Raw genomic sequence first — 112,694 nt, 5'->3', positions numbered from 1 at the left:
TCAGAGCCATCGAGGGCCGGCTCGACTCGTCCTGGTGGTGACCACCGGCTTCCCGGCCCGGACAGGCCCCCCTCCCGGCTACGCCTCGGCTTCCTCGACCGCCTCGATCTCCTCGGGCACGAACCCCGGCAGCCAGGCCTCCAGTTCGTCCCGCAGCCGTACCGTCGCGCCGAGCTGGCACAGCACGCCGATGGTGCTCAGCGTCACCCGGTGGATCAGGAGGTAGGCAGGCGGCAGATTGAGCTGTTTGCCCAGTTGGTAGGCCGGGTTGCGGGGGTCGGCGATGCGGGCGGCCTGGCTGCGCATCCAGTTGCGGGTGAAGGTGAACTCGTCGGCCTGGGCCGGCTCGATGATCGGCAGCAGGTAGTCCAGGACGGCATCCGGGTCCAGCTCTATGGACTCCCTGACGAACCCCTCCCTGCGCAGTAGTTCGTAGACCGCCTCGGCGTCACCGTCCAGCGTCATCCGCAGGGAGTCGCCGATCGGGGCGGGCAGCCCGCCCACGAGGCGGTCGACCGTGCCGAAGTCCAGCACTCCGAGGCGCCACTCCTCCTCGTCCCCCGGCCCACCGGGCAGCAGGCGGAAATTGCCCGGGTGCGGGTCGGCGTGCAGCAGGCCGGTGCGGGCCGGGCCCGAGAACAGGAAGCGGGCCAGCAGCTGACCGGCCCGGTCGCGCTGCTCCTGGGTGCCGCCCGAGATGACCTCGGAGAGCGGTATCCCGTCGATCCACTCCGTGACCAGCACCTGGTCGCACTGGTGCACCACCGCGGGGACCACCACGTCGGGATCGTCCTCGAACTCCTCGGCGTGCGCCGCCTGGGCCTGCGCCTCCAGGGCATAGTCCAGCTCCTCGGAGACCCGGTCGCGCAGCTCGGCGATCAGCGGCTTGATGTCCATGCCGGGGATCAGGGGACCCAGGAGCCGGGCGAAACGGCTCAGTTGCCCCAGGTCGGACAGGAGTGCCTCACCGGCTCCCGGGTACTGCACCTTCACCGCGACCACCCGGCCGTCGTGCCACACCGCCCGGTGCACCTGGCCGATCGAGGCGGCCGCCGCGGGCTTGTCCTCGAACTCCAGGAACAGCTCTCGCCAGTCCGCCCCGAGCCGCTCGGCCAGCACCGAGTGCACGGTGCGGGTCGGCATCGGGGGCGCGGCGTCCTGGAGTTTGGTGAGGGCCGCCCGGTAGGGGCCCGCGACCTCCTCCGGCAGGGCGGACTCGAAGACCGACAGGGCCTGTCCGAACTTCATCGCCCCGCCCTTCAACTCTCCGAGCACCTTGAAGAGTTGCTCCGCCGTGCGCTGTTGCAGCTCGCGGCCGACGATCTCCGCCGACTCGCCGACGATGCGCTTGCCCAGACCCCAGGTCGCGCGGCCGGCGAAGCCGAGCGGGAGCGCGGCGAGCTTGGCGGTCCGGGTGACCGCCTTGCGGGGAAGATCAGACATGCGCCCTCCAAGTCCCTGTCGGCCGCGCCGCGTCTGCCGCTTGTCGTCGCTCCGCCGACGGCCGTTGCACCACCATTGTCTCGTGCCCGGTGCCGTTGGTTGAGGGGTGTTCTCCCTCAGCTTTCTCCGCCGCTCCGCACGGGCACGAGGGGTGCGGCCACACGGGCCGCGCGTGCCAGTGCAGAGCCGGCAAGGACGCCTCCCAGCGCACCCCCGTACCGGACGGCGACTCGCCGTCGAGGAAGGCCAGGGCGTGCGCGGCGGCCAGCCCGGCCACGGCTGCCGCCAGTGTCAGATCACAGGCCCCCACGCGTCTGGCCTGCCCGGATCCCCACTGGGCGACCAGACGCGGCCAGGCCGGGTCCCGGTCCGTGCGGTGCTCGTGCAGACAACGGGCGCAGCCGGTCCCGCCGGGCAGGACGAGCGGGCCGACGCTGCCCGTCCCCTCGGCGACACCGGTGTAGAGGTGGGGCGTCCCCGAGGTCATCAGCGGTTCGGCGGCGCGGGCGCAGGGGGCGTGCACCAGGACGTCGTCGCGCGGGGCGATGATCACCAGTGCCAGCCCGGGCTCCTCCGCGGCCGGACCCGGACGGCGCGGCGGCCGGTCCGGGGCCGCCCGGCGCACCACTGCGCGGGCGGCCTCGGTGCGCCGGTCACCGACCGAATCCGCGGGCAGCCCGCCGGGCGCCACGTCCCACGGCTGGACGCGGCCCACGTCCCGCACGTCGACCTCGCCGACGCCCGCGCCCGACAGCAGCGCGGCCAGCGTGACACCCACCCGGCCCGCGCCGCGGACCTGCACGCGCAGCGCCCGCCGGGCCGCCAGCCTGCCGATCGCGCCGCCCGGCTCCGCGGTGGTCAGGGAGAGCGACGCCAGGTCCGGACCCAGCCGGTCCAGCACCTCCTTCTTCTCCCGCAGCGCCTGCGCCGAAGGCCCGCCGCCGCGCGCGTCGTCGACGAGTCCGGCCCGGGACAGCCGCTCCACCAGTGTGTCGACATGTCCGTCCGGCAGGTCCATGCGACGCCCCTCCTCGCGCAACAGGGCGAGGCCCCGGGCCCCGTCGAGCAGGTCCAGGAAGCTCCCGGTCGCCAGGTCCATCGGCCCGAGGGTCATGGCGTGCGCCGGAGTCATTCCGAACTGCACGGTGTTGAGATCGCGCCAGCCGCGCCGGAGCGCGGGCTTCACCAACGGATGCATGACAGGCCCCCGTAGCTTTCGAATGGTCGTCGCACGGTCATGGAACATCCCCGTCCGTCGGCACAGCCGGTCACGCTCCGCCGACGAGTGCCAGCATGCCCGGCCCGCTCGGCGGGCGCCGAAAGTTGTCCACAGGCGGTGGGTATTCGTCGTACAAATCAGACGCATGGTGGGGGATCGGAGCCGAACCGTCCTGGACCCGGGACTTCCCGCGTGTGCAGCGGGTAACGTCGGGGCGTGCCCGCCGACCCACTGCACCGCGCCGGAAAGCCACAGCGCAGCACGACGAGCCAGCCGCCCGGCGGCCCGGGGGTGAGCGCGATCGAGGTGCGCAGGAGCGCCCGGCGCCGCCGGACCGTTTCCGCGTACCGCGAGGGCGATCGCACCGTCGTGCTGATCCCTGCCCGGATGTCCGAGGCGGAGGAGAAACGCTGGGTGACCGTCATGCTCAACAAACTCGCCGCCCAGGAGAGCAGGCGGGTGCTGGGCGACGCCGAACTCGCCGAGCGCGCCCAGCGGCTGTCGGACCAGTACTTCGACGGCCGGGCCCGTCCCGCGTCGGTGCGCTGGGTCACCAACCAGAACACCCGCTGGGGTTCCTGCACCCCGGCCGAGGGCAGCATCCGGCTCTCGCACCGGCTCCAGGGCATGCCCGAGTACGTCGTCGACTACGTGCTCTGCCATGAGCTGGCGCATCTGCTGGTGCCCGGGCACGGCCCCCGCTTCTGGCGGCTCCTGGAGGCGTATCCGCGCACCGAGCGGGCCCGGGGCTACCTCGAAGGGGTGGTCGCCGCCGACCGGCTGCCGCCGGTGCCCGGCGTGAGTGACGAGTGACGCGCCCCGGCGGTGTCCCCGAGGCCCGCTGAGCGCGGTTGTGTACCGGGTCTGTACCGACTTCGTCCGATGTCCGAGTCAGCCGTTAGCCTGGCGCGACGCACTCGCATTCGGGATGGGGGACGGTCGTAACGCATGCCCAGGGAATTCCAACGCGGCCACAAGGCCAGGATCAGTGACCTCACGGCCGGCACGGACCTGTACGTAGGGGTGCAGATCTCCGGGCCCGGTCTGACGTTCGACATCAGCTGCTTCGGCCTCGATGCCGACGAACGGCTCTCGGACGACCGCTACTTCGTCTTCTTCAACCAGCCGAAGTCCCCCGAGGAGTCCATCCAGCTGCTCGGCGCGCAGGCGGGCGACACGGAGTCCTTCCGGATCACGCTGGACAGGATCCCGCAGCAGATCCAGAAGCTGTCGTTCACGGCGACCATCGACGGCGCCGGGCAGATGTCGCAGGTCGCCCCCGGGTACCTCCGTATCGTCGCGGGCGGGGAGGAGGTGGCCAGGTACTCCTTCACCGGCTCGGAGTTCTCCACCGAACGCGCCGTCATGCTCGGTGACTTCTACCTGAAGGACGTGTGGCGCTTCGCCGCCGTCGGCCAGGGCTTCGACGGCGGTCTCGAGGCGTTGCTGAAGAACTTCGGCGGCGAGGTACTGGAGGAGGAGGCGCCCGCCGCGCCGGCGCCGCAGCAGCCGCAGGCGTCCGCGCCGGGCTTCGCGCCGCCCGCGTTCGCCGCCCCGCCCGCCCCCGCATCCCCGGCCCCCGCCCCGGCCCCCGCGCCCCAGGGCTTCACCCCGCCCCCGGCCCCCGGTCCCACGTCCGCCCCGAACGTGCACGCCGCGCCCACCCTCATCGCGCCGATGACCCCGCCCGGCACCGTGCCGCCCCCCTCCCCGGCGCCGTCGCCCTACGGCCGGCCGGCCGCCCCGGGCGCTCCCGTGCCACCGCCCGGCTACGGCCAGCCCCCGGCACCCCCGCAGGCCCCCGCCCCGCCGCCCGGCTACGCGCAGGCCCCGCCCCCGCCGCCCGGCTACGGTCAGCAGCCGCCGTTCGGACAGGTCCCCGGCCAACAGACCTACGGGGTCCCGCAGGGCTCTCCCCAGGGTGGTGCCGGGGTGGGCGCCGCACTCCAGAAGTTCAAGGAGACGCCCACCGGGCAGCGCTGGACCCCGCAGAACAGCAAGCTCATCCGCGCCGACCTCGGCATGGACGGCCAGCCGGTGCTGGCCCGGCAGGGCAGCATGGTCCTCTACCAGGGCAAGGTCGACTTCAGCTACAAGGGCGCCGGATTCGCCGGCCGGATCGTGGGCAACGCCACCGGCCAGGAGATGCAGCTGATGCGCTGCACCGGCCAGGGACAGGTGTTCTTCGCCGAGAACTCCGCCCATCTGCACCCGATCGAGCTCCAGGGCGACGCGATCTGCGTCTCCGCCGAGAGCGTCCTCGCCTTCGACGAGAGTCTCCAGCACGAGGTCCGCCGCATCGAGGGACACGGCATTCCCGGCGGCGCGCTGTTCACGATGCAGTTCCAGGGCACCGGCACGATCGTCGTCAAGACCCACGGCACACCCGTCGTGCTGCCGGTGACCCCCACGACGTTCGCCGACTGCAACGCGGTGGTCGCCTGGTCGGCGGCCTCCCAGGTGATCGTCTCCAGCCAGGTCCGGATGCGCCGCAACGCCTACCCGGGCGACACCGGTGAGAGCGTCAACCTGCAGTTCCGGGGTGCGCCCGGCAACTTCATCGTCGTCCAGCCGTACGAGGTCTGAGGGAGCCCGTCATGAACCAGCCGCTCGCGGGCTACGCCCCCGCACCCGTCACCGCCCGTATGGAGAACCACGGCGACCACATGCTCAAGGTCGCCATGCAGACCGGGAACGACCTCCTCGCGCGCGTGGGGTCGATGGTCGCCTACGAGGGCTTCGTCCAGTACGAGCCCAACCCGCCGGCCGTGCGCCAGATCGCCCGGGACTGGGTCACCGGCGAGGGCGCCCCGCTGATGAAGTGTTCCGGGGACGGCCTTCTCTACCTCGCCGACTACGGCGCGAACGTCGTCGTCATCAACCTCGACGGCGACGGCATCTCCGTCAACGCCACCAACCTGCTCGCGTTCGACGCCCACCTCACCTGGGGCGTGGAGCGAGTGAAGGGGCTGGCGAAGTTCGCCGGGCAGGGCCTGTGGAACACCAGGATCTCCGGACAGGGCTGGGTCGCGCTGACCTCCCGGGGCAAGCCCATCGTCGTCGACTGCGGCGGCGGCGAGGACGAGACGTACGTCGACCCGGACGCGCTGGTCGCCTGGTCGCCGAATCTCAAGGTGAAGGGCAAGCGCAGCTTCAAGGCGCAGTCGCTGATCGGCCGGGGCAGCGGCGAGGCCTACCAGATGGCCTTCTCCGGCCAGGGCATCGTCGTCGTCCAGCCCAGCGAGGACAGCACCGACCGCCTCCGGTTCCGGGGCTGAGGGGGAGTCAGGAAACCATGCAGAGCCCGCTTTTCGCCTTCAACGACTCCCAGGCCCGGGACCGCTACAGCCTGCAGAACAAGCAGATGCTGCGGGTCGTCCTGGAGGGCCACGACGACGTCCTCGCCCGCAAGGGCACGATGGTCGCCTACCAGGGACTCGTCGAGTTCGACGCCGAGTACACGAACAACCAGCAAGCACGCGCGCGTGCGTACACCGGCGAGGGCCTGGACCTGATGCGCTGCCACGGGCAGGGCACGGTCTACTTCGCCAACCTCGCCCAGCACATCCACGTCCTGGACGTCGAGCCGGACGGACTGACCGTGGACAGCGGCTACGTCCTCGCCATGGATTCCTCGCTGCACCACGAGGTCGTCGCCGTCGACAGCCTCTACGGCATCTCCGGGTCCGGGAAGTACCAGCTGAACATCACCGGGCGCGGCAAGGTCGCCCTGATGACCTCCGGTGCCCCGCTGCTGATGCAGGTCACGCCCGACAAGTACGTCAACTGCGACGCCGACGCCATCGTGGCCTGGTCCACCGGACTACGGGTCCAGATGCAGGCCCAGACGCATTCCTCGGGCGTCTGGCGGCGCCGCGGCAGCACCGGCGAGGGCTGGGAGCTGAGCTTCATGGGAAGTGGCTTCGCGTTGGTCCAGCCGAGTGAGCTGCTGCCGCCGCAGAACGCCCAGATCGGCCAGGGCCTCGCCGCGCAGTTCGGTATGGGCCAGCAGGGAGCGCGCGGGATGAACCAGGGCAACGTCTGGAGCTGACCCGCGCTGACACCCCGAAGTGAGGGGCGCCCGCCGTGGCGAGCGCCCCTCACCCGTCAGAGCCGTGCGCGGGTTCCTGCCAGCAGCTGTACGACCGAGTCGTCGGCGACCTCCGGAACCTCGGCATAGGCGAACCAGCGCAGGTCGAGGGACTCGTCGCTGATCGCGTGGGCCGCGCCGCGCGGGGCGAGGGCCGCGTACTGGACGTCGAAGTGCCAGTGGCACGGCGCGGGGATCGGATGCCGGTCCAGCCGCACCGGTCCGCCCGGCAGCAGTGTCAGGCCGGCGATCCCGGACTCCTCCGCCGCCTCCCGCAGGGCCGCCTCCGCGAGCGTGGCGTCGCCAGGCTCGCAGTGGCCGCCCATCTGCAGCCACATCCCCAGCTTCTTGTGCAGGGTCAGCAGCACCCGGCCGTGCTCGGGGTCGATCACCAGCGTGCTCGCCGTCACATGGCCCGCGTGACAGGCCTTCCACAAGCCGTCCGGATGGGCGGCGAGATGATCCAGATAGGCCTGGCGCAGCTCTTCCTGGCCCTCGTACCCCTTGAGGACGAGGACCGCGTCGTCGTACAGGCTCACTCGGTGTCGTCGCCCTCTGCCCGGTCGTCCTTCTTGCGCAGGTCGGGCTTCTCCGCCGCCTCGCCGAGCATCTTGTCCAGCTCCGAGAAGTCCAGCTGCTCGCGGTGCACGAAGCCGTCCGGGTCGTCCAGGTCGGACGCCGTCGGCAGCATGTCCGGGTGCGCCCACAGTGCGTCCCGCCCGTCGACACCGCGGGCGTCCGTGAGGGAGGCCCACAGCCGGGAGGCGTCGCGCAGCCGGCGCGGGCGCAGCTCCAGGCCGATCAGCGTGGCGAAGGTCTGCTCCGCGGGACCGCCCGTGGCCCGGCGCCGGCGCAGCGTCTCGCGCAGCGCGTCCGCGGACGACAGGCGCGGCTTCGCGGCCGCGTGGACCACCGCGTCGACCCAGCCCTCCACGAGCGCCAGAGCCGTCTCCAGACGGGCCAGGGCCGCCTTCTGCTCGGGGGTGTCCTCCGGCTGGAACATGCCCTGCTGAAGGGCGTCCTGCAGCTGCTCCGGGTTCTGCGGGTCGAACTGGCCGACCACGTCCTCCAGCTTGGCCGTGTCGACCTTGATCCCGCGCGCGTAACCGTCGACTGCGCCGAACAGGTGTGAGCGCAGCCACGGCACGTGCGCGAACAGGCGCTGGTGGGCCGCCTCGCGCAGCGCGAGATACAGCCGCACCTCCTCCTTGGGCACACCGAGGTCCTTGCCGAAGGCCTCGATGTTCACCGGCAGCAGGGCGGCCTTGCCCGGCGGGTTCAGCGGCAGGCCGATGTCGGTCGAACCGACGACCTCACCCGCGAGCACCCCGACGGCCTGCCCGATCTGGGTGCCGAACATCGCGCCGCCCATCGAACGCATCATGCCGATGAGCGGGCCCGCCATGGCCTGCATCTCCTCCGGCAGGACGTCGCCCATCGCGGCGCCGACCCGCTCGGCGACCGGGTCGACCAGCTCCTGCCAGGCGGGCAGCGTCGCCTCGACCCACTCCGCGCGTGACCAGGCCACCGCCGAGCCCGACCCGGACGGCAGCGACGTCGCGTCGTCCAGCCACAGGTCGGCCAGCCGCACGGCCTCCGCCACGGCGGTGCGCTCGGCGGGACCGACGCTCGCGTCCTTGACGCCGTCCGACGTCCCCTGGGAGACCGTCTGGCGGGCGATCTGCTTGGCCATGTCCCAGTTCACCGGTCCGCCCTCGTACGAGAGCATCTGGCCCAGCTGCTGGAAGGCCGCGCCCAGGTCGGTGGGGTTCAGCGAGCCGAACATCGCAGCGAACGGATTGTCGGCGCCGGGGCCGCCGAAGCCGCCGGCGCCGGGCGTACCGTAACCGAACGGGTTGGCCGGTCCCTGCCCACCACCGCTCTGCTGGTCCTTCTTCTTGCCCTCGTCGCCGTCTTCCGGCTCCTCCGGCGGAAGGCCGAAACCGAATGGGGTGTCACTCACGGGAATCCTCGGCTGGTAAGGCCACCGGTTCTCTCCGGCGGCGCGGCTGCCCGACAACACCACCCAGCGTAGACACCCCGACCCGATCGGGCCTCGGTGCTTCGCCGACAGTCGGCCTGCGGCAGGATGGATGGCACCTGGTACGGGCGCGTCACTCGCGCCCGTACTGAAGACAACCGCTGGAGACGCCCGGTGAGTTCCCCAGATCCGCAGGTTCGCGCAGCGCGAAACCCGTCAACCCCTCCCGTCGTGCGCGGGCCCGTCGTCGCCGTCACCGGCGCCGCGACCGGGGTCGGCGCGCTGCTCACCGAGCGGCTGGCCGCGTCGGAGGAGATCAAGCAGGTCATCGCCATCGACGAGCGGCGCGGGGAGTGCGCGGACGCCCAGTGGCACATCCTCGACGTGCGGGATCCGGCCATCGCGGACAAGCTGCGCGGGGCCGACGTGGTGGTGCACCTCGCGCTCGACCTGGATCTGGAGACGGATCCGGCGGCGCGTACGGCCTACAACGTGCGCGGCACGCAGACCGTGCTCACGGCGGCGGCCGCGGCCGGGGTGCACCGCGTGGTGCTGTGCACCTCCGCGATGGTCTACGGAGCGCTTCCGGAGAACGAGTTGCCGTTGTCGGAGGACGCGGAGCTGCGGGCGACCGCCGAGGCCACGGGCGTGGGCGACCTGCTGGAGATCGAGCGGCTCGCGCGCCGGGCGCCGCGCGCGCATCCCGGCCTCAATGTCACCGTGGTACGCCCCGCGGTGCTCGTGGGTGGCACCGACACCGCTCTGACCAGGTATTTCGAGTCGCCGCGCCTCCTTGTCGTCGCCGGTTCCCGGCCCGCCTGGCAGTTCTGCCATGTCGAGGATCTGTGCAGCGCCCTGGAGTACGCCGTCCTGGAGAAGGTCGACGGGGAACTCGCCGTCGGCTGCGACGGGTGGCTGGAACAGGAGGAGGTCGAGGAGCTGAGCGGGATCCGGCGGATGGAACTGCCGTCGGCGGTCGCGCTCGGCGCCGCGGCCCGGCTGCACCGGATCGGGCTGACGCCGTCCCCGGCCGGGGACCTCGCCTACACGATGTATCCCTGGGTGGTCAGCGGGAGCCGGCTGCACGACGCCGGGTGGCGCCCCCGCTGGACGAACGAGGAGGTGCTCGCCGAGCTGCTGGAGGAGGTGGCCGGGCGGCACACCGTCGTCGGGCGGCGGCTCGGGCGCAAGGACGCGACGGCCGCGGGTGCCGCGGGAGCCACGGTCGCGCTGCTGGGTGCTGCGGCCGTGGTGCGACGCGCCCGGAAGGCCCGGCGCCGCATCTGACGCCTTCCGTCCCCGCACCGGGAGAGCAGCGCCACCGGGAGGGCAGCGCTGTAGGAGTCTCCGAACGGCCACGCGCGCGTGACGGGTGTTGATCGTATTCCGTGTGGTCGCGGGCGTGCGGCACCATGGAGGCATGGCTGCTGTGAATGATCACCCCGGTGAGCTGGGTGGCGACGATCCCGTCCGGCTGATCGCGATCCGCGAGAGCGCGCTCTCCGTGGACGAGGTCTTCGCGGCCCTCGGGGACGACGCGGCCGGCGGTGTCGCGCTGTTCGTGGGGACCGTGCGGAACCACGACGGGGGCGCCGACGTCGACGCGCTCGGGTATTCGTGCCACCCCAGCGCGGAGAGCGAGATGCGGCGGGTCGCCGAGAAGGTCGTCGCCGAGTATCCGGTGCGGGCGCTGGCCGCCGTGCACCGGGTGGGGGACCTGCGGGTGGGTGATCTCGCCGTGGTCGTCGGTGTGTCGTGCCCGCACCGGGGGGAGGCATTCGAAGCCTGCCGGAAGCTGATCGACGACCTCAAGCACGAGGTGCCCATCTGGAAGCACCAGAAGTTCTCCGACGGCACGGAGGAATGGGTCGGGGCCTGCTGAAGGGCGCACGCCGACACTCCGGTTGCGTAACCGTACCCCTCGCGTGAGCGTTGTCAGTGCGGGCGATTAATCTGTTGATCAGTCAGTCGCGGACGGTCGTGGGGTAGGAGGTCGGCATGGCGGCGCTCGTCTGGTTGCTGATTCCGCTGGTGGCGGCGGTCGGTGCCGCGCTGTGGGGCAGCTGGGCCAACCGGACGAGAAAGGCCCGCAGCGACGGCCCCGAGCTCGACGGGTACGCCCGGTTCCGCGAGGCCATGGAGCGGTCCCACTCCGGCGGCTGAGACTCGGCCGGGACGTGTGCGACGGACGGCCCTGACGGTGCGCTGACAGACGCGTCCCGTACTGTCTTTCCATGCCACGCCGCACCGCGACGATGCTCGCCTCCACCCTGATGCTGATCGCGCTCCTGTGCGCGGGAGTGCTCATCAACGTGCCCTACTCGGAGATGTCCCCCGGGCCGACCGTGAACACGCTCGGGGACCACGACGGCGAGCCGGTGCTGCAGGTCTCCGGGCACAAGACCTATCCCACCTCCGGGCACCTGAACATGACCACGGTCCGGGTCACCAGCGCCGACTACAAGATGAACCTGGTCGAGGCGGTCTACGGCTGGCTCTCGCACGACAGCAAGGTCGTGCCCCACGACACGCTCTACCCGGACGGCAAGACGGAACAGCAGTCCACCCAAGAGAACGCCGAGGAGTTCAGCCAGTCCCAGGAGAGCGCCAAGGTCGCCGCCCTGAAGCAACTCGGCATCCCGGTGCGGTCCTGGGTGATCGTCTCCACGGTCCTCAAGGGCTCTCCGGCCGAGGGCAAGCTGCACGCCGGTGACGTGATCAAGTCCGTGGACGGCACCGCGGTCAAGCAGCCCTCCGACGTCGCCAAGCTGGTCACCCGGCACAAGCCCGGCCAGGACGTCGTCTTCACCGTCGTACCGGCCAAGGAGCAGGCCGCCGCCGAGAAGGCGAACAAGACGGCCACCACCACCGCGAAGGTCACCGTCACCACGACCACCTCCGACGACACCGGGGAGAAGCGCGCCATCGTCGGGATCTCCGCCGGAACCGATCACACCTTCCCGTTCTCCATCGACATCAAGCTCGCCGACGTCGGCGGCCCCAGCGCCGGACTCATGTTCTCGCTCGGCATCTACGACAAGCTGACCCCGGGCAGCCTCACCGGCGGCAAGTTCGTCGCCGGCACCGGCACGATCGACGACGACGGCACGGTCGGCCCGATCGGCGGCATCTCCATGAAGACCATCGGGGCCCGCAGCAAGGGCGCGCAGTACTTCCTGACTCCGGCCGACAACTGCGCCGAGGCCGCCAAGGACACCCCGAGCGGGCTCACCCTGGTCAAGGTCAAGACCATGGACGACGCCCTCGGCGCCCTCAAGGACATCCGCGACGGAGACACCGGCGCCCTGCCGAAGTGCACCACCAAGGGCTGAGAAACACGGCTGCCCGGGGTGCCCCCGGACGGGGGGCACCCCGGGCAGCCGTGGGCGAGGGCCTCAGTCCTCGAACGTCGCCTTCAGAGCTTCCGCCAGGCCCGGGATCAGGTCGGGGCCGGTGAGGACCTCCGTCGGCGAGTCCTTCTCGCGCAGCCGCACGGCCGATTCCCGGCTGCCGTCGCGCAGGACGGCGACGGTCATCCGGACCTCCTGACGGTCGGGGTGGTTCGCCACCCACTTGGTCAGCTTGGCCCCGCTCATGCCCTCCGGCACCTGGGACTCGGCGGACGGCGGCAGCATCAGGCGCTCCACGGTGAGCGCGCAGCCGACCACCGCGTCCGGCCAGGCGATGGTGCCCAGGAAGTCGTCCAGCGCCTTGTCCGTCGGCACCTCGTCCTGCTCGATCGGGGTGAGACCGGTGGTCGCCGACTCGTCCTCCAGACCGAGCTGGGCGGCGAGTGCCGGTTCCTGCGAGCGCAGCCGGACGGTGTCGACGAGGGCGAAGAGGCGGGCGGGCTGGTCCCAGCCGAGGCCGGAGGCGTACTCGTCGATCTCGAGTACGGCCCGGGTGAGCGGGTTCCCTGCCATGGGAGTGTTGGACATGGTCACAATCCTGCCTCGTTCATGGCCGGAATCGGGAACCGAGTAAACCGTGAGTAAGTTGCATAGGTGTGGCCTCGAGATCACGGGGGACCACGGAAGGCCCACGAACACCCGGGCCTGACGGCAGAAGCAGACTCAACAGCGACTTCGAGGTGCGCACCTTGGCTTTCCAGATGCCGGACCGCGGCGGAGGCCCGACGGGGCCACGGATCAGAGCGGCGGGACGTCCGTCCCGGCGCGTTCGGACCCTGCTCCTGACTCTGGGCGTCCTCGCCGTGCTCGGCATGGCGTTCAGCATGTTCGCGGGCTTCTGGACGAACTGGCTCTGGTACCGGTCGGTGCACTACTCCTCGGTGTTCACCACCACCCTGTGGACCAAGATCGGGCTGTTCTTCGTCTTCGGTCTCCTGATGGCCGCCGCGGTGGGCTTCAACGTCTGGCTCGCGCACCGGCTGCGGCCGCCGCTGAGCGCCATGTCGACGGAGCAGCAGAGCCTCGACCGCTACCGGATGGGCATCGCGCCGTACAAGAGGTGGCTGCTGCTCGCGGTCACCGCGCTGGTCGGGCTGATCGCCGGCGCGTCCGCGGCCGGGCAGTGGCGCACCTGGCTGATGTGGGTCAACGGCGTGCCCTTCCACCAGAAGGACCCGCAGTTCCACCTCGACGTCTCCTTCTACGCCTTCGACCTGCCCTGGTACCGGTTCCTGCTGGGCTTCGGCTTCGCCACCGCGATCCTCTCCCTGATCGCCGCCGCGCTCACCCACTACCTGTACGGCGGGCTGCGCGTCACCAGCCCCGGCGCCCGCGCCACCGGTGCCGCGACCGGTCACCTCTCGGTGCTGCTCGGCATCTTCGTCGCGCTCAAGGCGGTCGCGTACTGGCTGGACCGGTACGGACTGGCCGTCAAGTCCAGCGACTTCAAGGCCACCGACAACTGGACGGGCCTCAGGTACGTCGACGCGAACGCGTATCTGCCGGCCAAGACCATCCTGTTCTGCATCGCCGTGATCTGCGCGCTGCTGTTCTTCGCCACGCTGTGGCGGCGGACCTGGCAGCTGCCCGTGATCGGCTTCGGTCTGATGGTCCTGTCCGCGATCCTCATCGGCGGCCTCTACCCGGCGATCGTCCAGAAGTTCCAGGTCCAGCCCAACGAGCAGGCCAAGGAAGCCCCGTACGTCCAGAAGAACCTCAAGGCGACCCGCGAGGCCTACGGCATCGACGACACGAAGGTCACCGAGTACACGGGCAAGAGCACCACCACGGACAAGACCAGGCTCCGGGACGACGTCGACTCGACGGCGAGCATCCGGATCATGGACCCGAACATCGTCTCGCCGACGTTCCAGCAGGCCCAGCAGATGTGGAACTACTACGCGTTCCCCACCAACCTGGACGTGGACCGCTACACCAAGGACGGCAAGGTCCAGGACACCGTCATCGGTCTGCGCGAGCTGAACCTCGACGGCATTCCCAAGAACAACTGGATCAACGACCACTTCCGCTACACCCACGGTTACGGAGTCGTCGCCGCCAAGGGCACCGAGGCCGACGGCCAGGGGCAGCCGGTCTTCACCGAGTCCGACCTGCCGTCCACCGGCGACCTCGGCACGTACCAGCAGAGGGTCTACTACGGCGAGAAGACGACCACGTACTCGATCGTCGGCGGTCCCCAGAAGGAGATCGACTACTCCGACGACAGCGGTGAGAAGACCACCAGCTACGCGGGCAAGAGCGGGGTCAGTCTCTCCAGCGCGATCAACCGGGCCGCGTACGCGGTGGCGTTCAACGAGCCGCAGATCCTCTACTCCGGTGCGATCGGAGACGGTTCGCGGATCCTGTACAACCGCACGCCCAAGGAGCGCGTCGAGGCGGTCGCGCCCTGGCTCACCATCGACGGCGACGCCTACCCGGCGGTCGTGGACCACCGCATCCAGTGGATCGTCGACGCCTACACCACGTCGAACGGCTACCCGTACGCCTCCCGTACGACGCTCGGTGACACCACCGCCGACTCGCTGACCGCGGCCAACAACTCGCGCGCGGTGGTCGCCCAGCAGAACCAGGTCAACTACATCCGCAACTCGGTGAAGGCGACCGTCGACGCGTACACCGGCGCGGTCAAGCTCTACCAGTGGGACACCGCGGACCCGGTGCTGAAGACCTGGATGAAGGCCTTCCCCGGCACGGTGCAGCCGAAGAGCGCCATCTCGAAGGACCTGCTGGACCATCTCCGATACCCGCAGGACCTGTTCAAGGTCCAGCGCGAACTGCTCACCCGCTACCACGTGACGGACGCCCAGACCTTCCTGACCGGCAGCGAGGTGTGGCAGGTGCCCGACGACCCGACCAACAAGTCGGGCAACGCGGTGCCGCCGTACTACCTGAGCATGAAGATGCCGGACCAGAGCGGGCAGGCGTTCTCCCTGTCCACGACGTTCACCCCCAACGGGCGGAACAACCTCAGCGCTTTCATGTCGGTCGACTCCGAGGCCGGTTCGCAGGACTACGGCAAGATCAGAATCCTGAAACTGCCGACCGGTACGACCGTCGACGGACCCAAACAGGTCCAGAGCAAGTTCAACTCCGAACAGGAGATCGCCGCCGCGATCAAGCTCCTCAAGGGCGGCGACTCGGAGGTCGAGTACGGCAATCTGCTGACCGTGCCACTGGACGGGGGGCTGCTGTACGCGGAGCCGGTGTACGTACGCGGCGCCGGCGTCAAGTACCCGTTGCTGCGGAAAGTGTTGGTCACCTTCGAGGGCAGGACCGCCTTCGAGGACACCCTGGACGAGGCGCTCAACAAGGTGTTCGGCTCGGACGGTTCGGGCACGGGCTCCTCGGACACCGGGACGACCACACCGCCGACGTCCGGGAACCCGACGGTCCAAGCCGCGCTCGACGACGCCCAGAAGGCCTTCGAGGCGGGCCAGGAGGCACTGAAGAAGGGCGACTGGACCGCGTACGGCAAGGCCCAGGACGATCTGCGGGACGCGCTGAAACGGGCCGAGGACGCGCAGACGAAGGCGAACGGCAAGGGCGGCGGCACGGCCGCGAGCAGCAGCCCGAGCCCCGGTCCGAGCGGCAGCCCCGGCAGCAGTCCCAGTGGGTGATCAAGTCCGCCCCGCGCCGTGGTACTGTTGACAGGCAACGGCGCGGGGTGGAGCAGCTCGGTAGCTCGCTGGGCTCATAACCCAGAGGTCGCAGGTTCAAATCCTGTCCCCGCTACTGCAATCGAAGGCCCGGATCCTCTTGGGATCCGGGCCTTCGTGGTGTCCGGACCGGCGACGAACGCATGTACCGGTGGAGGAGACGCCGTGCCGCCGTGGGGAGTTGCGTGAGATGTGTTTGACTTGTCGTTCTGTGGGCATGTCGACAAAACGCTGAAGTGACCTCACGGTCTGCGGTATACGTGGTGTACCCAGGTTGCAGGTGGTGCGACGATGGACGTTATGGGGGACAAGGCAACTCTGTTCGAGACAGGGCGATTTGTGCAGCCTTCGGGTGAGGAGCCGACCCGCGACGAGGCCGCTGAGGAGGCGCGCCGCCGACTCCAGGCCGAGGGCGGCGACGTCGAGGCGATGAGCGTCCTCGGCGCCATGCTGCTGCGCCGCGGCGACCTCGACGGAGCCGAGCCCCAACTGCGTGCCGCCACCGCCGCGGGCGACCGCGCCGCCGCCAACAATCTCGGCGTCCTGCTGCACCAGCGCGGTTACCCGGACGAGGCGGCCGGCTGGTGGCGGATCGCCGCCGTCGCCGGATCCGCGGCCGCCGCCCACGCGCTGGGCCGCCACCACCGGGAGCGCGGGGACGAACCCGCCGCCGAGTACTGGCTGCGCCAGTCCGCCGAGCAGGGGCACGCGCTCGGCGCCTACGCGCTCGCGGACCTGCTGGAGCACCGGGGGGACGCGGCCGCCGGGAGGTGGATGCGGGCCGCCGCCGAGCGCGGGCACCGGGAGGCGGCGTACCGGCTGGCGCGGGCGCTCGACCGCAGGACGCCGGTGGACGAGGACGGCCCCGGGGGCGACAACGGTGTCGGCCCGCAGGCCACGGCCGGTGCCGAGGAGGCCGCGGAGGCCGAGCAGTGGTACCGCCAGGCCGCCGCGCGCGGGCACCGGCGGGCCGCCCTGCACCTCGGCGCGATCCTGGAGAAGCGCGGTGAGCTCAGGGAGGCCGGACGCTGGTACCTGACCGCCGCCAAGGACGGCGAGGCGCGGGCCGCCTGTGCGCTCGGCTTCCTGCTGCGGGACGCCGGGGACACCGAGAACGCGGCCATCTGGTGGCTGCGGGCCGCCCAGGACGGCGACGGCAACGCGGCGAACGCGCTCGGCGCGCTGCACGCCGAGCGCGGCGAGACCCAGACCGCCGAGCGCTGGTACCGGGCGGCGATGGACGCCGGTGACGACAACGGGGCGTACAACCTCGGGCTGCTCTGCGCCGAGCAGGGACGGACCGCGCAGGCCGAGCAGTGGTACCGGCGGGCCGCGTACGCCGGGCACCGCGAGGCCGCGAACGCGCTCGCCATCCTGCTGCTCCAGGGCGGCGACACCTCCGGCGCCCTGCCGTGGTTCTCCAAGGCCGCGGAGGCGGGCAGCGTGGACGCCGCCTTCAACCTCGGCATCCTGTACGCCGGGCGGGGCGAGGACCGGGTCGCGCTGCGCTGCTACGAGCAGGCCGCCGCCGCCGGGCACACCGAGGCCGCCCTTCAGGTGGGCATCGCCCGCCTCCGCGAGGGCGACGAGGCCGCCGCCGAACAGCACCTGCGGTGTGCGGCGGGCGGCGGCAGCGCCGAGGCCGCCTACCGGCTGGCCGCGGTGCTCGACGCGCGCCGCCCGGCGGTGTCCGAGCACGAGCTCGGGGAGTCGTCGCTGCACGTGAAGACGGAGTGCGAGGAGTGGTACGAGCGGGCCGCCTCGCAGGGGCACCGGCGGGCCCAGGTGCGGGTCGGCATGCTGGCCGCGGCGCGCGGGGACGTGGTGGAGGCGGCACGGTGGTACCGGACGGCGGCCGAGGCCGGTTCACGGAACGGGGCGTTCAACCTGGGCCTGCTGCTGGCCCGCGAGGGCAGCGAGCCGGAGGCCGCGGTGTGGTGGGAGCGGGCCGCGGACGCCGGTCATGGACGGGCGGCGCTGCGGCTGGCCCTGGTCTACGCGCGTCGGGGCGAGCTGGCCGAGGGACAGCGCTGGGCCGACCGCGCGGTGGTGCTGGGGCCGGCCGAGGTGAGCGAACGGGCGGGGCGGCTGCGGGACGCCCTGCGGGAGGAGCTGTCCGCGTGAGCTTGCCCTTTTCGCAGGTCAGCCGGGCTTGCGGGAATGGATTTGCTTCTTCCCGTCTCCCTCACGTAGTGTTCCATTCATCGACGCGGGGTGGAGCAGCTCGGTAGCTCGCTGGGCTCATAACCCAGAGGTCGCAGGTTCAAATCCTGTCCCCGCTACTGAAGGCCGAGGGCCGGAATCCGGAAACGGATTCCGGCCCTCGGTTTTTCCCGGTGGTGCGCGGGATCCCCGGGTGCCCGGTGCGACGCGAAGGCCCCGGTGCTCGTGGTGAGCGGCCGGGGCCTTCGGGGAGCGTCGTGTCAGGCGGCTGTCGCGCAGTCCGGGCAGAGTCCGCGGTAGGTCACCTCGACGTCGGAGACCGTGAAGCCGAACCGCTCCGAGCTGGGGAGGTCGGCCAGCGGGTCGCCGGTCGGGTGGACGTCGCGGATCGAGCCGCACCGGGAGCAGACCAGGTGGTGGTGCGGCCGGTGCGCGTTCGGGTCGTACCGCTTGGCGCGCTTGTCCGTCGAGACCTCGGTGACCTCGCCGAGCGAGACCAGCTCACCCAGCGTGTTGTAGACGGTCGCCCGGGAGATCTCGGGCAGCTTGGCGACGGCCCTGGAATGGACCTCGTCGGCCGTCAGGTGGACGTGGTCGCCGTCGAGAACCTCGGCCACGACGCGTCGCTGCGCGGTCATCCGCCACCCGCGTCCACGCAGCCGTTCCAGAAGGTCACTCATGGAAACCAGCCTAACAGCAGACCGACCATTCTCCGAATAGGTGTGACTTTGGACCGAATTCGGAATTGGATTGAGTCCAATTCGCTCGTCCCGATCCTGGCCGGGCCTAGACGGGCTGCGGCGCGCGGGTGCCTGCCCAGCAGCGGATGATGTCGCGGACCGAGACGATCCCGGCGGGCTCGGCGCCGTCGAGGACGATCAGATGGCGGAAGCCGCCGTCCGCCATCGCCCGGGCCGCCTGCTCCAGGGTCCAGGTCGGGGTGGCGAACACGACGTCGTTGGTGGTGTGGGCGTGGATGTGCTCCCGGTCCGGGTCCTGGCCCAGGCCGACGGAGTTGAGGATGTCGCGCTCGGTGAGGATCCCGATGCCGCCGGCGTCCGGGTCGTGGACGATCGCCGCGCCCACGCGGCGCGCGGACATCAGGGCGGCTGCCTGGCGGAGGGTGTGGGCTGGGCCGACGGTGAGAACCACCGTGCTCATGGCGTCACGGACGAGCATGAAGGGTGCCACCTCCTAGGGAACCGCCGAAAGTTCAGCGATTCACAAGTTCACAAGTGGGGGTGCTCTCAGGGTGGCAGGTAAAGCCGGAGTCAACAAGGGGGTGCGCGCAGTCAATTGAGGGCGTGTGCGCTCATATGTGAGAGGCGGAATCGCTCCCTTCTGCCTCAGGTTCTCCCGCCACGCCCCACAGGACCGTTTCAGTAACGCTGCGAGAGGTACGACAGCAGCTCGTCGTGGAGCAGCCCGTTGGACGCCGCCGCGTTGCCGCTGTGCGGGCCGGGGCGGCCGTCCAGGCCGGTGAAGGTGCCGCCTGCCTCCGTCACGACGATCGCGTTGGCGGCCATGTCCCACAAGGACAGCTCCGGCTCCGCGCAGATGTCGACGGACCCCTCGGCGACCATCATGTACGGCCAGAAGTCGCCGTACGCGCGCGTGCGCCACACCTCGCGGGTCAGGTCCAGGAAGCCGTTCAGCCGGCCCCGCTCCTCCCAGCCGCTCAGCGAGGAGTACGCGAAGGAGGCGTCGGACAGTTTCGAGACCCTGGAGACGTGCAGCCGGGTCGCCGAGGACAGGCTCCGGCCGGTGAAGGCGCCGTGGCCCTTCGCGGCCCACCAGCGGCGGCCCAGCGCGGGCGCGGAGACCACGCCGACGACCGGCTGGTAGCCGCCCTCGGCCGCCTCCGTCAGGGAGATCAGGGTCGCCCAGACGGGCACCCCGCGGACGTAGTTCTTGGTGCCGTCGATCGGGTCGACGACCCAGCGGCGGGGACCGGTGCCCTCGACGCCGTACTCCTCGCCGAGGATCGCGTCGCGCGGGCGGGCGCGCTGCAACTGGCCGCGGATCAGCTCCTCGGCGGCCTTGTCGGCCTCGCTCACCGGGGTCATGTCCGGCTTGGTCTCGACCTTGAGGTCGAGAGCCTTGAAGCGGTCCATGGTGGCGGCGTCCGCCGCGTCCGCGAGTACATGGGCGAGGCGCAGGTCATCGAGGTAGTCCGGCATGCGACGAACGCTATCTGCCGGGACGGGCGCGGGGCTACCAGGGGATGCCCGAGGATCTCGGGGGCCGTCGTGGGGACGGCGCTCAGCGGTCGGGGTGAGCAGCGTGAGGTGATCGGACGGGGGACTCCGGTGCGCCCGCGCGTGTTGGCCGAAGGGCGCCCCCCCCGGTGCCTTCGCGAACCCTTGACAGTGGATTCGTCCGCGTCAAACCTGGGCGCAGAGTCGCTCGCCCCAGGGAGGCGATGATGCCTGCAGCCCGGGAATCCCTTCTGGACGCCGCGTACGCCGCGCTGACGCGCCGGCCGTGGACCGCCGTCCGGATGGTCGACGTGGCCGCGGCGGCCGGGGTGTCCCGCCAGACGCTGTACAACGAGTTCGGCAGCAAGGAAGGCCTGGCCAGAGCGCTGGTGCGCAGGGAGGCCGACGGGTATCTCGCGGGCGTCGAGCGGGCTCTGGGCAGCCATACCGGGATGCCGGAGCGCCTGACGGCGACGGCCGAGTGGACGGCGGTGGCGGCCCGGGAGAGCGTGCTGGTACGGGCGATGCTCACGGGGTGCTGGAGCGAGCGGTTGCCGGTGCCGACACTCTCCGCGGTGCCGTCGTCGTCCGGGGTGCCGGCGCAGCGGCGGGCGGACGGGCCGCTGCCGTCACCCGGGGAGTTCGTGCGGATCGTGCGGGACCGGGCGGTGGCGGTGCTGGCCGGGCCGGCGGCAGGGCAGGGAGACCGGGAGCTGGCGCGGTCGTGCGAGCTCGTCGTCCGGCTCGCGTTGTCGTGCGTGGCCGCACCGCCCGGGGACGGTGGGGTGGCGGAGCTGGTGCGGGGGGTGCTCGTGCGGCAGGCGGTGTAACCGGGCACCGGCACGGCCCGCGCCCCCTGCCGGGCGTTTCAGTGCGCGGAGCCCGACAGCTGGAGGCCGATGACGCCCGCGATCACCAGGCTGATCGAGACGATCTTCAGAACGGAGACCAGGTCGCCCAGGAAGACCATGCCGTAGATGGCCGTGCCCGCCGCGCCGATGCCCGTCCAGACCGCGTACGCCGGGCCCACGTCCAGCTTCTTCAGGGAGAGGGTCAGCAGGCCGAAGCTGCCCAGGGCGAAGGACGCGAAGGCGATCGTCGGCCACAGCCGGGTGAAACCGTGGGAGAGCTTGAGGCACACGGCGAAGCCGGTCTCCAGGATTCCGGCGACGATCACCAGCAGCCACGCCATGTGCTGTCCTCCCGTACGTCCGGCTCGGTGCGATTATGCACTTACCGAACTCGGGTCAGGACAAACACCCCGGTGGTCAGTCGCCCTCCGTGCGCTCCCGCGTGGCCAGCAGGCGGCGCAGCGAGTAGAGGCGGGCGGGGTCCGCGTGGCCCTCGGTCACCCACTCGTCCAGCGCGCAGTCCGGCTCGTCGTGACTGCACGCGCGCGGGCAGTTGACCGTGCCGGGCTCCAGATCGGGGAACGCGTGGATCACCCGGGACGGGTCGACGTGCGCAAGACCGAAGGACCGGACGCCCGGGGTGTCGATGACCCAGCCCCCGTCGTCGGCCAGGGGCAGCGCCAGCGCGGACGTCGTGGTGTGACGGCCGCGGCCCGTCACCGCGTTCACATGTCCCGTCGTACGCCGGCGGTCCACCGGGACCAGCGCGTTGACCAGGGTCGTCTTGCCGACGCCCGAATGCCCGACGAACGCCGTGATCTTGCCGTCGAGGTGTTCCTGGACGCGCTGTGCCGCGCCCCCCGTCTCCAGTTCCTCGCGGCTCGTGACCACGTACGGGATCTCCAGGTCGCCGTACAGCTCCAGGAGCTTGTCCGGCGGGGCCAGGTCCGACTTGGTCATGACCAGCAGGGGGGTGAGACCGCCGTCGTAGGCCGCGACCAGGCAGCGGTCGATGAGCCGGGGGCGGGGCTCCGGGTCGGCCAGGGCGGTGACGATCGCCAGCTGGTCGGCGTTGGCGACGACCACCCGCTCGAACGGGTCGTCGTCGTCGGCGGTACGGCGCAGCACGGAGGAGCGGTCCTCGATGCGCACGATCCGGGCCAGCGTGTCCTTCCTGCCGGACAGATCGCCGACCAGCGCCACCCGGTCGCCGACCACCGCGGCCTTGCGGCCCAGCTCACGGGCCTTCATCGCCAGGATCGTACGGTCCTCGACCAGGCAGGTCAGCCGGCCCCGGTCGACGGTGAGGACCATGCCCTCGGCCGCGTCCTCGTGCTTGGGACGGATGTTGGTCCGCGGCCGGTTGCCCTTGCGGTTGGGACGGGAGCGGATGTCGTCCTCGTCGGTGTGCTTGCCGTAGCGGCGCATGGTCGTACGCCCCTACGCCCCACCGCTCCCGAGCATCCCGGCCCACAGGTCGGGGAAGTCCGGCAGGGTCTTCGCGGTCGTCGCCACGTTCTCGATCTCCACGCCGGCCACGGCCAGGCCGATGATCGCACCGGCGGTGGCCATGCGGTGGTCCTCGTAGGTGTGGAAGGTCCCGCCGTGCAGCGGGCGCGGCCGGATGTGCAGGCCGTCGGCGGTCTCGGTGACGTCGCCGCCCAGCTCGTTGATCTCCTTGGTGAGCGCCGCCAGCCGGTCCGTCTCGTGCATCCGGAGGTGGGCGACCCCGCGCAGCGTGGACGGGGAGTCCGCGAGGGCGGCGACCGCCGCGATGCCGGGGGTGAGCTCGCCGACGTCGCCCAGGTCGACGTCGATGCCGTGGATCCGGCCCGAGCCGGTGAACTCCAGGCCGTACTCGGTCAGTTCGCAGGAACCACCCATCTCGGTGAAGATCTCCCGCAGCCGGTCACCCGGCTGGGTCGTCCGGGACGGCCAGTCCGGGATCAGCACCCTGCCGCCCGTCACCAGGGCGGCGGCCAGGAACGGCTGGGCGTTGGAGAGGTCCGGCTCGACGGTCAGGTCACGGCCGAGCAGGGCGCCCGGCGTGACCCGCCAGACGTTCGGCTCGCCACCCGACTCCGGGGTGTCCACCTGGGCGCCGACCGCGCGCAGCATGTCGACGGTCATCCGGATGTGGGGGAGGGAGGGCAGGCTCGCACCGGTGTGGCGGACCTCCACGCCCTGGTTGAAACACGGGCCCGAGAGCAGCAGGGCCGACACGAACTGGGAGGAGGACGAGGCGTCGACCGACACCGGACCACCGTCCAGGGCGCCGCTGCCGTGCACGGTCAGCGGGAGCGCGCCACGGCCGTCGTCGTCGATCCGGGCGCCGAGGGCGCGCAGGGCGTCGATCACGCCGTGCAGGGGACGCTCGTAGGAACGCGGGTCGCCGTCGAAGCGGATGTCGCCGGTGGCGAGGGTGGCGACGGGCGGCAGGAAGCGCATCACCGTGCCCGCGTTGCCGACGTCGACGGTGGCGGGGCCGCGCAGCCCCGCGGGGATCACGCGCCAGGCCTCACCGGAGCCGTCCGGGCCCACGCCCTCCTCGATGCCGACGCCCATCGCGCGCAGCGCGCCGGCCATCAGCAGGGTGTCGCGGGACCGGAGCGGGCGGCGCAGCCAGCCGGGTTCGGAGGCGAGGGCGGCCAGGACGAGGGCGCGGTTGGTGACCGACTTGGACCCGGGCACGTGAACCGTCGCGTCGACGGCTCCGCGCGCGTGGGGGGCGGGCCAGAGGGCGGTTGGTGCGGTGGGGTTTGCGGCCATGGGCTCACTTTAGTGTGCGGCCGCCCGTGGAGCCCTCGGGTGCGGCGCCGCGGAGGCCTGTCATATGTGCAGCAGCCACCTGCCGCCGCCGATCAGTGAACACAGCGACACCGTGTGGAACAGGAACAGCCAGACGGCCGCCGGGAGATGGGTGAGGCGGGACAGCTGGTCCGCGTCCGAGTCGCCCGCCCCGCCCCGGGAGCGCTTCGACTGGAGTTCGAACGCCGGACGCACGCCCCCGAGGAGCAGGAACCACACCACCGCGTACGCGAACGCCGCCTGCACCTGGGGGCCCGCCAGCCAGGACACCAGCAGGAAGGTGCCGCCGGTCAGGAACACCGTGAGGACGCCGTAGGCGTTGCGGATCATCACCAGCATGACGAGGAGCAGGGCCGTGGCGGCCCAGAGGAGCAGCGTGATGCGGCCGGCGCCCAGCAGGGCCGCCCCGCCCAGCCCCAGGAGCGGCGGCGCGGTGTAGCCCGCGGCCGCCGTGAGGATCATGCCGATGCCGTGCGGCTTGCCCCGGCTGAGCGTGAGTCCGCTGGTGTCGGAGTGCAGTCTGATGCCGGTGAGCTGGCGGCCGGTGAGCAGGGCGACCAGGCCGTGACCGCCCTCGTGGGCGATGGTGACGGCGTTGCGGGATATCCGCCACAGGGTGTGCGGGACGACCACCGCGAGCGCGGCGACCAGGGTCGCGAGCACCACCCACAGGTCGGGGTCGGACTGGGTGCCCGTCAGACGGTCCCAGAGGTCGGGCAGCGCGAGGGCGGCGGTGCTCTCCATGGTCGGGTGGTTACTCCCTACGGGCAGGTGAAGTCTGGCAGTGTTGCACGTATGTGCGGACGGTATGCATCCAGTCGTGGGCCCGAGGATCTCGCAGGAATCTTTGAAGTGGAGAAGTGGGAGCCCGAGGAGACCCTGGAGCCCGACTACAACGTGGCGCCGACCAAGGAGGTCTACGCCGTCCTCGACCGTCCGTTGAAAGACGCCGACGACCGCCGCCCGGTTCGGCAGCTGCGCAGGCTCAAGTGGGGGCTCGTGCCGTCCTGGGCCAAGTCCCCCGAGGGCGCCGCCCGGATGATCAACGCGCGGGCCGAGACCGTGCACGAGAAGCCGTCGTACCGCCGTGCCTTCGCCGCCCGCCGCTGCATCGTGCCCGCCGACGGCTACTACGAGTGGGTCACCGCCAGGGAGGAGCGCGACCTGGAGGTCGAGGGGAAGAAGAAGCGGCCGCGCAAGCAGCCGTACTTCGTGCTCCCGGCCGACGGGTCCGTGTTCGCCATGGCGGGGCTGTACGAGTTCTGGCGCGACCGGACGCTGCCCGACGACCATCCGCTGGCCTGGTGGGCGACGTGCTCGGTGATCACGACGGAGGCGGAGACCGCGCCGCTCGCGGTGGCCCCGGCGGAAGGTCCCCGGACGCTGGCGGACATCCACCCCCGGATGCCGCTGATGCTGACCCCGGACCGGTGGGACGCCTGGCTCGACCCGGCGCGCACCGACGTCGACGACCTGCGGTCGCTGCTGGCCCCGCCGCCGGAGGGCCTGATGCGGGCCTACCCGGTCGCCACGGCCGTCAGCAACGTGCGCAACAACGGACCGGAACTGCTGAAGGAACTGGCGGGCCCCGAAGAGGGCACCCTCTTCTAGCCTCCTGTTCCAGCCTCCTGCCTTCTAGCCTTCTGCCGTGACCACATCGAAGATCGTCGCTACGGAGGCGGGGGACGCCCGTCTCACCTGGTACGAGGCGGAGCGGGCGCGGCTCGTGCTCGCCGTCAGCCACGGGGCCGGCGGTGGCATCGAGGCCCGGGACCTGCGGGCGATCGCCGCCGCGCTCCCGGCGCACGGCGTGACCGTGGCGCTGGTCGAGCAGCCCTGGCGGGTCGCCGGCCGGAAGGTCGCGCCCGCGCCGAAGACGCTCGACACGGGCTGGCGGGGCGTGTGGCCCGCGCTCGCGGCGCCCGGGCTGCCGGTGGTCTCCGGCGGCCGCAGCGCGGGCGCCCGGGTCGCCTGCCGTACGGCCACGGAGCTGGGCGCGGCCGGAGTCCTCGCCCTGAGCTTCCCGCTGCACCCGCCGGGCCGGCCGGAGAAGTCACGCGCCGCGGAACTGCTGGGGGCCGGGGTGCCCACGCTCGTCGTCCAGGGCGGGAACGACCCGTTCGGCAAGCCGGCCGAGTTCCCCGAGGGGGACTACGAACTGGTCGAGGTGCCGGGCGCCGATCATGGCTTCGCGGTGCCCAAACGGGCGGACATCGGGCAGGACAGGGCGGTGACCATCATCACGGACGCGGTCGCCGCATGGATCCCGGCCCTCGGGTGACGGCCGGGAATGTTGCGTGACGGACCACTGTTGTGCGGACAGAAGTGCTGGGACACCAGCGCCGACGCCGAAGGAGAGGAAGTCCGCCGCATGGGTTCGACCATCTGCCCGAGCCGTGAGCGCAGCGCTGACCTGGACTGGACGGTGCTGCACGCGGCCAAGACCGCTCCTATTCGAGCGGCGGCAGGCACGGGTCGTGTTCTATCCTCCGAGTCGAGTGGGATCGGTTTTGGTCCTGCCCGGGAACTTGAGGAGGTGGGTCCGGTCACCGGTACCGACGCAGGGACCGACAACGGCCAGGCGGAGCTGCCCGAGGGCCGGGGCGTGGGCGCGGAGTCGACCGCGGAGCGCACCGCGCGCTTCGAACGGGACGCGCTCGAATTCCTCGACCAGATGTATTCCGCCGCGCTGCGCATGACGCGCAACCCGGCCGACGCCGAGGACCTGGTGCAGGAGACCTACGCCAAGGCGTACGCGTCCTTCCACCAGTTCCGTGAGGGCACCAACCTCAAGGCGTGGCTGTACCGCATTCTCACCAACACGTTCATCAACTCGTACCGCAAGAAGCAGCGCGAACCCCAGCGCTCCGCGGCCGAGGAGATCGAGGACTGGCAGCTCGCCCGTGCCGAGTCGCACATGTCGACGGGCTTGCGCTCCGCGGAGTCGCAGGCGCTCGACCACCTGCCCGACTCGGACGTGAAGGAAGCGCTGCAGGCGATCCCCGAGGAATTCCGCATCGCCGTCTATCTCGCCGACGTCGAGGGCTTTGCGTACAAGGAGATCGCCGACATCATGGGGACACCCATCGGTACGGTGATGTCCCGGCTGCACCGGGGCCGCCGTCAACTGCGCGGCATGCTGGAGGACTACGCGCGTGAGCGCGGGCTCGTCCCGGCGGGCGCCGGAGAGTCGAACGAAGCGAAAGGCTCGGGCTCATGAGCTGCGGAGAGCCGCACGAGACGGACTGCAGTGAGGTACTCGATCATCTCTACGAGTTCCTCGACAGTGAGATGCCGGACGTCGATCGCGTCAAGTTCAAGCAGCACTTCGACGAGTGCTCGCCGTGCCTGGAGAAGTACGGGCTGGAGCAGGCCGTGAAGAAGCTGGTCAAGCGGTGCTGCGGGCACGACGACGTGCCGAGCGACCTGCGGGCCAAGGTGCTGGGGCGGCTGGACCTGATCCGTTCGGGCCAGACCGTCCCGGAGAGCGACGTGACGGTCGCCCCCGCCACCCCTCAGGAGAGCTGAGCGTTCTCCGCGGGTGGTCTGTCACCCGAATGTGCTAATCCTCCGGTCATGACCTCCCGTACCCTCCGGCCGTCGCCCTAGGCTCCGAAGCCTGGACGGGCACGGTCGGGGAGGGGCGTGATGGGGACACCCTGCTGGGCTGTCGTCCTGCTGGCCGTGCTGTACGCGGCCTGCGAACGCGTCGTACGACAGCGGCTCGGCGGGACCTTCTACCCCGTGCTGCTCGCCGGAGCCTTCCTGCTGCCCCCACCGGCCGCCGCCCTCGTGCCGCTGCCCGGGGCGCTGCTCTCGCCGGCCGCGCACCGGCCGCAGGCGCTGCGCCGGATCTGGCGGGCCGCCGAACTGGCGCTCGCCGTGTGGGCCGCCGGGCTGGTGCACCGGGCGCTGGGCGGCGGGGACACGGTGGCGGGCTCCGACTTCCCGTACGCGCTGCTGCCGTGCGCCGCGGCGGTCCTGGCGTTCTGCGGGGTGCTCGCGCTCCTCGACGGCGGGTTCCGCGCGCTCGCGGAAAGGGTTCCCGCCCGCCGGGCGTGGCACGGCCTGTTCCCCCGCTCCCTCGCGCCGATCGGGGTGCACGGGCTCGCCGGGCTGATGATGGCCGTGCTGTGGCGCAGCCCCTACGGCCCGGTCGCCGCGCTGCTCGTGCTGCTGCCGATGTGCGTCTCCTGGTGGGTGTTCGCCCAGTACGACCGGGAGCGGGCCGCCCATCAGGCCACCATCCGCGCGCTCGTGCAGGCCGTCGACATCAAGGACGGGTACACCCGCGGGCACAGCGAGCGGGTCGGCCAGGCCTCCGTGATGATCGCCCGCGAACTGGGCATGCCGGAGGAGCGGGTGGAGGTGCTGCGCTTCGCCGGGATCCTGCACGACGTCGGGAAGCTCGGCGTCCCCACGCGGCTGCTCCGCAAGGACGGACCGCTGACGCCTCAGGAGCGGCGGATCATCGAGCTCCACCCCGAGTACGGTCACGAGATGGTGCGCGGCATCTCCTTCCTGGGCGAGGCCCGCGCGGCGATCCTGCACCACCACGAGCGCATCGACGGCAGCGGCTACCCCTACGGGCTGGCGGGCGGGCAGATCCCCGAGTGCGCGCGGGTGGTGGCGGTGGCCGACGCGTTCGACGCGATGACCTCCACCCGGTCCTACAGCCGGGCCCGGCCGGTACCGGCCGCGGTGGCGGAGTTGCGGCGGTGCGCCGGCCGCCACTTCGACGCACGGGTGGTCGACGCCCTGACCCGGGCGCTGGCCAGGGACGGCTGGCATCCCACGGTGACCGCCGGCCCGCTCCCGCCCGAGCTCCCCCTTCCCACCCCACCGAGCACCGACCGCCAGGAAGCCGGGCGGCCCACCTCATGAATCCCACCGACCCGTCCCCCACCCCACCACCCGACGCCCCGGCCGGCCACCGCGACCGGACCCCGGACCGTGACCCCGTGGCGCCGCCCAGTGGCGTTGCACCCGGACGGCGGGGGGCGACCGTCGACCGCGCCGCCGTCGCGGCGCCGCGCGACGCGCAGGCCGGGCCGTGTGATCGGACCTCCGGCCACGTCCCCGTCACCTCGGCGCCCGGGGGATCGGCCGGGTGGGGTGGGCAGGTCGCGGAGTGGGGGCCCGGCGGGCGGTCGAAGCGGTGCGTCTGCGTGGCGGGGCTCCGGTCCGGCGCCGTGCTGTGGTCCTTCCGGTCGGCCGCGCTGGCGCTCGGGCTCGGCTGTGTGGCCGGCACGCTGTGGGAGGGGCTCGACGACCGTGTCGCCGCCCTCGCCTTCGGCCTGCTCGTCGTCGTCGGGGAGGCGGCCCGCCGGTCCGGCGCCGACGTACGGGAGGCCGCGCCCCTCGGGGCGGCCGGCGGGCTCGCCTACGCGCTGCTCGGCGCCCACGACGGCGCCCTCCAGGCCGTCGCCGTCGTGGGCGCGGCCGCGCTGCTCGGCAACGTGCCGCACATCGCCAGCGGCCGCCACCCCACCCCCGACCACCTCACCCGGCGCGTCCTCACCGTCGGCTTCGCCGCCGTCTGCTTCCAACCCCTCGACACCAGGGGCGCGTTGGAGCAGTGGGGCGGACCGGCGTACGCCCTGCTGCTGGTCGCGCTGCTCGTGCTCACCGCCCTGTGCGACGCCGTGCTCGCCGCCGCGCAGGCTCACTCCCGCACGCGGTGGCCGTTCGGTCCGCTGCTGCGGGACGAACTGCGCGGCCTGCTCGGCATCGGGTCCGCCGTCTGCGCCACCGGCGCGGTGATGGCGCTCGCCGTGGCGGTCGTGGGGCTGTGGGCGCTGCCCGTCTTCTGCCTGCCCCTGCTTCTCACCCAGCTGTCCCTGCGCCGCTACGAGGCCGTCCGGGCCACCTACCGGCAGACCATCGCCTCCCTCGCCCGCGCGACCGAGATCGCGGGGTACACCCCGGCCGGGCACGCCCGCCGGGTCGCCGCGCTCAGCCAGGCCGTCGGGCGGGACCTGGGGCTGTCCCGAGCGGAGCTCACCGTGCTGGAGTACGCGGCCCTGATGCACGACATCGGCCAGCTGAGTCTCGTCGACCCGGTCCCGGCCGGGGCCACCGCCGTGCTGCCGGCGGCGGAGCAGCGGCGGATAGCCCTGCTCGGCGGAGCGGTCGTCCGGCAGACCGGGGTGGCCGCGGCCGTCGCCGTGGTCGTGGAGCGGCAGGCCGACCCCTACCGGGAGCAGCCGCTCGCGGCGCGGATCGTGCGGGTCGTCAACGCGTACGAGGAGAAGTCCCGGGATTCCGGGGCCGGCGGGCAGCTGACCGCGCTGGAGGAGTTACGCCTGGCCACCGCGGGGGACTACGCTCCCGAGGTCGTGGAAGCCCTGGCCCGCGTGCTCGCCCGAGACTGTCTGACCCTGCGCGCGGCTGGGTAACCCATGGGTAATGAGCGGCTCTCCCGTCGTACGTGGTTGGATGCGAGGGAGAGGGTGATGTCCGGGGGCACAAGCCAGCCCACTGTGCGGAACTGGAACTGGCAGGCGGGAATCGTGAGGATCTTCGGCAAGGGACGGCACCGGCCCTCCGCCTCCTGGCGGCAGGCCACCGACCGGGCGTTCACGCTGATCGGCGACGGCCGGTACGAGGACGCGGGCGAGCTACTGACACGCGCCGCCGACCTGGAACCCTGGCTGTCCGAGTCCTGGTTCAACCTCGCCCTGCTGCACAAGTTCCGGCACGACTGGGAACAGGCCCGGGCGGCCGGCCTGCGGGCGGTGGCGCTGCTGGACCGCGAGACCGGGGCACCGGACTGGTGGAACGTGGGCATCGCGGCGACCGCGCTGCAGGACTGGCCGCTGGCGCGGCGGGCCTGGCAGGCGTACGGGCTGCGGGTGCCGGGAGGCGCCACCGCGTCCGGTGAGCCGTCCGGGATGGACCTGGGCAGCGCCGCGGTACGGCTGTCCCCGGAAGGGGAGGCCGAGGTGGTGTGGGGGCGGCGCCTCGACCCCGCCCGGATCGAGGTGCAGTCCATTCCGCTTCCCTCGTCCGGGCGGCGCTGGGGCGAGGTCGTCCTGCACGACGGGGTGCCGCACGGGGAACGGACCACGGCGACGGGGCATGCGTACCCCGTGTTCGACGAGATCGAGCTGTGGGCGCCGTCACCGGTGCCGACGTGGGTGGTGCTGCTGGAGGCGGCGACGGAGGCGGACCGGGACGCGCTGGAGCAGCTGGCGGGGGACGCCGGGTTCGCGGCGGAGGACTGGTCCTCTTCCGTGCGGCTGCTGTGCCGGATGTGCTCCGAGTCGCGGATGCCGTCGGACGAGGGCGACGGGGTGCACCTCGATCCCCACGACCACAGTGAGCCGGGGCATCCCGGGCCGCTGGGGCACCGGACGGACGGGCAGTTGTGGGTGCCGGAGCGGGAGTGCGGGGTGGCCGCGCCGGCCGCGCTGGTGAGGGGGCTGCTGGACGGGTGGGTCGCGGACAGCCCTGATTCGAGGGACTGGCGGGATCTGGAAGAGGTCTGCTGAGCATGGTGCTCCGGCTGCGGGCCGGACGTGGCTGGTCGCGCCCCCGCGGCGGAGCCGCATGTCGGACACGGTCCCGCGCCCCTGACGGGCGCGTCCACGTACCCTGTATCAGCAACATCTCCCCCCCCGTATTACCTAGGGAAGGCTTACGTCGGTCATGGCGCAGCAGGACACCGATCAGCAGCACGTGGGCGTGCTCCCGGTGGACGACGACGGGTTCGTCGTCGACACCGAGGGGACCGAGGAGCGCGAGAACGCCTGGCGTGCGCGGGGGACCTCGCGGCCCATCACCGTCGTCGGGAACCCGGTGCTGCACAAGGAGTGCAAGGACGTCACCGAGTTCGGCGAGGAGCTGGACCAGCTGGTCGCCGACATGTTCGCGAGCCAGCGGACCGCCGAGGGCGTGGGTCTCGCCGCCAACCAGATCGGCGTCGACCTGAAGGTCTTCGTCTACGACTGCCAGGACGACGAGGGCGTCCGGCACGTCGGCGTGGTGTGCAACCCGAAGCTCGTCGACCTCCCGGCCGAGAAGCGCCGGCTCGACGACAGCAACGAGGGCTGCCTGTCGGTGCCCACCGCGTACGCGCCGCTCGCCCGGCCCGACTACGCCGAGGTCACCGGGCAGGACGAGAAGGGCAACCCGATCAAGGTGCGTGGCACCGGCTACTTCGCACGGTGTTTGCAGCACGAGACCGACCACCTGTACGGATACCTGTACATCGACCGGCTCTCCAAGCGGGAGCGCAAGGACGCGCTGCGGCAGATGGCCGAGAACGAGCCACGCTACCCCGTGGTCGCCAACGACTGAGACCGCAGGTGTGGTGGTGACGCCTGGTCGGGACTGTTCCGACCAGGCGTTCGTCATGTCCGGTCGGACTCGCTCGGCCATCCTTCGCAGCTTCGATCCTTTGTGCGTGCCTAGCGAACCCTATTCAGTCACACAAGGGGAGATTCTCGGCACTGGGGGGTAGTGAGTGAAGCAAATCCGTTCCCAGAGCGGTCAGTTGTGGTGCTGAATGGAAGTGCGGGGATACGCAACGGCGCACGCCTGGCACAACGGGAGGGGCGTGCGCTCCTGGTTCGGCTGAGAGGGGTTTGTTCGTGCACGCTTTCCCACGCAGCACCACATCGACGCCGACGGTGGTCGCGGTTCCACCCCAACTCGCCCTCCCGGTGATCGAGGCCGAGTTTCCCCGGCAACTGCATCCGTATTGGCCGCGGCTCCAGGAGAAGACCCGCCTCTGGCTGCTGGAAAAACGGCTGATGCCGGCGGACAAGGTGCAGGAATATGCCGACGGCCTTTGCTACACCGACCTCATGGCGGGGTACTACCTGGGCGCGTCCGAGGAGGTCATCCAGGCGATATGCGACTACAGCGCCTGGTTCTTCGTCTGGGACGACCGGCACGACCGTGACGTGGTGCACGGCCGGTCGCACGACTGGCGGCGGCTGCGGTTCCGGCTGCACGCGGCCCTCGACGCCCCACTGCACCATCTGCACCACCCGGACACCCTGGTCGCGGGGTTCGCGGACAGCGTCGCGCGGCTCTACTCGTTTCTGCCCACCACCTGGAACGAGCGGTTCGCCCGGCACTTCCACGACGTGATCGAGGCCTACCACCGCGAGTTCCGCAACCGCACCACGGGTCACGTTCCCGGGGTCGAGGAATACCTCGCGCTACGGCGTCTCACCTTCGCCCACTGGATATGGACGGACCTGCTGGAGCCGAGTGCGGGTCTCGAACTCCCGGATGCCGTGCGCAAAAACCCGGCGTACCGCCGGCCGGCGCTGCTGAGCCAGGAATTCGCCGCCTGGTACAACGACCTCTGCTCGCTGCCGAAGGAGATGGCGGGCGAGGAGGTGCACAATCTGGGAATCAGCCTTGTCACCCATGAGGGAATGACTCTGGAGCAGGCGATCGAAGAAGTCAGGCGACGCGTAGAGGAATGCGTTCGCGAATTCCTGGCCGCCGAGCGGGACGCACTTCGGTTCGCCGCACAGCTCGACGACGGCACCGTCCACGGAAAGGAGCTCGGTGCCGCGGTACTGGCCTGCGTCGCCAATATGCGGAACTGGTTCAGCTCCGTCTACTGGTTCCACCACGAGTCCGGCCGTTACACGGTCGACAGCTGGGACGACCGGTCCACGCCCCCGTACGTCAACAACGAAGCGGCAGGTGAGAAATGACCGTCGAGTCCGTGCAGCCCGCGGCCCCCGGGGCCCCGGAAGCGAGTGAACTGCGTGAACCGCCCCTGGCAGGCGGCGGTGTGCCGTTGCTCGGGCACGGCTGGAAGCTGGCCCGCGACCCGCTGGCCTTCATGTCGCGGCTGCGCGAGCACGGCGACATGGTGCGCCTCAGGCTGGGTCCCAAGGAGGTGTACGCCGTCACCACCCCGGCGCTCACCGGCGCCTTGGCCCTCAGCCCCGACTTCATCATCGCCGGGCCCCTGTGGGAGTCCCTGGAGGGACTGCTCGGCAAGGAGGGCGTGGCCACCGCCAACGGACCTCGCCACCGGCGCCAGCGGCGCACGATCCAGCCCGCGTTCAACCTCGCCGCGATCCCGCACTACGGGCCGGTCATGGAGGAGGAGGCGCACGCCCTGACCGAGCGCTGGCGGCCCGGCGACACCGTCGACTGCACCTCGGAGTCGTTCCGGGTCGCCGTCCGCATCGCCGCCCGCTGCCTGCTGCGCGGCGAGTACATGGACGAGTGCGCCGAGCGCCTCAGCGTCGACCTCGCGAGCGTCTTCCGCGGTATGTACCGGAGGATGGTCGTTCCGCTCGGCCCGCTGTACCGGTTGCCGCTGCCTGCCAACCGGGAATTCAACCGGGCCCTGGCCGATTTGCATCTCCTCGTCGACGAGATCGTCACCGAGCGCCGGGCATCTGGTCAAAAGCCGGACGATTTGCTGACGGCATTGCTCGAAGCGAAGGACGAGAATGGCGAGCCCATCGGGGAACAGGAGATCCACGACCAGGTCGTCGCGATACTCACCCCCGGAAGTGAAACGGTCGCCTCCACGATCATGTGGCTGCTCCAGGCGCTCGCCGAACACCCGGAACACGCCGAGAAGGTCCGGGCCGAGGTGCAATCCGTGACGGGCGGTCAACCGGTCGGTTTTGCGCATGTCCGCGCGCTCACCCACACCAACAATGTCGTCGTCGAGGCCATGCGTTTGCGGCCCGCCGTATGGATATTGACGCGGCGGGCCACGACCGACACCGAGCTGGGCGGCTATCGCATTCCGGCCGGGGCCGACATCGTCTACAGCCCCTACGCCGTCCAGCGCGATCCGCACTCGTACCCGGCGCACCTCGACTTCGACCCGGACCGCTGGCTGCCGGAGCGGGCCAAGGAGGTGCCGAAGTACGCCATGAGCCCCTTCAGCGTCGGCAACCGCAAGTGCCCGAGCGACCACTTCTCCATGGCCCAACTGACGCTGATCACAGCGGCGTTGTGCGCGAAGTACCGCTTCGAACAGGTCCCCGGGTCGGACGACGCCACCCGGGTGGGCATCACCCTGCGTCCGCAGCGCCTGCTGCTCACACCGGTGCCCTGGTGACCCGCCGGCTCCCGGTGGCTCCTGATACCGGCGCGCCCTCGGGCGGGCGCCGGTATCGGGCGGCGGCCTCGGGGCCCCGGAAGGCGCGCCGGTAGGCGTTGGGGGTGGTGCCCAGGGACTTCACGAACTGGTGGCGCAGCGCGGCCGCGGTACCGAAGCCGGTGCGGCTCGCGATGGCGTCCATCGTCTCGTCCGTGCCTTCCAGCAACTCCTGTGCCAGCAGCACGCGTTGCCGCAGGATCCACCGGTAGGGCGTGGTGCCGGTCTCCTGCTGGAAGCGCCGGGCGAAGGTCCGCGGGGCCATCAGGGCGCGGGCGGCGAGCTGTTCGACGGTGACCTCCTCGTCGAGGTGCTCCGTCATCCAGGCCAGCACCCCGCCGACCGTGTCGCACGGGCCCTGCGGCAGCGGGCGCTCGATGAACTGGGCCTGGCCACCGTCCCGGTGCGGCGGTACCACCATCCGCCGGGCGATCTTCCCGGCGATCTCGGGGCCCTGCTCCTTGCGGACGAGGTGCAGACAGGCGTCGATGCCGGCGGCCGTGCCCGCCGAGGTGATCACCGGATCCTCGTCGACGTACAGCACGTCCGGCTCGACCCGGGTGCGCGGATACCGGCGGCCCAGCAGCTCCGCGTGCCGCCAGTGCACGGCGCACCGGCGCCCGTCCAGCAGCCCGGCGGCGCCCAGCACGAAGGCACCCGAGCAGACGCTGAGCACCCTGGCACCCCGGTCCACCGCCCGGCGCAGCGCGTCGAGCAGTTCGGGCGGGTAGTCCCGGGTGACGTTGGTGTCGGAGGCCGGGACCGCGATCAGATCGGCCTCCTCCAGCCGGTCCAGGCCGTACGGCGTGCTGACGGTGAGACCGGGGACATGGGTGCCGAGCGCCGGGCCCTCGGCCGAGACCACCGCGAAGTCGTACACCGGCAGTCCCTCGTCGGAGCGGTCGAGGCCGAAGACCTCGCAGACCACCCCGAGTTCGAAGGGATGCACGCCGTCCAGGAGCACCGCCGCCACGTTCCTCAGCATGCTGCCAGTGTGCCGCGCCGCTGGCAGTAATTCGAGGGTGCCTGGCAGTGCTGCCACTCACGGTAAGGAGTATCCGGCGCGACAGTGGTGTCCATGAACGGAAACCAGATCGAAGGTCTCGTCGGAATGCTCCTGGTCCTCGGCATCCTGGTCCTCATGGCCCTCCCGTCCGTGCTCGGCGTCCTGCGCGACAGGCGCGTCGACCGGCAGATCAGGGAGGCCCACGAGGACCGCGGGGCGCGGCGGCCTCAGAAGTCCTCGTCCAGGTCGACGGTGCCCTCCACCGCCACCTGGTACGCGGACGGACGCCGCTCGAAGAAGTTCGTCAGCTCCTGAACGCCCTGCAGCTCCATGAAGGAGAACGGGTTCTCCGAACCGTACACCGGGGCGAAGCCGAGGCGGCCGAGGCGCTGGTCGGCGACGCACTCCAGGTACTGGCGCATCGAGTCGGTGTTCATGCCCGGCAGGCCGTCACCGCACAGGTCACGCGCGAACTGCAGCTCCGCCTCGACGGCCTCCCGCAGCATGTCGGTGACCTGCTGCCGCAGTTCGTCGTCGAAGAGCTCCGGCTCCTCCTTGCGGACGGTGTCGACCACGTCGAACGCGAAGCTCATGTGCATCGTCTCGTCGCGGAACACCCAGTTGGTGCCCGTGGCGAGACCGTGCAGCAGACCCCGGCTGCGGAACCAGTAGACGTACGCGAAGGCGCCGTAGAAGAACAGGCCCTCGATGCACGCGGCGAAGCAGATCAGGTTGAGCAGGAAGCGCCGGCGGTCGGCCTGGGACTCCAGCCGGTCCAGGTTCTCCACCGAGTCCATCCACTTGAAGCAGAACTCCGCCTTCTCCCGGATCGAGGGGATGTTCTCGACCGCCGCGAAGGCCGCCGCGCGGTCCTCCGGGTCGGGCAGGTAGGTGTCGAGGAGCGTCAGGTAGAACTGGACGTGCACGGCCTCCTCGAACAGCTGCCGGCTCAGGTAGAGCCGCGCCTCGGGGGAGTTGATGTGCTTGTAGAGCGTCAGCACCAGGTTGTTCGCCACGATCGAGTCGCCGGTCGCGAAGAAGGCGACCAGCCGGCCGATGAGGTGCTGCTCGGACGGGCTGAGCTTCGCGAGGTCGGCGACGTCCGAGTGGAGGTCGACCTCCTCCACCGTCCAGGTGTTCTTGATGGCGTCCCGGTAGCGCTCGTAGAAGTCCGGGTAGCGCATCGGGCGGAGCGTGAGCTCGAAGCCGGGGTCGAGAAGGTTCTTGCTGGACATCACTGGCAGGCCTCGCAGGACTCGGGGTTTTCCAGGGAGCAGGCGACGGCGTCTTCGGGGGCCGCCTGCTGGACGGGCACGGCGGCCCGGGCGGCGCGGGCGATCCGGGTCGCCGGGCGCGAACGCAGGTAGTACGTCGTCTTCAGCCCGGACTTCCAGGCGTAGGCGTACATCGAGGAGAGCTTGCCGATGGTCGGCGTCTCCAGGAACAGGTTCAGGGACTGGGCCTGGTCCAGGTACGGGGTGCGGGCGGCGGCCATGTCGATCAGGCCGCGCTGCGGGATCTCCCACGCCGTGCGGTACAGGCGTCGCACCTCCTCGGGGATCCAGGCGAAGTCCTGTACCGAGCCGTTCGCCTCGCGCAGCGCCTCCCGGGTCCGGGCGTCCCAGACACCCAGGTCCTTCAGCTCCCGCACCAGGTACGAGTTGACCTGGAGGAACTCACCGGACAGCGTCTCGCGCTTGAACAGGTTCGAGACCTGCGGCTCGATGCACTCGTAGACCCCCGCGATCGAGGCGATGGTCGCGGTGGGCGCGATGGCCAGGAGCAGGCTGTTGCGCATCCCGGTCTCGGCGATCCGCGCGCGCAGCGCCGCCCAGCGCTCCGGCCAGGTGAACTCGACGCCGTAGTGGTCGGGGTGCAGCACGCCCCGCGCGGTGCGGGTCTTCTCCCAGGCGGGCAGCGGTCCGTTGCGCTCGGCCAGGTCGGCGGAGGCCTCGTACGCGGCGAGCATGATCCGCTCGGCGATCCGGGTGGAGAGGGCCTTGGCCTCGGGGGAGTCGAAGGGCAGCCGCAGCTTGAAGAAGACGTCCTGGAGACCCATGGCGCCCAGGCCCACCGGCCGCCACCGGGCGTTGGACCGGCCCGCCTGCTCTGTCGGGTAGAAGTTGATGTCGACGACGCGGTCCAGGAAGGTCACCGCGGTGCGGACCGTCCCGTCCAGCCGTTCCCAGTCGATGTCACCGGTCGCCGGGTCGACGAACGCCCCGAGGTTGACGGAGCCCAGGTTGCAGACCGCCGTCTCGCCGTCGTCCGTGACCTCCAGGATCTCCGTGCAGAGGTTGGAGGAGTGCACGACGTGGCCGGGGGTCGCCGTCTGGTTGGCGGTGCGGTTGGCCGCGTCCTTGAACGTCATCCAGCCGTTGCCGGTCTGCGCGAGGGTGCGCATCATCCGGCCGTACAGGTCACGGGCCGGGATGGTCCGCTGCGCGAGTCCGGCGGCCTCGGCCCTGCGGTAGGCGGCGTCGAACTCCGCGCCCCACAGGTCCACCAGCTCCGGCACGTCGGCGGGGGAGAACAGGGACCACGGCTCGTCGGCGTTCACCCGGCGCATGAACTCGTCCGGGACCCAGTGCGCGAGGTTGAGGTTGTGCGTGCGGCGGGCGTCCTCACCGGTGTTGTCCCGCAGCTCCAGGAACTCCTCGATGTCGGAGTGCCAGGTCTCCAGGTAGACCGCGGCCGCACCCTTGCGCCGGCCGCCCTGGTTCACGGCGGCGACCGAGGCGTCCAGGGTCTTCAGGAACGGCACGATGCCGTTGGAGTGCCCGTTGGTGCCGCGGATCAGCGAACCGCGGCTGCGGATCCGGGAGTACGACAGCCCGATGCCACCGGCGTGCTTGGAGAGCCGGGCGACCTGGTGGTAGCGGTCGTAGATGGAGTCCAGCTCGTCCTTCGGGGAGTCGAGGAGGTAGCAGGACGACATCTGGGGGTGCCGGGTGCCGGAGTTGAAGAGGGTGGGGGAGGACGGGAGGTAGTCGAGGCGGCTCATGAGCCCGTAGAGCGCGGCGACCTCGTCCAGGGCGCGGGAGGTGTTGTCCTCGGCCAGTCCCGCGGCGACCCGGAGCATGAAGTGCTGGGGGGTCTCGATGACCTTGCGCGTGATCGGGTGCCGGAGCAGGTAGCGGCTGTGCAGGGTGCGCAGGCCGAAGTAGCCGAAGCGGTCGTCGGCGGCGGGGTCGACCAGTGCGTCCAGGCGCGCCGCGTGCAGCCGCGCGAACTCCGCGGTGCGGTCGGCGATGAGGCCCTCGCGGTGCCCCACCGCGACGGACTCGGTGAAGGACGTCACGCCCTGCGAGGCGGCCTCGGCCCGGATGGAGACGGTGAGCAGGCGGGCCGCCAGCCGCGAGTAGGCGGGGTCCTCGGAGATCAGACCGGCGGCGGCCTCGGTGGCCAGCTCGCGCAACTCCGACTCGTCGGCCCGCGCGGACCGGCCGCGCAGCGCGGCGGCGGCGACCCGGCCGGGGTCGGTGTCCGGGAGGTCGGCGGTCAGCTCGGTCAGGATCCGCAGCAGGGCCGTTCCGGGACCGTCGGTCTCCGGGACGGTCGTGGTCGCTGAAGCCGGTTCGGCTGGCGCGATGGTCACGTGGGGCTCTCCCTCGCTCGGCACGGGGCCTGGCGGAGGGCAGCGGGCAGCGCGAGCGCGCGCGGGCGCGCCTCGGAGACCCTGGCCCACTCCACGAGGCCCGGACGTCGAAACGCCCTGACCGGGTTGGCCGGGCGTGCTGTCGGCAGGTCCTCGGACTGACTCTCGTACGCGGATGCGCACAAGTACACCGTTGCGGGACAGTTCCGGATTCGCACCGGATTCCCCTGCGGCGACAGCGAGCATGAGCATACATCTAGTGCCGGGTCGTCACGGCACCCCCAGATGTTGTGTCGCGCCGGTGTCAGAGCGTCAACTCGTAGGTGAGGAGAGTGACGTCGTCCAGGTGCGGCACGGGATTCCAGTCCCGGTCCGGTGTCCGGACGAAGCTGAGGCGTTCGTAGAGCCGGTGGGCGGTGTGCATGCTCCGCTGGCTCGACAGGACGACGGCCACGCAGCCCTCCGTGACCCGCGCCCGCTCCAGGCACGCGCGCACGAGGGCCTCGCCGGCTCCCTGGCCGCGGGCTTCGTGCGCGACCGCGAGGGCCCTGATCTCGGCCTCGCCGGGGCGGGCGAGGTCGGCGACCGGGCCTGGCCCGGGGACGAAGGTGACGCCGCCGAGGAGGCGGTCGCCCCGCACGGCGACGAGCACCTCCGCGGCCGCGGCCCGGCCGGCCACGTCCTTCAGCACGGGCAGGTACTCGTCGTTCTCCCCGTAGTCGAGGAGACCGTCCAGGAGGTAGGCCCGGGCGGTGAGGTCGCCGAGGGGTTCGTGTTCGGTGGGAAGCGCTTGCCGGATGACGATGTCCATGCGGGGGAGTATGGACGACAGCGGGCCGCCGAAGTGGTGCCGTCGGCGGCCCGCCGTGGGTGTACGGGGTGTTCGCGCGGCGTCCTAGTGGGCGCTTCCCGCGACGGCCGGGGGGAGTTCGACTTCCACGCCCGGGTCGCCCGCGTCCGCCGTGTAGTCCTCCGCCTTCGTCTCGTCGATGCCCTCCGGGGCCTTCAGGGCCCGCAGGGCGAAGGTCAGGACCACCGTGACCACCACGTTCAGCACGAACGCCGTGAGGCCGATGTAACCGATCTCGCCGATGCCCGGGATCTCCTTGGCCGAGCCGCCGAAGTGCTTCTGGGTGGGGGAGGCGACGCCGTACGCCGCGGCCGTGCCGTAGACCATGCCGACCGCCCAGCCCGCGAGCAGGGCCCAGCGGTGGAACCAGCGGGTGAACAGGCCGCCCACCAACGCCGGGAAGGTCTGCAGGATCCAGATGCCGCCCAGCAGCTGGAAGTTGATGGCGACCGTCTTGTCCATGGTGAGGACGAAGACCAGCGCGCCCACCTTCACCAGCAGGGACACCAGCTTGGAGACCTGGGCCTCCTGCTTCGGTGTGGCGTCCGGCTTGATGAAGTCCCGGTAGATGTTGCGGGTGAACAGGTTCGCGGCCGCGATGGACATGATGGCCGCCGGGACCAGGGCGCCGATGCCGATCGCCGCGAAGGCCACCCCCGCGAACCAGTCCGGGAACACGTTCTCGAACAGCTGCGGGATCGCCAGCTGGCCGTTGGTGACCTTGACACCGGCCGCGACGGCCATGAAGCCGAGCAGCGCCAGCAGGCCCAGCATCAGGGAGTACAGCGGCAGGATCGTGGTGTTGCGGCGGATCACGTCACGGCTCTTGGAGGAGAGCGTCGCGGTGATCGAGTGCGGGTACATGAACAGGGCGAGCGCGGAGCCCAACGCCAGCGTGGCGTAGGTCCATTGGCTCGCCTCCGGCGGTGCCAGCGCGCCGCGCGGCTTGCCGGTCGCCGGGTTGGTCTGGGCGAACGCGTGGGCCGCCTTGGCGAAGATGTCGTCGAAGCCGCCCAGCTTGATCGGGATGTAGATGATCGCCACCGCGATGACGAGGTAGATCAGCCCGTCCTTCACGAACGCGATGAGCGCGGGGGCGCGCAGGCCGGAGGAGTAGGTGTAGGCCGCCAGCACGCCGAAGGCGATGAGCAACGGCAGGTCCTTGACGAACCAGTTGGTGCCGTCGCTGCCGCCGACGCCCATCACGTCGAGCACCGCCTGGATGCCGACGAGCTGCAGCGCGATGTACGGCATCGTCGCCAGGATGCCGGTCAGCGCGACGGCCAGCGAGAGGCCCTTGGAGCCGAAGCGGCCGCGCACGAAGTCCGAGGTCGTCACGTAACCGTGCTTGTGGGAGACCGACCACAGGCGCGGCAGGAACGTGAAGATCAGCGGGTAGACCAGGATCGTGTACGGCACGGCGAAGAAGCCGGCCGCGCCCGCCGCGTAGACCGCCGCGGGTACGGCGACGAAGGTGTACGCCGTGTAGAGGTCGCCGCCCAGCAGGAACCAGGTGACCCAGGTCCCGAACGACCGGCCGCCCAGGCCCCATTCGTCGAGGCTGTGCTCGTTCTCGGCCTTGCGCCAGCGCGCGGCCAGGAATCCCATGACCGTGACGGCCAGGAAGAAGAAGACGAAGACGCCGAGCGCGACGCCGTTCACACCGTCCTTCACCGCTGCGCACCCCCGCTCGGGTGACCGGCCCTGCGGGCACGCTGGTCACGCTGCCACAGCTGGTACGCCGTCATGGTGAGCGCGGTGGAGACCAGCACCCACAGCATCTGGTACCAGTAGAAGAACGGGATCCCGATGAACGTCGGGTCTGTCCTGGCGTAGGAGCCCACCCACAACATCGCCACGAAGGGCGCGACGAGACAGACGGCGATGACCACGCGTACAGGTGTCACCACCGGCTGCCTCACTTCAGGTACATCCGACATTCCGCGGCTCCGTCCCCTCACCGTTCGCCTGTGTAATGCGCAGGCAATCTAGGTCACGGCGTCACCGGAGCGGAAGTAGCCGTCCGGCCTCTCGGTATGTCGATTCCGTGAAGGGTCGTGCCGGTCAGTCCTGCGGGCGCTTGAGGCGGGCCACGAACTTGTAGCGGTCGCCGCGGTAGACCGACCGCACCCACTCCACCGGCTGGCCCTCGCGGTCCAGGGAGTGCCGGGAGAGCATCAGCATCGGCAGGCCGACGTCGGTGCCGAGCAGGCCTGCCTCGCGCGGGGTCGCCAGCGAGGTCTCGATGGTCTCCTCGGCCTCCGCGAGACGGACGTCGTACACCTCGGCGAGGGCGGTGTACAGGGACGTGTACTTGACGAGGGAGCGGCGCAGGGCCGGGAAGCGCTTCGCGCTCAGGTGCGTGGTCTCGATCGCCATCGGCTCGCCGTTGGCCATGCGCAGCCGCTCGATGCGCAGCACCCGGCCGCCCGCGCTTATGTCGAGCAGGCCGGCCAGCCGGTCGTCGGCCGTGATGTAGCCGATGTCCAGCAGCTGCGAGGTCGGTTCCAGACCCTGGGCGCGCATGTCCTCGGTGTACGAGGTGAGCTGGAGCGCCTGGGAGACCTTCGGCTTGGCGACGAAGGTGCCCTTGCCCTGGATGCGTTCGAGACGGCCCTCGACGACCAGCTCCTGGAGGGCCTGGCGGACGGTGGTGCGGGAGGTGTCGAACTCGGCGGCCAGGGTGCGCTCGGGCGGCACCGGGGTGCCGGGTGCCTGGGTCTCGGTGATGTCGAGGAGGTGCTTCTTCAGGCGGTAGTACTTGGGCACGCGCGCGGTACGGACGGCTGTCCCGCTCTCGTTCTCCGCACTGCTGACGTCGGTGCTCATGCTCCGCCTTCCCGGCTCCTGATGCGGCTCGCCTCGTGGCACGGCAGCGTACCGGGATTCGCCCTGCACGCTGCGTGATCCCCTCTGTATACCGTCGCGGGCTCTTCTGGTCTAGTCCACCACCCGAGTGGTCTACCGGAATTGTCTCGTCCGCGCCGCGGGTTTTCGAGGGCTTCTTACTTAAAGGTTCTTGCATATGTAGGTCGCATAACGGCTGGTGGGAGCCCATTCGGCCACCCTTGACAGGCCTGGTGGTCTGGGCCAAGCTTCCCGCACTGGTCTACACCATTGGTCCAGGTCCCGGCCCAACGCTCGCGCGGGGAGGCAGGGGGGTTTGTGGCATCCCTGAGGAGGGTGGCGTGAAGCGCAAGCTGATAGCCGCGATGGGTATCGCGGGCATGGTCTTCTCCGTAGCGGCGTGTGGCAGTGACAACAAGGGCGACAACAAGTCCCAGGGCTCGGACGCCAAGGAACTGACCGTCTGGCTCACGGTGGACGCGCAGAACAACTGGCCGGAGCTGGTGAAGGCCGCCGACGCCGCCGTACAGAAGAAGCACCCCGGCATCAAGATCAAGCACGAGTACTACGGCTGGCCCGACAAGAACACCAAGCTGGACGCCGTCCTCGCCACGGACAAGGCCCCCGACGTGGTCGAGATGGGCAACACCGAGATGCTCGGCTACATGGTCAAGGGCGCCTTCGCCCCCGTCGACACCGCCCAGTTCAGCAACTCCGGCCAGTGGCTGGACGGCCTCAAGGCCTCGGTGACCTACGACGGCAAGACCTACGGCGTGCCCTACTACGCCGGTGGCCGCGTCGCCAACTGGCGCAAGGACATCGCCGCCTCGGCCGGCGTCAAGACCACCCCGAAGACCTACACCGAGCTGACCGCCGACCTGGACAAGATCCAGAAGAAGGAGGGCGACAAGTTCAGCGCCTGGTACCAGCCCACCCGCGACTGGTACGCGGCCATGTCCTTCGTCTACGACGCGGGCGGCTCCATCGCCGTGCAGTCCGGCGGCCAGTGGAAGGGCAACCTCTCCTCCCCGGAGTCCCTCAAGGGTCTCGGCGAGTTCAAGAACGTCATCGACAAGTACATGCACGGTGACAAGACCAAGGACGAGTCCGACCGGTACATCGTCTACGGCCAGGGCAAGTCGGCGATGATCTTCGGCGCGGCCTGGGAGGGCGCCACCGCGGCCGACCCGAAGAACGACAAGACCGGCGGCAAGCTGAAGAACAACCTCGTCAACTTCGTGATGCCAGGCCCGTCCGGCAAGAACATGCCGGTCTTCCTGGGCGGCTCCGACCTCGCCATCCCGGTGAAGTCCAAGGCCCAGGGCGTCGCCGCCGAGTGGATCAACGCGTTCACCGGTCCCGCCGGCCAGAAGGGCCTGATGGCCAAGGGCAACCTGCCCAACAACAAGACCGACCTCGCGACGCTGAAGAACGACCCGGCGACCGCGGTGCCCGCCGAGGCGGCCGCGTCCAACTGGTTCGTGCCGATGGCGCCGGGCTGGGGGCAGGTCGAGAAGGCCCAGGTCCTGCAGAACATGCTGCAGAACATCGGGACCGGCAAGCAGTCGGTGGAGGCCGCCGCCAAGGCCGCGGACGCCGCGATCGACAAGGTCATCAACACCAAGTAGTCGGACTGCGGCCGGGCCTGGGCGACGGGGGCAGGTCCGGCCCGACAGGTGACACCAGGAAGTGCCGCGACGGGTCGACGGGTCGGTGCCGGTGCGTTGTGGCTGGTCGCGCAGTTCCCCGCGCCCCTGTGGGGCGCGTTGCTGCGGGCCTCTCTCGAAACTGCTTGAGGAGCGCGCGATGAGTGCGGCTGATACGACCACCCCTGCCACAGTGCCGCAGCGGCGGCAGGCGCCACCGCCCAGTACCCCGGTCAGACCCCGCGCGAACCGGCGTTCCGGCGGGCCCGCCGTCCCCTGGCTGCTGCTGGCGCCCAGTCTCGCCATTCTCGCGCTCGTCCTCGGCTACCCCTTCTACCGGCTGGTCACCCTCTCCTTCCAGGAGTTCGGGCAGTCCCAGCTGTGGGGGTTCAAGCCCGCCGAGTGGGTCGGGTTCGGGAACTTCTCCCAGGTCCTCGGCGACACCGAGTTCTGGCAGGTCGTGCTGCGCACGATCGTCTTCGCGGTCGGCTGCGTGGTCTTCACCATGGTCGTCGGCATGCTCATCGCCCTGCTGCTGCAGAAGGTCTCCGGCTGGGTGAAGACCCTGGTCAACATCGTGCTCGTGGCCAGCTGGGGCATGCCGGTCATCGTCGCCACCACGCTCTTCAAGTGGCTCTTCGACTCGGACTACGGCATCCTCAACGCCCTGCTCAGCAAGCTCCCGGGCGTGCAGATGATCGGCCACAACTGGTTCGCCAGCGGCCCCCAGGGACTGGCCGTGCTCATGCTGCTGGTCGTCTGGGGCGCGGTCCCCTTCGTGGTCATCACGCTGAGCGCCGGCCTCACCCAGGTCCCCAAGGAACTCGAGGAGGCGGCCCGCCTGGACGGCGCCGGCGCCTGGGGCGTCTTCCGCTACGTCACCCTGCCCGTCCTCAAACCGATCATCGTGATGCTCACGACGCTCTCGGTCATCTGGGACATGGGCGTCTTCCCGCAGGTGTTCGTGATGCGCGGCGGCCACCCCGAACCCGAGTTCCAGCTGCTGACGACCTACTCCTACGACCGCGCCTTCGTGGTCAACGACTACGGACAGGGCTCCGCGATCGCCCTGCTCACCGTGCTCCTCCTGCTCGGTGTCGTCGCCGTGTACATGCGCCAGATGCTGAAGATCGGAGAGGTCGAATGAGCACCGTCGCCACCCCCCGCAAGGGGACCCGCTGGGGCTGGAACATCCTCGGCCTCCTCGTCTTCGTCACCGCCGGCTTCCCCGTCTACTGGATGCTCAACACGGCGTTCAAGCCCGCGAAGGACGCCATCGACCCGGACCCGAGCCTGCTGCCCACCGGCATCACCCTGGCCAACTTCCGCCGCGCACTGGACATCGCCGACTTCTGGGGACCGGTGGGCCGCAGCCTCGTCGTCTCGCTCTCCGTCGTCGCGATCGGCATGGTCATCGGCCTGCTCGCCGCCCTCGCGATCTCCCGGTTCGCCTTCCGCGGCCGCAAGATCGTGATCGTCGGCATCCTCGCGGTCCAGATGGTCCCGCTGGTCGCCATGATCATCCCGGTCTTCCTGCTCCTCAACGACCTGGACCAGTACGACAAGCTCAGCGGCCTGATCATCACCTACCTGACCTTCATCCTGCCGTTCACGGTGTGGACCCTGCGCGGCTTCATCGTCAACATCCCGAAGGAGCTGGAGGAGGCCGCCATGGTCGACGGCTGCTCCCGCACCGGCGCCTTCATCCGCGTGGTCTTCCCCCTCCTCGCCCCCGGCATGGTCGCCACCTCGGTCTACGCCTTCATCCAGGCCTGGAACGAGTACCTGTACGCCCTGATGCTGCTCAGCCAGGAGCACCAGACCGCGACCGTGTGGCTCGCCAACTTCACCACCAAGCACGGCACCGAATACGCCCCGATGATGGCCGGCTCCACCATGATGGCCGTGCCGATCGTCGTCCTCTTCCTCCTCGTCCAGCGCAAGATGGCCGCGGGTCTCACCGCGGGCGCCGTGAAGGGATAACCCCATCCGATGACGACATTCGCCAGCGGTACGGCCGCGTCCAACGCGAAGGACGGCGTCACGCGCGACGCGCTGACCGTCCTGCAGCCCGGCTTCACCGGCACCGCCGCCCCCGACTGGCTGCTGCGCCGGCTCGGTGAGGGCCTCGCCTCCGTGGGCCTGTTCGGCCGCAACATCGAGTCGGCCGAACAGCTCGCCGCGCTCACCGCCCGGTTGCGGGCCGAACGGGACGACGTCCTGGTGGCCGTCGACGAGGAGGCCGGTGACGTCACCCGCCTGGAGGTGCGCACCGGCTCCTCCTTCCCCGGCAACCACGCCCTCGGCGCCGTCGACGACCCGGAGCTGACCCGCCAGGTCGCCCTCGAACTGGGCCGCCGCCTGGCCGCCTGCGGGGTGAACCTCGACTGGGCACCGTCCGCCGACGTCAACTCCGACCCGGCCAACCCCGTGATCGGCGTCCGCTCCTTCGGCGCCGACCAGGACCTGGTCGCCCGCCACACGGCCGCCTACGTCACCGGCCTCCAGGCGGCCGGGGTCGCGGCCTGCACCAAGCACTTCCCGGGCCACGGCGACACCGCCGTCGACTCCCACCACGCCATGCCCCGCATCGACGCGGCCGCCGACGTCCTCGACGCCCGCGAACTGGTCCCGTTCCGCGCGGCCATCGCGGCCGGCACCCGTGCCGTGATGAGCGCGCACATCCTGGTCCCCGCGCTGGACCCGGCCCGCCCGGCGACGCTGTCCCGCACCATCCTCACCGACCTGCTGCGCGGCGAACTCGGCTATGAGGGCCTGATCGTCACCGACGGCATGGAGATGCAGGCCATCTCCGCGACCTACGGCATCGAACACGGCAGCGTCCTGGCCATCGCCGCGGGCGCCGACGCGATCTGCGTGGGCGGCGGCCTCTCGGACGAGGCGACGGTGCGCAGGCTGCGTGACGCCCTGGTCGCCGCGGTCCGCTCCGGGGAACTGCCGGAGGAACGCCTGGCCGACGCGGCGCGGCGGGTACGGGCCCTGGCCCGCTGGACGGCGACGACGAAACCGGCGCCCGCGGACCCCGCGCTCACCGACATCGGCTTGGTGGCGGCCCGGCGCGCGCTGCATGTGACGCGCGTCGACTCCGGCGCCCCGCTGACCGCGGCCCCCTTCGTCGCCTCCTTCGCCCCGGTGGCGAACATCGCGGTGGGCACGGAGACCCCCTGGGGCGTGGGCGCCGAACTGACCCGGCTGCTGCCCGGCACCGAGACCGGCGCCTTCACCGGCGAGGACGCGGGCGAGCAGGCCCTGGCAGCGGCGGGGGACCGCCGGATCGTCGCCGTGGTCCGCGACGAACACCGCCACCCGTGGATGGGCCGCGCCCTGGACGTCCTGCTCAGGACCCGCCCGGACACGATCGTGGTGGAAATGGGCGTCCCCCAGGCTCCCCCGAGGGGCGCCCTCCACATCGCCACCCACGGAGCGGCAAGAGTGTGCGGCACCGCAGCGGCAGAGGCGATGGCACCCCGTTAGCTGGAGCGCCCCGTCAGGGGCGCGGGGCTGTATCGATGTGCGGCTCCGCCGCGTGGCGCGACCAGCCCCCACGCCCGCGTACGTGACGCACGACCGTTAGATCCCCTGCCACGACGGCTTGTTGTCAAAGGTGTACCGGAAGTAGTCCGCGTGCTTCAGCTTGGACGCGGCGCCCTCGTCGACCACAACCGTCGCATGCGGATGCAGCTGCAGCGCCGACGCGGGACACACCGCGGCCAGCGGCCCCTCCACGGTCGCCGCGACCGCGTCGGCCTTGCCCTCTCCGACGGCGAGCAGCACCAGGTGCCGTGCCTCCAGGATCGTCCCGATGCCCTGGGTGATCACGTGGTGCGGCACCTGCTCGACGTCCCCGTCGAAGAACCGGGCGTTGTCGAAGCGGGTCTGCTCGGTGAGCGTCTTGATCCGGGTGCGGGAGGCCAGCGAGGAGCACGGCTCGTTGAACCCGATGTGCCCGTCGGTGCCGATCCCGAGCAGCTGCAGGTCCACGCCACCGGCCTGCGCCAGCGCCGCGTCGTACGCCGCGCAGGCGGCCCGCACGTCGGCGGCGGTGCCGTCGGGTCCCAGGAACGCCTCCATCGGGATCCCCAGCGGCTCCAGCACCTCGCGCCGCAGCACCGAGCGGTACGACTCCGGATGCTCGGCCGGCAGCCCCACGTACTCGTCGAGCTGGGCTATCCGCGCCCGGGACGTGTCGACCGCACCGGCCCGCACCTTCGCCGTGAGGGCCTGGTAGACGGGCAGCGGCGTCGAGCCGGTGGCCACCCCGAGCAACGCGTCGGGCTTGCGCCGCAGCAACTGCGCCATGGCCTCGGCGATCAGCTCGCCACCCGCCGCGGCGTCCGGAACGATGACAACTTCCACGCTGGCCTGCCGTTCTGAAGGGGTCTTGAGGGTCTCCACGGCTCTGTGGTTTAGACCAATCTAATGGGACTAATCTTACAGAACCAGCCCCTGTCGGCGCGGGTCGGGCGCCGACGGGAAAACTTGTCCCGGCCATCCGTCCCCACGACCGACTCCGGCGGGCTAGGCTGCGATCGGATCAACTGTGAACAGTCTCCAACGCATGGACACACAGGGTGGTCTAGTCCACAATTGCGTACGAGGGCTGGACGTGCGGCGCGTCGACGCGGCCGTACCACACAGCCACACCGCTTCCGTCCTCCCCGCACAGGAGGACGGACCGAGGAACCGGCGCTCTCTGCCCTGACTGCCCCGGGTCCTCACCTTCGGCCGACCGGGACCGCACACCCCACGGCCGTTGCTGCTCCGGGCTGCGGTGCCGGGAGGGTTGAGGGTCCCTCTCAGGCGCCGCGGCCCGCGGGTGTTTTTAGGCCACGAACAGACCGGCGGGTACGCTCGCAGACGTGCCCTCCATGAACGAACTGGTCCGCCAGCACACCGCCCTCGGCGACTCCGACCTCGAGTGGCTCCATCTGCTGGTCTCGGAGTGGCAGCTGCTCTCCGACCTCTCCTTCGCCGACCTGGTCCTCTGGGTCCCCACCCGGGACGGCACCCGTTACGTCTCGGTGGCGCAGATGCGCCCCAACACCGGCCCCACCTCCTACCAGGACGACATGGTCGGCCACTTGGTCCCGCGCGGACGGCGGCCCATGCTGGACATCGCCCTGGACGAGGGGCGCATCGTCCGCGAGGGCGACCCGGAGTGGCGTGAAGAGGTCCCTGTACGGGTCGAGTCCATCCCGGTACGGCGCGAGGGCCGGGTGCTCGGGGTGATCGCCCGCAACACCAACCTGCTGACCGTGCGCACCCCGAGCCGCCTGGAGCTGACCTACCTCCAGAGCGCCTCGGACCTGGCGCAGATGATCGCTGCCGGATCGTTTCCCTTCGCCAACCAGCAGGTCGACATGGACGCCTCCCCGCGCGTCGGCGACGGCCTGATCCGGGTGGACGCGGACGGGGTCGTCCAGTACGCCTCTCCGAACGCGCTCTCCGCATACCACCGCCTCGGCCTCGCCGCCGACCTGCTCGGCCACCACCTGGGCCAGACCACGGCGGAACTCGCCCCGACCAAGGGACCGGTGGACGAGGCGCTCGCCAAGGTCGCCAGCGGCTGGGCGCCGCGCGAGTTCGAGATCGAGTCCGACGACGGGGTGATCCAGTTCCGGGCGATCCCGCTCAAGCCCAAGGGCACCCGCATCGGTTCGCTGGTGCTGCTCCGGGACGTCACCGAACTGCGGCGCCGAGAACGGGAACTGATCACCAAGGACGCCACCATCCGGGAGATCCACCACCGGGTGAAGAACAACCTCCAGACGGTCGCCGCCCTGCTGCGCCTCCAGGCCCGGCGCATCGAGTCGGAGCGCGGCCGGGAGGCCCTGGAGGAGGCCGTGCGGCGAGTCGGCTCGATCGCCATCGTCCATGAGACGCTGTCTCAGAACCTGGACGAGCGGGTCGAGTTCGACGAGATCGCCGACCGGGTGCTGGCGATGGTCGCCGAGATCTCGCCGGGCAAGGTCACCGGCCGCCGCACCGGCCGCTTCGGAATACTCGACGCCGAGGTCGCCACCCCGCTGTCGATGGTTCTCACCGAAATCCTGCAGAACGCCCTGGAACACGGCTTCCGCGAGGGCGACACCGGCACGGTCGAGGTGACGGCGGTACGCGGCGGCACCACCAAGGAGGCCCGTCTGCTGGTCACCGTCCAGGACGACGGCGTCGGCCTGCCCGAGGGCTTCGACCCGCACCGCTCGGGCAACCTCGGTCTGCAGATCGTACGCACGCTGGTGGAGGGCGAGTTGGGCGGCACCTTCGACATGGTGCCGGCGCCGGAGCGGGGGACCCGGGTGATCCTGGACGTGCCCGTGCGGGCGCAGAAGTAGGCCGGTTCGGGGTGGACAGCAAAGAGCCCCGGACCTGGTGGATCCGGGGCTGTTCGCTCGTTGCTGCTCTTGAGCGCATCGGGGGTACTGCGCGCTGCGGCTCGGGGGCGGGAGATGCGTACTCGCTGTACGCGCCGCCAAGCTCAGGCTAGCGGGGTGGGTAGGATCAGGCGGAGGCCTGACGAGCCCGGTTGCGGGCGGCACGGCGCTTCATCGCGCGACGCTCGTCCTCGCTGAGACCACCCCAGACGCCGGAGTCCTGGCCGGACTCGAGCGCCCACTGCAGACACTGGTCCATCACAGGACAGCGACGGCAGACGGCCTTGGCTTCCTCGATCTGCAGCAGCGCAGGACCAGTGTTGCCGATGGGGAAGAAGAGCTCGGGGTCTTCCTCGCGGCAAACGGCGTTGTGACGCCAGTCCATGGCTGCTACCTCTCCTTGGTATTACATGCACGTTGCTTGTGAATGTGAACGCTTTCACGAATCCCTCAACAAGTGAAGGGCCGACCGCCAGGTTCCCTGGCAGGGGTCCTGTGAGTTGAAGGGGGATTCCGGTGATCAGGGACGCCGGTGTTGCGGGCCGTCCCGACCGCCACGTAGAGCCTCGCAAACCTCAGCGGCGGATACAACCCCTTCCGGAAAGTTTTTTTTGATTCCTCGGTGTCGACTGGGTCACAGCCGTACTTCCATGGGGTGGACCCTGGCCTAAACGTTCGAGTGAAAGGACTTTGGCCCGTTCCGCTCACACAATCACACGCAGTGCGCGGCGTACGCCTGTGAACGTCACGCTCGTACGCAGTCCTAGGTGGTCGCCGTCCATCTGAAGGGGGAGGGGGACCTTCGAATGCAAGGTGAACTGGTCCAGGTCGTGCAGCGACACCGCATGCCTGCCATGGGGTCCGCGCTCGGGGGACGAAGTGAGCAACTGTGTGCCATACCGGGCGGCCGCGGCCGACGACAGGCGGGTGAGGCCGAGGACGTCGATGCCTTTATCGAACGAGGCCTTAGGCGACGTGTACATCGGGCGATTGCCGAGATACGTCCAGGGCGAGGTGTTCGAGACTATGGCCACGACCAGATCCTTGACAGGGTCGGTCCCGGGCCTTTCCAGCGTGATCGGGCCATGCCGGCGGTGCTGCTCACCGAGGAACTGGCGGATCACCTGCCGTACGTACAGCGCGTGCGTCGACTTCTTGCCGCGTTCGCGCTGCTGCTCGACCCGGCCGACCACGCCGGCGTCGAAACCCAGCCCCGCGTTGAAGGTGAACCAGCGGGCCGGGACCGCCTCGTCCTCGGTGCCCGGGGTGCCGGCGGCCAGTCCCAGGCCGACAAGGCGCTCGCGCTTCTCGCGGAGCGCGTCCAGCAGGTCGCCGGTGGCCTCGACCGGATCGTTGGGCAGACCCAGGGCGCGGGCGAAGACGTTGGTGGAGCCGCCGGGAACCACGGCGAGACCGGGCAGCCGGTCCGGGTCGGGGCCGCCGTGCAGCAGGCCGTTGACCACCTCGTTGACCGTGCCGTCGCCGCCGAGCGCCACGACGAGGTCGATGTCGTCGCTGTCCGCCGCCTGCCGGGCCAGGTCGCGGGCGTGACCGCGGTACTCGGTGGTGACCGCCTCCAGCTTCACCTCGCTCGCCAGCGCGTGGATCAGGACATCGCGCCTACGTGCGCTTGTGGTGGTTGCTGCCGGATTGACCACGAGAAGTGCACGCATGGATTGCAGCGTACCTACTGGAAAGTACCGGGCCCAGACCGAGTTGAGGATCGGGTAAGAGAAAGGCGCGTGAGCCTCGACACTCGGGCCTGTCCGGGCCGCGGGCTACCCTTCTGGGGTGAGCGATGCGTCTACGGCCGTGAAGGCCGACGGAACCGAAGGCCCCCGTCCGCGGCGGCTGACGTACGCCGCTGCGCTGGCCGGGCTCGAAGGGCTCGCGCTGGTGGCCGGCGGGGTGTGGATGCTCGTGCTCGGGGTAACCGGCTCACCGGACGACCGGGGCCAGGCGGTCACCGGTGGTGTCACCGTGATCGTGCTGGCGCTGCTGCCGTTGCTCGCCGCGCGCGGGCTGCTGCTGCGCAAGAGCTGGAGCCGGGGCCCGGCGGTGATCACGCAGATCATGGCGCTGCCGGTGGCCTACAACCTGCTGCAGGCCGACAGCGTGGCGATTCCGGTGGGGATCGCCCTGGCCGTGGTGGCCGTGGCCGCCCTGGTGCTGCTGGTGAACTCCGCCACCACCCAGGCCCTCGGCATCAAGGGGCCCGGGCGCAGTAGCTGAGCCGGGTGCCACGCGGGTGGCGCGGCCTACTCCTCCACCAGCAGCTTCTCCCGCAGCTGGGCCAGGGTTCGCGCCAGCAGCCGGGAGACATGCATCTGGGAGATGCCGACCTCCTGGGCGATCTGTGACTGGGTCATGTTGCCGAAGAAGCGGAGGAGAAGGATCCGCTTCTCCCGCGGCGGGAGGTCTTCCAGGAGGGGCTTGAGCGACTCCCGGTACTCGACGCCCTCCAGGGCTTCGTCCTCCGCGCCGAGGGTGTCGGCCACCGCCGGGGACTCGTCGTCGGTGTCGGGGACGTCCAGGGACAGGGTGGAGTAGGCGTTGGCCGACTCCAGGCCCTCCAGGACCTCCTCCTCCGAGATCGCCAGCTTCTCGGCCAGCTCGTGGACCGTGGGGGAGCGGCCGTGCTGCTGGGACAGCTCCGCCGTGGCGGTCGTGAGCGCGAGGCGCAGCTCCTGGAGACGGCGTGGTACCCGGACCGCCCAGCCCTTGTCGCGGAAGTGGCGCTTGATCTCGCCGACCACGGTCGGGGTGGCGTACGTGGAGAACTCCACGCCCCGGTCCGGGTCGAACCGGTCGACCGACTTGATCAGACCGATGGTGGCGACCTGGGTGAGGTCGTCCAGCGGCTCGCCGCGGTTGCGGAACCGGCGCGCCAGGTGCTCCACGAGCGGCAGGTGCATCCGGACCAGCTGGTTGCGCAGCTCCGCGTACTCGGCGCTGCCCTCCTTGAGCGCGCGCAGCTCGACGAACTTGGCGCGCGCACCGCTGCGGTCCTGAGGTTCGTGCCGGGATGCCTGCACCACCTCCGCGGCCAGCGCCTCGTCGTCGGCGTTTCGCTCGTGCTCGCTCATCGTCCCGCCCGTCGCCCTTCCGCGAGCCTTCGCCCCGGTCCGGTCCGGGGTCGCGACCCCGTTCCGCCCTTCCGGGGGCGCGCTCTGCACGGCACCCTCCGGACCGGGCCGCGCGGAGGGGTCCTCCGGATGCGGCCTGGCCTGTTCAGGGATGCCGTCGATGCCGTCAGCCATGCGGCGGGAACCGGCCTCGGGGCCTTCGCCCCCTGCCGACAGCCCCCGTGTGCCGCGCTCTTCGTCCCGCACCGGCCCGTCCCCGTTCCTCACGCCGGCCCGGGTCCCGCGCCGCGCTGTTTGTAGAGGCTGATCGACACGGTCTTGTCCTCGTCGACGGCCGACGAGACCTTGCCCGCCAGGGCCGAGAGCACGGTCCAGGCGAAAGTGTCGCGCGAAGGGGCGTGCCCGTCCGTGGTCGGGGCGGAGACCGTGACCTCCAGCGAGTCGTCGACGAGGCGGAAGACACAGCTGAGCACCGAGCCGGGAACGGCCTGCTGGAGCAGGATCGCGCAGGCCTCGTCCACCGCGATGCGCAGGTCCTCGATCTCGTCCAGGGTGAAGTCCAAGCGGGCGGCGAGACCGGCCGTGGCCGTGCGCAGCACCGACAGGTAGGCACCCGCAGCCGGCAGCCGGACTTCCACGAAGTCCTGGGTCGCGGGCTCGCCTGCGATCTGGGACACCCTCACCTCCATGGTGGTACAAGCTTCTCGGGGCCGAGGGTCGCCCCCCGGGGTAACGCACTACGTGGTTCAGCGGTGACGCTACCGCGCTCCGAACTTTTCTGTCCCCGGGACCCCGACCCCTGGCGTCACTCACAGTAAACCTGCGGATACGCTCCGTGTCTAGGGGTCCGCCTTGCCCAATTGGGAAGAGCGCGCGCCGGGTTGACGTACCCCGGCGTCGAACCGTCGAACCGTCGCCACGGCCGTGTTCAGCGGCCGTAGTGCAGTGTCACACGAGGACGTGGTCGACGAAGCACCAGCGCCAGTCCTCACCGGGCTCGAACGTCCGCATCACCGGGTGGCCGGAGGTCTCGTGGTGTCCCGTCGCGTGTCTTCCCGGTGACGAGTCGCAGCACGCCACGTGGCCACAGGTCAGACAGATCCGCAGCTGGACCGGGTGCCAGCCCTTCGCGAGACACTCGGGACAGGTCTCGTTCAGGGGGTCGGGTTCAGGGTGCGGCAGCGCGCCGGCATGCGTGCACTGTTTCATGATTGCCAGATTACGACGGGCGTGCGGGTGGCCGCGCGGAAAATGAGGGTGGGCGAGGATCATGGACGTGATGCCACTGCTGTTGCTGGTGGCGGGGAGCACGGTGATCGCGGCGGCCGCCCGGCGGACTCCCGTGCCCGCACCGCTGCTCCTGGTCGCGGTCGGTCTGGCGGTGTCGTACGTCCCCGGCGTGCCGGACTACACCCTCGACCCGGAGGTCGTCCTCCCGCTGCTGCTGCCCCCGCTCCTGTACACCTCGGCGTCCGACAGCTCCTACCTCGATCTGCGGGCCCAGATGAGACCGGTCGCGCTGCTCTCGGTCGGATACGTCCTCTTCGCCACCGTCGTGGTCGGCTGGGCGGTGTACCTGCTCGTGCCCGGCATGCCGCTGCCCGCGGCGCTCGTGCTGGGCGCGGTGGTGGCCCCGCCGGACGCGGTGGCGGCGACCGCGGTGGCCCGCCGGGTGGGGCTCCCGTCCCGCATCACGACGATCCTCCAGGGCGAGTCCCTGCTCAACGACGCCACCGCGATCACGGCGTACAAGGTCGCCCTCGGCGCCGCCGTCGGCGCGGGCGCGACCTGGGCCGGGGGCATCGAGGAGTTCCTGCTCGCGGCGGTCGGCGGCGTCGGCGTCGGCCTGCTCCTCATGGCGCCGCTGCACTGGCTGCGCACCCGTCTGAAGGAGCCGCTGCTCCAGAACACGCTCTCGCTGCTCATCCCCTTCGTGGCCTACGGCGTCGCGGAGCAGCTGCACGCCTCCGGTGTCCTCGCCGTCGTGGTGGTCGCCCTCTACCTCGGCCACCGCGCGTGGGAGGTCGACTTCGCCACCCGCCTCCAGGAGGAGGCGGTCTGGAAGATGGTCGCGTTCATCCTCGAATCGGCGGTCTTCGCGCTGATCGGCCTGCAACTCCCGATCGTCCTGCGGGGCCTCGGCCAGTACGAGGGCGCCGAGGCCGTCTGGTACGCCGTGGTCGTCTTCCTGGTCGTCGTGGCCGCCCGCTTCGCCTGGTGCTACCCGGCGACCTTCCTGCCTCGGATGTTCTCCGCGCGGATCAGGGAACGCGAGTCCAACCCCACCTGGAAGGGGGCGATGGTGACGTCCTGGGCCGGGATGCGCGGGGTGGTCTCGCTCGCCATCGCCTTCTCGATCCCTGACACCGTGCACGGCGGCGGTGCCTTCCCGCACCGCAACCTGGTCCTCTTCCTGACCTTCACCACCGTGATCGGCACCCTGGTGGTGCAGGGGCTGACCCTGCCGCCGCTGATCCGTCGGCTGCGCTTCCCCGGCCGCGACCCGCAGGCCGAGACCCTCGCCGAGGCCAACGCCCAGGCGCAGGCCTCCCGCGCGGCCGAGGCCCGCCTCGACGAACTGCTCACCGACGACCGCAACCAGCTGCCGCCCCCGCTCGCCGACCGTCTCCGCATCGTCCTGGAGCGCCGCCGCAACGCCGTCTGGGAGCGCCTCGGCCAGACCAACCCCGTCACCGGCGAGACGGTCGACGACACCTACCGCCGCCTCTCCCGCGAGATGATCGGCTCCGAACGCGACGTGTTCGTCCGCCTCCGCGACCACCGCTACATCGACGACGAGATGCTGCGCACCCTGCTGCGCCGGCTGGACCTGGAGGAGGCGGCGGTCTACCGGGAGGCGGGCTGAGCCGCCGCGGGCGCCCCGCCCGGCGGCGGTGCCGGTCACGCCGTGACGACCGCCGCCACCCGGGTCCCCCGCGCGAACGCCCCTTCCGCCGCCAGCGCGACGAGCCCGAACAGCAACTTGGCCACGTACAGCCGCTCGACCCGCATCCCGTGCCTGGCCTCGAAGTCGGTCGCGAAGGACTCGAGTTCGGGTGTGGTGCGCCCGTACCCCCCGCAGTGGAACCGCTCGTCCAGCGACCAGTCGCCCGAGCGCGACCCGAACGCCGCCACCTGCAGCCGTGCCGTCTCCCCGCCGAGGAAACCGCCCTTGAGCACCGGCACGCCCAACGCCCGCTGCCCGGCGCCGAGGCCCGCGGCCAGCCCGGCCAGCGTGCCGCCGGTGCCGCAGGCGACCGCGACCACGTCGGCCCGCCCCCGCAGCTCCTCGCCGAGGGCGCGGCAGCCTCGTACCGCCGCCGCGTTGCTGCCGCCCTCCGGTACGACGTACGCGGTCTCCGCCTCCGCCGCCCGCAGCAGACCGGCCAGCACCTCCGGCTCGGCCTTCCGTCGATACGTCGACCTGTCGACGAAGTGCAGCCGCATGCCGTCGGCCGCGCACCGTGCGAGGGAGGGGTTCAGAGGCCGGTCGGCCAGTTCACCGCCGCGCACCACCCCCACCGTCGGGAAGCCGAGCAGGCGGCCCGCGGCGGCCGTCGCCCGCAGGTGGTTGGAGTACGCACCGCCGAAGGTGACGATCGGCCGGCCGGCCGCCGCCTCGACGTTCGGGACCAGCTTGCGCCACTTGTTGCCGACCAGGGCCGGGTGGATCAGGTCGTCCCGCTTGAGGAGCAGCCGGACGCCGTGCCGGGCGAAACGGTCGTCGGCCACCTCCTCGAGAGGGGACGGCAGCCGCGGCTTGAGTATGTCGGCGCTGGTCACGTCGTCATTGTCGCCCGGACGCCCGGCAGGGTGGCCGCCGGGGGCCGCGGCGCGGGGCTGCTCGCGCGGTCACTTCAGACGGTCCCGCACCCGCTCGCGCAGCCAGGCCATCGAGAAGCCGCGCGGATCCACCTTGCCCGGCTGCCACTCGGCGTGCCCGATCACCGACCGCTCCGACCACCCGTGCCGCCGGCACACCGCCGCGGCCACCTTCTCGACCGCCTCCAGCTGGGCCTGGGGCCAGGGGTCCTCGCCGTCGCCGAGGTTCTCGCACTCGAAGCCGTAGAAGTGCCGGTTGCCGTCGGTGTTCGCCTCCCGGTCCAGGGGGAGGGCCTTCTCGGCGATCACGGCGCGCAGTACGTCGTCGTCGCCGAGTCCGGCGTGGTTGGCGCGGCCGTGGCCGACCAGGTGGACCGTGCCGTCCTTGGTGACGACACCGTGGCACAGCGGGCCGGGCAGGTCGGGGCGGCCGTCGCGGCAGAGCCGGACGGTGCGCTCGGCGCCGGCGGTCGCCGAGTGGTGGATCATCACGCCGTGGACGGGACCCCAGGGGCCCTTGTGGTTGCGGTTGTGCTCCTGCCAGTCGCCGACCTCGACGACCTCGACGCCCTCGTCGCGCAACGCGTCGAGGAAAGCACCCGCGGACAGGGGTGGGGCCAAGACCGCCTCCTGGGTCTTCATGGGGGTGTGGGGTGAAACTCCGACTATTTCTACAGAAGTCGGGCTTTCCGGGGTAGGTGCTCCGGACTTGTTCGGATCGCGTGCGATTCGATCCGGACAAGTCGGCATATCGCGGGGTGCTCGGAGGGGCGAAGCATCGGCATGCCCAGTTGTCCGATGATCTATTCCCGCTCTTTCGGGTAATGGCACGGGCACATTCAGTGATGACAGGGTGGCCGATGAGACCGATGCGTGGGCAGTTCGGCGTCCGCGCAGGTATGGGAGGGCATTTCCTTATGTCGGTAGGCGAAGAGGTCCGCACGGATCAGGGCAAGCCGCAGCAGTCTCTGGACACGGCGGCAGCGCGGAACCTGGCCACCACGACCAAGTCCGCGCCACAGATGCAGGAGATCAGCTCTCGCTGGCTGCTGCGGTCACTGCCCTGGGTCGATGTGCAGGGCGGCACGTACCGGGTGAACCGACGGCTCACCTACACGGTCGGGGACGGCCGTATCACCTTCCTGAAGACCGGCGACCGTGTCGAGGTCATCCCGGCGGAGCTGGGCGAACTGCCCATCCTGCGGGCGTACGAGGACCAGGGGGTGCTGGGGGAGCTGGCCCAGCGGTGCCGGCAGCGGGACTTCGGCCCGGGCGAGGTCATCGCCTCGTTCGGCAGCCAGGCGGACGAGGTGTACCTGCTCGCCCACGGCCGCGTGGAGAAGGTGGGCACCGGCCCCTACGGCGACGACGCGGTGCTCGGCGTCCTCGCCGACGGCGCGTACTTCGGCGAGCAGGGGCTGATCGACCCGGACGCCATCTGGGAGTACACCGCCCGCGCGGACACGGCCTGCACCGTGCTGATCCTGTCCCGGCAGGATTTCGAGCAGGTCACCGAGCGGGCCGACTCGCTGCGCGAGCACCTTCAGCACCTGCGCACGATCCCCGAGCAGCGCACCAACAAGTACGGCGAGAAGGAGGTCGCCCTCGCGGCGGGCCACAGCGGCGAACCCGACATCCCGCACACCTTCGTGGACTACGAGGCCCGGCCGCGGGAGTACGAACTGAGCATCGCCCAGACGGTGCTGCGTATCCACACCCGGGTGGCCGACCTCTACAACCAGCCGATGAACCAGACCGAGCACCAGTTGCGGCTCACCGTCGAGGCGTTGAAGGAGCGCCAGGAGCACGAACTCATCAACAACCCGGAATTCGGCCTGCTCAGCAACTGCCAGTACGACCAGCGGCTGCAGCCCCACGACGGCGTGCCCAGCCCGGACGACATGGACGAACTGCTCAGCCGCCGCCGGGGCACCAAGCTCTTCCTCGCCCACCCGCGCGCCATCTCGGCCTTCGGGCGTGAGCTCAACAAGCGCGGACTGGTCCCGGAGACCGTCGAGATCGGCGGCAACCGCATCCCCACCTGGCGCGGGGTCCCGATCTACCCGTGCAACAAGATCCCGGTCACCGAGACCCGGACCACCTCGATCATCGCCATGCGTACGGGCGAGTCCGAGCAGGGCGTCATCGGGCTGCGGCAGTCCGGGATCCCCGACGAGATCGAGCCGAGCCTGTCGGTCCGCTTCATGGGCATCAACGAGCAGGCCGTCATCAACTACCTGGTCACCGCCTACTACTCGGCGGCGGTCCTGGTCCCGGACGCCCTCGGTGTGCTGGAGAACGTCGAGATCGGTCGGTGGAGGTGACGTTTCCGCACGTGGTGGCCGTGTCCCCGCCCTCCGGGGCGGGTACACCCTCTGGGTACGTGCCGAGCCGGGGCGAAGACGCCACCGCACGCGCACCCCGTGAGAGGGAGGCCATGCCCGAGTTCGTGACGGAAAGGCAGCAGGGGCCCACGGCGGTTCCGCCGACCGGCCCCGAGGCGCTCGACGGGGCCGAGGCGACGGCCATAATGGAGCGCGCCAGGGCGTCCGTCGACCCCGAACTGCGGTCGGCCGTCGACTCGTTGCCCGTTTCGATGCGGCGGATCGCGCGCTACCACTTCGGCTGGGAGCACGTGGACGGCACCTCGGCCACGGGCAACGCGGGCAAGGCCATCCGGCCCGCGCTGGTCCTCGCCGCCGCCGAAGCGCTCGGCGGCCCGCGGGCCCGTGCGGCCGCCGTCGGGGCGGCGGCCGCCGTGGAGCTGGTCCACAACTTCACGCTGCTGCACGACGACGTCATGGACCGGGACACCTCCCGCAGGCACCGGCCCACCGTCTGGACCGTGTTCGGCGACACCGACGCGATCCTCGCCGGGGACGCCCTCCACGCCGTGGCCCTGAGGCTGCTCGCGCAGGATCCGCACCCCGCGTCCGGGGCGGCCGCCGCCCGTCTGGCGCAGTGCGTGCTCGAACTGTGCGCCGGACAGCACGCGGACACCGCGATGGAGGACCGGGCACCCGACGAGGTCACCCTCGACGAGGTGCTCGGCATGGCCGAGGCCAAGACCGGGGCGCTGCTCGGCTGCGCCTGCGCCGTGGGCGCGCTGTACGCGGGGGCCGGAGAGGCGGAGGTCACCGCGCTGGACGGGTTCGGCCGCCAGGCCGGCCTCGCCTTCCAGCTGATCGACGACATCATCGGGATATGGGGTGATCCACAGCGCACCGGCAAGCCGGCCGGTGCCGACCTGGCGGCCCGCAAGAAGTCCCTGCCGGTCGTCGCGGCCCTCACCTCCGGCAGTCCGGCCGCCGGTGAACTCGCCGAGCTGTACGCCCAGCCGCCTGCGCGGACGGACGCGGACGAGATCACGCGTATCGCACGGGCCGTGGAGCGGGCGGGCGGCCGGGACTGGGCGCAGGCCGAGGCGGCCGACCGGATGGCCCGCGCGATGCAGGAACTCGCGCGTGCCGTGCCCGACCCCGAGCCGGCCGGCGGCCTGCTCGCGCTCGCCGAGTTCGTGACCCGGCGCAGCAGATGAAGACCCCGGAGTCCCCGGGCCCGTGCGGCTCCTGACCCCGCGCGGACACCTGGGGACTCCGGCCCGACGGGTCCCGCACATCCCCACGGCGTGCGGGGCCCGCCGACTTGCGCACCGACCGCCGAGCGCCGTACCCGGCCCCCGCCTACGCTGGGCACATGGACGGCCGGGAGCAGGTCTGTCCCGTCTGCGGGCAGGCCGTGGAGAGTGTCGTGCGGCGGCACAAGACGCTGGGCGCGTGGGTGCCGGTCTGGGGTCCCGGGGCCTGCCGCAATCCCGAATGCGCCGAGTACGCGGGCACACCCCCCGCGCGGGAGCGGTCCCCTTCGCGGTACCCGCCGTCCCGGTCCGGGCGTCCGCACTCCGCATCACCGCACTCCTCACCACCGGACGCCCTACCGGAGTCAGCCCCACCGGAGTCGGCGTCGTGAGGGTGGGCGTCGTAGCGTGAGCGTATGACCGGACTGCCCGACATCCTGCACATCACCGAACGCTCCCTGTGGGAGGAGGCCCGCGCGCGCGGCACCTTCGAGAACTCCACCCGCGGCCGCACCCTCCAGGAAGAGGGCTTCATCCACTGCTCCACCGAGGACCAGCTCCCGCGGGTGGCGGCCTTCCTGTACGGCTCCTACGACGGCCCGGACGAACTGGTGGTGCTGGCCGTGGACCCGGCGCGGGTCGGCGTCCCCGTGCGGTGGGAGGCGGTGGAACCGGGCGGGGAGGAGTTCCCGCACGTGTACGGTCCGATCCCGGTCACGGCCGTGGTGGAGGTGCGGCCCTGGGCGTGACGGCCCCGGATGCGACGGTCGGCAGTCCGCCGGTCTCGGGGTCCCGGCCGGTCAGGCAGTAGACGCCGCCCGCCGGGTCCCGCAGCACCGTCCAGTGCCGCCCGTCGGCCACGTGCACGGCACCGAGTTCCTCGTGCCGGGCCCGGGTCGCCGCGATGTCGGCGCAGGCCAGGTCGAGGTGGGCGGCGGCGGGCCGTTCGCCGTCCAGCCGCTGGAGCAGGATCCGCAACGGCAGCCCGGCCGGCGGCCTGAGCACCCGGAACTCCGGCAGCGAGCCGGTCAGCGACTCCCAGCCGGTCAGCTCCGCCCAGAACGCGGCCTCGGTCTCGTACCAGGACGGCGGGATGTCGAGGCTGACCTGGTCGAGCCGGCTCCCCGCCACCACCGGTGGCCGTACCGACTCGCCGTGCCAGGGCACCGCGCACCACAACTGCCCGGCGGGCGACCGCAGTACGGCCCACCCCTCGTGCTCGGCGACCTGCTCGGCGCCGAGGTCCAGGGCCCGGCGCACCAGACCCGGCACGTCCGGCGAGCAGAGGTCCAGGTGGGCGCCGCCGGGGCCGGTGGCCACCTGCTGGACCTTGACGCAGGCGTCCGCGCCGGGGGCCGGCAACAGGGTGGTGAACTCGTCGTCACCGCCGCGCGGCGCCGACAGCCGGGTGTCCGTGACCGCCGCCCAGAAGGCCTGGGCGGCGGGGAGGCGCTCGGCGGGGCGGTCGACGAAGGCGTAGGTCCAGCGGATGGTCATGGACGGGATCGTAGAGGGCCCTACTTCTCGCGGCGCTCCGTGAAGCGCAGCAGGTTGCCCGCCGGGTCGCGGAACGCGCAGTCCCGTACCCCCCAGTGCTGGTCCGTCGGCTCCTGGATCACGTCACCGCCGTACTCCCGGACCCGCTCGTACAGCGCGTCGCAGTCGCTGGTGGAGAAGATCACCCCGCGCAGCATGCCCTTGGCGAGCAGTTCGGCCATGGCCTGCCGGTCGGCGGGGGAGGCGTCGGGGTTGGCGCCGGGCGGCTCCAGCACGATCTCCACGCCCGGCTGCTGCGGCGAGCCGACGGTCACCCACCGCATCCCCTCGAACTCCACGTCGTTGTGGACCTCCAGGCCGAGGACGTCACGGTAGAAGGCCAGCGCCTTGTCGTGGTCGTCGACGGCGATGAAACACTGCGCGAGTTTGACGTTCATGGGGTCAGGCTAGGCGCACCCCAGGCAGGGCGCCGGGTCAGCTCATGGCCCACACGTAGGGGTCGTGGGCGGGGCCCGGGGCCGGTGGAGCGCCGGTGGCCCCGGTGTCGGGAGCCGGCCGCGGGACGTGCCGGGGGTCGGTCCGGTGGGCCGCGAGGACGTCCATGAGCACGGTGTCCGCGGTGGACAGCAGGGCGAGCAGGAGGTGGAAGGGCTCCACGGTCCGATGGCCCAGCCGGTCGGCCTCCTGTGACGCCCCCGCGAGCAGGGCGCTGGTCCCGCCGCTCAGCGGCAGGTGGTCGCCCGGCTCCACGGTGCCCCTGCCGAGGGCGTCGATCACCCCGGCGCGCAGGTCCTCGGCGGCCGCGCCCAGCACCCGTACGGCCTCCGGCTCGTCGGTGTCGAGCAGCGCCAGCAGGACGTGTCCCGGTTCCACGTACCAGTGCCGCAGCCGCCGTGCCCGGTCGGCCGCGGCGCCGACGACGTCCCGCGCCCGCTCACCGAACCTCTCGTACCCCACCGTCCACCTCCGCCAGGTCCGCCAGGTCGGTCCGCGCCCTGCGGGTGTGCGGATGGTCCGACCCCAGCACCCGCTCCCGTACCGAGACGACCTCCCGGAGCAGCGCCCGGGCCTCCTCGCGGGCACCGCTCATCGACAGGTTGCGGGCCAGCAGGTGCCGGGTGCGCAGGGTGTGCGGATGGTCCGCGCCGAGGACCCGTCCCCGGTCGGCGAGCAGCGCCCGGAGCAGCTCCGCCGCCTCCTCGCGGTGCCCCGCCTCGCCGAGGTTGACGGCGAGGAACTGGCGGGTGCGCAGGGTGTCCTCGTGGTCCGGGCCGAGCAGGCGCAGCTGGTCGGTGAGGAGCCCGCGCAGCAACTCGGCCGCCTGGGCCGGGCTGCCCGCGCCGCCCAGGCTGTGCGCGTGGGACTGACGGCCGCGCAGGGTGTCGGGGTGGTCGGCGCCCAGGATCCGGGTCTGTTCCTCGACGGTTCTCCGGAGCTGCCCGGCCGCCCCCGCCCAGTCCCCGGCCTTGCCCCGCTCGACGGCGCGCGCGTGCCGTCCGCGCAGTTCGGGGCCCGCGGTCGCGGCGAACGCGCGGTTCACGCCGAGGGCGAGGGAGTGCGCGGTGCCGGCGCTGCGGTTGAGCGGGGTGGGCAGGCCCTCGGCGGACATGACGGCCCGCAGCCGGCGGTAGAGGTCGTCGATCGTGAGCAGCTCGGGTCCGCCGGGGACCCCCTCGCGCAGCAGTCGTATCAACCGTCCGGAGAACGCCGTGTGTTCCTCGTCGGGGAGGGCGAGGGCGACCTGGTCGCGCGGGGCGGAGGTGAGGACGTAGGTGCCGGCCACCTCCAGCCCCTCGATCCGTCCGGCCTCGCCGCTCCCGGCGAGCGAGTCGCCGACGGCCCGGCCGGAGAAGCAGCAGTCGAGGACGACGACCTTGGCGGCGGCGGGGGAGTCGAGGACGGCGTCGCGGAGCTTGTCGTACTCCAGGGAGTTGAACTCGGGGGCCGCCCAGCGGCTGTCGGGGAGTGCCAGGTACAGGGTGTGGCGGCGGCCCGCGACCAGGCCGTGGCCGGCGTAGAAGACCAGCAGCAGGTCCTCGGCCCCGGCGACGGCCGAGCGCAGCCGGTCGCCGACCGTACGCAGGTCGCCCTCGTCGAGCAGCACCGTGCAGTTGCTCTCGGGGACGAGCCCCCGGTCGGGGTCGGTGAGCAGGTCGCGGAGGTCGGTGACGGTCCTGGCCACGGCCGGCAGATCGGGCAGGGCCGGGTCGGAGTGACGGCTCGCGCCGATCAGGACGATCCGGGACCGCCGACGGTCGGGAAGCCGCATGTCATGCCCGCGGATCCTGCTGGCCGTCCAGGACCTGCCGCAGCAGCTCCGCCAGTTCCTCGCTGTCGACGCGCCGGGCGTCGATCTCGATCGCGGGGCCGTCCTCGCGCCTGATGGCCAGCTTCACGTCGCTGCGACGCGGCTGGGTGATCCAGGCCCGCAGGCAGGAGGCGAGCACGGTCAGCGGGCCGCCCGCGCCCAGCAGCACGGACACCGTGTCCAGGGGGACGCCCAGGTGTCCCTCGGCCGGGGCGCCCCCGGTCAGCCGGACCCGGCCGGCCAGCGTCGGCTCGCCCCTGAGCCAGTCGGTCAGGGACTCGGCGTCCGGGACCGGATCGGGACTCAGGACGGAGATCAGTGCGGTTGCCACGGTTCCCCCGGGTGCTCTACGACCTTGACGGGCAACAGAGTTGACGACGACCGCCAGTGTACGGCGGGGGAGCGGGCCCGCACCGGGCCTGTGGACGAACCCCGGTCAGTACGGCCGTCGGCGCGGGCGGGTGAACGTACGGGCCACGCAGGACGGGATCACCGTGCTCTCCTCGTGGTCCCGCGCCCGGTACGCGCTCGGCGTCTCCCCGACCAGTTCGGTGAAGCGCGAGCTGAAGGACCCGAGGGACGTGCAGCCGACCGCCATGCACACCTCCGTCACGGTCAGGTCGCCGCGGCGCAGCAGCGCCTTGGCCCGCTCGACCCGACGGGTCATGAGGTAGCTGTACGGCGTCTCCCCGAAGGCCTTGCGGAAGCTGCGCTGGAAGTGGCCGGGCGACATGACGGCGGTGCGGGCCAGTTCGGCCATGTCGAGCGGCTCGGCGAACTCGCGGTCCATGCGGTCGCGCGCCCGGCGCAGCCGCCGCAGGTCTTCCAGGGTCATCGCACCCGCCTCGGGTCCTTCGAAGCCGTCGCCGCCGTCGCCTCAGCATGGCACGCACATCCTCCACACGGACCGAATTTGTTCTTGGACGATCGTTTCCCTCCAGTTCTCGCGCAATTGGTCGGGGCTTGTTTGCATATAGAAATGGACCACATCACGTTCCTCGTAGCGGTCGTGATCGTCACCGCTCTTGCGTTCGACTTCACCAACGGCTTCCACGACACGGCGAACGCGATGGCCACGTCCATCGCCACCGGCGCACTCAAGCCGAAGACCGCGGTTCTGATCAGCGGTGTCCTCAACCTGGTCGGGGCGTTCCTGTCCACGGAGGTCGCGAAGACGATCTCCGGCGGCATCGTGAACGACGCCAAGGTGACTCCCGCCATGGTCTTCGCGGGGCTGGTGGGGGCGATCCTGTGGAATCTGCTGACCTGGCTGCTGGGGCTGCCGTCCAGTTCCTCGCACGCCCTGTTCGGCGGCCTGATCGGCGCGGTGGCGGTCGGCGCCGGCACCGGGGCCGTGAACTTCGACAAGGTGGTCGAGAAGATCATCATCCCCGCCTTCGCCTCCCCCGTCGTGGCCGGTGTCGCCGCGCTGATCGCGACGTACTGCGCCTACAAACTCACCGCCCGCGGCCGCGCGGCCTCCGTGACCAAGGGCTTCCGGCTCGGGCAGATCGGTTCGGCCTCCCTGGTCTCGCTCGCGCACGGCACCAACGACGCCCAGAAGACCATGGGCATCATCACCCTGACCCTGATCTCCGTCGGCGCGCTGCCGGACGGCGCGGGACCACCGGTCTGGGTGATCACCACCGCCGGTCTCGCCATCGGTCTGGGCACCTACATCGGCGGCTGGCGGATCATCCGCACCATGGGCAAGGGCCTGACCGAGATCCAGTCCCCGCAGGGCTTCGCGGCGGAGACCGCCTCCACGGCCGTCATCCTGACCTCCGCCCACATGGGCTTCGCCCTGTCCACCACCCAGGTCGCCTCCGGCTCCATCCTCGGCGCGGGCCTCGGCCGGCGGCTGGCGGAGGTCCGCTGGGGCGTCGCGGGCCGCATGGTGGCCGCCTGGGTGATCACACTGCCCTGCGCCGCGCTGGTCGGCGGCATCTCCGCGTTCGCGGTCAAGCACGGCGGCAACTTCGGCACGGTCGTGGTCGCACTGGTCGGCACGGCGCTCGCGGTGGGCATCGTCATGCTGTCGCGCCGCAACCCGATCGACGCCAAGAACGTCAACGACGGACACGAGGTCGCCCTCCGCACCGCGGCGCCGTCCAAGGTCGGCACCGCCGCCTGAGTCAGGGAGTTCCCATGAGTATCGACTGGACCGCACTCGGCCAGGTCACCGCGGTGAGCATCGGAGTTACCTTCGCAGTAGTGGTCGTTTTCGCCCTCGGTGTCCTCGGCCTCGCCCGCTACGAGGGGGCCAGGGAACAGGGCGGCACCAGCACCGCGGGCGCCGCCCAGGCGGGGCTGTGCTTCCTCGCCTGCGCGGCGGTGGTGGCGTACGGCATCTACCTGATCGTGCCGCAGTTCCACTGACCCCCATCGTCTCGAACCGCTGAGGAGGACTGGATGACGGCGCCGGACCTGCTGTCCGACCTGGCCGACCTGAAGGTCGACTACAGCGACCCGGACGACCCCGTACTCATCCGCCCGGACGGATCCCCGATCGAGACCTGGCGGGAGAACTACCCGTACGCGCGGCGCATGGAGCGCAAGGAGTACGAGTGGCACAAGCGGCTCCAGCAGATCGAGCTGCTGAAGCTGCAGGGCTGGATCAAGGAGACGGGGCGCCGGATCGTCATCGTCTTCGAGGGCCGGGACGCGGCCGGCAAGGGCGGCACCATCAAGCGCTTCACGGAGCACCTGAACCCCCGTGGTGCGCGCGTGGTGGCTCTGGAGAAGCCCACGGAGCGCGAGAGCGGCCAGTGGTACTTCCAGCGCTACGTCGAACACCTGCCCACCGCCGGCGAGATCGTGATGTTCGACCGCTCCTGGTACAACCGGGCCGGTGTCGAGCGGGTCATGGGCTTCTGCTCCGACGACCAGTACCGGCGCTTCATGCGCCAGGCGCCGCTGTTCGAGCGGATGCTGGTGGACGACGGGGTGGACCTGGTGAAGTTCTGGTTCTCGGTCTCGCAGAGCGAGCAGCGGACCCGCTTCACCATCCGCCAGGTCGACCCGGTACGGCAGTGGAAGCTCAGCCCTATGGACCTGGCCTCCCTGGATCGATGGGACGACTACACGGCCGCCAAGGTCGCCATGTTCCGTGAGACGGACACGGAGTACGCGCCCTGGACCGTGGTCAAGAGCAACGACAAGAAACGGGCTCGGGTCGAGGCCATGCGCAGCGTGCTGGCCCGCTTCGACTACGCCGACAAGGACGAGGAGGTCGTCGGCAGCCCCGACCCCCGGATAGTGGGCGCGGCGGCCGGCCTCCTGGAGGCCGGCGAGGACGACCGGGACGACCAGGACGGCGTGCACTAGGGGTTGTCCGGCGGATCAGGTCGCAGGAAAGCAAGGGTGACTCGTCGGCCGAGGTGAGCGGGGTCTGGGGCGTCCGGCTGCACGGCGGAGGAGCCGTGGCCGATCAGCCGCTGCCGCGGCGGGCGACGCGGTGGGGGCACCTCCCGGCCGGAGGCTGGGGGACGTCGGGGACCGACGACAACGCCGCTGGGGGTCCCCCACGCCTTTGGGGCAGTGGGGGAGGGCGTGCCGGACCCCGCGTCTGCGGCGTGATCCGCCGGACAGCCCCTAGCACCGGAACGCAGGGGGCCGGCCGGGATGCGGCCGGCCCTTTCGCAGGGCGGAACGGGGTGGACACGCCCCGGTGAGACCGCCGAGGATCGGCCGCATGATCCGTGCCGCCACCGAGGACGACGTCGCCGCGATCCGCGCGATGATCCGTGAACTCGCCGACTACGAACGGGCCGCAGAACAGGCCCGCGCCACCGAGGAGCAGCTCCGCGAGGCGCTGTTCGGCCCCCACCCCGCGGCCCACGCGCTGATCGCCGAGGACGACACCACCGGTGCGGTGGTGGGCTACGCCCTGTGGTTCCCGCGCTTCTCCACCTGGACCGGCACCCGCGGCATGCACCTGGAGGACCTGTACGTACGACCGCACGCGCGCGGCGGCGGCCACGGCAGGGCCCTGCTCGCCGCCCTCGCCGGGCTCTGCCTGCGCAGCGGTTTCGAGCGCTTCGAGTGGTGGGTGCTGGACTGGAACGACCCGGCGATCGGCTTCTACAAGTCGCTCGGCGCCGACTTCCTGGACGAGTGGCGCATCTGCCGCCTGACCGGCGAGGGGCTCAGCGCGCTGGCGTCCGTCGCGGACACCGCGTAGCGGGCGCCCCGCGGCCGGGGGGACAAGACCGCACCCGGACCCCCGGCACGCCGTGGGCGGCGGGCCGACGGGCCGGGTGCGGCAGGACCAGACCTTCGCAACCGAAAAGGCGCGGGGTCAGGCCTTCTTGGTCTCCCAGAAGATCTTGTCGATCTGGGCGATGTAGTCCAGGGCCTTCTGGCCGGTGGCCGGGTCCGTGGAGGCCTTGGCCGCGGAGAGGGCCTTCAGGGTGTCGTTCACGAGCTGGTGCAGCTCGGGGTACTTCTCGAAGTGCGGGGGCTTGAAGTAGTCGCTCCACAGCACCGAGACGTGGTGCTTGGCGAGCTCGGCACGCTGTTCCTTGATGAAGGTGGCGCGTGCCTGGAAGTGCGGGTCGTCGTTGGCGGCCATCTTCTCCTGCACGGCCTTCACCGACTCCGCCTCGATGCGGGCCTGGGCCGGGTCGTACACGCCACAGGGCAGGTCGCAGTGCGCGCTGACCTTGACCTTGGGGGCAAACAGGCGGGAAAGCATGGAGCATTCCTTCCTCGTGATCGTCTTCTCAGGTGGGACATTACTCCCTGGGCAGCGTGATTTCGCGAGTGCCCCCATGGGCTTAGGACAAAAGTCCAGGGTCAGACTGAGACTGGTGGAGGAACGGACCGGGGAGGTGCCGGGGATGCCGGAGCTGTCGCAGGAGACCGAGCGGGGGAGGGGTGCCGCGCCCTTCGGGCTGGCCGAGGTGACCGGCCCGTCGATGGTCCCCACGCTGTACCAGGGGGACCAGCTCCTGGTGCGGTACGGGGCCCGGGTACGGGCCGGTGACGTCGTCGTCCTGCGTCACCCCTTCCAGCAGGACCTGCTGGTCGTCAAGCGCGCCGTGGAACTGCGCGAGGGCGGCTGGTGGGTGCTCGGGGACAACGCGTACGCGGGCGGGGACAGCACGGACTACGGGACCGTGCCGGAGGAGCTGATCCTCGGCCGGGTGCTGTTCCGCTGGCGGCCGCTGCGGCCCGGTCAGCGCTCGCCGCTGGCGCTGCTGCGCTGGGCGCTCTCGGCCGCGAGGCCGGTGCTGTCGTCGGACCGTTCGGGCCGTTCCGCCTCCTGGCGTTTGCGGGCCCGGTAGGCGGCCACGTTGGCGCGGGTCGCGCAGCGGTCCGAGCAGTAGCGCCGGGAGCGGTTGGTGGACGTGTCGAGGTAGGCGTTGCGGCACGGCGCCGCCTCGCACAGGCCGAGGCGGTCGACGCCGTACTCGGTGAGGTGGAAGGCCAGGCCCATCGCCGCGATCGCCGCGTAGCCGGCGGTGGCGTTGGAGGGGTGGTCGGCCAGGTGCATGTGCCACAGCGGGCGGCCGTCCTCGTCCCGGTGGTCGTGCCCGGAGATCTGCGGGCTGACCGGGAACTCCAGCAGCAGTGAGTTGAGCAGGTCGACCGCGAGGGTCTCCTCGCCCTTGTCGGCCGCCTCGAAGATCGCGCGCAGCCGGGTCCGTACCGAGCGGAAGCGCGTGAGGTCGGCGTCGGTGGCGCGTCGGGCGGCCTGCTGCTGGTTGCCGCCGAAGAGGTCACGGACGGCCTCGACCGACGTCAGGGCGTCCTTGCCCCGGCCCGGCTCCTCACTGTTGACGAGCCGGACGGCGTAATCCGAGTAATAGGCCAGTTCCACTTGTAGTCCTTACGAGGGCGCTCTATGGTCGGTGGTGCGGTCGGGTAATGGCCGGTCGTGCTTCCAGGGTATTACGGGACGTGGACGGTGGAGGGTTGCCATGAGCGACATCAGCGACAGCAACGACGTCACGACGGCCGAGGCCGGAACCGGGGCCGACTGGGGAGCCTGGCAGGACAGCTGGGACCGGCAGCAGGAGTGGTACATGCCGGACCGCGAGGAACGGTTCCGGATCATGCTCGACATGGTCGAGGCGCTCGTCGGCACCGCGCCCCGCGTCCTCGACCTGGCCTGCGGCACCGGCAGCATCACCGCCCGGCTGCTGGCCCGCCTCCCCGACGCGGTGAGCACCGGGGTCGACCTCGACCCGGCCCTGCTGGCCATCGCCGAGGGCACCTTCGCGGGCGACGACCGGGTCACGTTCGTCACCGCCGACCTCAAGGACCCGCAGTGGGTCACGCGGCTGCCGTACGACTCGTACGACGCCGTGCTGACCGCCACGGCCCTGCACTGGCTGCACACCGAACCCCTCGCGGCCCTCTACGGTCAGGTCGCGGGACTCGTCCGCGACGGCGGTGTCTTCATGAACGCGGACCACATGATCGACGACAGCACGCCCCGGATCAACGCGGCGGATCGGGCGAGGCGGCACCTGCGCATGGAACAGGCCAGGGCGGCGGGGGCGCTGGACTGGGCCGAGTGGTGGCAACTGGCCGCGCAGGACCCGGTACTGGCCGGGCCGACCGCGCGGCGGTTCGAGATCTACGGCGAGCACGCCGACGGCGACACGCCCTCGGCGCAGTGGCACGCGCGCGTGCTGCGCGAGAAGGGGTTCGGGGAGGCCAGGCCGGTGTGGTGCTCGCCCTCGGACACGCTGCTGCTGGCCCTCAAGTAGCGGCGGCGGCGACCCGAAGGGGCGGTACGGGGATCCCGTACCGCCCCTTCGGCGTCGTACCGCTACAGCACCTTCGACAGGAACGACTTCGTCCGGTCGTGCTGGGGGTTGGTCAGGACGTCGCGCGGGTGGCCCGACTCGACCACCACGCCGTCGTCCATGAAGACCAGGCTGTCGCCCACCTCGCGGGCGAAGCCCATCTCGTGGGTGACGACGATCATCGTCATGCCGTCCTCGGCCAGGTCCCGCATCACGTCCAGGACCTCGCCGACCAGCTCCGGGTCGAGCGCCGAGGTCGGCTCGTCGAACAGCATCAGCTTCGGCTGCATGGCGAGCGCGCGGGCGATCGCGACCCGCTGCTGCTGGCCACCGGAGAGCTGCGCCGGGTAGTGCCCGGTGCGGTCGCCGAGGCCGACCCGGTCGAGCAGGCGCTGGGCGCGTTCCCGGGCCACGGCCTTGGACTCGCCCTTGACCTGGACCGGCGCCTCCATGACGTTCTCCAGGGCCGTCATGTGCGGGAAGAGGTTGAAGCGCTGGAAGACCATGCCGATCTCCCGCCGCTGCGCCGCGACCTCCTTCTCCTTCAGCTCGTAGAGCTTGTCGCCGTGCTGGCGGTAGCCGACCAGCTGGCCGTCGACGTACAGCCGGCCGGCGCTGATCTTCTCCAGATGGTTGATGCACCTCAGGAACGTGCTCTTGCCGGAACCGGACGGACCGATCAGGCAGAAGACCTCACGCGGCAGCACCTCCAGGTCGATGCCCTTGAGGATGTGCGCGAGCCCGAACGACTTGTGCACCCCCTCCGCCTTGACCATCGGGGCGCCGCTGCTCGGCGGGGTGATGTCCTTGGCGAGAGAGCTCATCGGGCCACCTCCGGGCGACGCAGCGAAGTCCACTGGGACAGGTTCTTCCGCAGGCGCTGCAACGGGGTCGGCGGGAGACTGCGCGAGGAGCCGCGGGCGTAACGGCGCTCGATGTAGTACTGCACGATGCTGAAGACCGTGGTCAGCATCAGATACCAGATGGACGCCACGAAGTACATCTCGACCACCGCCAGCGAGGTGCTGGAGATGTCCGTGGCCCGTTTGATCAGCTCGTTGAACTGGACCACGTACGCCAGCGACGAGGTCTTCAGCATGTTGATGAACTCGTTGCCGGTCGGCGGCACGATCACCCGCATGGCCTGCGGCAGGATCACCCGGCGCAGCGTCTGCCCGCGAGTCATGCCCAGGGCGTGCGAGGCCTCCGTCTGGCCCTCGTCGACGGACTGGATGCCGGCCCGGACGATCTCCGACATGTAGGCGGCCTCGTTCAGCCCGAGGCCCAGCAGCGCCGCCAGGAACGGCGTCATGACCTGGTTCATCTCGTCCTTGTAGAACCCCAGGTTCAGGATGGGGAACACGAGTGCGATGTTGTACCAGAGCAGCAGCTGGACCAGGACCGGCGTGCCCCGGAAGAACCAGACGTAGAACCAGGCCACCGTGCTGGTGACAGGGTTCGACGACATCCGCATGATCGCCAGGATCACGCCCAGGACCAGACCGAGCACCATGGCGAGCACCGAGATGTACAGGGTGTGCCAGGCGCCCGACAGGATCGTCCCGTCGGTGAGGTAGTCCGGGACGATGCCGTAGTTGATGTTCGCGTTGGAGAACGCGACGCCGATCAGCACCAGGATGGCGATGACCACCGCGGCGGCCACCCAGCGGCCGTAGTGGCGTACCGGGATCGCCTTGATCTGCTCCGGCGGCACCGAGGGCGCCGGAGTCTTGTCGACCGTGTCAGTCACAGTGACAGCCCTTCATAGACCTTGTCGGCCCTCAGTCGTGCCCGAGGCCGTTCAGGAGCCGCCGTTGACCTTGCCCTCGGTGACCGCGCCCTGGGTGACGTTCCACTTGGCAAGGATCTTCTGGTAGTCGCCGTTCTTGATGATGGCGTTCACCGCGGCCTGCAGCGCGTCGCGCAGCTGGGTGTTCTCCTTGCTGACCGCGATGCCGTACGGGCCGGCCTCGATCTGGTCGCCGACGACCTCGAAGTCCTTGCCGCCGCCGGAGGTCTTGGCGTTGTAGGCGGCGACCGGGAAGTCGTTCAGGTCGGCGACGGAGGCGCCCTGCTTCAGGCGGAGCAACGCCTCGGGGTCGGTGTCGAAGGTCTGCAGGTCGATGGCCTTCTTGCCGTCCTTCGTACACTTCGTGCTCTGCGCCTTGGCGATGCCCTCGGACGTGGTGCCCTTCTGCAGGGCCACGACCTTGCCGCAGAGGTCGTCCAGGGACTTGATGCCCTTCGGGTTGCCCTTCTGGACCAGGATCGAGGTACCGGCGGTGAAGTAGTCGACGAAGTCGACGCCGTTGCCGACCTTCTTGCCGTTGTCGGAGTCGATGCCGTTCTGGCGGTCCTTGGTGTCGTTCATCGCGGACATGATCACGTTGAAGCGCTTGGCCTGGAGACCCACGATGAGCTGGTCGAACTTGCCGTTCTGGAACTGGAACTGCACGCCCAGCTGCTTGCCGAGCGCGTCCGCGATGTCCGGGTCGACACCGACGGCCTTGCCGTTCTGCATGTACTCGACCGGCGGGTAGGCGATGTCGGAGCCGACCTTGATCACACCGGCCTTGCGGATGTCCGCGGGCAGCTTGCCCGCCAGCGGGGCCGAGGAGCCCACCGAGGAGGACGAGCCGTTGTCGCTGCTCTTGTCCGTGTGGTCGCCGCAGCCGGTGAGCAGCAGAGTGCCTGCGACCGCGATCGCACCGAACGCTGCGGTCCTGGAGCGCGCGACGGTGATACGACGGGTGGAGCGTGCGGTCATGGTGGGTTCCTCCGGCGGTGATTTGAACAAGCCGATATACCGATGTGTCTGATATGTCGATAAGCCGATGGGTCGACGGAAACACACACCTTCGGGTGTCGCGACCTCGTGGGTTTACGGCATCCTGCCATTGGGATTGCTCCATGCAGGTGTGCGACGATGTCAAAATCGGATAACGGGTGAACCCCGAACCGCATCAGGCTGCATCTCTGTGGCCCTCACCCTCGCGCATCTGCGGGATTTCGACGCTCCGACCGGAAGATCTTCGGTTCATCTCCGGTTCATCTCACGCTGCGGTCGGGCGCCATCTCGCGGCCGTCCGGCCGCTCATCTGTCGACTGTCTACGACATCCGTGATGTGACCTTGCACCTATTCGACTCGTCGCGGGTGCCGCCCGTCCGGTAAGAAGGGTCATTACACCCCTCATCCGGGGCTCAGGGCGCGTGTGCGGCGCGCCCGTCGCGCAGGTGCTCGTACGTGCCACCTCGTACGTATCAGTGATCGGGCTCTGCGCGGTGCCCGCCCACCCCCTCACCGGGAGTGGCCGACCCTCAAACCATGCATACCTAAGGGGTAAGACAAGTGGCAGCGGAGATCGTCAATCCTCGCAGCGACAGCACGGCGGACCAGGACGGCGGGGCCGAGCCCCTCGATTCCTTCGATCCGGCGTTCGCGCTGCACCGCGGCGGCAAGATGGCTGTGCAGGCCACCGTGCCGCTCCGTGACAAGGACGACCTTTCCCTCGCGTACACGCCCGGAGTCGCGCGCGTGTGCACCGCGATCGCGGAACAGCCCGAGCTGGTCAACGACTACACCTGGAAGTCGTCCGTCGTCGCCGTCGTCACCGACGGCACGGCCGTGCTCGGCCTCGGTGACATCGGTCCCGAGGCCTCCCTCCCCGTGATGGAGGGCAAGGCGATCCTCTTCAAGCAGTTCGGCGGCGTGGACGCGGTCCCGATCGCCCTCGACTGCACGGGCGTCGACGAGATCGTGGAGACCGTCGTCCGGCTGGCCCCCTCCTTCGGCGGGGTCAACCTGGAGGACATCTCGGCACCGCGGTGCTTCGAGATCGAGCGCCGGCTCCAGGAGCGGCTGGACATCCCGGTCTTCCACGACGACCAGCACGGCACGGCCGTGGTCACGCTGGCGGCGCTGCGGAACGCGGCCCGGCTCAGCCGCCGGGAGATCGGGCAGCTGCGGGCGGTGATCTCGGGCGCCGGCGCGGCCGGGGTCGCCATCGCCAAGATGCTGGTCGAGGCCGGGATCGGCGACGTCGCCCTCGCCGACCGCAAGGGCATCATCTCGGCCGACCGCGACGACCTCACCGACGTCAAGCGCCAGGTCGCCGGGTTCACCAACAAGGCCGGGCTCAAGGGCACCCTCGAGGACGCGCTGGCGGGCGCGGACGTCTTCATCGGCGTCTCCGGCGGCACGGTCCCCGAGGAGGCCGTCGCCTCCATGGCGGAGGGCTCCTTCGTCTTCGCCATGGCCAACCCGAACCCCGAGGTCCACCCCGACGTCGCCCACAAGTACGCGGCGGTCGTGGCCACCGGACGGTCGGACTTCCCGAACCAGATCAACAACGTGCTGGCGTTCCCCGGGATCTTCGCCGGTGCCCTCCAGGTGCGGGCCTCCCGGATCACCGAGGGGATGAAGATCGCGGCGGCGGAGGCGCTGGCGGCGGTGGTCGGCGACGATCTGGCCGCCGACTACGTCATTCCGTCTCCCTTCGACGAGCGCGTCGCACCCGCGGTGACCGCGGCGGTGGCGGCTGCTGCGCGGGCCGAGGGGGTTGCGCGCCGCTGACCTGGCGCCGAATGGCCCCGTTCTTCTTGAGCGGGGCCATTTCTTTGCCCATCCGCCCACCCGATCGGGTGTCCACAAGGTGACCGTTGTGCTGGGGCTGCCGCCCCCGGACCCTCGCGCCGGGGTCGGCAGGGGCCGCCGACGGCTGGGGGTGCCCCAGCGCCCCTGACCGGGCGCAAGAGGGGATGTGTCACACGGGCCCCCGGTTTCGCCTGCGGGCGCAGGAACCTATCGTCGGGCTTATGTTCGCCGTCTACGCCGCCCGAATCGACCGCGACCAGCCGCTCTCCGGCCTTGAGTTGGGGGACCGTCCCGCCCCGACCGCCCGGCCCGGCTGGAGTACCGTCGATGTGCGGGCCGCCTCCCTCAACCACCACGACCTCTGGTCCCTGCGCGGCGTCGGTCTCCCGGAGGACCGGCTGCCGATGATCCTCGGCTGCGACGCCGCGGGCGTCGACCAGGACGGCAACGAGGTCGTCCTGCACTCCGTGATCGGGCAGAGCGGTCACGGGGTCGGCCCGAACGAGCCCCGGTCCATCCTCACCGAGCGCTACCAGGGCACCTTCGCCGAACAGGTCACCGTGCCCACCTGGAACATCCTGCCCAAGCCCAGGGAGCTGTCCTTCGCGGAGGCCGCGTGCCTGCCGACCGCCTGGCTGACGGCGTACCGGATGCTCTTCACCAACGCCGGCGTGCGGCCCGGCGACTCCGTGCTGGTGCAGGGCGCCGGCGGTGGTGTCGCCACCGCCGCCATCGTCCTCGGCAGGGCCGCCGGACTGCGGGTCTTCGCCACCAGCCGCGACGAGGCCAAGCGTAAGCGGGCCCTGGAGCTCGGTGCCGTCGAGGCGGTGGAGCCGGGCGCCCGGCTGCCGCAGCGGGTGGACGCCGTCATCGAGACCGTCGGCGCCGCCACCTGGTCCCACTCGGTGAAGTCGCTGCGCCCCGGTGGCACCCTCGTCATCTCCGGCGCCACCAGCGGCGACCGCCCCTCGCACGCCGAGCTCACCCGGATCTTCTTCCTGGAACTGAAGGTCGTCGGCTCGACCATGGGCACCAAGGACGAACTGGAGGACCTGCTGGCCTTCTGCGCCACCACCGGTGTGCGCCCCGTCGTCGACGAACTGCTGCCGCTCGACCGTGCCCGCGAGGGCTTCGAACGGCTGGCCTCCGGAGACGTGTTCGGGAAGATCGTCCTCACGAACCAGTGAACGGCGGCCGCACCGGCTCCTCCGTCAGCGCTTCGGGGTGCGCAGCAGCGCCCCGATGCGTGCCGCCGCCGTCGACAGCTGGCCGCGGGCGTCGCGGAGCTGTTCGGGGGTGACGCCGTGGTCGCGGGCCGCGTCCCGGATGTCGTCGCGGAAGCGGTCCAGGAGCCGGTCGAGGTCACGGGCCGGGTCGCCGGTGTCGGTCTCGTCGCCGTGCGCCCACGCCGGGACGTACTCCGCGGGGAAGTCCTCCGGGGTCTCCGAGTACTCCGGCGACGGCGACGGTGCCTGGGCCGGCTTGCGCAGGTCCGGTCCCGTCCCCGGCTCCTGCTCGGGGCGGCCGAAACCGAAGTCCTTGCCGAACCCCTTGCCGTAGTCCTTCCCGAAGTCCCCGAACTCCTTGACGAGTTCGCTCAGTCCCTCGCGGACGCCCGTCGGCCAGTCACCGCGCGCGAAGTGGTCCTGGACGTGCTCCTGCACTCTGCGGGCGATGCGCTGCATCTCCTCCTGGGCCTGGGCGCGGGCGTGCGCCTGGGCCTCCTGGGCCTGCCGGCGGGCCCGCTGGGCCTCGTCACGGGCCCGGCGGCTCTCGTCCTTCGCGCGGCGTGCCTGCTCCTTCCACTCCTGCTTGACGCGGCGCATCTCCTCCTTCGCGGCCCGCCACGACTCCTTGTCCCCCAGGTCGGTGTGCTCACCGGCGCTCGTGCCGCCGCTGCCGCGCCGGGCCTCGGAGGCGGCCGCGCGCACCTCGCGGCGCAGGTCACCGGCCGCGCCGCGCACATCGGCCCGTATCTCGGCGGCCAACTCGGCCACCGACTCGCGGATCTCCAGCTCCAGGTCGGCCAACTCGCCGCTTCGGTCCGCCAGTTCCGCCCGGCCGGCGTCCGTGATGGCGTACACCTTGCGGCCGCCCTCGGTGGTGTGGGTGACCAGGCCCTCCGCCTCCAGCTTGGCCAGGCGGGGGTACACGGTGCCGGCCGACGGGGCGTACAGGCCCTGGAAGCGCTCCTCCAGCAGCCGGATCACCTCGTAGCCGTGGCGCGGAGCCTCGTCCAGCAGCTTGAGCAGGTAGAGGCGGAGGCGGCCGTGGGCGAAGACGGGAGGCATGTCAGAGCACCTTCTTGTCGGTCGTGCCGTCGGTCGCGCCGTCAGTCGTGCCGTCGGCCGGGGTGGAGGGGGCGGCCGGGGTCGGTTCCGTGGGGGACGTGGCCTCCCATGCCGACTTCTCGTCCTCGTCCTCCTTGGGCGGGCGGCGCAGCAGGGCGATGGAGCCGGAGACCGTGGTGGCGCGGAGCTTGCCGTTGCCCGCGCCGAGACGGCCGGTGATCTTGTGGGCGCCCCACTGGCCGTGCACCCGCAGGCCGTCGAAGGCGTTGGAGATCGTGCCGCTCGCGGTGTTGGCCTCCACCTCGGCGTCGGCCGGGTGCGGCAGCCGGATGGCGATCTCGCCGGAGACGCTGGTCAGTCTGACGTCGGTCGGGCCGTCCGGATCCAGGTCGATGATCATGGAGCCGCTCACCGAGTCGGCGCGTACGGCGGAGCCGGACCCCTCGACCACGGTCAGGTCGCCGGAGACGGAGTTGAACCGCAGGTCGCCGGTGACCGCCTGGGCCTCCAGATTGCCTGAGACGGTGTCCGCGCGGACCTCGCCGGAGAGGCCGACCAGGGTGGTGTCGCCGGTGACGCCCTTCACCACCGAGGTGCCGTTGATCCCCGACACGACCGCGGCGGCTCCGACCACGCCCACCTCCACGTGGGTGTCCACCGGGACGGTCAGCGAGACGACCGCGCTGCGCCGCCAGCCCTTGCGGTCGAGCCACTTGAGGAAGCCCTTCCAGGGCAGGTCCTCGTAGGCCACGGTGAGTGTGCCGTCCTGGTGCGTGACGATCAGGGGCGGACCCTCGATCTCGGAGATCTCCAGTCGGGCGGAACCCTCGTCCGTGCCCACGACGTTGACCGTTCCGTTGACGATACGGACGTGCAGATCGCTCACGGGGGTGTCGAAGGTGAGCTTCCTGGGTTCAGCGACGGACCACTCGGACATGGTGCGGACCTCCCTCGGGCCGGGCATGCGGCTGGACGTGGACGTGGACGCGGCTGCCGGGATGGCGGTTCGCGCCATATCGCGTCTTCCATAAACACGATATATCGCGGCCGCGTGAAGTCAAGGCGCTCTTTCGTGTGAGGGGCCAGTCGTGGAGTTGACGGCGGGCGAGATGTGCGAGATGTGCCATGTGCGCGATATGTGCGAGGGTGTAGACGGCACAACGGGCGATGTGGGGACGAAGCGCTTAGCGTGAGGGCATGCCGATGGACCGGTCCGGCGTGGCGTGGGGTGAGGTGTGCGTGGGGCTGCCGACCGTGATCTGGGGTGCGCGGCGGCGCAGTGTGCCGTGGATCGCGGCGGGGGTGCTGCTGGTGGTGCACGGGGTGCTGGAGCTGTCGTACGCGACGTTGCTGCCCCGGGACTGACCGACCCGGGGCGCTTCACCCTCGTCCTGCTCCTCGTCCTACTCCTCGTCCTCGTCGTCCAGGCGGGCCAGCCAGGTCGCCAGGCGTTCCACCGGGACCTCGAAGTCGGGATTCAGGTCGACGAACGTGCGGAGTTGTTCCGCGAGCCACTCGAAGGTGACCTCTTCCTCGCCGCGCCGCTTCTCCAGTTCCTCGATGCCTCGGTCGGTGAAGTACATGGGTCGCTCTCCTGCATGCCTGTGTGGATGCCCGGTGATGGGCGCCTACCAGCCTAGGCGGAGGGTGAAGGCGTGCCGCCGGCGAAGGGTAGGGCTCCCCTTCCGGGGGAAGGACTCTTTCCCCGTGGGATGGGAACGGCGGTGTCTTCCCGTGCGGAGAGGGCGGGAAACCACGAACGGTACGGCGTAGGGAGCACACGGGGCTCGGGGACACGGGGGAGCGGGGGAGCGGTATGGAGCAGGACGTCACGCGGATCGCGCGGGTGCGGTTGCCGGACGGCACACCCGTGTGGGCGCGGATCTCGGGGGCCGCGGAACTGGAGGTGCCGTCGGGGGAGTTGTCGTTCACGGACACCGGGCTGACCGAACGGGTGGAGGCGAGTGTCGAGAGCCTCGGCGCGCTGGTCAACGGGGTCGCGCGGTCGCTCGCCGAGCCGCTGCGCGCCGTGCGGCCCGACGAGGTGAGCGTCGAGTTCGGGATCGAGCTGACCGCGAAGGCCGGGAAGGTGGTGGGACTGCTCGCGGACGGGGAGGCGAAGGCCGCCATCACCGTGACCCTCACCTGGAAGGGAGACGGCCCACCTGATCCGGGAGGTCGGCCGGGTGGTGGGTCGGCTGGTCCGGGGGGTCGGTCTGGTGGTGGTTCGGTGGGGCCGGAAGGGCGGCCCGGTGGGGGGCCGGCCGGTCCGGAGGGGGCGTCCGGCGCCGGTCCGGGGGGTCAGGACGTGCGGGCCTGTGGTGGTCCGGTAGGGCCGGATACGCGGGCCTGTGGTGGTCCGGTAGGGCCGGATACGCGGGCCTGTGGTGGTCCGGCAGGGCCGGATACGCGGGCCTGTGGTGGTCCGGTAGGAACCGGCGGGCGGGACGGTGACGGAACGGCGGAGCCTGATGTCGGGGCCGGTGAACCGGCCCGTGGCCGCTCATGGCCCCGCGCGGGCGCGTCCCGTGGCGCCTTGGTGCACGGGGGCGGCCAGGCGGCCGGTCCGGGAGACGCGGCATGACGGACGGGTACGACGGGGGCGCATCCGGCGGCTGGGATCCGGCCCACCATGCGCTGCGTGAACTTGTCACGGCCGCCACCGTGCGCATCCACCGCACGGGCGTCGGGTATGCCCCGGAGGAGTCGGGGGCGTTCCTCGGCAGCGGCTTCTTCGTCGCACCCAACTGGGTGCTGACCTGCGCTCATGTGATCCACGGCGGAGAGGGGGGCGAGGTCACCGTGATCTATCAGACCGGCCCCTACGACGAGCCGCGCGCCGTACCCGGCAAGGTCGCGGCAACCCTCCCGGAGCAGGTCCAGGGCCCCGTCCAGGGCAGCTGGCCCGCCCCCGACCTGGCCCTGGTCCGGTTGCGCGAGCCGGTGGACCACGCGTGCGTGTACCTCTCCGAGCGGCCGATGCCGCACTACACCGAGGGCCGGGTCTTCTACGCGGGCTGGGCCCCCTTCCAGGGCCGCCCGCAGCCCCTCGACGGCTTCCTGACCGTGCACGGCACCATCGGCGGCTGGTCGGCGGGCGCCCAGATGCGCCTGGGCGCGAACGAGCTGCCGCTCGGCGTCTCCGGCGGTCCCGTGATCGACCCGGTGCGCGGCGAGGTCGTCGGCGTACTGAAGTCGCGCTCGGACCACGGGCCGGGCGGCACGTCGATCGGCATCGAACGGCTGCGCACCCTCCCGGTGGCGGCGCCGAACGCCCGGCCGCACGACCTGTACCGGCACGGCCTGCGTCACCACGACCCCTACCAGCACGACCTCTACCAGGCCGTCTGCCACGCCCACGACCGCCACCACCGCGACCGGCAGCAGCCCAGTGACTCGGGGCGCCCCACCTGGACCGACCTCCAGGCCGAACTCGGCGCGCGTCCGGGCCGCACGCTCAGCCCGCACGAGCGGGTCGAACTGCTCGGCCGGCTCGCCGACCTGCCGCCACCGGACAGCACCCGGGGACTGCTCGACATCCTCCACTCGCTGCCCGGCTTCCGGCTGCCGACCTTCTCGCCCGCACCGCGCGGCTGGCGCGACGGCCTCGGCGCGCTGTACGAGAACGTGCGCCACGACGGCGCGCTCCGGCTGGTCACCGAGTACGCGATGCGCGTGATGACCGCCGAGCGTCCCGTCACGCCCTTCGTGCTCGCCGCCGAACAGGCCCTGTGGGAGTGGATCAGGCAGGCCGCGACCCGCCTGGACAGCGACTACCGCAGCGAACTCGCCCGCAGGCGCGCCCAGCACCTCGGTGACCGGCCGCGCGTAAGCCCGGGCCGCGACCGCGCCGGCCACCGGGCCGGGGAGGCGGCGGCCGAGGCGGCCCTGGCGCACCGGACCGGCGACCTGGTGACGCACCCTGCCGGGAGCCTGCTCGGTGAGGAAGCCCCGTCGTACCGGCCGGGGGAAGCGCCGGGCGAAGAGGTACCGGCGCACCGGAGCGGAGGCCTGACGGCCGCGGAGGGGCGGGCGCATCCCCGTGACATCGGGCTCGACCAGTCCGTCCTGCTCGAAGTGGAGCACCTCGCCTGGAACCGCGACCGTTGCGACTGGTCGGTCGCGGTACTCCGGCCGGACGGCGAGGTGACCCGGCTGGACGACGGGCAGGGCGCCCCGCTGGCCGACCTCGCCGCGCAGGTCGCCGGGCCGCTCGCCGAGGCCTTCCGGCGCTGCGACGAACCCGACCGGCCCGTCCCGCTGCACGCGGCCCTGCCGCACCTCCTGCTCGACCTGCCGGTGGACGAGTGGCGGCTGCGGCCGGGCGCGGAGCCGCTCGGCGCCGAGCGGCCGGTAGTGGTCCGCTGCAAGGACCGCGACCAACTGCCCGGCGAGGACGGCTGGTACGACGACGAAGTTCAGGGCGGCGAACTCCGGAGCGGCGAACTCGACGGCGGCGAACTCCAGGGCGGTGCACTGCACGGCGCCGGGGCCGGGTTCCCCGGCGTCGACGAGGCCGCCGACCGACGGGCCCGCTGGCACCCCGCGCACCCGGCGGGCGAGCGGTCCGTGACCCGGGCCAGGGCCGAGATACTCGACTGTGACGACGCGGTGCGCCGGCCGGTGTCGGAGGTCGCGGTGCTGCGCGGCCTGGCGCCGGGCACCGTCCCGGTGCTGTGCCGCCAGGGCGACCTGCGCTACCCGGACGACGCCACCGCCCTCGGCCGGATCGTCCGGGCCGGGTACGGGGTGGTGCTGTGGCGGCGCTGGAGCCGCCGTACCGACTCCGTGTGCGGGGAGTTCCACCGGGGCGCCCGGATGACCGTCGACGACGCGGACGGCGCCTGGGCGCTGCCCGACCTGGTGCACGGCCTGCGCAAACAGGTGCGCGAGGGGCTCACGGAGGCGTTCTGGGCCAAGGACATCGCTCTCCTGTACGACGATCCGCACCGCCCCCTGCCCGGTGCGGGGGACCTGCTGGAGGCGCCGTGAACTCGCGCGCCCGGTGTGAGGCCCTTACGGGCTGTGCTGATGGTCGATAACGTGAAGCACGTTCGACGGCTGCCGTGGGTACGGGACGGACGAGTGACGACGAGGACCGGACATGACCGAATCCAGTGAGTGGCTCATCTACCGAGGCGCCGGGGAACCCCACGACGGCATGAACAGGCTGCCCCCGCCGCCCCCTTGGCGGGACTTCTCCGGCCGGGACGCGGCGGACGGCGGCGACGGCTCGCGGGACCGCAGGCTCGGTGCGCACCGGCACCTGGCCGAGCTGCACCGGCCCGGCGCCGAGGAACTGGAGATGATCAACGCGGCGCTCTACCTGCGCCGTCCGCTGCTCGTCACCGGAAGCCCGGGGGCGGGCAAGAGCACGCTCGCGCACTCCGTCGCCTACGAACTGGGCCTGGGGGACGTGCTGCGCTGGTCCATCGTCAGCCGCTCCGCGCTGCGCGACGGCCTCTACCACTACGACGCCATCGCCCGGCTCCAGGACGTCCAGATCGCCGCGCAGGGCGGGTACGGCGCGGCGGGCGGCACCCCGGGTGCCGTCGAGGCGATCGGGAGCTACATCCGCCTCGGTCCGCTGGGCACGGCCCTGCTCCCCTCCGACACGCCTCGCGTGCTGCTGATCGACGAACTCGACAAGAGCGACATCGACCTGCCCAACGACCTCCTGAACGTGCTGGAGGAAGGGGAGTTCGAGATACCCGAGCTCCAGCGGATCGCCGACCGGCTGCCGGACGGCGAGGCGGAGGTGCTCACCGCCGACGGCACCAAGGTGCGGGTCCGGGACGGCCGGGTGCGCTGCCGCGCCTTCCCCTTCGTGGTCCTGACCAGCAACGGCGAACGGGACTTCCCGGCGCCGCTGATGCGTCGCTGCATCCACCTCCAGCTGGACCGCCCCGACCACAACCGGCTCGCCACGTTCGTCCGCGCCCACCTCGGCGACGAGGCGGCACGCGCGGGCGACGACCTGATCAACCGGTTCCTCGAGCGCTCCCGCAGTGAGCTGCTCGCCACCGACCAGCTGCTGAACGCGATCTATCTCACCGACGCGGCCGCCCCGCCCAGCCGTGACCGCCTCGCCGACCTGCTCATCCAGCGACTCGACCGCCCGAGGTGAGCCGCTGATGCCGGACGCAGCACCGCGAAACGGCCCCGTCCCACCCGACCCGGACCACGCCCCACCCGCCCCTGGCCACGACTCACCCGCCCCCGGCCATGACTCACCCGCCCCTGGCCAAGCTCCGCCCGCCCCTGGCCACGGCTCACCCGGCCCGGACCGTGGCGGGTTCGCCCCCGGCCGGACTGCTCCCGCCCAGGGCCGCGCGTCCTCCGTCCCGGACGAAGTCCCGGCCGGGGCGGGGCGGGTCAGGGAGGACGGCTCGGGGCAGGTCCCGGTCGAGCCGGGGCGTGACCTCGGGGGCGACGGTGATCCGTTGGTCGAGTTCGTGCGGCGGTTGCGGGAGGTCGGGCTCGACCCGGATGCCGAGGGGCTGAGTGATGCCCTGTGGCTGGCCCGGTACGCGCGGTCCGGGACCGGGGCGGCGGACGGTGCGCCGGATTCCGGTGCCCGGCCGGGACCGGCCGTGGGGGCCGTCGTACCGCCGAAGGCACCGCCTGGGGACGTGCCGTCCTCGAAGGGCGGGGACCGGCCGGTGCGACCGCCGTCGGCCGTCGTCGGGGAGGGCGGGGCCGAGCGCCGGGCGGCCCTGTACCCGGTGCCGCAGCAGCACGGCGCCCCGCGCGGCGCGGCCGTGGGGCGGATCGCCGGGCTGCCGGTCGGCGTGCCGGCGGCGCCCGCGCTGCCCGCCCCACTCGAACTCCAGCGCGCTTTGCGGCCGTTGCAGGCCTACCGCAGTGCCGCTCCGCCGTTGCGCACCGAACTGGACGAGACGGGGACCGCCGAACAGAGCGCCCGCGCGGGCGGCCTGATCCTGCCCGTGTACCGCGCGGTGACCCGGGGCGACGCCCGGCTCCAACTGGTTCTGGAGGCCTCCCCGTCGATGCGGGTCTGGGACCGCATGTTCGCCGAACTGGTCCAGGTCTTCAGTCAGTTGGGTGCCTTCGCCGACATCCAGATCAGCCATCTGCACACCGGCCCCGACGGCGAGGCCACGGTCGGCCGCAGCGCCGACGCGCACGCCGCCCCGCTGCACACCGCCGACCGCCTCAGCGACCCGACGGGCCGCCGTATCACCGTCCTGGTCAGCGACTGCGCCGGCCCGCTGTGGCGCAGCGGCCGCGCCCACCGGCTGCTGCACCACCTGTCCCGGCAGGCCCCGGTCGCCGTGCTCCAGCCGCTGCCGCAGCGGATGTGGAGCCGCACCCGGCTCCCGGTCACCTACGGGGAGCTGAGCCGTGGCGAGACGCTGGGCGGCGCCACCGCGCTGCGGGTGCGCACCCCGGCCGGGAGCGCCGCGAGCGGTCCACGGGGTGCCGTACCCGTGCCGGTGCTGCCGCCCGAGCCGGTGGCGCTCGGGGCATGGGCGAGGCTCCTCGCCGGGATCGGCGCCGGGCCGGTGGCGGGCGCGGTCGGCTGGGTGCGCGCGGACCAGCCGCCCGCCCCCTCGACCCGCCCCGGGCGCGCCCTGTCGGCGATCGAGCGGGTCAGCAGGTTCCGGTCGACGGCCTCCCCGAGCGCCGGCCGCCTCGCCGTCTACCTGGCCGCGGCCCCGCTCTGCCTCCCGGTGATGCAGCTCGTCCAGCGCACCATGCTGCCGGACTCCGGCCCCTCCGAACTCGCCGAGGTGCTGCTCGGCGGCCTGGTCACCCGCGCCCGCGAGGACCACGGCCCGGACGGCACCCAGTGGTACGAGACGGAGCCCGAGGTGCAGGAGGCGCTGCTGTCCACCCTCGGCCGCGACGAGGCGCTGCTCGTGCTCAAGCACTGCTCCGAGTACATCGAGCAGCGCTTCGGCAAGGGCGGCCCCAACTTCCCGGCCCTCGCCCTCGCCCAGCTCGGCGACGGCGGCTCCGGGCGCCCGTACCCCCCGCCGGGCACCGGCTACCCGGCCCGCAACGGCGACCACGGGGACGCCACCCTGGTCCCGCAGCCCTTCGCGGAGGTCGCCGCCCGGGTGCTGGAACGCTTCATGCCGCTGCCCGAGCAGTTCCGTCTCTTCGGTGGCCGCGACACCGCCGTGCGACCGGGAGAACGCCCCACGCACCAGGCCGTCGGCCGGGCCCGCGCGCTGCTCGTCCGGTTCGACACCGAGGGCATGGTGCAGGACCTCATCGACGCCGTGCAGCTGCTGCGCGGCGCCACCGAGCACGAGGAACCGCCGGGGGCGGACCCGCAGCTGTGGGCTCAGTACGCCGTCTGCACCCTGCGGCTGTGGGAGGTGCAGGGCGGCGCCGACCTGCTGCGCGAGGCCGAGGAGGCCGCGGAGCGGGCCGTGGCGCATCCGCACGCGCGCCGCGAACGCGCGGTCCTGGCCCGGGTGCTGGGGGCCGCCGCCACCGACCGCAGGCGCCGCGGCGACCGGGCCGGCGCCCTCGACCTGCTGCGCCGCGCCGACCGGGAGTACGCGGTGGCCTGCGGCGCCCCCGACCTCGACCAGCAGGAGGCGCTGCGGCTGACGCTGGAACGGGTCGGTGCGCTGGAGGCGCAGTGGCGGCTCGGTGGGGACAGCGCGCTGCTCCAGGGCGCGGTCGGCATGCTGGAGGCGTTCGCCGACGCCTGGCCGGACCGCAGGCGCCGGCCGCCCGAACTGCCGCTGGCCCACGGCCGGGTCCTGCTGCGCCTGTCCGACGCCACCTCCGACCCCGAACAGGCCCGCGGCTATGCCGAACAGGCCTCCCGTTCGCTGCGCGACGCCCTGGAGTCCGCCCCGGGGGCCCCGGACCGGGTCCGGGTGCGGCTGGACCTGGTGGACGCCCTGCTGCGCGCGGGCGGCGCCCTCGACGAGGCCCAGGACCGGGTCGACGAGAGCCTCGCGGTCACCCGCAGGCGCGGTCAGCGGGCCGCGCTGCACCTGCGGGCCGGGCGGATCCGGGTCGCCCGCCACGCCGAGACCGGCGACCCGCGTGAACTCCGGCAGGCGGCGGACGCGTTCGCGAGCGCGGCGGCGGACATGCCGCGGGACGACCCCGGCTACTCCCAGGTCCTGGCCGAGTGGGGCGAGGCCCTGCTGCGCCGGGCGGCCGCGGAGGGCGGCGACCGGGCGTGGGCGCCGTTGTCCCAGGCGATCCGGGTCCTGCGGGACTGCCGCCGGGAGACCCCGGCCGGCCACCGCGACACCGGTCACCGGCTGCTGCTGTTGGGCCGCGCCCTGATCCTGCGCTACCGGCAGCGCGGTGACCGCGTGGACCTGCGGGAGGCGGAGCACCTCTTCGGGCTGGCGGCGCACGCGGCGGCCGCCGCGGACGATCCGCTGCTGGCCGCCCGCTGCCGGCTCGACCTGGGACAGACGCAGTACGAGGCCTACCGCAGCCTCGGCCGCCCGGCCCGGCTCGACGAGGCCGTGGACGCGTTCCGGCTCGCCGCCGAGTCGGCCCGGGAGGCGGAGGCCGCGGCCCGTACCGAGCGGGGCCGTCAGGAAGCGGTGGTGCTGGGGGCTCAGGCCCACCACTGGCGGGGTATGTCCTACGAGGCGGCCGCGCGCCCACGGGCCGCCCGCGAGGCCTACCGCGCCGCCCGCACGGAGTGGGCACGGCTGCCCGAGGGCACGCTGGCCACGGGTGAACCGACCGCACGGGACACGGCGGAGCGACTTGCGGCGCTGGAATGAGTGCGGGCCGACTGAGAGGAACGGGGAGATGACGGACGAGCCGTTGCCAGAGCTGCTGGATCTGGACCTGGAGGAGCTGAGAACCGTTCAGCACCCGGTTCTCAGCCAGGTTCTGGAGGAGTTGCGTGAACGGGCGGGGCGGCCGAGCGAGATGCTCTGGGGCTTCAACAACGCGTTCTAGGAAGGGCGCGGTGACGGTACGGACCGAGCAGCCGGCCGATTCGGCCGTCTCGCCGGTCTAATCGGACAAGCGTCGACGCTGCGCGTTTGTGGTCGGCGGCTCGGTGGGAAGGCGATGCCGTACATGTGCGGCGTTTGCGTGCTCGTGCTGGATGAGTGGGGTCGTGGAGCGTGGGGGTGACCGACGTGTCTGGAGACGCTGCGGCCGGTCGCGGGCCGGGGGGTACGCGTGGCGGCGCCGGGCCCTCTCCGTTCCGGCAGTTCATAGTCAAGGTGCACGGTCGCTGCAACCTGGCCTGTCGCTACTGCTACCTGTACGAGGGCCCCGACCACACCTGGAGCGGACGCCCGATGGCGGCCTCGGCAGCGGTTCTGGACCGCACGGCGGACCGGATCGCCGAACACGCGCGCACTCACGGGCTGACGGCCGTCTCGCTCGTCCTGCACGGCGGTGAGCCCCTGCTGGCCGGTGTCGACACGCTGGTCCGATTCACCGATCTCGTACGCGACCGCGTTCCTGCCGGATGCACGGTTTATGTCACCGTCCAGACCAACGGCACCCTGCTCACCGAGAAACGGACGGCGCTCCTGTCCCGGCACGGCATACGGGTCGGCATCAGCCTGGACGGCGGGCTCGCCGCGCACAACAGCCGCCGCGTCGACCATGCGGGACGCCCCTCCTGGCCCGCCGCCTCGCGCGGGGCGCGTCTGCTCGCGGAGCGTTTCCCGGACGCGTATGCCGGAATCCTCACGGTCGTCGACCCCGCCCTCGACCCGGTGGAGACGTACGAGTCCCTGCTCGTCCTCCGGCCGCCGGCCCTCGACCTGCTCCTGCCCCACGGCAACTGGTCCGTGCCGCCGCCCCGCCTGGAGGCCACACGCTACGGCGACTGGCTCTGCGCGGTCTTCGATCGCTGGTGGCGGTCCAGCCACCGGGAAGTGCGGGTACGGCTGTTCGAGGAGTGCATCGCGCTGCTGCTGGGCCAGCCGGCCGCCACCGAGTCGCTGGGGCTCGCGCCTTTCGACGCGGTCGTCGTGGAGACGGACGGGTCCATCGAACAGGTCGACTCACTGAAGTCCGCGTACGACGGCGCCGCCGCGACCGGTCTGGACGTGTTCCGGCACGGTTTCGACGACGCCCTGCTGCATCCCGGGGTGGCGGCTCGGCAGGGGGGCGTGGCGGCGCTCTCGGCGCAGTGCCGGGCGTGTTCCCTGCTCGACGTCTGTGGCGGCGGCCACTACGCCCACCGCTACCGGGCCGGATACGGCTTCGCGAATCCCTCCGTGTACTGCCTCGACCTGCAGCGTTTCATCCGGCACGTGAGGAGTCGGCTCGCCGGGACCGTGGACACGGCCCCTGTGGCCGTCCAGGTGGCGTCCACCGAGGAGAGGCCTGAGTCCATGTTGTTTCCTGCGCTTTCGGCCCGGTCCCTGGCCGCACTGGGGCGCACCGAAGGTGATCCGGACACGCTCGCGACTCTGGTACGGGACCAGGACACCCGGCGTCTGCTGATGCTGCGCGCCTTGCTCGACGCGGTCGAGGGCGCGGACGCGGCGGTGCTTCCGGCAGGGGCGCGTGGCCGGACGAGGGAGGACTGGCACCTGCTGGCGGAAGCCGACCGGGTGATCTCGGCCGGGGATGAGGGAAACCCGTTGCCCTCCTATGCGACGACTCCCGCGCGTGCCCGTCTCCTCCATCCCATGGTCGGTCCCTGGGTCCGTCAGTGCCTGCGCCATCTCGAGTCGGAAGCCGGACGGCCGACCGAGCGGCGCGTCCGCGAACTCGGCCGTGACCTCTCCTACCTCGGTGCGCTCGCCGTCGCGGCCGCCGCCCGCGCGGGGATCGCCTTCACCGTACGGCTGACGGCCCGGGACGGTGTGCTCACCCTGCCTTCGCTCGGCGCGTTCTACACGGCCGAGCCCGGGGACGCCGTGGTCGACGTCGTCTGTGCGGACGGCCGCATGACGCTGCGCCAGAAGGGGTCCGTGAACGTCACGGTCCACGTGGAGGAGGGGATCGGCGCCTGGTCCGCGGCGCCGGCCTGGACGCCCGCATACGCCTTGCCCGGCCTGCTGGCGGAGAGCCCGTCCATGCCGCTGGACGATCTGGATCCGTACCGCACGGTGCACGGCGGACCACGGCATCACGACCTGAGCGGTCCGACGGTGCTCGACGAGGAGGGGCGCAAACGGTGGCTGCAGGCTTGGTCGGGGACCGCTGCCGCGCTGCGACTGGGTGGTGAGCACCGCGTGGCCGAAGCCGTTGCGCTGCTGCGCTGCCTGATCCCGCTCGCCGAACCACCTCGGCCCGGCCCGGACGCCCGGCGAACGGGCAGTTGCAGCGGAACGCGCCGTGAGGCATTCGGAGCGCTGCTGAGCAGCACACCCCCCACGTCGGAGACGTTCGCCGCGACCCTCGTGCACGAACTCCAGCACGCGAAACTCTCCGTGCTCAGCGACATGCTGGTGCTGCACCACGCCGGGCCGCAGGAACGCTATTTCGCGCCCTGGCGCCCGGACTCACGACCGTACGACGGCCTGTTGCAGGGCGTGTACTCGCACCTCGCCCTGGCCGACTTCTTCCAGCGCTACGCGCTCCGGACCGAGCGTCCGGCACATCGTCAGAGGGCCTGGGAACAGCACGCGCACTACCGTGCCCAGGTCGCGGCGGCGCTGCCCGCGCTGGTGGGTTCCTCCGACCTCACCGCGCAGGGGCGCCAGTTCGTCGACCATCTCGTCGCCACGCACGAGCGGATGGCCGAGTTTCCCGCGCCCAGGGGACACACGGTGCGAGCCGAGGCGTACGTGAAGGCAGCGCGAGACCTGTGGACGCGGCGGCATGGCTCCGTGATCGACAGGCACTAGCGGGACGACGGTTTCCGGTGGTTCATTGGGGGGAGATCACTGCATGTACGGAGCTCGAACACCGGCCGGGCCGACGCCGCGGGACGCCGTCACCATCAGCTTTGCGGAGTTCGACGGGGCCTGGGCGGCATGGATCGGCGACCGGTTGGAGCGACGCGGCCTGCGTGTGGTCCACGCGCCGTGGGACTGTCCTGCGGAGGTCACTCCCCGGGAACTGCTGCGCGGACTGAAGCGCGCGCAGGGCCGCGTCCTGATCGTCGTCAGCGAGCGGTACTTCCAGCTCGGTCCGCACACGCACGAGGAGTGGAACGTGGCCCTACGGGAGATCGTGGCGCCTGAGGCCGCCCACTTCGCGGCCGTGTCCGTCACGACGGCTCCCGTGCCTGCGGCCACGGCGATGCTCGCCCCTGCCGGGCTGACCGGGCTCGGCTCCGACGAAGCCGAGCGGCTGCTGCTCGACCGGCTCGGCCTGTCCGCCGGACCCCCTGAACCCGTTGCGGACCGGTGGCACGGGCCGCGGTTCCCGCACGCGGCAGCGGAGGTATGGGGCGGAGTGCCCCGTCGCAACACCCGGTTCACCGGCCGCGACGCCCTGCTGAACACCGTCCACCAGAGGTTCCGAGCCTCCGGGCCGGGTGCGGGTGCGGTGACCCTCTGTGGCATGTCGGGGGTGGGCAAGACCCAGCTGGCCGCCGAGTACGCGTACCGATTCGGCTCCGAGTACGACGTGGTGTGGTGGGTCAGCGCGGACAAGCGGATCACCTGCCGCAGCCGCCTCGCCGAACTCGCACCGGCCCTGGGCCTGTCCACCGGCGACGGCTACGGTGAACGGCTGCGTGCCGTGCGCGACTCGCTCCGGCGAGGCGATCCGTACGGGCTCTGGCTGCTGATCCTGGACGGCGCTGACGAGCCCGACCAGATCTGGGACCTGGTGCCGACCGGTACCGGCCATGTGCTGATCACCTCCCAGAACCCCGAGTGGCGGGAGCACGACAGCGAACTGCTGGAAGTGGGGGTCTACCAACGGAACGAGTCCGTTGCCTTCATCCGGCGGCGCGTCACGCGGCTTGCCGAGGTCGAGGCCGACCGACTCGCCGAAGCACTGGAGGATCTGCCGCTGTTGCTGGACCAGACGGCCGGTTGGCTGGACGACTCGGACCTGTCGGTCCAGGCCTACGTCGAGCTGCTGGAGGACGGCATCGAGAACGATGTCGTCAAGGTCTCGGCGGACTTTCCCGTCGCGTTCCAGACGGCGTGGTCGATCCTGTTGAACAAGCTTCGCGACACGGTCCCCGAATCCGTGGTCCTGCTCAGGCTGTGCACGTTCTTCGCGCCGGGTCTGGTGCCCGTCCGGCTGCTCAGGGAGATGTCCCGCGAAGGACTGCCCGAACGGGTGGCGGGGTTGCTCGGCGACCCGCTCCTGTGGAACAAGGCGATCGATCAACTGCGCCAGTACTCGGTGGTCCGTCCGGAATCCCACGGCACGGCGCCCGGCGACCACACCTCGTCCGGGGAGTTCCTGTACCTGCACCGCATGGTGCACCAGATCGTTCACCAGGACATGCCGGACGACGACCGTCGAGAATTCATCGAGGTCGTACGGCGGGCCCTGGCCGAGGCGGAGTCCCGCGACCCGATGGAGCCGCGGTCGTGGCCCGGCTATGCCGGGATCGTTCCGCACCTCGACCACGCGGGCGTGCTCGGCAGCACCGACCCCCGGGTTCAGCAACTCGTCCTCAACTGCCTGCGCTACCTGTACCTGTCCGGTGAGTACGAGGCGGGCATCAGGCTCGGCGAGCGGGCGATGGAGACGTGGCGGTCGTTGCTCGGCGAGACGCACCCGAGGATCTGGGAACTCGTCCACCACCACGCCAACCTGCTGCGCGAGGCGGGCCAGTACGCCCGGACAGAAGCCATCACGCGGGCTGCCGTCGACCACCTGAGGGACGAACACGGCCCGCATACGCTGGAGCACCTGAGCGCGGCCAGCGGCCTCGCCGCGACCCTGCGCGCCCTGGGCCGTTACGACGAGGCGCTGCTGATCTCCCAGTGGATCCTCCTTGACTACCAGGAGCTTCTCGGCCGGCGGGACCCGCGCACCCTCGACGCCCAGAACAACGTCGCCGAGTCGCTACGACTGCTGGGCCGGTACGAGGAGTCCCTCGAGTTGAACGGACGTACGTTGCAGGCACGCCGTGAGCGACTGCCGGCCCGCCACCAGAGGACGCTGTACTCCGAGTTCGTCTACGCGACCGACCTGCGACTGCTGGGCCGGTACGCAGAGGCCGAATCGCTTCAGGAGGAGAACGTGCGTGCGCAGCGCGTCGTCATCGGTCCGGACCATCCGCGGACCCTCGAAGCCGAGTACAACCTCGCGTTGTGCCGTTACCGTGGTGGCGACCGTCACGGGGCGGAGACACTGCTGGCCCATGTGTTGGAGCGATCCGAGCGGGTGCTGGGCGAGGCCGACCCGCTGACCCTGCGATTCGCGGCCGGCGCCGCTTGCCTCGCCCGGGAGCACGGTGACATCGACCGGGCCAGGGAGCTGAGCGAGGCGGTCCTCGTCCGCTATGAGGCGATGCTCGGCGGCAGCCATCCGTACGTCGTCGGGTGTCGCGCCAACCACGCGCTCGTCCTGTGGGCTCTCGGCGAACGCGAGGCCGCGCACGACCTGGTCGAGCGCGCACTGACCGACATGACCGCCGCGGTCGGCGAGCAGCACCCGTGGACCCTGGGCTGTGCCCTCAACGCCTCCGCACTGCGACACCTCATCGGTGACCTGGAGGGCGCCGCCGCGCTGAGCGGGCGTACCGTCGAACTGGCCACCGGGACCCTCGGCCCCACTCATCCGCTCACCCTGGCGGCCCGGGCACACAACCATCCGTACTGGGACTTCGAGCCCCAGATCATCTAAGGGCCCGGTTCGCCCCGGTGGGCGTCGGCCGGCACGTGGAGCCGCCCCTGCAAAGGTTGTTGGCGCCATGTCAGCTCGGTAGGGAATCGCGCTGAAATGACGACTTCTCAGGCTCCGCTGCGCAAAGATCGACAGGCTGAGGTATTCGGTTCCGAGGTCGCCCGACTCCCCAGAGCCGCACCGAGGTTCTAGGATTTTATGTCTACGCGTGGAGGCCGTCGCATGTCTGAAACTCGTACGCCGGTCAGGCCGACCGGAAGGGGGGCCGCGAGGCAGACCGTCACGATCAGCTTCGCCGGGTTCAACCGGGCCTGGGCGGCGTGGATCGGGGACAGGCTGGAGCGGCGCGGGGTCCGGGTCGTCTACGTGCGCTGGGACTCCCCGGCCGAGGAGACCCTGGTGGACCTGCTGCGCGGGCTCTCGCTCGCCGAGGGCCGCGTCCTGATCCTGGTCAGTGAGCGGTACTTCCAGCTCGGCCCCCGGACCTTCGAGGAGTGGAACGCGGCGCTGCGCGAGGTGGTCGCGCCGGACCCCGCCAAGTTCGCCGCGGTGTCCGTCACCAGTACCCAGGTGCCCGCCGCCATCGCCGTACTGGCGCCGGTCGACCTCACCAACATGGGCGCCGACGAGGCGGAACGCCGCCTGCTGGACCGGCTCGACCTGCCCAGCGAGGCCCGCCCGTCGGCGGAGGGCGCCCGCGGCCCGCGCTTCCCGGCCGCGATGCCGGAGGTCTGGGGCGGGGTACCGCGCCGCAACACGCGTTTCACGGGCCGGGAACCGGTGCTGAACGAGGCGTACCACCTCCTCCAGGGCAGCGAACCGGGCGCGGGCGTGATCACGCTGCACGGCATGCCGGGGGTGGGCAAGACCCAGCTGGCCGCCGAGTACGTCTACCGCTTCGGCTCCGAGTACGACGTGGTGTGGTGGGTCAACGCGGAGAGCAGGGTCACCTACCGCCGCGTCCTCGCGGAACTCTCCACCAAACTCGGCCTCGCCACGGGCGACGAGTACGGCGAACGCCTGCGCGCGGTCCGCGACGCGCTGCGCCGGGGCAGCCCGTACTCCCGCTGGCTGCTGATCCTGGACGGCGCCGACGAGCCCGAACAGATCTGGGACCTGGTCCCCACCGGCCCCGGCCACGTGATCATCACTTCCCGCAACCCGGAGTGGGGCGAGCACAACAGCAAGCTGCTGGAGGTGAACGTCTACGACCGTGACGAGTCGGTCGCCTTCGTCAGGCGCCGCGCGCCGAGGCTGACGGAGCAGGAGGCCGACCAGCTCGCCGAGGCTCTGGAGGACCTGCCCCTGCTGCTGGACCAGACGGCGGGCTGGCTCAACGACTCGGACCTCTCCGTCGAGGACTACATCGCCCTGCTGGAGGACGGCGTCGACCCGGACGTCGTCAAGGTGTCGGCGGACTTCCCGCTGGCCTTCCAGACCGCGTGGGCGATACTGCTGAACAAGCTCCGCGAGACCGTTCCCGAGTCGGTCGACCTGCTGCGCCTGTGCACCTTCTTCGCGCCGGGCTTCATCCCGGTGCGCCTGTTGCGGGAGATGTCCACCGAAGACCTGCCGGAGCAGCTGACCAGGCTGTTCGACGACCCGCTGCTGTGGAACAAGGCGATCAACCAGCTGCGGCAGTACTCGGTGGTCCGGCTGGAGTCCCACGAGGCCGGCTCGGAGGAGATCCCCTCTCCCGGTGAAGCGGTGTACCTCCACCGGATGGTCCACCAGATCGTCGGCAAGGACATGCCGGAGGCGAGTCGGCGGGAGTTCATCGACGTGGTGCGCCGCGCGCTGGCCGAGGCCGACCCCGGCCGCCCGACCGACACCCGCAACTGGGAGGCGTACGCGGAACTCGTACCCCACCTGAAGTACGCCGACGTCCTCAACAGCACGGACCGCAAGGTGCAGAACCTGGTTCTCAACTGCCTGCGGTACATGTGGTGGGCGGGGGAGTACACCTCGGGCTGGAAACTCGGCAGGCGGACCGTGAACGCCTGGCGCGAGCTGCTGGGCGAGTCGGACACGCGGGTGTGGGAGGCCACGCACCACTACGCCAACCTGCTGCGGTCGGCAGGCCGGTTCGAGGACACCGAGGCGATCGACCGGGAAGCCATGGAGCACCTGCGCCGGGGTGGCGAGCGGTCCCTGGAGTACCTCCGGGCGGCCAACGGGCTGGGGGCCGACCTCCGTGAACTGGCCCGCTACGAGGAGGCCCTCGAACTGGACGACTGGCTGTACCCGGCCTACCGGGAACTCCTCGGCGAGCAGGACTCCCGGACCCTCAACGCCTTGAACAACAAGGGGTACACGCTGCGGCTCATGGGCCGCTACGAGGAGGCCATGGAGGCCGACCGGCAGACCCTGGAGACCCGCCGCCTGGTGCTGACGGGCCGCCACCTCATGACCCTGTTCTCCGAGGTGTCCTACTCCATCGACCTCAGGCTGCTGGGCCGCTACGCGGAGGCCGAGTCCAACAACCTGCGGACCGTCCGCGAGTACAGCCACGTCGGCGGCCTGGGCAGTCCGGACGCACTGCGGGCCCAGCTCAACCTGGCGCTCTGCCAGTTGCGGACCGGGGACCGCACCTCGGCCGGGGCGCTCCTCACCCAGGTGCTGGACGGGTACGAGCGGAAACTCGGCGAGAACCACCTGCGCACCCTGTCCGCCGCCGTCAGCCACAGCTGTTTCAACCGTGAGCACGGCGACATCGACCTGGCCCGCGAGACCAGTGAGTCCATCCTGGCCCGCTACGAGCAACTCCTCGCGGAGGGGCACCCGTTCACCGTCGGTGCCCGGGCGAACCAGGCGCTGGTCCTGCGCAACGTCGGCGAACGCGAGGCCGCCCACGTCCTGATCGAGCAGGCGCTGGCCGGCATGACCGGTGCCGTCGGCGAGTACCACCCGTACACGCTCGGCTGTGCCATCAACGCCTCCGCGCTGCGCAACCTCATCGGGGAGACGGAGTCCGCCGCGGAGCTGAGCAGGACCACCGTGGCCCGGGCCACCGAGACCCTCGGCCGTACTCACCCCCTCACGCTCTCCGCCCGCGTCGCCTACGCGGCCGACCTGCGCGGTCTGCGCTCCCGGCAGCAGGCCGAGAAGGTCGAGCAGGAGGCGCTGTCCGACCTGGAGGCCACCCTGGGCAGGCAGCACGTCCACACCATCTCCGCCCGCGCCCGCAACCGCCCGTACTGGGACTTCGAACCCCAGGCGAGCTGACGCCCGGACGCCGAAGGGCCCGGCCCCCGTGACGGGGACCGGGCCCTTCGTGGTGCGTTGCCGGAGGCCTACGCCTGCCGGAGGCTCACGCCTCGAACACCTCGCGGACCAGCTGCTCCTGCTCCGCCTGGTGCCGCTTCGCGGAACCGACGGCCGGGGAGGAGCTGTGCGGGCGGGAGATGCGGCGCAGGCGCTCGCCGGCCGGGACGTCCGCGCCGACCGCCAGGTCCAGGTGGTCGATCAGGTTGAGGGCGATGAACGGCCAGGCACCCTGGTTCGCCGGCTCCTCCTGGACCCACAGGTACTTCGCGGCGTTCGGGTACTTGTTGACCTCGGCCTGGAGCTCGGCACCCGGCAGCGGGTACAGGCGCTCCAGCCGGATGATCGCCGTGTCCGTGACACCGCGCTTCTCCCGCTCGGCCTCCAGGTCGTAGTAGACCTTGCCGGTGCAGAAGACGACCTTGCGGACCGCGTTCGCGTCCACCGAGGCGTCGCCGATGACCGGGCGGAACTGCCCGCTCGTGAACTCCTCCGCCTTCGAGGCCGCCGCCTTGAGGCGCAGCATCGACTTCGGGGTGAAGACGACCAGCGGCTTGTGGTGCGGGTTGTGCACCTGCCACCGCAGGAGGTGGAAGTAGTTCGACGGGAGGGTCGGCATCGCGACCGTCATGTTGTTCTGGGCGCAGAGCTGCAGGAAGCGCTCGATACGGGCCGAGGAGTGGTCCGGGCCCTGGCCCTCGTAGCCGTGCGGGAGCAGCAGGGTGACGCCGGACGTCTGGCCCCACTTCTGCTCGGCGGCCGAGATGTACTCGTCGATGACCGACTGCGCGCCGTTGGTGAAGTCGCCGAACTGCGCCTCCCACATCACCAGCGCGTCCGGACGGGCCAGCGAGTAGCCGTACTCGAAGCCCATCACCGCGTACTCGGAGAGCAGCGAGTTGTAGACGTTGTAGCGCGCCTGGTCCTCGGAGAGGTAGAGCAGCGGGGTGTAGTCGAGACCCGTCTCGCGGTCGATCAGGACCGCGTGGCGCTGGCCGAAGGTGCCGCGCTGCGAGTCCTGGCCGGACAGGCGCACCGGGGTGCCCTCCATCAGCAGCGAGCCGATGGCCAGGGTCTCGCCCATGCCCCAGTCGATCGTGCCGTCCTCGATCATCGCCGCCCGGCGCTGCAGCTGGGGCAGCAGACGCGGGTGGACGGTGAAGTGGTCCGGGATGTTGACCTGGGACTCGGCGATCCGCTTCACGACCTCAGCGGAGATCGCGGTCGGCACGGCGACCGGGAAGCCGTCCTGCGGCTCCTGGACGGCACCGGCGGGCGGCTGCGAGGTGGCCTCGCGGACCTCCGTGAAGACCTTCTCCAGCTGGCCCTGGTAGTCCTGGAGGGCCTGCTCGGCCTCTTCCAGGGTGATGTCGCCGCGACCGATCAGGGACTCGGTGTACAGCTTGCGCACCGAGCGCTTCTTGTCGATCAGGTCGTACATCAGCGGCTGGGTGAAGGCCGGGTTGTCCGACTCGTTGTGACCGCGGCGGCGGTAGCAGATGAGGTCGATCACCACGTCCTTGTTGAACGCCTGGCGGAACTCGAAGGCGAGCCGCGCGACGCGGACCACGGCCTCGGGGTCGTCGCCGTTCACGTGGAAGATCGGGGCCTCGATCATGCGCGCCACGTCGGTGGCGTACATGGAGGAGCGCGAGGACTCCGGGGCCGCGGTGAAGCCGACCTGGTTGTTGATGACGATGTGGACCGTGCCGCCGGTGCGGTAGCCGCGCAGCTGCGACATGTTCAGGGTCTCGGCCACCACGCCCTGCCCCGCGAAGGCCGCGTCGCCGTGCAGCGCGACCGGCAGGACCGTGAAGTCCGTGCCGCCCTTGTTGATGATGTCCTGCTTGGCGCGGGCGATGCCCTCGATGACCGGGTCGACCGTCTCCAGGTGGGAGGGGTTCGCGGCCAGCGAGACCGTGATCTGCTCGCCGTCCAGGCCGGTGAAGGTGCCCTGGGCGCCCAGGTGGTACTTCACGTCGCCGGAGCCGTGCATCGACTTCGGGTCGAGGTTGCCCTCGAACTCGCGGAAGATCTGCGCGTACGACTTGCCGACGATGTTGGCGAGGACGTTCAGGCGGCCGCGGTGCGCCATGCCGATGACGACCTCGTCGAGGCGGGACTCGGCGGCCGAGTCCAGGACCGCGTCGAGCAGCGGGATGACCGACTCGCCGCCCTCCAGGGAGAAGCGCTTCTGGCCGACGTACTTCGTCTGCAGGAAGGTCTCGAACGCCTCCGCGGCGTTCAGGCGGCGCAGGATCCGCAGCTGCTCCTCGCGCTCCATCTTGGAGTGCGGGCGCTCCACGCGGTCCTGGATCCACTTGCGCTGCTTCGGGTCCTGGATGTGCATGAACTCGATGCCCGTGGTGCGGCAGTACGAGTCGCGCAGCACACCGAGGATGTCGCGCAGCTTCATCATCGACTTGCCGGCGAAGCCGCCGACCGCGAAGTCGCGCTCCAGGTCCCACAGGGTGAGGCCGTGCTCGGTGATGTCCAGGTCGGGGTGCTTGCGCTGCTTGTACTCCAGCGGGTCGGTGTCGGCCATGACGTGGCCGCGGACCCGGTAGGAGTGGATCAGCTCGAAGACGCGGGCGGCCTTGGTGACGTCGTCGTCGTGCGAGGCGTCGATGTCCCGCAGCCAGCGGACCGGCTCGTAGGGGATGCGCAGGGCCTCGAAGATGTCGTCGTAGAAGCCGTTCTCGCCGAGGAGGAGGTTCGCGACCTGGCGCAGGAACTCGCCGGAGGCGGCGCCCTGGATGACCCGGTGGTCGTAGGTCGACGTGAGCGTCATGACCTTCGAGACGCCGAGCTTGTTCAGGGTGTCCTGGGAGGTGCCCTGGAACTCCGCGGGGTAGTCCATGGAGCCGACGCCCATGATGACCGACTGGCCGGGCATCAGGCGCGGGACCGAGTGGACGGTGCCGAGGCCGCCGGGGTTGGTCAGGGAGACCGTGACGCCGGTGAAGTCGTCCATCGTGAGCTTGTTGTCGCGGGCGCGGCGGACGATGTCCTCGTAGGCCTGCCAGAACTCGAAGAAGTTCAGCGTCTCGGCCTTCTTGATGGCCGCGACGACGAGCTGGCGGTCGCCGTTGGGCTTCACCAGGTCGATGGCGAGGCCCAGGTTGACGTGGGCCGGCTTGACCAGGGTCGGCTTGCCGTCCTTCTCGCCGAACGACCAGTTCATCGACGGCATGGCCTTGATGGCCTGCACCATCGCGAAGCCGATCAGGTGCGTGAAGGAGATCTTCCCGCCCCGGGCGCGCTTCAGGTGGTTGTTGATGACGATCCGGTTGTCGAAGAGCAGCTTCACCGGGACCGCGCGGACCGAGGTGGCCGTCGGCAGCTCCAGCGAGGCGTTCATGTTCTTCGCGACGGCCGCGGCGGGGCCACGCAGGGTGACCAGTTCGGGACCCTCGGGCGCGTCGGCGGCGGGCGCGGCCTTCGCGGCGGCCGGCTTGGCGGCGGGGGCGGCGGGCTTCGCGGGCGCCGGAGCCGCGGCCGCGGCGGGTGCGGCGGCCTTGGGTGCCGCGGGAGCGGCCGGCGCGGCAGGAGCCGCGGCCGCGGGCGCCTGGGCGGCGGGAGCGGGCTGCGTGGGCGCCGGGGCGGCCGCAGCCGCCGGCTGGGCCGGCGCCGGTGTCGTGGTGCCCGCGGCCCCCGCGGCCGCGGTACCCGCCGGAGCCGGGGCGGCGGGCGCTCCTGGCTTGTAGTCGGCGAAGAAGTCCCACCAGGCTCGGTCTACCGAATTCGGGTCCTGGAGGTACTGCTGATAGATCTCGTCGACGAGCCACTCGTTCGGTCCGAACGCGGCCGCGGGGTTCTTGCCCGCTTGGTCTGCGTCGGTCGAGATGCTCGAGTTACTGGGGGACTGTGGCGACACGGCGGCAACCGCCCTCTTCCGCTTCACAAGGTTATGGACAGCGGGAATAAAGGCTACGCCTCCCTGGCCGGGAAGGTCAGGCTGAGCAAGGTCATCGTCGCGTAAGTCACACCGGAAAACTTGTTTCAGGGCTTGAAATGGCGGGAAACAAGCATGGTTCCGCTACGACCGGGCTCAACCGGGCATGGCTCGGCCAGGCCGGGGCCGCCTCGTTCCCGACGGTCGCACGGACCACAGGTGGATCTTGAGACTCCGGTGCGCACTTTACGTCAACTTGGCACGGATCAAAGCCCCGGAAGTGTGACGATGATCCTGCAGCCACGCTCGGATTCGGCCACGCGGATCCCGCCGCCGTGCAGATCCACCGCCCAGCGGGCGATCGCGAGCCCCAGCCCCGTACCGCCGTCGCTGCCCGGTCCGTGCGGCCGCCGGACGGCGCCCCGGTTGAAGCGCTCGAAGACGCGGTGCCACTCCGAGCGCGGAATGCCGGGGCCCTCGTCGAGGACCTCCAGCTCCAGCGACTCCGGCTGCGGCCCGCGCCGCGCCCGCACGGTCACCCGGCCGTGCGGCGGGCTGTGCTTGACCGCGTTGTCGATGAGGTTCGCCACGACCTGGTGGATGCGCTCCGGGTCGGCGTGCGCGGTCAGCTCCGGCGGCGACACGTCCAGGTGCAGGTGCACGTCGGTACGGGTGTGACTGCCGGAGTTCGAGGCCAGCCCGCGCGCCCCGGCGACCATGTTGGCCTCCTTGAGCACCCCCGACAGGTACGGCCACACCTCGAAGCGGCGCTGCCGCAGCGGTACGACGCCGTTGTCGAGGCGGGAGAGGTCCAGCAGGGTCTCCACGAGGCGGCCCAGGCGCTCGGTCTGCTTCAGGGCCGTGCGCATGGTCTCGGTGTCCGGCTCGGCGATCCCGTCCACGACGTTCTCCAGGACGGCCCGCAGGCCCGCGATGGGCGTGCGCAGCTCGTGCGAGACGTTCGCGACCAGTTCCTTGCGCTGGCGGTCCTGGGCCTCCAGCTCGTCGGCCATGACGTTGATCGTCTCGGCCAGGTCGCCCAGCTCGTCCCGCCGGTTCTCGCGTACCCGGCGCGTGTAGTCGCCCTGCGAGATCGACCGGGCCACCGTGTTCATGTCGTCCAGCGGCGCGGTGAGCGAGTGCGCCACGAACTGGGTTATCAGCAGCGTGGCGATCATCGAGAAGACCGTGATGAAGCGGAGCTCCGTCTTGGTGGACACCGCGATCATCGACAGGCCCGTGGTGATCAGCACCGAGACGACGACCAGCGCGCCCAGCTTGGTCTTGATCGAGAACGGGCGTACCCCGCCCCAGGGCTGTTCCCCGGGGCCCGAGGGACCTCCTGATCCCCCGTGGCCTCTTGGCCCGGCCGGCCCGCCGCTCATGGCGTCGGGGTCTCCAGCGCGTACCCCACACCGTGCACGGTGCGGATCCGCTCGGCGCCGATCTTCCGGCGCAGCGCCTTGATGTGGCTGTCGACCGTACGGGTGCCCGAGGCGTCCGCCCAGTCCCACACCTCGGCGAGCAGCTGCTCACGGGAGAGCACCGCGCGCGGGGTGTTGGCCAGGCACACCAGCAGGTCGAACTCGGTCGGCGTGAGGTGCACGTCCTCGCTGCGCACCCGCACCCGGCGCTGCGCGTGGTCGATCTCCAGTTCGCCGAGGCGCAGGATGCCGGAGCGGGGCGTGGAGGCGGCGATGGCCGCCCGCTCCACCCGCCGCAGCAGCACGTGCACGCGCGCCGCCAGCTCCCGCATGGAGAACGGCTTGGTCATGTAGTCGTCGGCGCCGACCCCGAGGCCGACCAGCATGTCGGTCTCGTCGTCCCGCGCGGTGAGCATCAGCACCGGCACCGGCCGGGCGGCCTGCACCCGGCGGCAGACCTCCAGACCGTCGAAGCCGGGCAGCATGATGTCGAGGATCAGCAGGTCTGGCTGCCAGGCCTCGGCCGTGTCGACGGCGGCCGGGCCGTCGCCCGCGGTTTGCACGAGGAATCCCTCGGCGCGCAGGCGGGCCGCGATGGCGTCGACGATCGTCTGGTCGTCCTCGACGACCAGAACACGGCGCTGGGCGCCCTGAGTCGCCGTCGCCGTGCCGTTGTGGGAGGTGTGTGTCTGCTCCATCGCCCGCCCCTGTGTGCTTTCCGGAACCAGTGGGGTGATCCCATGACTGCGATTGACGCTTGAATGATCCGCGTCAGGGATGCACATTACGGGGACAGGTGGCGCACTCGCTATCCAGGGCGGACGGCAAGGTGGACGACGTCCGGAACGCCCCGGGCAACCAGGATCTCTTCGGTACGCACCTGCGTGAACCCGGCATTCCGCAAGGTTTCTTCGAATTCCGCCGAGGGCTGCGCCGACCAGACGGCGAGTACCCCGCCCGGTCTCAACACCCTTGCGCAGCTTGCCAGTCCGACCGGTGAGTAAAGGCCCTCGTTGGCCATGTCGACGGTCCAGCCGGGTCCGTTGTCGATGTCCAGGCACAGCGCGTCGAACGTGTCGCATGTCTCATTGACGTACGCCACCAGATCGTCCTCGACGATCACCGTGCGCGGATCGGCGAAGGCGTCCGCGGAGAGTGCGGACAGCGGGCCGGCGCGGTGCCAGCCGACGACCGCGGGCTCCCGCTCCACCACGGTGATCCGCCCCCAGTACGGGTCCCGCGCGGCGTGCGCCAGCGAGAACCCGACGCCCAGGCCGCCGATCAGCACCGCCGGCGCCGCCCGCCCGTCCAGGGCCGCCCGGGCGGCGTCCACCAGCAGCCGCTCCGAGCGGCCGTCGGAGGTGTCCATCAGGAAGCAGCCGTTGGCGATGATCTGCAGCAGCTCGCCGTGCCGGCGCAGCACCACCTCGCCGTAGGGACCGTCGCGCCGGTCCAGGACCACGGGACGGTCGTCGTACGCGGAGGCTGCGGTGCTCATGGCCGACATCCTGCCCCAACAGGGCTTTGCGGCCATGCGAATTACGGGTGCCGGTCGGTCGCACGGGGATCACTCGTTCGAGGGGCGGCACGGCGCTTCGCGCCCGCCGGGGGCCGGATGCGGCTCGTAGGGTTCCTCCTGGCCCCTCATGGTTCTTCAGAAAATCCTGAGAATCGTTCGCCGCGTGGCCTCGGTCATAGACAGCGGCTCGCGGGACGGCGAAGGGTGGGGTGAAACGGAAGGAGCCCCTCACCGTGGAACGGACCGCGTGGGCCGCGTCGACGCCCCCGCACGAGCCCCTTCCGGCTGCCTCGCCCCAGCCCCTCGTGGCTGTCTTGCCCGAACCGCTGCCGGGCACCGAGGTCGCCGTCCTGCTGGACGGTGTGCCACGGCAGCGCGGACCGGCCGCCGAGGTGCTGCCACCGGTGCCGCGGCCCGCCGCCGTCCCGCTGCGCCTGCTGCCCACCCCCACCGGCACGCCCGTCACCTTCGGCTACACGGCGATCCTCGCCCTCACCTCGCTGTTCGCGAGTCACGTCGGCTCCGGTCCGATGCACGCGATCTACCAGGACTCCAGCACCGACGTGGCGCATCTGCTGCGCACCCCGGTCTTCGTCCTGCTGGCGAGCGCGCTGTGGATCGCGGGCGGGCTGCTGTCGCCGTACGCCCTCGCCTTCGTGCTCGCGCTCACCGCGCTGGAACGGCGGATCGGGGGCGCCCGCGCGATCCTCGTCTTCCTCACCGGCCACGTGCTGGCCACCCTCGGCACCGAGGTGCCGGTCGGCCTCGCGGTGCTGGTCGGCCACCTCCCCGACACCTCCCTGCACCGCCTCGACTATGGCATCAGCTTCGGCGTCGCCGCGAGCCTCGGCGCGCTCTGCGGGCTGCTCGGCCCCTGGCTGCGCTGGCCGCTGCTCGCCCTGGTCGCCTTCAGCCTGCTGTCCGACCTCATCGACTTCGATGACCCGATGACCAACTGGGGCCACCTGCTGGCGCTGGCCATCGGCACGGCACTGTGGCCGACGGTACGGCGCTGGCAGCGGGAGGGAACGAGCACCGGCCCCGCCACCGTCACCGTCCCGGTCTGAGGCGCGGCGGACCGCCGCGAGGTTCCTGGCCGGCTCCGTCCCCCGTCGCGCACGACGCCGGGCGCCGCGCGCTGCCGGTCCGTCGGCGGTTTCGGGGCTTTCCCCGGTGCGTGTCGCGGTCGTGCGGCGGCGTCGTGGATGCCCGCGCCGTTCCCCCGCCCCCGACGGGGCGCTTCAGCGGGCCGGAGTCCAGATGTAGGGGGTCGTTGTCGTCACGGCTCTGAAGCCCAGGCGTGCCAGGATCGGGGCGCTGTCCGGTGACGCCTCCACCAGGACGTAGGCCGTCCCTCTGGCCGTCGCCCGGGCCGCCCGCAGGGACACCAGGGCGCGGTAGACGCCCTTGCCGCGCCAGGGGGCCAGCGTCGAGCCGCCCTGCAGCATGGCGAAGTCCGTGTCCGGCCGGAAGGTGACCCAGGCCGCCGAGACGATCTCCCCGGCCACCTCGGCGACGTAGATCTCGGTGCCGTCCGGGTCCGCCGCCAGCAGGCCCCTCAGATGGTCGGCGACCCAGGCCAGGTCCTGGTCCCACACCTGCGTCTCCAGGGCGGCGACCCGGTCCAGGTCCGCGTCGTCGGTGACCGGGCGGAGCGTCACCCCGGCGGGCGGCGCGGAGGACGCCTCGGCCGGTTCCCCGACCGGCGCGATCACCACCGTCTCCGTGGGCTCGGGCACGAAGCCCGCCGCCCGCAGCCGGTCCGTGAGATCGGCCGGGGTGTCGTAGCCGTACACCTTCCACTCCACCGACTCCCCGCGCGCCGCGAAGAAGTCCCGCTGCCGGACGATCAGCGCGTCCAGCTCGGGGCCGGGCAGTGCGCCCCAGTCGCGGGGGCCGGTCACGAAGCCCCGGGGCCGGCCCACCACCCGGAGCACCGGGCCGTCGTGTGCGTACGTGATGCCCGGCGCCGGGGTGGGCCGGACGGCGCGCATCTGGCTGTCGTAGGCGGTGAGCAGGGCCGCCGTGCTGTCGGTGTCCGTCACCGGCCGACCGTACGGGGAATGCACCCGTGCCGATCAACCGTTTTTCCGGCCGTGCGACCGGCTCCGGCCGGGTCAGCACGTGATCGCCCAGAGCGAACATATGCACGGGAACATTTCCGGGTGCCCGAGCATTGAGTCTCCATAGCTCAAGTTCACTGCCGAAGGGGAGATCATGGCTTCGACGTCCGCATCACTCACCCTCCCTGTGCTGCCGCTCGACGGCGAAGTCGTGCTGCCCGGGATGGTGGTCCCGCTGGACCTCAAGGACCCCGACGTCCGTGCCGCCGTGGAAGCGGCGCAGGCCGCCGCCCGTACCGAACCCGGCAAGCCCAGGGTGCTGCTGGTGCCGCGGATCGACGGCTCCTACCCGGGCACGGGTGTGCTCGGCACCGTGGAGCAGGTCGGCCGGCTCGCCGACGGTGACCCGGGCGCGCTGATCCGCGGCCGCCACCGGGTCCGCATCGGCGCCGGCACCACCGGCCCGGGTGCCGCCCTGTGGGTGGAGGGCACCCGCGTCGACGAGAACGTCCCGGACCCGGTGCCCGGTCATGTCACCGAACTGGTCAAGGAGTACAAGGCCCTCGCCACCGCCTGGCTGCGCAAGCGCGGCGCCTGGCAGGTCGTGGACCGGGTGCAGGCCATCGACGACGTCTCCGCGCTCGCCGACAACTCCGGTTACTCGCCCTTCCTGACCACCGAGCAGAAGATCGAACTCCTGGAGACGGTCGACGCCGTCGCCCGGCTCAAGCTCGCCACCCAGCAGCTGCGCGACCACCTGGCCGAGCAGGACGTGGCCGAGACCATCGCCAAGGACGTCCAGGAGGGCGTCGACAAGCAGCAGCGCGAGTTCCTGCTCCGCCGTCAGCTGGAGGCCGTCCGCAAGGAACTGCGCGAGCTGAACGGCGACTCCGCCAAGGAGGGCGAGGAGTCCGACGACTACCGCGCCCGCGTGGAGGCCGCCGACCTGCCGGAGAAGGTCCGCGAGGCCGCCCTCAAGGAGGTCGACAAGCTGGAGCGGTCCAGCGACCAGTCCCCCGAGGGGTCGTGGATCCGCACCTGGCTGGACACCGTCCTCGAACTGCCGTGGAACGAAAGGACCGAGGACCAGTACGACATCCAGGGCGCCAAGGCGGTCCTGGACGCCGAGCACGCCGGTCTGGAGGACGTGAAGGAGCGGATCACCGAGTACCTGGCGGTGCGCAAGCGCCGCAGCGACCGGGGGCTCGGGGTCATCGGCGGGCGCCGTGGCGGTGCCGTGCTGGCGCTCGTGGGCCCGCCCGGCGTGGGCAAGACCTCGCTCGGTGAATCGGTCGCGCACGCCATGGGCCGCAAGTTCGTCCGCGTCGCCCTCGGCGGTGTGCGGGACGAGGCCGAGATCCGCGGTCACCGGCGGACGTACGTCGGCGCCCTGCCCGGCCGGATCGTGCGGGCGATCAAGGAGGCCGGTTCGATGAACCCGGTCGTCCTGCTCGACGAGATCGACAAGGTCGGCTCCGACTTCCGGGGCGACCCGGCGGCGGCGCTGCTGGAGGTCCTCGACCCGGCACAGAACCACACCTTCCGCGACCACTACCTGGAGGTCGAACTCGACCTGTCCGACGTGGTCTTCCTGGCCACCGCCAACGTCCTGGAGGCCATCCCGGAGGCCCTGCTCGACCGTATGGAGCTGGTCCGCCTGGACGGCTACACCGAGGACGAGAAGGTCGTCATCGCCCGTGACCACCTGCTGCCGCGCCAGCTGGAGCGGGCGGGGCTCGCCGCGGACGAGGTGACCCTGGCCGAGAGCGCGCTGCGCAAGCTCGCCGGCGAGTACACGCGGGAGGCGGGCGTGCGCACCCTGGAGCGGTCGATCGCCCGGCTGCTGCGCAAGGTCGCGGCCCAGCACGAACTGGGCGACCGGGAGCTGCCGTTCACGATCACGGACGCGGACCTGCGCGCCCTGATCGGCCGGCCGCACCACGTGCCCGAGTCCGCCCAGGACCCGGCCGAGCGGCGGACCGCGGTCCCCGGCGTGGCCACCGGTCTCGCGGTCACCGGAGCGGGCGGCGACGTCCTCTTCGTGGAGGCCTCGCTGGCCGACCCGGAGACGGGCGCGGCGGGCCTGACCCTCACCGGCCAGCTGGGTGACGTGATGAAGGAGAGCGCGCAGATCGCCCTGTCCTTCCTGCGCTCGCACGGCGCCGAACTGGAGCTCCCGGTGGGCGACCTGAAGGACCGGGGGGTGCACATCCACTTCCCGGCGGGCGCCGTCCCCAAGGACGGTCCGAGCGCGGGCGTCACGATGACCACGGCGCTGGCGTCGCTGCTCTCCGGGCGGCTGGTCCGCACGGACGTGGCGATGACCGGCGAGGTCTCGCTGACCGGCCGGGTGCTGCCCATCGGCGGGGTGAAGCAGAAGCTGCTCGCCGCGCACCGCGCCGGGGTGACGACCGTCATCATCCCGAAGCGCAACGAGGCCGACCTGGACGACGTCCCCGCCGAGGTGCTGGACAAGCTCGACGTCCACGCCGTGACCGACGTCCGGCAGGTTCTGGAACTGGCGCTCGCGCCCGCCACCAGCGGGGCGACGTCGGAGGTACCGGCAGCGGCGTGACAGACGCTGCCGGAGGCCCGAGGGCCCGGATCCCCACGAGGGACCCGGGCCCTCGCCCGGTACCCGGCCGTTCGCCGGTGTCGCCGGTCAGCCGTTGGCGAGCGCGACCACGCTGTCCAGGGTCCCGTTGAACTTGTCGTGGTCCCCGACCGTCGGACCGGTCGACGTGTACTGCCACATCGTGTACGACGACCAGCCGGCCGGCAGTGTGCCCACCTCCGAGGCGTACCGGGCGACCCAGAGCGGGTTGGCGGAGGCGAACCCGGCGTAGTTGCCGGTGCAGTCGGACCACCAGCTCGTCGCCGTGTAGATGACGGCGTTGCGGCCCGTGCGCGCCTTGTACCGGTTCAGGAAGTCGGTGATCCAGCCGACCATCCCGCTCGCGGACTTGCCATAGCACGCGTCGCCGTACGGGTTCCACTCGATGTCGAGGACGCCGGGCAGGGTCCGGCCGTCCTTCGACCAGCCGCCGCCGTGGTCGACGAAGTAGTCGGCCTGGGCGGCGCCGCCCGTGGTGTCCGGGGTCGCGAAGTGGTAGGCGCCGCGGATCATGCCGACGTCGTAGGAGCCGTTGTACTGCTGGGCGAAGGACGGGTTCGTGTAGTACGTGCCTTCCGTCGCCTTGCTGTACGCCCATCGGACCCCGCTGCCCAGCAGCGTCGACCAGGCGACGTCGCCCTGGTAGCTGGCGACGTCGACACCCTCGGTCTGGGTGGCGAGGCCGGTTCTGGGCGTGCCGTTCTGGCCGTCGTGGGCCAGCACGCCCGTGCCCATGTAGGCCGAGCCGCGGGCGGGCACGGCCGGGTCGGCGTGGACGGGGGCGGGGGAGAGCACCGCGCACAGCAGGGCGGCGAGCGTGGTGAGCAGGGCGGGGGCGGGTCTGAGCAGGGGCATGCCATGCCTCCGTGGGGTGAGGGAGATCCCAGGTATGCCAGAGCCGACCGGTACGACCGGCGCGACACGAGGGACCACGAGCCGAGGTCACACGGGTCGACCACCGGCGCCCGCGCGCCCGCGCCGGTTCCGGCGGGGCGGCGGAAGAGGGGGTCCGGAGGCTCCCGCTGGTGTACGCCTGCGAAATACTTGGTGAGCGGGGCGACGACCGGGTGCGACCCGGACTTTCCGTGATGCTTTCAGTGATGCGAAACCGATCAGGGGTGCTGACGTGCACGAGGACGACAAGGGCGAGGGGCGCCGCCCTGCCACCGAGCCGACGCCGGCGCCGCCGACCGGCGCGGACCAGGAGTTCCTGGCCCTGGAGCGCGAGTTGACGGTGCTGCTGCGGCGCGCCCGCGCCAACCAGGGCGAGATGGCCCGGGAGGTCCACCCCGACCTGGAGTCCGCCGCCTACGGGCTGCTGGTCCGGCTCGACGAGAGCGGCGGCCGGCGCGCCACCGAACTCGCCGCCTACATCGGCGTCGGCAAGGCCACCATGTCCCGCCAGCTGCGCGCCCTGGAGGAGCTCGGCCTGATCGCCCGGGAACCCGACCCGGCCGACGGACGGGCCTGGCTGGTCGCCCTCACGGAGGAGGGCCGGCGCCGGGTCGGCCGGGTCCGCGAGGCCCGCCGTGGCCGCTACGTCCGCCAGCTCGCCCACTGGCCGCGTTCCGAGGTCGCCGAACTGGCCCGTCTGCTGCACGAGTTGAACGGCGTCATGGAGAAGTAGCCGGCACCCCCCGTCGGGCGGACCTCACAGCTCGACGTACACCACCGTCGCGTCGTCGTGCGTCTTGCTCCGCCCCAGGAACACCCGCTCCTCGCGGTCGGCCGCCTCCAGCTCGCGCACCCGCTCCACCAGGGCCCGCGCGCCCTCCTTGCGCACGAGGTCGAACAGGGCCGTCCAGTCGCCCTCGCGGAACGTCTCCGTCCAGCGGGTCGCCCCGTCCGTGAGCGCGACCAGGGCGGCGACCTCGGAGCGCGGCACGGTCCCGGTGACCGCGCGGGCGGCGACCGCCGGGTCGGCGGCGGCCGTGAAGAAGCCGCCCTCCTTGTTGCGGACCGTGGCGTCGGCGATCGCGGCCGAGGCGAGGGAGGCGCGGGGGACCCGGTCCAGGCGGTCGTCCAGGACCGGGGTGAGCGCCCCGCCGGGGGAGCGCAGGAGCAGTGCGGAGTCGGACAGGACGAGGTACTCGACGGCGTCCTCGGACCACCGGGTCACGACGACCGTCGCCTGGGGCGTACGCGGGTGAGAAAGGTCACAGGTGCCCTCGTGTCCGGCGGCCGTACGGCGGATGGCCTCGCCGAGGATCTCCCGCAGCGTCAGATCTCTTCGCGAAACGGTCAGTTCGGTCAGCGCCCCGCCCAGCAGCGCCGTGAACCAGGGGACCGAATGCAGACACCCGGCGCCGTCCCGCGGCGGCGTGACACCGTCCAGGACGACCACGCAACCCCCCTGTCCGGAGGCAGGAAGGCAGACCCCGGCGAAGTCCTCGTTGGGGCGGTCCGCGGCGCCGGGTTCCGACATCACCTCAGTACGCATTCAGCCAGTCTGCACGACCCCTTCACAGGCTTCACCAGAGGCTGGCAACAACCCGGGAAACGGCACGGTCTCGCAGGTCAGCCGCCTGTTTTGGGCTGGAATGGCGCACTCCGGGAAGGCGTGTCGGCGAATCCTGCCAAAGCCTGCCCTCCGCGTCCAACCGGCCAGCCGGAAAGGGCCCCTGCACAGTCCACCGGAACTTGCCCGCCAACTCTCCTCCGATGTTCACTCCTTCGGGTGGCGGGTCGAATGATGCGAGACCACCGCCCGCCGGCGCTGGGAGGGTCGGGGACCGACATATCGGTGCACATGGAGAAGAGCACGCACCACTTGGCACCGAATTGCCGGGATGATGACGGGGTGCCACCCGGCCCCTTGGGTACACGAGTTCAGGAATGCGAGCACCGGTGCAGAAGACGCGGCCTCGGCGCACAGGCAAGAAGACGGCCTCCGAAGCGGGCGCCGTCGTCCCCGTCGGCTCCGGCCGCCGCAAGCACGTCCGGACCCGGCTGATCGTGGCCGTGGCCGTGGTGGCCGCCGCCATCGCCGGAGCGGGCGCGCCCGCCCT

At 71.3% G+C, this 112,694-nt stretch carries 101 protein-coding genes, 2 tRNA genes, 3 pseudogenes and 1 riboswitch (2 of these 107 cut by a window edge); of the genes and pseudogenes, 58 read left to right on the top strand and 48 right to left on the bottom strand.

What is annotated here, in order from left to right; translation table 11 throughout:
* Positions 1-41, top strand: partial view of a hypothetical protein gene (locus ACZ3KP_RS08645; protein ID WP_360561001.1) — the end only. 175 nt of this gene lie to the left of the window's left edge; 41 of the gene's 216 nt are visible here — the last part of the coding sequence; the start codon falls outside the window, past its left edge; the stop codon is at positions 39-41.
* Between the two features lie 37 nt (positions 42-78).
* On the opposite strand, the gene ACZ3KP_RS08640 is transcribed toward ACZ3KP_RS08645, so the two are convergent.
* Entirely contained in the window at positions 79-1,443 is a 1,365-nt protein-coding gene (locus ACZ3KP_RS08640; RefSeq protein ID WP_467497556.1) for an ABC1 kinase family protein, read from the bottom strand.
* Positions 1,436-2,641, bottom strand: a complete 1,206-nt coding sequence (locus tag ACZ3KP_RS08635; RefSeq protein WP_467497554.1) for a TOMM precursor leader peptide-binding protein — start codon at positions 2,639-2,641, stop codon at positions 1,436-1,438. Before ACZ3KP_RS08635 ends, ACZ3KP_RS08640 begins: the two co-directional genes overlap by 8 nt.
* Before the next feature lie 237 nt (positions 2,642-2,878).
* On the opposite strand from ACZ3KP_RS08635, the gene ACZ3KP_RS08630 reads away from it, so the two are divergent.
* From ACZ3KP_RS08630 to ACZ3KP_RS08615, 4 genes are all read left to right on the top strand, one after another.
* Positions 2,879-3,475 (top strand): M48 metallopeptidase family protein, encoded by a 597-nt coding sequence (locus ACZ3KP_RS08630; RefSeq protein ID WP_358981418.1) that lies wholly within the window; start codon positions 2,879-2,881, stop codon positions 3,473-3,475.
* A gap of 135 nt (positions 3,476-3,610) precedes the next feature.
* Complete coding sequence (locus ACZ3KP_RS08625; protein ID WP_467497552.1) at positions 3,611-5,248, top strand: TerD family protein; 1,638 nt, start codon at positions 3,611-3,613, stop codon at positions 5,246-5,248.
* Between the two features lie 11 nt (positions 5,249-5,259).
* A complete protein-coding gene (locus tag ACZ3KP_RS08620; RefSeq protein ID WP_365706319.1) occupies positions 5,260-5,940 on the top strand; it encodes an AIM24 family protein in 681 nt (226 codons plus the stop codon).
* 17 nt (positions 5,941-5,957) lie between these two features.
* On the top strand, positions 5,958-6,713 hold the full coding sequence (locus tag ACZ3KP_RS08615; RefSeq protein WP_467497549.1) for an AIM24 family protein: 756 nt from the start codon (positions 5,958-5,960) through the stop codon (positions 6,711-6,713).
* A gap of 56 nt (positions 6,714-6,769) precedes the next feature.
* On the opposite strand, the gene ACZ3KP_RS08610 is transcribed toward ACZ3KP_RS08615, so the two are convergent.
* On the bottom strand, positions 6,770-7,291 hold the full coding sequence (locus tag ACZ3KP_RS08610; RefSeq protein WP_467497547.1) for an NUDIX hydrolase: 522 nt from the start codon (positions 7,289-7,291) through the stop codon (positions 6,770-6,772).
* Positions 7,288-8,715 carry a zinc-dependent metalloprotease gene (locus ACZ3KP_RS08605; RefSeq protein WP_467497545.1) on the bottom strand — a complete coding sequence of 476 codons (1,428 nt, stop codon included), beginning with the start codon at positions 8,713-8,715 and terminating at the stop codon, positions 7,288-7,290. Before ACZ3KP_RS08605 ends, ACZ3KP_RS08610 begins: the two co-directional genes overlap by 4 nt.
* A 192-nt stretch (positions 8,716-8,907) precedes the next feature.
* Between ACZ3KP_RS08605 and ACZ3KP_RS08600 the strand changes: the two genes are divergently transcribed.
* The 4 genes from ACZ3KP_RS08600 to ACZ3KP_RS08585 all read left to right on the top strand — a co-directional run bounded on the left by ACZ3KP_RS08600 (position 8,908) and on the right by ACZ3KP_RS08585 (position 12,065).
* Positions 8,908-10,020, top strand: a complete 1,113-nt coding sequence (locus ACZ3KP_RS08600; RefSeq protein WP_467497543.1) for an SDR family oxidoreductase — start codon at positions 8,908-8,910, stop codon at positions 10,018-10,020.
* 133 nt (positions 10,021-10,153) lie between these two features.
* Positions 10,154-10,615, top strand: coding sequence for a molybdenum cofactor biosynthesis protein MoaE (locus tag ACZ3KP_RS08595; protein WP_360560989.1), 462 nt, complete (start codon positions 10,154-10,156; stop codon positions 10,613-10,615).
* 116 nt (positions 10,616-10,731) lie between these two features.
* A complete protein-coding gene (locus tag ACZ3KP_RS08590) occupies positions 10,732-10,896 on the top strand; it encodes a hypothetical protein (RefSeq protein WP_358981426.1) in 165 nt (54 codons plus the stop codon).
* A gap of 71 nt (positions 10,897-10,967) precedes the next feature.
* Positions 10,968-12,065 (top strand): YlbL family protein, encoded by a 1,098-nt coding sequence (locus ACZ3KP_RS08585; RefSeq protein WP_467497540.1) that lies wholly within the window; start codon positions 10,968-10,970, stop codon positions 12,063-12,065.
* A 63-nt stretch (positions 12,066-12,128) separates the two neighbouring features.
* Here the strand turns inward: ACZ3KP_RS08585 and ACZ3KP_RS08580 are convergent, their stop codons facing one another.
* Positions 12,129-12,671, bottom strand: a complete 543-nt coding sequence (locus ACZ3KP_RS08580) for a PPA1309 family protein (protein ID WP_358981428.1) — start codon at positions 12,669-12,671, stop codon at positions 12,129-12,131.
* Positions 12,672-12,844: 173 nt separating this feature from the next.
* Here ACZ3KP_RS08580 and ACZ3KP_RS08575 point away from each other — a divergent pair, with 173 nt between their 5' ends.
* From ACZ3KP_RS08575 to ACZ3KP_RS08560, 4 genes are all read left to right on the top strand, one after another.
* Positions 12,845-15,781, top strand: a complete 2,937-nt coding sequence (locus ACZ3KP_RS08575; protein ID WP_467498071.1) for a UPF0182 family membrane protein — start codon at positions 12,845-12,847, stop codon at positions 15,779-15,781.
* 41 nt (positions 15,782-15,822) lie between these two features.
* Positions 15,823-15,896: transfer RNA gene (locus ACZ3KP_RS08570), tRNA-Met, on the top strand.
* 215 nt (positions 15,897-16,111) lie between these two features.
* Entirely contained in the window at positions 16,112-17,944 is a 1,833-nt protein-coding gene (locus tag ACZ3KP_RS08565; protein ID WP_467497538.1) for a tetratricopeptide repeat protein, read from the top strand.
* An 84-nt stretch (positions 17,945-18,028) separates the two neighbouring features.
* A tRNA-Met gene (locus tag ACZ3KP_RS08560) sits at positions 18,029-18,102 on the top strand.
* Between the two features lie 141 nt (positions 18,103-18,243).
* Here the strand turns inward: ACZ3KP_RS08560 and ACZ3KP_RS08555 are convergent.
* The 3 genes from ACZ3KP_RS08555 to hisN form a co-directional block, all read right to left on the bottom strand.
* Positions 18,244-18,663, bottom strand: coding sequence for a Fur family transcriptional regulator (locus tag ACZ3KP_RS08555; protein WP_132888757.1), 420 nt, complete (start codon positions 18,661-18,663; stop codon positions 18,244-18,246).
* A 106-nt stretch (positions 18,664-18,769) separates the two neighbouring features.
* On the bottom strand, positions 18,770-19,162 hold the full coding sequence (locus ACZ3KP_RS08550) for a CBS domain-containing protein (RefSeq protein ID WP_358981430.1): 393 nt from the start codon (positions 19,160-19,162) through the stop codon (positions 18,770-18,772).
* Positions 19,163-19,362: 200 nt separating this feature from the next.
* The gene (hisN, locus tag ACZ3KP_RS08545) at positions 19,363-20,163 is read right to left on the bottom strand and encodes a histidinol-phosphatase (RefSeq protein ID WP_467497534.1); all 801 of its coding nucleotides are present in this window, start codon (positions 20,161-20,163) and stop codon (positions 19,363-19,365) included.
* A gap of 242 nt (positions 20,164-20,405) precedes the next feature.
* Here hisN and ACZ3KP_RS08540 point away from each other — a divergent pair, with 242 nt between their 5' ends.
* Positions 20,406-21,011 carry a TetR/AcrR family transcriptional regulator gene (locus tag ACZ3KP_RS08540; RefSeq protein ID WP_467497532.1) on the top strand — a complete coding sequence of 202 codons (606 nt, stop codon included), beginning with the start codon at positions 20,406-20,408 and terminating at the stop codon, positions 21,009-21,011.
* A gap of 38 nt (positions 21,012-21,049) precedes the next feature.
* Here ACZ3KP_RS08540 and ACZ3KP_RS08535 read toward each other — a convergent pair whose 3' ends face one another.
* The 4 genes from ACZ3KP_RS08535 to ACZ3KP_RS08520 form a co-directional block, all read right to left on the bottom strand.
* Positions 21,050-21,373, bottom strand: a complete 324-nt coding sequence (locus ACZ3KP_RS08535; protein WP_467497530.1) for a DMT family transporter — start codon at positions 21,371-21,373, stop codon at positions 21,050-21,052.
* Positions 21,374-21,449: 76 nt separating this feature from the next.
* Positions 21,450-22,460 carry a ribosome small subunit-dependent GTPase A gene (gene rsgA, locus ACZ3KP_RS08530; protein WP_467497528.1) on the bottom strand — a complete coding sequence of 337 codons (1,011 nt, stop codon included), beginning with the start codon at positions 22,458-22,460 and terminating at the stop codon, positions 21,450-21,452.
* Between the two features lie 12 nt (positions 22,461-22,472).
* On the bottom strand, positions 22,473-23,801 hold the full coding sequence (aroA, locus tag ACZ3KP_RS08525; RefSeq protein WP_358981435.1) for a 3-phosphoshikimate 1-carboxyvinyltransferase: 1,329 nt from the start codon (positions 23,799-23,801) through the stop codon (positions 22,473-22,475).
* A gap of 60 nt (positions 23,802-23,861) precedes the next feature.
* A complete protein-coding gene (locus ACZ3KP_RS08520) occupies positions 23,862-24,584 on the bottom strand; it encodes a M50 family metallopeptidase (protein WP_467497527.1) in 723 nt (240 codons plus the stop codon).
* Between the two features lie 51 nt (positions 24,585-24,635).
* Between ACZ3KP_RS08520 and ACZ3KP_RS08515 the strand changes: the two genes are divergently transcribed.
* The 10 genes from ACZ3KP_RS08515 (at position 24,636) to ACZ3KP_RS08470 (ending at position 34,896) form a co-directional block, all read left to right on the top strand.
* Positions 24,636-25,451 carry an SOS response-associated peptidase gene (locus tag ACZ3KP_RS08515; protein ID WP_467497525.1) on the top strand — a complete coding sequence of 272 codons (816 nt, stop codon included), beginning with the start codon at positions 24,636-24,638 and terminating at the stop codon, positions 25,449-25,451.
* Positions 25,452-25,488: 37 nt separating this feature from the next.
* Positions 25,489-26,121: an alpha/beta hydrolase family protein gene (locus tag ACZ3KP_RS08510; RefSeq protein ID WP_467497523.1), complete on the top strand. Its 633-nt coding sequence runs from the start codon at positions 25,489-25,491 to the stop codon at positions 26,119-26,121.
* 255 nt (positions 26,122-26,376) lie between these two features.
* Positions 26,377-27,060, top strand: a complete 684-nt coding sequence (gene sigR, locus ACZ3KP_RS08505) for an RNA polymerase sigma factor SigR (protein ID WP_207921727.1) — start codon at positions 26,377-26,379, stop codon at positions 27,058-27,060.
* Positions 27,057-27,368: a mycothiol system anti-sigma-R factor gene (gene rsrA / locus ACZ3KP_RS08500; protein ID WP_467497520.1), complete on the top strand. Its 312-nt coding sequence runs from the start codon at positions 27,057-27,059 to the stop codon at positions 27,366-27,368. The genes sigR and rsrA overlap by 4 nt, the downstream gene beginning before the upstream one ends.
* 120 nt (positions 27,369-27,488) lie before the next feature.
* Positions 27,489-28,724, top strand: coding sequence for an HD-GYP domain-containing protein (locus ACZ3KP_RS08495; RefSeq protein ID WP_467497519.1), 1,236 nt, complete (start codon positions 27,489-27,491; stop codon positions 28,722-28,724).
* Positions 28,725-29,059: 335 nt separating this feature from the next.
* Positions 29,060-30,238 carry an HD-GYP domain-containing protein gene (locus ACZ3KP_RS08490; RefSeq protein ID WP_467498069.1) on the top strand — a complete coding sequence of 393 codons (1,179 nt, stop codon included), beginning with the start codon at positions 29,060-29,062 and terminating at the stop codon, positions 30,236-30,238.
* Between the two features lie 114 nt (positions 30,239-30,352).
* On the top strand, positions 30,353-31,333 hold the full coding sequence (locus ACZ3KP_RS08485; protein WP_358981529.1) for a hypothetical protein: 981 nt from the start codon (positions 30,353-30,355) through the stop codon (positions 31,331-31,333).
* A gap of 157 nt (positions 31,334-31,490) precedes the next feature.
* Positions 31,491-32,141, top strand: coding sequence for a peptide deformylase (def, locus tag ACZ3KP_RS08480; protein WP_467497518.1), 651 nt, complete (start codon positions 31,491-31,493; stop codon positions 32,139-32,141).
* Between the two features lie 293 nt (positions 32,142-32,434).
* Entirely contained in the window at positions 32,435-33,520 is a 1,086-nt protein-coding gene (gene cyc1 / locus ACZ3KP_RS08475; RefSeq protein WP_467497516.1) for an epi-isozizaene synthase, read from the top strand.
* A complete protein-coding gene (locus ACZ3KP_RS08470; RefSeq protein WP_467497514.1) occupies positions 33,517-34,896 on the top strand; it encodes a bifunctional albaflavenone monooxygenase/terpene synthase in 1,380 nt (459 codons plus the stop codon). Before cyc1 ends, ACZ3KP_RS08470 begins: the two co-directional genes overlap by 4 nt.
* A gap of 61 nt (positions 34,897-34,957) precedes the next feature.
* Here the strand turns inward: ACZ3KP_RS08470 and ACZ3KP_RS08465 are convergent.
* Positions 34,958-35,920 (bottom strand): annotated as a pseudogene (locus tag ACZ3KP_RS08465) (helix-turn-helix domain-containing protein); the annotation flags it as partial.
* Positions 35,921-36,013: 93 nt separating this feature from the next.
* Here ACZ3KP_RS08465 and ACZ3KP_RS08460 point away from each other — a divergent pair.
* A complete protein-coding gene (locus tag ACZ3KP_RS08460) occupies positions 36,014-36,256 on the top strand; it encodes a hypothetical protein (RefSeq protein WP_207921714.1) in 243 nt (80 codons plus the stop codon).
* On the opposite strand, the gene ACZ3KP_RS08455 is transcribed toward ACZ3KP_RS08460, so the two are convergent.
* The 6 genes from ACZ3KP_RS08455 to ACZ3KP_RS08430 form a co-directional block, all read right to left on the bottom strand.
* Complete coding sequence (locus ACZ3KP_RS08455) at positions 36,169-37,176, bottom strand: ribonucleotide-diphosphate reductase subunit beta (protein ID WP_358981447.1); 1,008 nt, start codon at positions 37,174-37,176, stop codon at positions 36,169-36,171. The genes ACZ3KP_RS08460 and ACZ3KP_RS08455 overlap by 88 nt on opposite strands.
* Positions 37,176-39,539 carry a ribonucleoside-diphosphate reductase subunit alpha gene (locus ACZ3KP_RS08450; RefSeq protein WP_467497510.1) on the bottom strand — a complete coding sequence of 788 codons (2,364 nt, stop codon included), beginning with the start codon at positions 39,537-39,539 and terminating at the stop codon, positions 37,176-37,178. Before ACZ3KP_RS08450 ends, ACZ3KP_RS08455 begins: the two co-directional genes overlap by 1 nt.
* A gap of 127 nt (positions 39,540-39,666) precedes the next feature.
* Positions 39,667-39,791, bottom strand: a riboswitch (cobalamin riboswitch).
* A 52-nt stretch (positions 39,792-39,843) separates the two neighbouring features.
* Positions 39,844-40,350 (bottom strand): GNAT family N-acetyltransferase, encoded by a 507-nt coding sequence (locus ACZ3KP_RS08445; protein WP_467497508.1) that lies wholly within the window; start codon positions 40,348-40,350, stop codon positions 39,844-39,846.
* 84 nt (positions 40,351-40,434) lie between these two features.
* The gene (gene mctP / locus ACZ3KP_RS08440) at positions 40,435-42,063 is read right to left on the bottom strand and encodes a monocarboxylate uptake permease MctP (protein WP_467497506.1); all 1,629 of its coding nucleotides are present in this window, start codon (positions 42,061-42,063) and stop codon (positions 40,435-40,437) included.
* Positions 42,060-42,329, bottom strand: coding sequence for a DUF3311 domain-containing protein (locus ACZ3KP_RS08435; protein WP_467497504.1), 270 nt, complete (start codon positions 42,327-42,329; stop codon positions 42,060-42,062). The genes mctP and ACZ3KP_RS08435 overlap by 4 nt, the downstream gene beginning before the upstream one ends.
* Before the next feature lie 124 nt (positions 42,330-42,453).
* Positions 42,454-43,218 (bottom strand): GntR family transcriptional regulator, encoded by a 765-nt coding sequence (locus ACZ3KP_RS08430; protein WP_132888780.1) that lies wholly within the window; start codon positions 43,216-43,218, stop codon positions 42,454-42,456.
* A gap of 359 nt (positions 43,219-43,577) precedes the next feature.
* On the opposite strand from ACZ3KP_RS08430, the gene ACZ3KP_RS08425 reads away from it, so the two are divergent.
* The 4 genes from ACZ3KP_RS08425 to ACZ3KP_RS08410 all read left to right on the top strand — a co-directional run bounded on the left by ACZ3KP_RS08425 (position 43,578) and on the right by ACZ3KP_RS08410 (position 48,377).
* Entirely contained in the window at positions 43,578-44,864 is a 1,287-nt protein-coding gene (locus ACZ3KP_RS08425) for an extracellular solute-binding protein (protein WP_467497502.1), read from the top strand.
* 178 nt (positions 44,865-45,042) lie between these two features.
* Entirely contained in the window at positions 45,043-46,029 is a 987-nt protein-coding gene (locus ACZ3KP_RS08420) for a carbohydrate ABC transporter permease (protein WP_467497500.1), read from the top strand.
* A complete protein-coding gene (locus ACZ3KP_RS08415) occupies positions 46,026-46,865 on the top strand; it encodes a carbohydrate ABC transporter permease (RefSeq protein ID WP_467497498.1) in 840 nt (279 codons plus the stop codon). Before ACZ3KP_RS08420 ends, ACZ3KP_RS08415 begins: the two co-directional genes overlap by 4 nt.
* A gap of 9 nt (positions 46,866-46,874) precedes the next feature.
* Positions 46,875-48,377 (top strand): glycoside hydrolase family 3 protein, encoded by a 1,503-nt coding sequence (locus ACZ3KP_RS08410; RefSeq protein WP_467497496.1) that lies wholly within the window; start codon positions 46,875-46,877, stop codon positions 48,375-48,377.
* Positions 48,378-48,473: 96 nt separating this feature from the next.
* Here ACZ3KP_RS08410 and nagB read toward each other — a convergent pair whose 3' ends face one another.
* The gene (gene nagB, locus ACZ3KP_RS08405) at positions 48,474-49,259 is read right to left on the bottom strand and encodes a glucosamine-6-phosphate deaminase (RefSeq protein ID WP_467497494.1); all 786 of its coding nucleotides are present in this window, start codon (positions 49,257-49,259) and stop codon (positions 48,474-48,476) included.
* Between the two features lie 512 nt (positions 49,260-49,771).
* On the opposite strand from nagB, the gene ACZ3KP_RS08400 reads away from it, so the two are divergent.
* Positions 49,772-51,238, top strand: a complete 1,467-nt coding sequence (locus ACZ3KP_RS08400; protein WP_360561097.1) for a sensor histidine kinase — start codon at positions 49,772-49,774, stop codon at positions 51,236-51,238.
* 166 nt (positions 51,239-51,404) lie between these two features.
* On the opposite strand, the gene ACZ3KP_RS08395 is transcribed toward ACZ3KP_RS08400, so the two are convergent.
* Both ACZ3KP_RS08395 and ACZ3KP_RS08390 read right to left on the bottom strand, forming a co-directional pair.
* The gene (locus ACZ3KP_RS08395; RefSeq protein ID WP_006142322.1) at positions 51,405-51,662 is read right to left on the bottom strand and encodes a WhiB family transcriptional regulator; all 258 of its coding nucleotides are present in this window, start codon (positions 51,660-51,662) and stop codon (positions 51,405-51,407) included.
* Positions 51,663-51,981: 319 nt separating this feature from the next.
* Entirely contained in the window at positions 51,982-52,950 is a 969-nt protein-coding gene (locus tag ACZ3KP_RS08390) for a diacylglycerol/lipid kinase family protein (RefSeq protein WP_467497492.1), read from the bottom strand.
* Between the two features lie 118 nt (positions 52,951-53,068).
* On the opposite strand from ACZ3KP_RS08390, the gene ACZ3KP_RS08385 reads away from it, so the two are divergent.
* Positions 53,069-53,509 (top strand): hypothetical protein, encoded by a 441-nt coding sequence (locus ACZ3KP_RS08385; RefSeq protein WP_467497490.1) that lies wholly within the window; start codon positions 53,069-53,071, stop codon positions 53,507-53,509.
* Positions 53,510-53,535: 26 nt separating this feature from the next.
* Here ACZ3KP_RS08385 and ACZ3KP_RS08380 read toward each other — a convergent pair whose 3' ends face one another.
* The 3 genes from ACZ3KP_RS08380 to ACZ3KP_RS08370 form a co-directional block, all read right to left on the bottom strand.
* Entirely contained in the window at positions 53,536-54,609 is a 1,074-nt protein-coding gene (locus ACZ3KP_RS08380) for an RNA polymerase sigma factor SigF (RefSeq protein WP_467497488.1), read from the bottom strand.
* 17 nt (positions 54,610-54,626) lie between these two features.
* Entirely contained in the window at positions 54,627-55,040 is a 414-nt protein-coding gene (locus ACZ3KP_RS08375; protein WP_004925829.1) for an ATP-binding protein, read from the bottom strand.
* Positions 55,041-55,311: 271 nt separating this feature from the next.
* Positions 55,312-55,572: a UBP-type zinc finger domain-containing protein gene (locus tag ACZ3KP_RS08370; RefSeq protein ID WP_132888790.1), complete on the bottom strand. Its 261-nt coding sequence runs from the start codon at positions 55,570-55,572 to the stop codon at positions 55,312-55,314.
* Between the two features lie 61 nt (positions 55,573-55,633).
* Here ACZ3KP_RS08370 and ACZ3KP_RS08365 point away from each other — a divergent pair, with 61 nt between their 5' ends.
* The gene (locus ACZ3KP_RS08365; RefSeq protein ID WP_467497486.1) at positions 55,634-57,229 is read left to right on the top strand and encodes a Na+/H+ antiporter; all 1,596 of its coding nucleotides are present in this window, start codon (positions 55,634-55,636) and stop codon (positions 57,227-57,229) included.
* A gap of 35 nt (positions 57,230-57,264) precedes the next feature.
* On the opposite strand, the gene ACZ3KP_RS08360 is transcribed toward ACZ3KP_RS08365, so the two are convergent.
* A complete protein-coding gene (locus tag ACZ3KP_RS08360) occupies positions 57,265-58,146 on the bottom strand; it encodes a 1-aminocyclopropane-1-carboxylate deaminase/D-cysteine desulfhydrase (protein WP_467497484.1) in 882 nt (293 codons plus the stop codon).
* A 69-nt stretch (positions 58,147-58,215) separates the two neighbouring features.
* Positions 58,216-58,806, bottom strand: coding sequence for an N-acetylmuramoyl-L-alanine amidase (locus ACZ3KP_RS08355; protein WP_467497482.1), 591 nt, complete (start codon positions 58,804-58,806; stop codon positions 58,216-58,218).
* A 296-nt stretch (positions 58,807-59,102) separates the two neighbouring features.
* Between ACZ3KP_RS08355 and ACZ3KP_RS08350 the strand changes: the two genes are divergently transcribed.
* The 4 genes from ACZ3KP_RS08350 (at position 59,103) to ACZ3KP_RS08335 (ending at position 62,511) form a co-directional block, all read left to right on the top strand.
* Positions 59,103-60,509 carry a family 2B encapsulin nanocompartment shell protein gene (locus tag ACZ3KP_RS08350; protein ID WP_467497480.1) on the top strand — a complete coding sequence of 469 codons (1,407 nt, stop codon included), beginning with the start codon at positions 59,103-59,105 and terminating at the stop codon, positions 60,507-60,509.
* A gap of 113 nt (positions 60,510-60,622) precedes the next feature.
* Complete coding sequence (locus tag ACZ3KP_RS08345) at positions 60,623-61,723, top strand: family 2 encapsulin nanocompartment cargo protein polyprenyl transferase (protein ID WP_467497478.1); 1,101 nt, start codon at positions 60,623-60,625, stop codon at positions 61,721-61,723.
* A 158-nt stretch (positions 61,724-61,881) separates the two neighbouring features.
* Entirely contained in the window at positions 61,882-62,154 is a 273-nt protein-coding gene (locus ACZ3KP_RS08340) for a hypothetical protein (protein WP_467497476.1), read from the top strand.
* Positions 62,155-62,178: 24 nt separating this feature from the next.
* The gene (locus ACZ3KP_RS08335) at positions 62,179-62,511 is read left to right on the top strand and encodes a DUF952 domain-containing protein (protein WP_467497474.1); all 333 of its coding nucleotides are present in this window, start codon (positions 62,179-62,181) and stop codon (positions 62,509-62,511) included.
* Here the strand turns inward: ACZ3KP_RS08335 and ACZ3KP_RS08330 are convergent.
* The 6 genes from ACZ3KP_RS08330 to ACZ3KP_RS08305 form a co-directional block, all read right to left on the bottom strand.
* Positions 62,477-63,259, bottom strand: coding sequence for a VOC family protein (locus tag ACZ3KP_RS08330; protein ID WP_467497472.1), 783 nt, complete (start codon positions 63,257-63,259; stop codon positions 62,477-62,479). The two genes, ACZ3KP_RS08335 and ACZ3KP_RS08330, sit on opposite strands and share 35 nt — an antisense overlap.
* 20 nt (positions 63,260-63,279) lie before the next feature.
* Entirely contained in the window at positions 63,280-63,696 is a 417-nt protein-coding gene (locus tag ACZ3KP_RS08325) for a VOC family protein (protein ID WP_132888799.1), read from the bottom strand.
* Positions 63,697-63,733: 37 nt separating this feature from the next.
* Complete coding sequence (locus ACZ3KP_RS08320; protein ID WP_467497469.1) at positions 63,734-64,216, bottom strand: Clp protease N-terminal domain-containing protein; 483 nt, start codon at positions 64,214-64,216, stop codon at positions 63,734-63,736.
* Complete coding sequence (locus ACZ3KP_RS08315) at positions 64,194-65,528, bottom strand: caspase family protein (protein ID WP_467497467.1); 1,335 nt, start codon at positions 65,526-65,528, stop codon at positions 64,194-64,196. Before ACZ3KP_RS08315 ends, ACZ3KP_RS08320 begins: the two co-directional genes overlap by 23 nt.
* Position 65,529: 1 nt before the next feature.
* The gene (locus ACZ3KP_RS08310) at positions 65,530-65,898 is read right to left on the bottom strand and encodes an effector-associated constant component EACC1 (protein ID WP_467497465.1); all 369 of its coding nucleotides are present in this window, start codon (positions 65,896-65,898) and stop codon (positions 65,530-65,532) included.
* Positions 65,899-66,003: 105 nt separating this feature from the next.
* Positions 66,004-66,402: a helix-turn-helix transcriptional regulator gene (locus tag ACZ3KP_RS08305; RefSeq protein ID WP_358981473.1), complete on the bottom strand. Its 399-nt coding sequence runs from the start codon at positions 66,400-66,402 to the stop codon at positions 66,004-66,006.
* Positions 66,403-66,546: 144 nt separating this feature from the next.
* Here ACZ3KP_RS08305 and ACZ3KP_RS08300 point away from each other — a divergent pair, with 144 nt between their 5' ends.
* From ACZ3KP_RS08300 to ACZ3KP_RS08285, 4 genes are all read left to right on the top strand, one after another.
* Positions 66,547-67,701: an inorganic phosphate transporter gene (locus ACZ3KP_RS08300; RefSeq protein WP_467497463.1), complete on the top strand. Its 1,155-nt coding sequence runs from the start codon at positions 66,547-66,549 to the stop codon at positions 67,699-67,701.
* 14 nt (positions 67,702-67,715) lie between these two features.
* Positions 67,716-67,946, top strand: a complete 231-nt coding sequence (locus ACZ3KP_RS08295) for a hypothetical protein (protein WP_132888805.1) — start codon at positions 67,716-67,718, stop codon at positions 67,944-67,946.
* A gap of 33 nt (positions 67,947-67,979) precedes the next feature.
* Entirely contained in the window at positions 67,980-68,894 is a 915-nt protein-coding gene (gene ppk2, locus ACZ3KP_RS08290) for a polyphosphate kinase 2 (RefSeq protein WP_467497461.1), read from the top strand.
* Between the two features lie 367 nt (positions 68,895-69,261).
* Complete coding sequence (locus ACZ3KP_RS08285) at positions 69,262-69,750, top strand: GNAT family N-acetyltransferase (RefSeq protein ID WP_467497459.1); 489 nt, start codon at positions 69,262-69,264, stop codon at positions 69,748-69,750.
* A gap of 117 nt (positions 69,751-69,867) precedes the next feature.
* On the opposite strand, the gene sodN is transcribed toward ACZ3KP_RS08285, so the two are convergent.
* Positions 69,868-70,263, bottom strand: coding sequence for a superoxide dismutase, Ni (sodN, locus tag ACZ3KP_RS08280; protein ID WP_132888808.1), 396 nt, complete (start codon positions 70,261-70,263; stop codon positions 69,868-69,870).
* Between the two features lie 145 nt (positions 70,264-70,408).
* Between sodN and sodX the strand changes: the two genes are divergently transcribed.
* Complete coding sequence (gene sodX / locus ACZ3KP_RS08275; RefSeq protein ID WP_467498067.1) at positions 70,409-70,855, top strand: nickel-type superoxide dismutase maturation protease; 447 nt, start codon at positions 70,409-70,411, stop codon at positions 70,853-70,855.
* Here sodX and ACZ3KP_RS08270 read toward each other — a convergent pair.
* Positions 70,747-71,391 carry a CGNR zinc finger domain-containing protein gene (locus ACZ3KP_RS08270; RefSeq protein ID WP_467497457.1) on the bottom strand — a complete coding sequence of 215 codons (645 nt, stop codon included), beginning with the start codon at positions 71,389-71,391 and terminating at the stop codon, positions 70,747-70,749. The genes sodX and ACZ3KP_RS08270 overlap by 109 nt on opposite strands.
* A 100-nt stretch (positions 71,392-71,491) precedes the next feature.
* On the opposite strand from ACZ3KP_RS08270, the gene ACZ3KP_RS08265 reads away from it, so the two are divergent.
* A complete protein-coding gene (locus ACZ3KP_RS08265) occupies positions 71,492-72,286 on the top strand; it encodes a class I SAM-dependent methyltransferase (protein ID WP_467497455.1) in 795 nt (264 codons plus the stop codon).
* A 62-nt stretch (positions 72,287-72,348) separates the two neighbouring features.
* On the opposite strand, the gene ACZ3KP_RS08260 is transcribed toward ACZ3KP_RS08265, so the two are convergent.
* The 3 genes from ACZ3KP_RS08260 to ACZ3KP_RS08250 are packed head-to-tail and all read right to left on the bottom strand — an operon-like array spanning position 72,349 to position 75,092.
* Positions 72,349-73,149, bottom strand: coding sequence for an amino acid ABC transporter ATP-binding protein (locus ACZ3KP_RS08260; protein ID WP_467497453.1), 801 nt, complete (start codon positions 73,147-73,149; stop codon positions 72,349-72,351).
* Positions 73,146-74,075, bottom strand: coding sequence for an amino acid ABC transporter permease (locus ACZ3KP_RS08255; RefSeq protein WP_467497451.1), 930 nt, complete (start codon positions 74,073-74,075; stop codon positions 73,146-73,148). Before ACZ3KP_RS08255 ends, ACZ3KP_RS08260 begins: the two co-directional genes overlap by 4 nt.
* Before the next feature lie 51 nt (positions 74,076-74,126).
* Positions 74,127-75,092 (bottom strand): ABC transporter substrate-binding protein, encoded by a 966-nt coding sequence (locus ACZ3KP_RS08250; RefSeq protein ID WP_467497449.1) that lies wholly within the window; start codon positions 75,090-75,092, stop codon positions 74,127-74,129.
* 583 nt (positions 75,093-75,675) lie between these two features.
* Here ACZ3KP_RS08250 and ACZ3KP_RS08245 point away from each other — a divergent pair.
* Together ACZ3KP_RS08245 and ACZ3KP_RS08240 are read left to right on the top strand one after the other, a co-directional pair.
* Entirely contained in the window at positions 75,676-76,899 is a 1,224-nt protein-coding gene (locus ACZ3KP_RS08245) for an NAD(P)-dependent malic enzyme (protein ID WP_046731184.1), read from the top strand.
* 242 nt (positions 76,900-77,141) lie between these two features.
* The gene (locus tag ACZ3KP_RS08240) at positions 77,142-78,107 is read left to right on the top strand and encodes a zinc-binding dehydrogenase (RefSeq protein ID WP_358981483.1); all 966 of its coding nucleotides are present in this window, start codon (positions 77,142-77,144) and stop codon (positions 78,105-78,107) included.
* Between the two features lie 24 nt (positions 78,108-78,131).
* On the opposite strand, the gene ACZ3KP_RS08235 is transcribed toward ACZ3KP_RS08240, so the two are convergent.
* Both ACZ3KP_RS08235 and ACZ3KP_RS08230 read right to left on the bottom strand, forming a co-directional pair.
* Entirely contained in the window at positions 78,132-79,211 is a 1,080-nt protein-coding gene (locus tag ACZ3KP_RS08235; protein WP_467497446.1) for a PadR family transcriptional regulator, read from the bottom strand.
* Between the two features lies 1 nt (position 79,212).
* A complete protein-coding gene (locus ACZ3KP_RS08230) occupies positions 79,213-80,148 on the bottom strand; it encodes a DUF4097 family beta strand repeat-containing protein (protein ID WP_467497444.1) in 936 nt (311 codons plus the stop codon).
* Positions 80,149-80,408: 260 nt separating this feature from the next.
* Between ACZ3KP_RS08230 and ACZ3KP_RS08225 the strand changes: the two genes are divergently transcribed.
* On the top strand, positions 80,409-80,576 hold the full coding sequence (locus ACZ3KP_RS08225) for a hypothetical protein (protein ID WP_467497442.1): 168 nt from the start codon (positions 80,409-80,411) through the stop codon (positions 80,574-80,576).
* A gap of 38 nt (positions 80,577-80,614) precedes the next feature.
* Here ACZ3KP_RS08225 and ACZ3KP_RS08220 read toward each other — a convergent pair whose 3' ends face one another.
* Positions 80,615-80,794: a DUF6104 family protein gene (locus ACZ3KP_RS08220; RefSeq protein WP_023586593.1), complete on the bottom strand. Its 180-nt coding sequence runs from the start codon at positions 80,792-80,794 to the stop codon at positions 80,615-80,617.
* A gap of 233 nt (positions 80,795-81,027) precedes the next feature.
* Here ACZ3KP_RS08220 and ACZ3KP_RS08215 point away from each other — a divergent pair.
* The 9 genes and pseudogenes from ACZ3KP_RS08215 to fxsT (ACZ3KP_RS08175) form a co-directional block, all read left to right on the top strand.
* Positions 81,028-81,504, top strand: a pseudogene (locus ACZ3KP_RS08215) (CU044_2847 family protein); the annotation flags it as partial.
* 287 nt (positions 81,505-81,791) lie between these two features.
* Positions 81,792-84,203, top strand: coding sequence for a VMAP-C domain-containing protein (locus ACZ3KP_RS08210; protein WP_467497440.1), 2,412 nt, complete (start codon positions 81,792-81,794; stop codon positions 84,201-84,203).
* A 112-nt stretch (positions 84,204-84,315) separates the two neighbouring features.
* Positions 84,316-85,338, top strand: coding sequence for an AAA family ATPase (locus ACZ3KP_RS08205; RefSeq protein ID WP_132888818.1), 1,023 nt, complete (start codon positions 84,316-84,318; stop codon positions 85,336-85,338).
* Between the two features lie 316 nt (positions 85,339-85,654).
* Positions 85,655-88,948, top strand: a complete 3,294-nt coding sequence (locus tag ACZ3KP_RS08200; protein ID WP_467497438.1) for an SAV_2336 N-terminal domain-related protein — start codon at positions 85,655-85,657, stop codon at positions 88,946-88,948.
* A 28-nt stretch (positions 88,949-88,976) separates the two neighbouring features.
* A complete protein-coding gene (gene fxsA, locus ACZ3KP_RS08195) occupies positions 88,977-89,129 on the top strand; it encodes an FxSxx-COOH cyclophane-containing RiPP peptide (protein WP_467497436.1) in 153 nt (50 codons plus the stop codon).
* A 263-nt stretch (positions 89,130-89,392) separates the two neighbouring features.
* Positions 89,393-90,475, top strand: a pseudogene (locus ACZ3KP_RS08190) (FxsB family cyclophane-forming radical SAM/SPASM peptide maturase); the annotation flags it as partial.
* Between the two features lie 54 nt (positions 90,476-90,529).
* Positions 90,530-91,993 (top strand): aKG-HExxH-type peptide beta-hydroxylase, encoded by a 1,464-nt coding sequence (locus tag ACZ3KP_RS08185; RefSeq protein WP_467498065.1) that lies wholly within the window; start codon positions 90,530-90,532, stop codon positions 91,991-91,993.
* A gap of 43 nt (positions 91,994-92,036) precedes the next feature.
* Positions 92,037-94,907: an FxSxx-COOH system tetratricopeptide repeat protein gene (fxsT, locus tag ACZ3KP_RS08180; RefSeq protein WP_467497434.1), complete on the top strand. Its 2,871-nt coding sequence runs from the start codon at positions 92,037-92,039 to the stop codon at positions 94,905-94,907.
* A gap of 222 nt (positions 94,908-95,129) precedes the next feature.
* Positions 95,130-98,132, top strand: a complete 3,003-nt coding sequence (gene fxsT, locus ACZ3KP_RS08175) for an FxSxx-COOH system tetratricopeptide repeat protein (protein WP_467497432.1) — start codon at positions 95,130-95,132, stop codon at positions 98,130-98,132.
* An 85-nt stretch (positions 98,133-98,217) separates the two neighbouring features.
* On the opposite strand, the gene ACZ3KP_RS08170 is transcribed toward fxsT (ACZ3KP_RS08175), so the two are convergent.
* From ACZ3KP_RS08170 to ACZ3KP_RS08155, 4 genes are all read right to left on the bottom strand, one after another.
* Complete coding sequence (locus tag ACZ3KP_RS08170) at positions 98,218-102,048, bottom strand: multifunctional oxoglutarate decarboxylase/oxoglutarate dehydrogenase thiamine pyrophosphate-binding subunit/dihydrolipoyllysine-residue succinyltransferase subunit (RefSeq protein ID WP_467497430.1); 3,831 nt, start codon at positions 102,046-102,048, stop codon at positions 98,218-98,220.
* Positions 102,049-102,332: 284 nt separating this feature from the next.
* Entirely contained in the window at positions 102,333-103,451 is a 1,119-nt protein-coding gene (locus ACZ3KP_RS08165; RefSeq protein WP_360560914.1) for a HAMP domain-containing sensor histidine kinase, read from the bottom strand.
* Complete coding sequence (locus ACZ3KP_RS08160) at positions 103,448-104,188, bottom strand: response regulator transcription factor (protein ID WP_132888824.1); 741 nt, start codon at positions 104,186-104,188, stop codon at positions 103,448-103,450. Before ACZ3KP_RS08160 ends, ACZ3KP_RS08165 begins: the two co-directional genes overlap by 4 nt.
* A gap of 110 nt (positions 104,189-104,298) precedes the next feature.
* Positions 104,299-104,988 carry a spermidine synthase family protein gene (locus tag ACZ3KP_RS08155; RefSeq protein WP_467497426.1) on the bottom strand — a complete coding sequence of 230 codons (690 nt, stop codon included), beginning with the start codon at positions 104,986-104,988 and terminating at the stop codon, positions 104,299-104,301.
* A 254-nt stretch (positions 104,989-105,242) separates the two neighbouring features.
* Here ACZ3KP_RS08155 and ACZ3KP_RS08150 point away from each other — a divergent pair, with 254 nt between their 5' ends.
* A complete protein-coding gene (locus ACZ3KP_RS08150) occupies positions 105,243-106,076 on the top strand; it encodes a rhomboid-like protein (protein ID WP_467497424.1) in 834 nt (277 codons plus the stop codon).
* Positions 106,077-106,250: 174 nt separating this feature from the next.
* On the opposite strand, the gene ACZ3KP_RS08145 is transcribed toward ACZ3KP_RS08150, so the two are convergent.
* Positions 106,251-107,054: a GNAT family N-acetyltransferase gene (locus tag ACZ3KP_RS08145; protein WP_467497421.1), complete on the bottom strand. Its 804-nt coding sequence runs from the start codon at positions 107,052-107,054 to the stop codon at positions 106,251-106,253.
* 172 nt (positions 107,055-107,226) lie between these two features.
* Between ACZ3KP_RS08145 and lon the strand changes: the two genes are divergently transcribed.
* Entirely contained in the window at positions 107,227-109,647 is a 2,421-nt protein-coding gene (gene lon, locus ACZ3KP_RS08140) for an endopeptidase La (protein WP_467497419.1), read from the top strand.
* An 87-nt stretch (positions 109,648-109,734) separates the two neighbouring features.
* On the opposite strand, the gene ACZ3KP_RS08135 is transcribed toward lon, so the two are convergent.
* Positions 109,735-110,541, bottom strand: a complete 807-nt coding sequence (locus ACZ3KP_RS08135; protein WP_467497418.1) for a lysozyme — start codon at positions 110,539-110,541, stop codon at positions 109,735-109,737.
* Between the two features lie 271 nt (positions 110,542-110,812).
* On the opposite strand from ACZ3KP_RS08135, the gene ACZ3KP_RS08130 reads away from it, so the two are divergent.
* On the top strand, positions 110,813-111,313 hold the full coding sequence (locus ACZ3KP_RS08130; RefSeq protein ID WP_467497415.1) for a MarR family winged helix-turn-helix transcriptional regulator: 501 nt from the start codon (positions 110,813-110,815) through the stop codon (positions 111,311-111,313).
* Positions 111,314-111,337: 24 nt separating this feature from the next.
* On the opposite strand, the gene ACZ3KP_RS08125 is transcribed toward ACZ3KP_RS08130, so the two are convergent.
* Positions 111,338-112,126 carry a hypothetical protein gene (locus ACZ3KP_RS08125; RefSeq protein ID WP_467497413.1) on the bottom strand — a complete coding sequence of 263 codons (789 nt, stop codon included), beginning with the start codon at positions 112,124-112,126 and terminating at the stop codon, positions 111,338-111,340.
* A gap of 407 nt (positions 112,127-112,533) precedes the next feature.
* Here ACZ3KP_RS08125 and ACZ3KP_RS08120 point away from each other — a divergent pair, with 407 nt between their 5' ends.
* A protein-coding gene (locus ACZ3KP_RS08120) for a sensor histidine kinase (RefSeq protein WP_467497411.1) crosses the window boundary here: on the top strand, positions 112,534-112,694 show its beginning. The gene runs 3,214 nt beyond the window's last position; only the first 161 of its 3,375 coding nucleotides appear in the window; it begins with the start codon at positions 112,534-112,536; its stop codon lies beyond the right edge, outside the window.

It is taken from the genome of Streptomyces sp. NPDC020958, assembly GCF_055562175.1.
Note: the sequence above shows the minus strand (reverse complement) of the source record. Positions and strands in the feature narration are given on the sequence as shown.

Bases quoted from the DNA above. Each gene is read 5' to 3' on its own strand.
- ACZ3KP_RS08640 (WP_467497556.1), bottom strand. From the start codon at position 1,443: ATGTCTGATCTTCCCCGCAAGGCGGTCACCCGGACCGCCAAGCTCGCC.
- ACZ3KP_RS08635 (WP_467497554.1), bottom strand. From the start codon at position 2,641: ATGCATCCGTTGGTGAAGCCCGCGCTCCGGCGCGGCTGGCGCGATCTC.
- ACZ3KP_RS08625 (WP_467497552.1), top strand. From the start codon at position 3,611: ATGCCCAGGGAATTCCAACGCGGCCACAAGGCCAGGATCAGTGACCTC.
- ACZ3KP_RS08620 (WP_365706319.1), top strand. From the start codon at position 5,260: ATGAACCAGCCGCTCGCGGGCTACGCCCCCGCACCCGTCACCGCCCGT.
- ACZ3KP_RS08615 (WP_467497549.1), top strand. From the start codon at position 5,958: ATGCAGAGCCCGCTTTTCGCCTTCAACGACTCCCAGGCCCGGGACCGC.
- ACZ3KP_RS08595 (WP_360560989.1), top strand. From the start codon at position 10,154: ATGGCTGCTGTGAATGATCACCCCGGTGAGCTGGGTGGCGACGATCCC.
- ACZ3KP_RS08590 (WP_358981426.1), top strand. From the start codon at position 10,732: ATGGCGGCGCTCGTCTGGTTGCTGATTCCGCTGGTGGCGGCGGTCGGT.
- ACZ3KP_RS08585 (WP_467497540.1), top strand. From the start codon at position 10,968: ATGCCACGCCGCACCGCGACGATGCTCGCCTCCACCCTGATGCTGATC.
- ACZ3KP_RS08580 (WP_358981428.1), bottom strand. From the start codon at position 12,671: ATGTCCAACACTCCCATGGCAGGGAACCCGCTCACCCGGGCCGTACTC.
- ACZ3KP_RS08575 (WP_467498071.1), top strand. From the start codon at position 12,845: ATGCCGGACCGCGGCGGAGGCCCGACGGGGCCACGGATCAGAGCGGCG.
- ACZ3KP_RS08565 (WP_467497538.1), top strand. From the start codon at position 16,112: ATGGACGTTATGGGGGACAAGGCAACTCTGTTCGAGACAGGGCGATTT.
- ACZ3KP_RS08555 (WP_132888757.1), bottom strand. From the start codon at position 18,663: ATGAGTGACCTTCTGGAACGGCTGCGTGGACGCGGGTGGCGGATGACC.
- ACZ3KP_RS08550 (WP_358981430.1), bottom strand. From the start codon at position 19,162: ATGCTCGTCCGTGACGCCATGAGCACGGTGGTTCTCACCGTCGGCCCA.
- hisN (WP_467497534.1), bottom strand. From the start codon at position 20,163: ATGCCGGACTACCTCGATGACCTGCGCCTCGCCCATGTACTCGCGGAC.
- ACZ3KP_RS08540 (WP_467497532.1), top strand. From the start codon at position 20,406: ATGATGCCTGCAGCCCGGGAATCCCTTCTGGACGCCGCGTACGCCGCG.
- ACZ3KP_RS08535 (WP_467497530.1), bottom strand. From the start codon at position 21,373: ATGGCGTGGCTGCTGGTGATCGTCGCCGGAATCCTGGAGACCGGCTTC.
- rsgA (WP_467497528.1), bottom strand. From the start codon at position 22,460: ATGCGCCGCTACGGCAAGCACACCGACGAGGACGACATCCGCTCCCGT.
- aroA (WP_358981435.1), bottom strand. From the start codon at position 23,801: ATGGCCGCAAACCCCACCGCACCAACCGCCCTCTGGCCCGCCCCCCAC.
- ACZ3KP_RS08520 (WP_467497527.1), bottom strand. From the start codon at position 24,584: ATGGAGAGCACCGCCGCCCTCGCGCTGCCCGACCTCTGGGACCGTCTG.
- ACZ3KP_RS08515 (WP_467497525.1), top strand. From the start codon at position 24,636: ATGTGCGGACGGTATGCATCCAGTCGTGGGCCCGAGGATCTCGCAGGA.
- rsrA (WP_467497520.1), top strand. From the start codon at position 27,057: ATGAGCTGCGGAGAGCCGCACGAGACGGACTGCAGTGAGGTACTCGAT.
- ACZ3KP_RS08495 (WP_467497519.1), top strand. From the start codon at position 27,489: ATGGGGACACCCTGCTGGGCTGTCGTCCTGCTGGCCGTGCTGTACGCG.
- def (WP_467497518.1), top strand. From the start codon at position 31,491: ATGGCGCAGCAGGACACCGATCAGCAGCACGTGGGCGTGCTCCCGGTG.
- ACZ3KP_RS08470 (WP_467497514.1), top strand. From the start codon at position 33,517: ATGACCGTCGAGTCCGTGCAGCCCGCGGCCCCCGGGGCCCCGGAAGCG.
- ACZ3KP_RS08460 (WP_207921714.1), top strand. From the start codon at position 36,014: ATGAACGGAAACCAGATCGAAGGTCTCGTCGGAATGCTCCTGGTCCTC.
- ACZ3KP_RS08455 (WP_358981447.1), bottom strand. From the start codon at position 37,176: ATGTCCAGCAAGAACCTTCTCGACCCCGGCTTCGAGCTCACGCTCCGC.
- ACZ3KP_RS08445 (WP_467497508.1), bottom strand. From the start codon at position 40,350: ATGGACATCGTCATCCGGCAAGCGCTTCCCACCGAACACGAACCCCTC.
- ACZ3KP_RS08435 (WP_467497504.1), bottom strand. From the start codon at position 42,329: ATGTCGGATGTACCTGAAGTGAGGCAGCCGGTGGTGACACCTGTACGC.
- ACZ3KP_RS08430 (WP_132888780.1), bottom strand. From the start codon at position 43,218: ATGAGCACCGACGTCAGCAGTGCGGAGAACGAGAGCGGGACAGCCGTC.
- ACZ3KP_RS08420 (WP_467497500.1), top strand. From the start codon at position 45,043: ATGAGTGCGGCTGATACGACCACCCCTGCCACAGTGCCGCAGCGGCGG.
- ACZ3KP_RS08415 (WP_467497498.1), top strand. From the start codon at position 46,026: ATGAGCACCGTCGCCACCCCCCGCAAGGGGACCCGCTGGGGCTGGAAC.
- ACZ3KP_RS08410 (WP_467497496.1), top strand. From the start codon at position 46,875: ATGACGACATTCGCCAGCGGTACGGCCGCGTCCAACGCGAAGGACGGC.
- ACZ3KP_RS08400 (WP_360561097.1), top strand. From the start codon at position 49,772: ATGAACGAACTGGTCCGCCAGCACACCGCCCTCGGCGACTCCGACCTC.
- ACZ3KP_RS08395 (WP_006142322.1), bottom strand. From the start codon at position 51,662: ATGGACTGGCGTCACAACGCCGTTTGCCGCGAGGAAGACCCCGAGCTC.
- ACZ3KP_RS08390 (WP_467497492.1), bottom strand. From the start codon at position 52,950: ATGCGTGCACTTCTCGTGGTCAATCCGGCAGCAACCACCACAAGCGCA.
- ACZ3KP_RS08370 (WP_132888790.1), bottom strand. From the start codon at position 55,572: ATGAAACAGTGCACGCATGCCGGCGCGCTGCCGCACCCTGAACCCGAC.
- ACZ3KP_RS08365 (WP_467497486.1), top strand. From the start codon at position 55,634: ATGGACGTGATGCCACTGCTGTTGCTGGTGGCGGGGAGCACGGTGATC.
- ACZ3KP_RS08350 (WP_467497480.1), top strand. From the start codon at position 59,103: ATGTCGGTAGGCGAAGAGGTCCGCACGGATCAGGGCAAGCCGCAGCAG.
- ACZ3KP_RS08345 (WP_467497478.1), top strand. From the start codon at position 60,623: ATGCCCGAGTTCGTGACGGAAAGGCAGCAGGGGCCCACGGCGGTTCCG.
- ACZ3KP_RS08340 (WP_467497476.1), top strand. From the start codon at position 61,882: ATGGACGGCCGGGAGCAGGTCTGTCCCGTCTGCGGGCAGGCCGTGGAG.
- ACZ3KP_RS08335 (WP_467497474.1), top strand. From the start codon at position 62,179: ATGACCGGACTGCCCGACATCCTGCACATCACCGAACGCTCCCTGTGG.
- ACZ3KP_RS08330 (WP_467497472.1), bottom strand. From the start codon at position 63,259: ATGACCATCCGCTGGACCTACGCCTTCGTCGACCGCCCCGCCGAGCGC.
- ACZ3KP_RS08325 (WP_132888799.1), bottom strand. From the start codon at position 63,696: ATGAACGTCAAACTCGCGCAGTGTTTCATCGCCGTCGACGACCACGAC.
- ACZ3KP_RS08315 (WP_467497467.1), bottom strand. From the start codon at position 65,528: ATGCGGCTTCCCGACCGTCGGCGGTCCCGGATCGTCCTGATCGGCGCG.
- ACZ3KP_RS08305 (WP_358981473.1), bottom strand. From the start codon at position 66,402: ATGACCCTGGAAGACCTGCGGCGGCTGCGCCGGGCGCGCGACCGCATG.
- ACZ3KP_RS08300 (WP_467497463.1), top strand. From the start codon at position 66,547: ATGGACCACATCACGTTCCTCGTAGCGGTCGTGATCGTCACCGCTCTT.
- ACZ3KP_RS08295 (WP_132888805.1), top strand. From the start codon at position 67,716: ATGAGTATCGACTGGACCGCACTCGGCCAGGTCACCGCGGTGAGCATC.
- ppk2 (WP_467497461.1), top strand. From the start codon at position 67,980: ATGACGGCGCCGGACCTGCTGTCCGACCTGGCCGACCTGAAGGTCGAC.
- ACZ3KP_RS08285 (WP_467497459.1), top strand. From the start codon at position 69,262: ATGATCCGTGCCGCCACCGAGGACGACGTCGCCGCGATCCGCGCGATG.
- sodN (WP_132888808.1), bottom strand. From the start codon at position 70,263: ATGCTTTCCCGCCTGTTTGCCCCCAAGGTCAAGGTCAGCGCGCACTGC.
- sodX (WP_467498067.1), top strand. From the start codon at position 70,409: ATGCCGGAGCTGTCGCAGGAGACCGAGCGGGGGAGGGGTGCCGCGCCC.
- ACZ3KP_RS08265 (WP_467497455.1), top strand. From the start codon at position 71,492: ATGAGCGACATCAGCGACAGCAACGACGTCACGACGGCCGAGGCCGGA.
- ACZ3KP_RS08260 (WP_467497453.1), bottom strand. From the start codon at position 73,149: ATGAGCTCTCTCGCCAAGGACATCACCCCGCCGAGCAGCGGCGCCCCG.
- ACZ3KP_RS08250 (WP_467497449.1), bottom strand. From the start codon at position 75,092: ATGACCGCACGCTCCACCCGTCGTATCACCGTCGCGCGCTCCAGGACC.
- ACZ3KP_RS08240 (WP_358981483.1), top strand. From the start codon at position 77,142: ATGTTCGCCGTCTACGCCGCCCGAATCGACCGCGACCAGCCGCTCTCC.
- ACZ3KP_RS08235 (WP_467497446.1), bottom strand. From the start codon at position 79,211: ATGCCTCCCGTCTTCGCCCACGGCCGCCTCCGCCTCTACCTGCTCAAG.
- ACZ3KP_RS08230 (WP_467497444.1), bottom strand. From the start codon at position 80,148: ATGTCCGAGTGGTCCGTCGCTGAACCCAGGAAGCTCACCTTCGACACC.
- ACZ3KP_RS08225 (WP_467497442.1), top strand. From the start codon at position 80,409: ATGCCGATGGACCGGTCCGGCGTGGCGTGGGGTGAGGTGTGCGTGGGG.
- ACZ3KP_RS08220 (WP_023586593.1), bottom strand. From the start codon at position 80,794: ATGTACTTCACCGACCGAGGCATCGAGGAACTGGAGAAGCGGCGCGGC.
- ACZ3KP_RS08210 (WP_467497440.1), top strand. From the start codon at position 81,792: ATGACGGACGGGTACGACGGGGGCGCATCCGGCGGCTGGGATCCGGCC.
- ACZ3KP_RS08205 (WP_132888818.1), top strand. From the start codon at position 84,316: ATGACCGAATCCAGTGAGTGGCTCATCTACCGAGGCGCCGGGGAACCC.
- fxsA (WP_467497436.1), top strand. From the start codon at position 88,977: ATGACGGACGAGCCGTTGCCAGAGCTGCTGGATCTGGACCTGGAGGAG.
- ACZ3KP_RS08185 (WP_467498065.1), top strand. From the start codon at position 90,530: ATGTTGTTTCCTGCGCTTTCGGCCCGGTCCCTGGCCGCACTGGGGCGC.
- fxsT (WP_467497434.1), top strand. From the start codon at position 92,037: ATGTACGGAGCTCGAACACCGGCCGGGCCGACGCCGCGGGACGCCGTC.
- fxsT (WP_467497432.1), top strand. From the start codon at position 95,130: ATGTCTGAAACTCGTACGCCGGTCAGGCCGACCGGAAGGGGGGCCGCG.
- ACZ3KP_RS08165 (WP_360560914.1), bottom strand. From the start codon at position 103,451: ATGAGCGGCGGGCCGGCCGGGCCAAGAGGCCACGGGGGATCAGGAGGT.
- ACZ3KP_RS08160 (WP_132888824.1), bottom strand. From the start codon at position 104,188: ATGGAGCAGACACACACCTCCCACAACGGCACGGCGACGGCGACTCAG.
- ACZ3KP_RS08155 (WP_467497426.1), bottom strand. From the start codon at position 104,988: ATGAGCACCGCAGCCTCCGCGTACGACGACCGTCCCGTGGTCCTGGAC.
- lon (WP_467497419.1), top strand. From the start codon at position 107,227: ATGGCTTCGACGTCCGCATCACTCACCCTCCCTGTGCTGCCGCTCGAC.
- ACZ3KP_RS08135 (WP_467497418.1), bottom strand. From the start codon at position 110,541: ATGCCCCTGCTCAGACCCGCCCCCGCCCTGCTCACCACGCTCGCCGCC.
- ACZ3KP_RS08125 (WP_467497413.1), bottom strand. From the start codon at position 112,126: ATGCGTACTGAGGTGATGTCGGAACCCGGCGCCGCGGACCGCCCCAAC.